The 87,521-nt window shown below is 72.9% G+C and carries 75 protein-coding genes and 4 pseudogenes; 48 read left to right on the top strand and 31 right to left on the bottom strand.

The window, feature by feature from the left end:
* The first annotated feature begins 144 nt into the window (after positions 1 to 144).
* Both ABT084_RS20365 and ABT084_RS20360 read left to right on the top strand, forming a co-directional pair.
* Entirely contained in the window at positions 145 to 1,080 is a 936-nt protein-coding gene (locus ABT084_RS20365) for a flagellin N-terminal helical domain-containing protein (RefSeq protein ID WP_351045632.1), read from the top strand.
* A 284-nt stretch (positions 1,081 to 1,364) separates the two neighbouring features.
* Entirely contained in the window at positions 1,365 to 1,853 is a 489-nt protein-coding gene (locus ABT084_RS20360) for a hypothetical protein (protein WP_502968979.1), read from the top strand.
* Positions 1,854 to 1,929: 76 nt separating this feature from the next.
* Here ABT084_RS20360 and ABT084_RS20355 read toward each other — a convergent pair whose 3' ends face one another.
* The gene (locus tag ABT084_RS20355; protein ID WP_502968978.1) at positions 1,930 to 3,213 is read right to left on the bottom strand and encodes an erythromycin esterase family protein; all 1,284 of its coding nucleotides are present in this window, start codon (positions 3,211 to 3,213) and stop codon (positions 1,930 to 1,932) included.
* 58 nt (positions 3,214 to 3,271) lie between these two features.
* On the opposite strand from ABT084_RS20355, the gene ABT084_RS20350 reads away from it, so the two are divergent.
* The 4 genes from ABT084_RS20350 (at position 3,272) to ABT084_RS20335 (ending at position 6,379) form a co-directional block, all read left to right on the top strand.
* Positions 3,272 to 4,024 carry a TioE family transcriptional regulator gene (locus ABT084_RS20350; RefSeq protein WP_351045629.1) on the top strand — a complete coding sequence of 251 codons (753 nt, stop codon included), beginning with the start codon at positions 3,272 to 3,274 and terminating at the stop codon, positions 4,022 to 4,024.
* Positions 4,025 to 4,139: 115 nt separating this feature from the next.
* Complete coding sequence (locus ABT084_RS20345; RefSeq protein ID WP_351045626.1) at positions 4,140 to 4,721, top strand: class I SAM-dependent methyltransferase; 582 nt, start codon at positions 4,140 to 4,142, stop codon at positions 4,719 to 4,721.
* Positions 4,722 to 4,854: 133 nt separating this feature from the next.
* The gene (locus ABT084_RS20340) at positions 4,855 to 5,418 is read left to right on the top strand and encodes a papain-like cysteine protease family protein (RefSeq protein ID WP_351045623.1); all 564 of its coding nucleotides are present in this window, start codon (positions 4,855 to 4,857) and stop codon (positions 5,416 to 5,418) included.
* 10 nt (positions 5,419 to 5,428) lie between these two features.
* Positions 5,429 to 6,379, top strand: a complete 951-nt coding sequence (locus tag ABT084_RS20335) for a hypothetical protein (RefSeq protein ID WP_351045621.1) — start codon at positions 5,429 to 5,431, stop codon at positions 6,377 to 6,379.
* A gap of 127 nt (positions 6,380 to 6,506) precedes the next feature.
* Here the strand turns inward: ABT084_RS20335 and ABT084_RS20330 are convergent, their stop codons facing one another.
* Entirely contained in the window at positions 6,507 to 7,100 is a 594-nt protein-coding gene (locus ABT084_RS20330; protein ID WP_351045618.1) for a TetR/AcrR family transcriptional regulator, read from the bottom strand.
* Between the two features lie 93 nt (positions 7,101 to 7,193).
* Here ABT084_RS20330 and ABT084_RS20325 point away from each other — a divergent pair, with 93 nt between their 5' ends.
* From ABT084_RS20325 to ABT084_RS20315, 3 genes are all read left to right on the top strand, one after another.
* The gene (locus ABT084_RS20325; protein WP_351045615.1) at positions 7,194 to 7,982 is read left to right on the top strand and encodes an SDR family NAD(P)-dependent oxidoreductase; all 789 of its coding nucleotides are present in this window, start codon (positions 7,194 to 7,196) and stop codon (positions 7,980 to 7,982) included.
* A 118-nt stretch (positions 7,983 to 8,100) separates the two neighbouring features.
* Positions 8,101 to 8,361, top strand: a complete 261-nt coding sequence (locus tag ABT084_RS20320) for a hypothetical protein (protein ID WP_351045613.1) — start codon at positions 8,101 to 8,103, stop codon at positions 8,359 to 8,361.
* 53 nt (positions 8,362 to 8,414) lie between these two features.
* Complete coding sequence (locus ABT084_RS20315; protein WP_351045610.1) at positions 8,415 to 8,900, top strand: hypothetical protein; 486 nt, start codon at positions 8,415 to 8,417, stop codon at positions 8,898 to 8,900.
* Between the two features lie 345 nt (positions 8,901 to 9,245).
* Here ABT084_RS20315 and ABT084_RS20310 read toward each other — a convergent pair whose 3' ends face one another.
* On the bottom strand, positions 9,246 to 9,818 hold the full coding sequence (locus ABT084_RS20310) for a TetR/AcrR family transcriptional regulator (protein WP_351045607.1): 573 nt from the start codon (positions 9,816 to 9,818) through the stop codon (positions 9,246 to 9,248).
* Positions 9,819 to 9,953: 135 nt separating this feature from the next.
* Here ABT084_RS20310 and ABT084_RS20305 point away from each other — a divergent pair, with 135 nt between their 5' ends.
* The 3 genes and pseudogenes from ABT084_RS20305 to ABT084_RS20295 all read left to right on the top strand — a co-directional run.
* Entirely contained in the window at positions 9,954 to 10,937 is a 984-nt protein-coding gene (locus tag ABT084_RS20305) for an aldo/keto reductase (protein ID WP_351045605.1), read from the top strand.
* A gap of 97 nt (positions 10,938 to 11,034) precedes the next feature.
* Entirely contained in the window at positions 11,035 to 11,250 is a 216-nt protein-coding gene (locus ABT084_RS20300; RefSeq protein ID WP_351045602.1) for a hypothetical protein, read from the top strand.
* Positions 11,251 to 11,283: 33 nt separating this feature from the next.
* Positions 11,284 to 11,709: pseudogene (locus tag ABT084_RS20295) on the top strand (2-phosphosulfolactate phosphatase); the annotation flags it as partial.
* Between the two features lie 13 nt (positions 11,710 to 11,722).
* Here the strand turns inward: ABT084_RS20295 and ABT084_RS20290 are convergent.
* Both ABT084_RS20290 and ABT084_RS20285 read right to left on the bottom strand, forming a co-directional pair.
* A complete protein-coding gene (locus ABT084_RS20290; protein ID WP_351045599.1) occupies positions 11,723 to 12,397 on the bottom strand; it encodes a class I SAM-dependent methyltransferase in 675 nt (224 codons plus the stop codon).
* A gap of 99 nt (positions 12,398 to 12,496) precedes the next feature.
* The gene (locus ABT084_RS20285) at positions 12,497 to 12,868 is read right to left on the bottom strand and encodes a winged helix-turn-helix transcriptional regulator (protein ID WP_351045597.1); all 372 of its coding nucleotides are present in this window, start codon (positions 12,866 to 12,868) and stop codon (positions 12,497 to 12,499) included.
* A gap of 92 nt (positions 12,869 to 12,960) precedes the next feature.
* Between ABT084_RS20285 and ABT084_RS20280 the strand changes: the two genes are divergently transcribed.
* Positions 12,961 to 13,800 (top strand): SDR family oxidoreductase, encoded by an 840-nt coding sequence (locus ABT084_RS20280; RefSeq protein WP_351045595.1) that lies wholly within the window; start codon positions 12,961 to 12,963, stop codon positions 13,798 to 13,800.
* Positions 13,801 to 13,851: 51 nt separating this feature from the next.
* On the opposite strand, the gene ABT084_RS20275 is transcribed toward ABT084_RS20280, so the two are convergent.
* Positions 13,852 to 16,194: a M9 family metallopeptidase gene (locus ABT084_RS20275; RefSeq protein ID WP_351045593.1), complete on the bottom strand. Its 2,343-nt coding sequence runs from the start codon at positions 16,192 to 16,194 to the stop codon at positions 13,852 to 13,854.
* A gap of 700 nt (positions 16,195 to 16,894) precedes the next feature.
* Between ABT084_RS20275 and ABT084_RS20270 the strand changes: the two genes are divergently transcribed.
* Positions 16,895 to 18,964, top strand: coding sequence for a phosphocholine-specific phospholipase C (locus ABT084_RS20270; protein WP_351045590.1), 2,070 nt, complete (start codon positions 16,895 to 16,897; stop codon positions 18,962 to 18,964).
* Positions 18,965 to 18,978: 14 nt separating this feature from the next.
* Here ABT084_RS20270 and ABT084_RS20265 read toward each other — a convergent pair whose 3' ends face one another.
* The 5 genes from ABT084_RS20265 to ABT084_RS20245 all read right to left on the bottom strand — a co-directional run bounded on the left by ABT084_RS20265 (position 18,979) and on the right by ABT084_RS20245 (position 22,276).
* The gene (locus tag ABT084_RS20265) at positions 18,979 to 19,548 is read right to left on the bottom strand and encodes a dihydrofolate reductase family protein (protein ID WP_351045587.1); all 570 of its coding nucleotides are present in this window, start codon (positions 19,546 to 19,548) and stop codon (positions 18,979 to 18,981) included.
* Between the two features lie 117 nt (positions 19,549 to 19,665).
* Entirely contained in the window at positions 19,666 to 20,217 is a 552-nt protein-coding gene (locus tag ABT084_RS20260) for a DUF4232 domain-containing protein (protein ID WP_351045584.1), read from the bottom strand.
* Positions 20,218 to 20,319: 102 nt separating this feature from the next.
* The gene (locus tag ABT084_RS20255; RefSeq protein WP_351045581.1) at positions 20,320 to 20,982 is read right to left on the bottom strand and encodes a DUF4232 domain-containing protein; all 663 of its coding nucleotides are present in this window, start codon (positions 20,980 to 20,982) and stop codon (positions 20,320 to 20,322) included.
* Positions 20,983 to 21,180: 198 nt separating this feature from the next.
* Complete coding sequence (locus ABT084_RS20250) at positions 21,181 to 21,381, bottom strand: TetR-like C-terminal domain-containing protein (RefSeq protein ID WP_351045578.1); 201 nt, start codon at positions 21,379 to 21,381, stop codon at positions 21,181 to 21,183.
* Between the two features lie 265 nt (positions 21,382 to 21,646).
* On the bottom strand, positions 21,647 to 22,276 hold the full coding sequence (locus ABT084_RS20245) for a hypothetical protein (RefSeq protein ID WP_351045575.1): 630 nt from the start codon (positions 22,274 to 22,276) through the stop codon (positions 21,647 to 21,649).
* A gap of 136 nt (positions 22,277 to 22,412) precedes the next feature.
* On the opposite strand from ABT084_RS20245, the gene ABT084_RS20240 reads away from it, so the two are divergent.
* From ABT084_RS20240 to ABT084_RS20215, 6 genes are all read left to right on the top strand, one after another.
* Entirely contained in the window at positions 22,413 to 23,090 is a 678-nt protein-coding gene (locus ABT084_RS20240) for a response regulator transcription factor (protein WP_351045573.1), read from the top strand.
* A gap of 76 nt (positions 23,091 to 23,166) precedes the next feature.
* Positions 23,167 to 24,543 (top strand): sensor histidine kinase, encoded by a 1,377-nt coding sequence (locus ABT084_RS20235; RefSeq protein ID WP_351045667.1) that lies wholly within the window; start codon positions 23,167 to 23,169, stop codon positions 24,541 to 24,543.
* Positions 24,544 to 24,675: 132 nt separating this feature from the next.
* Positions 24,676 to 25,095 carry a YciI family protein gene (locus tag ABT084_RS20230; protein WP_351045570.1) on the top strand — a complete coding sequence of 140 codons (420 nt, stop codon included), beginning with the start codon at positions 24,676 to 24,678 and terminating at the stop codon, positions 25,093 to 25,095.
* Positions 25,092 to 26,237, top strand: a complete 1,146-nt coding sequence (locus tag ABT084_RS20225; protein WP_351045567.1) for an RNA polymerase sigma factor — start codon at positions 25,092 to 25,094, stop codon at positions 26,235 to 26,237. The genes ABT084_RS20230 and ABT084_RS20225 overlap by 4 nt, the downstream gene beginning before the upstream one ends.
* Before the next feature lie 373 nt (positions 26,238 to 26,610).
* Positions 26,611 to 27,741: an FAD-dependent oxidoreductase gene (locus ABT084_RS20220; RefSeq protein ID WP_351045565.1), complete on the top strand. Its 1,131-nt coding sequence runs from the start codon at positions 26,611 to 26,613 to the stop codon at positions 27,739 to 27,741.
* Positions 27,742 to 28,332: 591 nt separating this feature from the next.
* On the top strand, positions 28,333 to 30,291 hold the full coding sequence (locus tag ABT084_RS20215) for an APC family permease (RefSeq protein WP_502968981.1): 1,959 nt from the start codon (positions 28,333 to 28,335) through the stop codon (positions 30,289 to 30,291).
* Between the two features lie 56 nt (positions 30,292 to 30,347).
* On the opposite strand, the gene ABT084_RS20210 is transcribed toward ABT084_RS20215, so the two are convergent.
* The 3 genes from ABT084_RS20210 to ABT084_RS20200 all read right to left on the bottom strand — a co-directional run bounded on the left by ABT084_RS20210 (position 30,348) and on the right by ABT084_RS20200 (position 34,284).
* Complete coding sequence (locus ABT084_RS20210; protein WP_351045560.1) at positions 30,348 to 30,971, bottom strand: pyridoxamine 5'-phosphate oxidase family protein; 624 nt, start codon at positions 30,969 to 30,971, stop codon at positions 30,348 to 30,350.
* Between the two features lie 44 nt (positions 30,972 to 31,015).
* Complete coding sequence (locus ABT084_RS20205; RefSeq protein ID WP_351045557.1) at positions 31,016 to 32,275, bottom strand: globin domain-containing protein; 1,260 nt, start codon at positions 32,273 to 32,275, stop codon at positions 31,016 to 31,018.
* Between the two features lie 431 nt (positions 32,276 to 32,706).
* Complete coding sequence (locus tag ABT084_RS20200; RefSeq protein ID WP_351045554.1) at positions 32,707 to 34,284, bottom strand: alpha/beta hydrolase; 1,578 nt, start codon at positions 34,282 to 34,284, stop codon at positions 32,707 to 32,709.
* A gap of 175 nt (positions 34,285 to 34,459) precedes the next feature.
* On the opposite strand from ABT084_RS20200, the gene ABT084_RS20195 reads away from it, so the two are divergent.
* From ABT084_RS20195 to ABT084_RS20170, 6 genes are all read left to right on the top strand, one after another.
* A complete protein-coding gene (locus tag ABT084_RS20195; RefSeq protein ID WP_351045552.1) occupies positions 34,460 to 35,179 on the top strand; it encodes a ribonuclease H family protein in 720 nt (239 codons plus the stop codon).
* Between the two features lie 411 nt (positions 35,180 to 35,590).
* On the top strand, positions 35,591 to 36,520 hold the full coding sequence (locus ABT084_RS20190; RefSeq protein ID WP_351045549.1) for an ABC transporter ATP-binding protein: 930 nt from the start codon (positions 35,591 to 35,593) through the stop codon (positions 36,518 to 36,520).
* Positions 36,517 to 37,359 carry an ABC transporter permease gene (locus ABT084_RS20185; RefSeq protein ID WP_351045546.1) on the top strand — a complete coding sequence of 281 codons (843 nt, stop codon included), beginning with the start codon at positions 36,517 to 36,519 and terminating at the stop codon, positions 37,357 to 37,359. The genes ABT084_RS20190 and ABT084_RS20185 overlap by 4 nt, the downstream gene beginning before the upstream one ends.
* Positions 37,360 to 37,400: 41 nt before the next feature.
* Complete coding sequence (locus ABT084_RS20180) at positions 37,401 to 38,666, top strand: sensor histidine kinase (protein WP_351045544.1); 1,266 nt, start codon at positions 37,401 to 37,403, stop codon at positions 38,664 to 38,666.
* Positions 38,656 to 39,321: a response regulator gene (locus ABT084_RS20175; RefSeq protein WP_351045541.1), complete on the top strand. Its 666-nt coding sequence runs from the start codon at positions 38,656 to 38,658 to the stop codon at positions 39,319 to 39,321. The genes ABT084_RS20180 and ABT084_RS20175 overlap by 11 nt, the downstream gene beginning before the upstream one ends.
* 162 nt (positions 39,322 to 39,483) lie before the next feature.
* Complete coding sequence (locus ABT084_RS20170; RefSeq protein WP_502968980.1) at positions 39,484 to 40,377, top strand: endonuclease/exonuclease/phosphatase family protein; 894 nt, start codon at positions 39,484 to 39,486, stop codon at positions 40,375 to 40,377.
* Positions 40,378 to 40,498: 121 nt separating this feature from the next.
* Here the strand turns inward: ABT084_RS20170 and ABT084_RS20165 are convergent, their stop codons facing one another.
* The 6 genes from ABT084_RS20165 to ABT084_RS20140 all read right to left on the bottom strand — a co-directional run bounded on the left by ABT084_RS20165 (position 40,499) and on the right by ABT084_RS20140 (position 45,128).
* The gene (locus tag ABT084_RS20165; RefSeq protein WP_351045664.1) at positions 40,499 to 40,789 is read right to left on the bottom strand and encodes a hypothetical protein; all 291 of its coding nucleotides are present in this window, start codon (positions 40,787 to 40,789) and stop codon (positions 40,499 to 40,501) included.
* Positions 40,790 to 40,913: 124 nt separating this feature from the next.
* A complete protein-coding gene (locus ABT084_RS20160) occupies positions 40,914 to 42,014 on the bottom strand; it encodes a M20 family metallopeptidase (RefSeq protein WP_351045535.1) in 1,101 nt (366 codons plus the stop codon).
* Positions 42,015 to 42,077: 63 nt separating this feature from the next.
* On the bottom strand, positions 42,078 to 42,854 hold the full coding sequence (locus ABT084_RS20155) for a S1 family peptidase (RefSeq protein ID WP_351045533.1): 777 nt from the start codon (positions 42,852 to 42,854) through the stop codon (positions 42,078 to 42,080).
* Between the two features lie 128 nt (positions 42,855 to 42,982).
* Positions 42,983 to 44,152, bottom strand: coding sequence for a PP2C family protein-serine/threonine phosphatase (locus ABT084_RS20150; RefSeq protein ID WP_351045530.1), 1,170 nt, complete (start codon positions 44,150 to 44,152; stop codon positions 42,983 to 42,985).
* A 108-nt stretch (positions 44,153 to 44,260) separates the two neighbouring features.
* Entirely contained in the window at positions 44,261 to 44,623 is a 363-nt protein-coding gene (locus tag ABT084_RS20145; protein ID WP_351045527.1) for a DUF4180 domain-containing protein, read from the bottom strand.
* On the bottom strand, positions 44,616 to 45,128 hold the full coding sequence (locus ABT084_RS20140; RefSeq protein WP_351045526.1) for a helix-turn-helix domain-containing protein: 513 nt from the start codon (positions 45,126 to 45,128) through the stop codon (positions 44,616 to 44,618). The genes ABT084_RS20145 and ABT084_RS20140 overlap by 8 nt, the downstream gene beginning before the upstream one ends.
* A 192-nt stretch (positions 45,129 to 45,320) precedes the next feature.
* On the opposite strand from ABT084_RS20140, the gene ABT084_RS20135 reads away from it, so the two are divergent.
* The 4 genes from ABT084_RS20135 (at position 45,321) to ABT084_RS20120 (ending at position 49,000) form a co-directional block, all read left to right on the top strand.
* The gene (locus tag ABT084_RS20135; protein ID WP_351045523.1) at positions 45,321 to 45,908 is read left to right on the top strand and encodes a helix-turn-helix domain-containing protein; all 588 of its coding nucleotides are present in this window, start codon (positions 45,321 to 45,323) and stop codon (positions 45,906 to 45,908) included.
* A 100-nt stretch (positions 45,909 to 46,008) separates the two neighbouring features.
* Positions 46,009 to 46,581, top strand: coding sequence for a toxin-antitoxin system, toxin component (locus ABT084_RS20130; protein ID WP_351045522.1), 573 nt, complete (start codon positions 46,009 to 46,011; stop codon positions 46,579 to 46,581).
* Positions 46,581 to 47,780 carry an MAB_1171c family putative transporter gene (locus tag ABT084_RS20125; RefSeq protein WP_351045519.1) on the top strand — a complete coding sequence of 400 codons (1,200 nt, stop codon included), beginning with the start codon at positions 46,581 to 46,583 and terminating at the stop codon, positions 47,778 to 47,780. Before ABT084_RS20130 ends, ABT084_RS20125 begins: the two co-directional genes overlap by 1 nt.
* Complete coding sequence (locus tag ABT084_RS20120) at positions 47,777 to 49,000, top strand: MAB_1171c family putative transporter (RefSeq protein ID WP_351045517.1); 1,224 nt, start codon at positions 47,777 to 47,779, stop codon at positions 48,998 to 49,000. The genes ABT084_RS20125 and ABT084_RS20120 overlap by 4 nt, the downstream gene beginning before the upstream one ends.
* Positions 49,001 to 49,225: 225 nt before the next feature.
* On the opposite strand, the gene ABT084_RS20115 is transcribed toward ABT084_RS20120, so the two are convergent.
* A complete protein-coding gene (locus ABT084_RS20115) occupies positions 49,226 to 51,559 on the bottom strand; it encodes a family 20 glycosylhydrolase (protein WP_351045514.1) in 2,334 nt (777 codons plus the stop codon).
* A 175-nt stretch (positions 51,560 to 51,734) separates the two neighbouring features.
* Here ABT084_RS20115 and ABT084_RS20110 point away from each other — a divergent pair, with 175 nt between their 5' ends.
* Positions 51,735 to 52,499, top strand: coding sequence for a class I SAM-dependent methyltransferase (locus tag ABT084_RS20110; protein WP_351045511.1), 765 nt, complete (start codon positions 51,735 to 51,737; stop codon positions 52,497 to 52,499).
* Positions 52,500 to 52,664: 165 nt separating this feature from the next.
* Positions 52,665 to 53,474: a DUF6585 family protein gene (locus ABT084_RS20105; protein ID WP_351045508.1), complete on the top strand. Its 810-nt coding sequence runs from the start codon at positions 52,665 to 52,667 to the stop codon at positions 53,472 to 53,474.
* Positions 53,475 to 53,524: 50 nt separating this feature from the next.
* Here ABT084_RS20105 and ABT084_RS20100 read toward each other — a convergent pair whose 3' ends face one another.
* Positions 53,525 to 53,731, bottom strand: coding sequence for a cold-shock protein (locus tag ABT084_RS20100; protein WP_351045505.1), 207 nt, complete (start codon positions 53,729 to 53,731; stop codon positions 53,525 to 53,527).
* 229 nt (positions 53,732 to 53,960) lie between these two features.
* Between ABT084_RS20100 and ABT084_RS20095 the strand changes: the two are divergent.
* Positions 53,961 to 54,461: pseudogene (locus tag ABT084_RS20095) on the top strand (SDR family NAD(P)-dependent oxidoreductase); the annotation flags it as partial.
* A gap of 32 nt (positions 54,462 to 54,493) precedes the next feature.
* On the opposite strand, the gene ABT084_RS20090 reads toward ABT084_RS20095, so the two are convergent.
* Together ABT084_RS20090 and ABT084_RS20085 are read right to left on the bottom strand one after the other, a co-directional pair.
* A complete protein-coding gene (locus ABT084_RS20090; RefSeq protein ID WP_351045500.1) occupies positions 54,494 to 57,262 on the bottom strand; it encodes an AfsR/SARP family transcriptional regulator in 2,769 nt (922 codons plus the stop codon).
* A gap of 291 nt (positions 57,263 to 57,553) precedes the next feature.
* Positions 57,554 to 58,375 carry a helix-turn-helix transcriptional regulator gene (locus ABT084_RS20085; protein WP_351045661.1) on the bottom strand — a complete coding sequence of 274 codons (822 nt, stop codon included), beginning with the start codon at positions 58,373 to 58,375 and terminating at the stop codon, positions 57,554 to 57,556.
* Between the two features lie 213 nt (positions 58,376 to 58,588).
* Here ABT084_RS20085 and ABT084_RS20080 point away from each other — a divergent pair, with 213 nt between their 5' ends.
* Positions 58,589 to 60,001, top strand: coding sequence for an MFS transporter (locus tag ABT084_RS20080; RefSeq protein WP_351045659.1), 1,413 nt, complete (start codon positions 58,589 to 58,591; stop codon positions 59,999 to 60,001).
* Between the two features lie 138 nt (positions 60,002 to 60,139).
* A complete protein-coding gene (locus ABT084_RS20075; protein ID WP_351045498.1) occupies positions 60,140 to 60,556 on the top strand; it encodes a hypothetical protein in 417 nt (138 codons plus the stop codon).
* A 74-nt stretch (positions 60,557 to 60,630) separates the two neighbouring features.
* On the opposite strand, the gene ABT084_RS20070 is transcribed toward ABT084_RS20075, so the two are convergent.
* The 3 genes from ABT084_RS20070 to ABT084_RS20060 are packed head-to-tail and all read right to left on the bottom strand — an operon-like array spanning position 60,631 to position 67,786.
* Entirely contained in the window at positions 60,631 to 61,659 is a 1,029-nt protein-coding gene (locus tag ABT084_RS20070; RefSeq protein ID WP_351045495.1) for an ABC transporter ATP-binding protein, read from the bottom strand.
* Entirely contained in the window at positions 61,656 to 64,409 is a 2,754-nt protein-coding gene (locus tag ABT084_RS20065) for a hypothetical protein (RefSeq protein WP_351045492.1), read from the bottom strand. The genes ABT084_RS20070 and ABT084_RS20065 overlap by 4 nt, the downstream gene beginning before the upstream one ends.
* Positions 64,406 to 67,786, bottom strand: a complete 3,381-nt coding sequence (locus tag ABT084_RS20060) for an FtsX-like permease family protein (protein ID WP_351045490.1) — start codon at positions 67,784 to 67,786, stop codon at positions 64,406 to 64,408. Before ABT084_RS20060 ends, ABT084_RS20065 begins: the two co-directional genes overlap by 4 nt.
* 140 nt (positions 67,787 to 67,926) lie before the next feature.
* Here ABT084_RS20060 and ABT084_RS20055 point away from each other — a divergent pair, with 140 nt between their 5' ends.
* The gene (locus ABT084_RS20055) at positions 67,927 to 68,712 is read left to right on the top strand and encodes an ABC transporter ATP-binding protein (RefSeq protein ID WP_351045488.1); all 786 of its coding nucleotides are present in this window, start codon (positions 67,927 to 67,929) and stop codon (positions 68,710 to 68,712) included.
* 59 nt (positions 68,713 to 68,771) lie between these two features.
* A pseudogene (locus ABT084_RS20050) lies at positions 68,772 to 69,167 on the top strand (alpha/beta hydrolase); the annotation flags it as partial.
* Positions 69,168 to 69,427: 260 nt separating this feature from the next.
* On the opposite strand, the gene ABT084_RS20045 reads toward ABT084_RS20050, so the two are convergent.
* Complete coding sequence (locus ABT084_RS20045; RefSeq protein WP_351045485.1) at positions 69,428 to 70,792, bottom strand: FAD-dependent oxidoreductase; 1,365 nt, start codon at positions 70,790 to 70,792, stop codon at positions 69,428 to 69,430.
* A gap of 309 nt (positions 70,793 to 71,101) precedes the next feature.
* Between ABT084_RS20045 and ABT084_RS20040 the strand changes: the two genes are divergently transcribed.
* The 3 genes and pseudogenes from ABT084_RS20040 to ABT084_RS20030 all read left to right on the top strand — a co-directional run.
* A complete protein-coding gene (locus ABT084_RS20040; protein WP_351045483.1) occupies positions 71,102 to 71,644 on the top strand; it encodes a winged helix-turn-helix transcriptional regulator in 543 nt (180 codons plus the stop codon).
* Positions 71,641 to 72,585, top strand: coding sequence for a 2-dehydropantoate 2-reductase (locus tag ABT084_RS20035; protein WP_351045480.1), 945 nt, complete (start codon positions 71,641 to 71,643; stop codon positions 72,583 to 72,585). The genes ABT084_RS20040 and ABT084_RS20035 overlap by 4 nt, the downstream gene beginning before the upstream one ends.
* A 42-nt stretch (positions 72,586 to 72,627) precedes the next feature.
* Positions 72,628 to 72,990 (top strand): annotated as a pseudogene (locus tag ABT084_RS20030) (IS5 family transposase); the annotation flags it as partial.
* Positions 72,991 to 73,124: 134 nt separating this feature from the next.
* Here the strand turns inward: ABT084_RS20030 and ABT084_RS20025 are convergent.
* A complete protein-coding gene (locus ABT084_RS20025; RefSeq protein WP_351045477.1) occupies positions 73,125 to 74,168 on the bottom strand; it encodes an SGNH/GDSL hydrolase family protein in 1,044 nt (347 codons plus the stop codon).
* Between the two features lie 333 nt (positions 74,169 to 74,501).
* On the opposite strand from ABT084_RS20025, the gene ABT084_RS20020 reads away from it, so the two are divergent.
* The gene (locus ABT084_RS20020; RefSeq protein WP_351045474.1) at positions 74,502 to 75,935 is read left to right on the top strand and encodes an NAD(P)/FAD-dependent oxidoreductase; all 1,434 of its coding nucleotides are present in this window, start codon (positions 74,502 to 74,504) and stop codon (positions 75,933 to 75,935) included.
* A gap of 226 nt (positions 75,936 to 76,161) precedes the next feature.
* Positions 76,162 to 76,542, top strand: coding sequence for a peptidase inhibitor family I36 protein (locus ABT084_RS20015; RefSeq protein ID WP_351045472.1), 381 nt, complete (start codon positions 76,162 to 76,164; stop codon positions 76,540 to 76,542).
* 151 nt (positions 76,543 to 76,693) lie between these two features.
* Here the strand turns inward: ABT084_RS20015 and ABT084_RS20010 are convergent, their stop codons facing one another.
* Positions 76,694 to 79,360, bottom strand: a complete 2,667-nt coding sequence (locus tag ABT084_RS20010) for a SpoIIE family protein phosphatase (RefSeq protein ID WP_351045470.1) — start codon at positions 79,358 to 79,360, stop codon at positions 76,694 to 76,696.
* 468 nt (positions 79,361 to 79,828) lie between these two features.
* Between ABT084_RS20010 and fusA the strand changes: the two genes are divergently transcribed.
* Positions 79,829 to 81,976, top strand: coding sequence for an elongation factor G (gene fusA, locus ABT084_RS20005; RefSeq protein ID WP_351045467.1), 2,148 nt, complete (start codon positions 79,829 to 79,831; stop codon positions 81,974 to 81,976).
* Between the two features lie 53 nt (positions 81,977 to 82,029).
* Here fusA and ABT084_RS20000 read toward each other — a convergent pair whose 3' ends face one another.
* Positions 82,030 to 82,725: a DUF4230 domain-containing protein gene (locus ABT084_RS20000; RefSeq protein ID WP_351045464.1), complete on the bottom strand. Its 696-nt coding sequence runs from the start codon at positions 82,723 to 82,725 to the stop codon at positions 82,030 to 82,032.
* 63 nt (positions 82,726 to 82,788) lie between these two features.
* Between ABT084_RS20000 and ABT084_RS19995 the strand changes: the two genes are divergently transcribed.
* From ABT084_RS19995 to ABT084_RS19975, 5 genes are all read left to right on the top strand, one after another.
* The gene (locus tag ABT084_RS19995; protein WP_351045461.1) at positions 82,789 to 84,066 is read left to right on the top strand and encodes a PA0049 C-terminal domain-containing protein; all 1,278 of its coding nucleotides are present in this window, start codon (positions 82,789 to 82,791) and stop codon (positions 84,064 to 84,066) included.
* A gap of 318 nt (positions 84,067 to 84,384) precedes the next feature.
* Complete coding sequence (locus ABT084_RS19990; protein ID WP_053678014.1) at positions 84,385 to 84,588, top strand: cold-shock protein; 204 nt, start codon at positions 84,385 to 84,387, stop codon at positions 84,586 to 84,588.
* Between the two features lie 341 nt (positions 84,589 to 84,929).
* A complete protein-coding gene (locus ABT084_RS19985) occupies positions 84,930 to 86,507 on the top strand; it encodes a DEAD/DEAH box helicase (protein WP_351045457.1) in 1,578 nt (525 codons plus the stop codon).
* 179 nt (positions 86,508 to 86,686) lie between these two features.
* Positions 86,687 to 87,037, top strand: coding sequence for a CBS domain-containing protein (locus ABT084_RS19980; protein ID WP_351045455.1), 351 nt, complete (start codon positions 86,687 to 86,689; stop codon positions 87,035 to 87,037).
* Between the two features lie 50 nt (positions 87,038 to 87,087).
* Positions 87,088 to 87,402 carry an SCO5918 family protein gene (locus ABT084_RS19975; RefSeq protein WP_351045452.1) on the top strand — a complete coding sequence of 105 codons (315 nt, stop codon included), beginning with the start codon at positions 87,088 to 87,090 and terminating at the stop codon, positions 87,400 to 87,402.
* Positions 87,403 to 87,521 lie beyond the last annotated feature (119 nt).

Genomic DNA, 87,521 nt, shown 5'->3' with positions numbered 1-87,521 from the left:
AGCCGCAGCCGCAGCCGCAGCCGCAGCCGCAGCCGCAGCCGCAGCCGCAGCCGCAGCCGCAGCCGCAGCCGCAGCCGCAGCCGCAGCCGCAGCCGGAGGCGCACTCGCATCCGTACAGACCACCACCCGACTGGGGACGAACACATGCTGACGCTCAACACCAACATCATGTCGCTCACCACGCAGGACTACCTGCACATCACGGCCCTGGCGATGACCACCGCAGCCGAACGGCTCGCCTCCGGCACGCGCGTCAACTCCTCCAAGGACGCGGACGACGCCGCGGGACTGGCCGTCTCGGACCGGATGACCACCCGGGTCAACGGATCCGTCCAGACGTCCCGTTACGGCGACGACGCCGTCTCCCTCGCCCAGACCACCGAGGGCGCGCTCAAGGAGATCACCCACAACCTGCAGCGCATACGTCAGCTGACGGTCCAGGCCGCCGACGGCCTCTACGCCGTCACCGACCGGCGCGCCATCCAACAGGAGGTCGCGCAGCGTCTGGAGGCCATCGACACGATTTCGCTGCGGACCCAGTTCAACGGCGTCAAAGTGCTGGCGCAAGACACCAGCATGAACTTCCAAGTCGGAGACAACGATGGTGACATCGTCACCGTCGGCATGAGCCAGCTGAACGTCAACGCACTCGGCCTGGAGTCGTACGACGTCTCCAAGACCCTCGCCTTCACCGACGAAGCCGACCCCACGAGGATCAGTTACGTCGCCGCGGACGGCCGGACCGCAACGGTCGCCAAGCCCGACGCGAGCGCACCGGACACCGCCGGAACATTCCTCATCGACCCGCTGTCCGCCGTCGACGCCGCCCTCGTCGAAGTCACCGGCCTGCGCTCGGCCCTCGGCGCCGTACAGAACCGCTTCGAGTCGAACATCCGTCGCCAGGACACCGGCGTGGTGAACCTCAGCACCGCCCGCGAACGCATCGAGGCCACCGACTACGCGCTGGAGACCGCGAACCACACCCAGGCCGGCATCCTCCAGCAGGCCGGAATCTCCGTCCTGGCCCAGGTCAACGCCCAGCCGAAGAACATCCTCCCTCTTCTCCAGCAACTGGGCTGACCGCCGGCGCCCCGCTTCCACACCAGCCCCGCCCCCTCACCCCCCTCACCCGAGAAAGGCCGTGTCCCATGAGCGAGACCCCGGGGCCGAGCGCCCTGGCCAGGACGGTACGCACCACGGGGTCGGTGAGATCGCCGAGGGTGGCGAGGACGAGGTCCTGTTGCCCGCACCACCCGACGCCAACCTCGTCGCACGGGCAGCGGATCGGCTGGGCGCACCGGCCTGAGGGCTCTCGGAGATAATCCAGGTGTGGGCCAGTACGAGCAGATGCCAGAGTCACCGTCGTGACCTTGATGAACCTGCTCGTCGACTTCGCCCGGACCGGCCGTATCGGCCCGCTCCACTGCGGCATGGCCCTGACCCGGGCCGAAGATCTCCTGGGGGCCGGCCGCCCGCACCCTGCCATCCGGATGAGACCGGACATTGACGGCTACCCCTACGCCTGGGACGGCCTGGAGTTGTCCGTCACCCGAGGCCTTGTCAGCGGAATCTCGATCAGTCTCCGGCCGGGCTCGACAGCCATGTTGCCGCCTTTGGTCTTGCCGGACTCGGAGTCCTACCCGTCCACCGTGCTCCGAGAAGACCTGATCGCCGGCCTTGACGCAGTCGGGTGCCGACACGACATCAACGATCGCCTCACGTTCGGAGAGCAATCCAGCATCCTCACCCAACCCGCCCAAGTCTGCGCGGTGTTCTTCACCCCCGGCCGTGGCGACCACGTGCCCCATCGCGAACGCCTCTACCTCGGCGTGATCCACAAGCACACCGCGTGACGTCTGTGAATCCCACGGAACGCCTTGGGGGAGCGTTGACGGGTGCTCCGCCCGCTGGGTGACCGGTTCCCGCGCCTCACCGGGGGTTCGGCCGGGCCCCGGCGGGGTGGGTGCGCGGGACGTCCTTGAGGAAGACGATGGCGTCGCTGTCCGCCAAGTGGGCCGGGTCGAGCGGGGCGTAGCCGAGCCAGGGGGAGACGCGGGGCGCGGGGCGTGTGGCGGCGAGGGCGCTGGCCAGCCGTGGGGCGTCGACGACGTAGCGGCTTTCGGGGAGCGTGTACAGGAGGCCTTCGACGGTGTCCGGTGGCGGCGTGTCCACGCCCTGGTGCCGGATCGTGCCGAGGGCCGTGGCGACGAAGGCGTACTCCTCCCCGAGCCGGGCGCTCACGAGCGCGCCGGCGCTCCACCACTCCACCGGCCCCTCCCACATCTGCATCGTGCTCTTCCGCCGCTGGAGATGGGAGTTGTGGGCGTGGACGAATGCCGGGCCGCGAGCGGCGACGGCGAGGAGGTTGTGGGCCATCATCAGGTCCCGCAGCGCGCACAGCCGCGTCATGCGGGCCGGGGAGTCGTCGGCCATCCCGTGGTGGTAGCGCAGCAGGCCGGTGGCGGTGCGCCCGTACAGGTGCGCCCGTTCCTGGTCCTCCCTCGAGGACGTCGCGACCAGGTGCGGCATCTGCGTGTCGAGCAGCGCCACCAGATCGTCGGCGAGCAGCCGCAGCCGGCCGGCCTCGGCGGACTGCCCCACGGACCGGGCCGGGTCCATCATCGCGGCGGGGTCGGTCCACCGGTCGTCGGTGCCGAGCAGGCGGTCGAGCGTTTCCGCGGTGCAGGGGAGCAGGTTCGCGTCGACCCGGTCCGCGAGATAGCCGTGGAGCGCGGTGAGGGCCTGCCGCGGGCTCGCGGCGTGGGTGATCTCCAGCGGGCCGTCGAAACCGGCGAAGCGGAGCCGCTCGGCGGCGGGCCGGCCGTCGGCGTCGGCGCGGACGTTGTGGGCGCGCATCCAGCGCACCAGCTCGCGGTTGGCCGCGGAAGCGCCCCAGCCGTGGCTGAATCCGTGCTCCATGACCTCGTCGAGGGTGCCCGTGCCGGAGGTGACGTACTCGTCCACGAGCAGGCCCGTCATGCAGTCGCTCTCGATCCCGATCGTCCTGTAGCCCTCCTGCTCGACGAGCTGGCGGAACAGCTCGTTGCGCAGGTCGAGCAGGGCGTCCTCGCCGTGGGTGGGCTCGCCCAGCGCGAGCAGCCGGGGCCGAGCGGGGAGCAGTCCCATCACGGTGAGGGCTTCGACGGCCCCGACGGCCTGGGCGCCATCGGTGTCATGGAGGCCATGGGCGATGTCCTTGATGTCAGTAGCCATGCCTTCAACGCTATCGTTGAACCCTCGGTTGAAACTTTTCCTCGATATCGGCGGGCTGATGGGGCAAAACCTTCAAAACCGTGAGCGCCTCAGGCCGGTGGATCTGGCGCGCGAGCACGGTCTGTCCACGCAGGCGATCAGGAACTACGAGGAGGCCGGCATCCTTCCGGCAGCCGGCCGCACGCCCCACGGCTACCGCACCTACACCCCGGCGCACGCGGGCGCCCTGCGCGCGTTCCTCGCCCTCGTGCCCGGCCATGGCCACCAGACGGCGACGTCGATCATGCGGGCGGTCAACCGGGGCGAGGCCGACGCGGCGTTCCGGCTCATCGACGAGAGCCACGGCCAACTGCTCGAGGACCGGCGGACGCTCCAGGCCGTGGAGAGAGCCCTCCGCGACCTCGAGCCGACCACGGGTCCCGAGCCGCGTGCGGGGGCCGGTCCGAGCGCGGTGTCGGGGCCCGACGGCACGTTCATCGGGCCGCTGGCGGTCCAGCTCGGCATCCGTCCGGCGACGCTGCGCGCATGGGAACGCGCCGGGCTGGTGCGCCCGCGCCGCGACCCGAAGACGGGGTACCGCGTCTACGGCGAGGCCGACCTGAGGGACGCCCGGCTGGCCCACCAACTCAGGCGCGGGGGCTATCTGTTGGAGCAGATCGCCCCGCTGATCGACCAGGTGCGGGCGGCCGGGGGGCTGGAGCCGCTGGAGGCCGCGTTGAGCGACTGGAGGGGTCGGCTGTCCGCCCGCGGGCGGGCCATGCTGGCCGGGGCGGCGCAGCTGGAGGCGTACCTCCGCGAGCGGCGCGCGTGAGGAAATGCCGGGCACCGATGGCGCGGCTCGTGTGACGATACCCGGCATGTCCGGGCGCGCGTTGAGTTTCGGAGCGGTGGCGCAAGCGTACGAACGATTCCGGCCGGGGTACCCCGTGGAGCTCTTCGACACGGTGGTCGCGTATGCGGGGCATCCGGTGCGGACGGCCCTCGAGATCGGGGCCGGGACGGGCAAGGCGACCCGTCTGTTCGCCCGGCGAGGGGTCGCGGTCACCGCGACCGACCCCGACGGGGCGATGCTCGCCGAGCTGCGCAGGCACGTGCCCGCCGAGGTCAGGGTGGTGCGCGCCGCGTTCGAGGACCTCGGGCCGGGGGAGACGTACGAGCTGGTCTACGCGGCAGCGGCGCTGCACTGGACGGAGCCGGAGGGGCGGTGGGCGCGCATGGCCGCGCTGTTGGAGCCGGGCGGGGTGTTCGCCTCGTTCGGCGGGCCGGTCCAGCTGGCCGACCCGGCGGTGGCGGAGGCCGTACGTACCGCGCGGGCGCCGTTCCTGGACGGCGATGACGTCCCGTCGCCGGACGGGACGCCTGCCGGGTACGACATGCAGTGGCCCGGTACGGAACTCCAGCGGTCCGCGTGGTTCACCGATGCCCGACAGCGCGTGATCGAGCGGCGCCTCACGATGAGTGCGCGCGAGCCGCGTCGCGCGCCCGCCGCCCCCCGTCTCCCTGCGTGATGATTACCTGACGAATCATCAGTAAGGGTCAACTTCGCGCTGGACCCCTTTGTGACCTTGGCATGATGCGCTGTCATATTCCTGCCCGATTGCCCCGTTCATCTCGTTCAACCCGTCAGGGGAAGGCAGGAAAATGGGCAGGTTCAGGTACGGCACCACGGCGTCGGCGATCGCGCTGGCCGCCTTGGGATCGCTCGCTTCCGCGGGAGGCACGGCTCACGCGGAAGCCGGTCAGGACAACATCACCATGCTGAAGCAGGAGAAGAGCCAGTGGTGCTGGGTCGCCTCCGGGCTGACCATCGCCAAGTTCCAGGGCTTCGGCTCCACACAGACCGACTTCTGCAGCCGGGCCCAGCCCGCCTACGGCTGCAACAACCAGCCCGCCACGCTCGACGACATGGCCAGGGGCTGGACCAGCCTCGGCATGGCCCACTCCGGCTCGGGCCTGAGCAGCGCGGCCACGTTCAACCAGGTCTACACCGACGTCAAGGCGGCCCGGCCGATCGGTGCCCGCATCGGCTGGACGTCCGGCGGCGGCCACATGAACGTGGTGTACGGCTTCGACACGTCGAAGAGCACGATCGCCGTGGCCGACCCGTGGCCGGACACGACCACGTACACGTGGTGGAACTACGGCGACTACGTGAGCAACAGCTCGTCCAAGTGGACCCACTCCCGCATCGGCATCTCCCGCTAAGGCAGGCGACATGCGCGACACCAGTGGCATCAGCAGCACCGGCAGCACCGGCAGCGCCAGCAGCACCGGCAACGTCCGTGGTCGCAGCCGGGCCGCCTCCCGCCTATCCCGTCCGTCCCGCCCATCCCGTCCGTCCCGGCTGTTCATCGTCGTCGCGGCGTGCGCGTCCGCGCTGCTGTCCGTCGTCGGTCCGGCGCACGCGGCCCCGGCCAAGGACCCCCTCCCGGCCGACATCCCCGACTACCAGGCCGCCCTCAACGCGGTGAAGTCCACCGAGGTCCTCAACACCGTCTGCCGTTTCCTGCGTACTCCGGTGCCCACCGGCAGCGCCAGCGGCCCGGTGGAGACGCTTCCCGAGCCGGCCGAGCCGTGCCAGGGCCTCCCGGCCTTCACGATCAAGGACCCGGTGGCGCGGAACGAGATCACCCCCGGGTTCGTCGCCGGCACCGCCCCGCCGCTGCCCACCGAGGCGGTCAAGCTGACGCAGTTGGTCTCCTCGCTGAGCGCCACCGTCAACGGCCGCAACGCCACCGTCATGCTCGCCCCCACCCAGGGCGGCGGCTGGCACCTGGCGGCCGTACGCGACGGCGACAGCGACGCCGCGTACGCCAGTAAGGCCACCGTGGGCACGCTGGTCTTCACCGAGCCGCAGATCCGCGGCTGGTACCAACTCAAACTCACCACCGTCGAGCCGCTCAACGACCAGGCACGGCAAGGACTGGGCGGCCAGGCGTCGGTGTCGCTCAGCGACTACCAGAAACTGGTCAAGGCACGCTACGCCGACAAGCTCCCCGGCTCGGAGTACGCCACCAAGGGCTACTCCAGCGGCTACGGCCTCCGGCCCGCGGCGGACGACGCCCCGTCCTCCACCCTGCTGATCGCCGGCGGTTCCGGCACGGCACTCGCCCTCGCGGGCGGAGCCGCCGTACTCCGCCGCCGCCGGCTCGCAAGCTCCCGCTGAGCCCGGCCTCGTACGCACCCCTCGCTCCGCCCCGGCAGCCGGCCGGGACGGGGCGAGGGGTGCGTCCGGCGTCGTACGGCGTCATGCGGCGTCATGCGGCGTCATCGGCCAGCGCGGTCGGTCCGCGTCACCGGCCGGGCCCGAGGCCGGTCAGGAGCACGTCGATGGCGAGTTCGGTCGCTTCCGGCAGGGGTGTGTCGTCGAGGAGGGACCCGAGGGCCAGCGTCGCCAGGCCGTGCAGGGTCGAGAAGGCGACCTGGGCGAGGCGGGCCGGGTCGCCCGCGCGTACGGAGCCCTCGCGCTGCCCCTGCGCGATGAGCTCGGCGGTGGTGTCGAGGCTTCGGTGCCCGAGCTCCCGGAGCTCCGGGGTCGAGTCGTCGCAGTGTTTGGCCGTGAACATCAGGTTCAGCAGGGCCGCGTGCGTGACGGCGAAGTCCACATAGGCCCGTCCCAGGCCGGCCAGGCGTGCCGAGACGGAGCCGGGGGCCTGCGCAGCGGTCCGCAGAAGCTCGTTCAGACGGGTGAAGCCGCTGACGGCGAGGGCGTCCAGCAACGCCTGCCGGTCACGGAAATGCCGGGACGGCGCCGCATGGCTCACACCGAGATCCCGGGCCAGGGCCCGGAGGGACAAGCCGTCCACTCCCGACTCGGCGAGGACGGCCTCGGCGCGCTCCAGCAGTGCGGCCCTGAGGTTGCCGTGGTGGTAGGTGCCCTCGGTCAAGGCCCCTCCCCTTCCTGATGTTGTCATTGACTACAATGGTGACACCGCCTACATTCAATCGTCAGCGGACACGTGAGAGTGGAGCAGACGACCATGCCTATGACATACCAGGGGACCGTGGCCCTGATCACCGGGGCGAGCGCCGGGCTCGGTGTCGAGTTCGCCCGCCAGTGGGCCGAGCGCGGGGCGGACGTCGTGCTCGTCGCCCGGCGCCTCGACCGGCTCGAAGAGCTCGCGGCGGGTCTGGAGAAACGTTACGGCGTCAAGGCCCGGGCGATCGCCGCGGACCTCGCCCGGCCGGGAGCCGCGGCCGCGCTGCGCGCGGAACTCGACGCCGAGGGGATCCAGGTCCACACCCTCATCAACAACGCGGGCTTCGGCAGCCACGGCGCCTTCGTCCAGCAGGACGCGTCGCAGATCAACGAGATGATCCAGCTGAACGTCGTGGCCGTCGCCGAACTCACCCGGGCGCTCCTGCCCGACCTGGCGGCCGACGGCCGGGGCGCCCTGGTCACCGTCGCGAGCGCCGCGGCCTACCAGCCGACCCCCGCGATGGCGGTCTACGGCGCCACCAAGGCCTTCGTCCTCAGCTTCACCGAAGCCGTCGGCTACGAGACCCGCGCCTCCACCCTGCGCGTGCTCGCCGTGTCCCCGGGCCCGGTCGGCACCGAGTTCTTCGACGTCGTCGGCAGCCACGACGCGGCCGTCGGCCGGATGGCCACCCCGGAGCAGGTCGTGACCGCCACGCGCCGTGCGCTGGAACGCGGCAAGACCCCGCCCAGCATCGTCGCCGGCCTCGCCAACCGCCTCTCCACGCTCGCCGCCACCCTGTCGCCGCGTCGCGTCACCCTCGCGGTATCGGGGCGGATGCTCAAGGCCTGACCCGCGACCGGGCCGCCGGCCTCCCGCGGCTCCTCGGCCCCGGTGTCTTCGGCCGGGTACTCCTCGACTCGGGCCGGGCCTACGGGGAAGGCCGCCCGCCCGCTGTTAGCGTCGGGACATGAGCGAACCGCAGCGCTTCGAGATCTTCCTGGTGCCCGAGCACGTCGAGAAGGGCGGCGACGGCTCTCCCGCCGCAGGCGCCCTGCGCTCGGCCGTGGTCGAGGCGACGGGCCAGACCGGAGCTTCGGGGTATCCGCGCTACACCGGGGACGGGATGGAAGCGGACATCGACCCCGCCACCGGAGCGGTCGAGGCGCTGCTCGTCGACGGGACCGAGCTGGACTACGGGATGCGCGCGGTCACCAAGCCCCGGACCTGAACGGCGCCGCCCTCACGCGACGGCTCGGCGTTCCGCCTGCGTAGGGTGACGTCATGACGGAAACCGAGGCCACGGGCTACGACTGCCTCTCGTCCCGTGCGGTTTCAGGGAGTGAGCTGCGCGCGTTCCTGCTGGACTGTTTCGGGACCGCCGAGCAGCGACTGTTCGTGGGCCACGAGGACAGGGTCGCCGACGAGTTGCGGGACAGCCCGCAGGACATGGCGTTCTCCGTGTTCTGCACCTACCGGCAGGCGTCCGGCCACTTCGCCATGGGCCTCGACGCCGGCATCGAGGGACGGTTGGCCGACCGGGTCGGTCGCCGGGAGTTCGCCGAGCGGTTCGCCGCCCGCTTCGATGCGTACGTGCTCTACGGGGACACCGAGCCCCCGGGACTGTGGGCGCTGATCCTGGCGGACGGCCAGCGCCTTCGCGTGGCGATGGACGAGGAAGACGACCGGTACGTGCTCCACGCGGCCACCGCGCCGGTGCCCGGCCTGCCCGACCTCCGCGTCGACGAGGGCCTGTGGCAGCTCAGGTAGCGTGCTGCCGCTCGGCGGCCCCCAGCGTTCTCGGGGCGCCCGGGCCCGTCCAGTACACGCTTCTCGGAGGGAGGGCGGCGGTGCACACCGTGCCCTGGTTGCACGTCGTTGCGGAGCAAGGCGCTCTGCCTGTGGAGCTGTTGCTCCCGGTGAGCGGCAGCACGTACGTCGCCGACACCCTGCTGCGCGCGGGACGGCGATGGTCCTTCACGCAGCGGCCCGAAGGCATCGTTCTGGGCCGGCTCGTGATCGTCATGTCCTGCGACGCCGCGTCGGTCCCGTCCCCCCGAGGGACGGCTGCGGTCACGCCTGGAAACGTCCGCCTAGGCCACGCCTAGGCCACGCCTAGGCCTTCTCTGCCGGGCGGACCAGGCGGCGGACGGCTTCGACCACCGTCTCGCGGTGGCGGGCGACCCGGGCCGGGGGCCACGCGGAGCCCGCGGCGTCCGCCGCCGCGCCGCTCCATGCCTGCGCCAGGCCCATCGCGAGCGTGAGCAGGTCCTCGGGATCGAGCCCCGGGTCGATGACTCCCGCCCGCTGTGCCGCCTCCACCGCCGCGATCTTGCCCCGGTAGGACTCCGCCTCGGCGTCGGTGATGCCCGGCCGCTCCAGCTGCTTCCACTGCACCAGCCGCATCAGGTCCGGCCGCGCCACCAGGTGGTCGAAGACCGCCCCCACGTAACCGGGCAGGTCCTGGGCGTCGAAGGGAACCGATTCCGAGCCCGTTTCCAGCGCCCGCTGGAGCACGGTGTCGAACAGCTGTTCCTTGTTGCCGTAGTAGACGTAGATGAGCCGCTTGTTCGCCTGGGCGGCTTCCGCGATGCGGTCGACCCGCGCCCCGGCGATGCCGTGCGCGGCGAACTCGGAGAACGCCGCGTCGAGCAGCCGTGCCTTCGTTGCGCTGGAATCCCGTGCCATGGCAGGCAGCCTAGCAAGTAACTATCTAGTTATTGACATCTGTCGCGACCTTCCCGCACACTCGAACTATCCGGTTAGTTACTTACTGACCCGCCGCACCACCACCCCACCCCGAACCACCTCACGGAGGACACCATGGAGATCCGCGCACTGGGCAGCCAGGGACTGAAGGTCGGCGCCGAGGGCCTCGGCCTCATGGGCATGAGCGCCCACTACGGAGCCACCGACGAGACCGAGTCCCTCGCCACCATCGACCGCGCCCTCGAGCTGGGCGTGACCCTGCTCGACACCGCCGAGGGCTACGGCCCCTTCCGCAACGAGCAGCTGCTCGGCAAGGCCCTCACCGGCCGCCGCGACGCCGCCGTCGTCGCCACGAAGACCGGCGTCGAGTTCACGGACGGCGGCGAGCTCCGGGGCCAGAACGGCAGCCCCGAGTACATCCGACGCTCCGCGGACCGCTCGCTGCGCCACCTCGGCACCGACCACATCGACCTGTACTACCTCCACCGCGTCGACCCGAACGTGCCGATCGAGGAGAGCGTCGGCGCGATGGCCGAGCTGGTCGCCGCCGGCAAGGTCGGTCACATCGGCATCTGCGAGGCCTCGGCGTCCACCATCGCCCGCGCCCACGCCGTCCACCCGCTGGCCGCCGTACAGACCGAGTACAGCCTCTTCGAGCGCGGGATCGAGCACGACGGCGTCCTCGACACCCTGCGCGAGCTGGGCATCGGGCTCGTCGCCTACTCCCCGCTCGGGCGCGGCTTCCTCTCCGGCGCCATCACCAGCCCCGAGGGCTTCGCCGCCGACGACTTCCGGCGTACGGACCCCCGCTTCCAGGGTGAGAACTTCGACCGCAACCTGGCCGTCGTCGACCGGGTCCGCCACCTCGCCGCGGAGAAGGGGGTCACGCCCTCGCAGCTCGCGCTGGCCTGGACCCTGCGGAGGGGCGCCGTGCCGATCCCCGGGACCAAGCGCCGCCGCTACCTGGAGGAGAACGTCGCCGCGACCGCGGTCACGCTCACCGACGCGGACCTGGCCTCCATCGACGCCGTAGCGCCGCACGGCGTGATCTCGGGGGACCGGTACGCGCCCGAACTCATGGCATCGCTGAACGGCTGAGCCGCCGGGTGCTCCGCCCGGTGTTCCGCCCGGCGCTCCGGCGGGGGCGGGCGGGAGGGGGCCTTTCCGGCCTGCGAAGATCAGCGGAGCCGTCCGAATGAACGCAGAGGTGGAGAACATGGTCGCTCTGGTGCTGCTCGGCATCCTGGCGCTCGCCGTCGGCGGGTGCGTGTGCGTGATCTGGGCGGCGCGGGGCGGGCCCCGCTGGGTCCGCGGCGTGGCGACCGTGACGCTCGCCGCCGGTGAACTGGTGCGCCGGGCCCAGAAGAACCGGCGCAAGGGCCTGCACGGGAGCGGTAACAACGGCGACTAGGAGCGGACGAAGCGGCCCGAACCGGGTGGTCGGGCCCTCGCGGTCAAGGAGGCGCCACTCGTGCTGTGCGCGAGCTTCGTGGTGGCGGAGGCAACGGCTCAGCTCCTGCGGGCGCACACGGGTGACAGCGTCACGTTCGTGGTCACCGGCGAGGACGGGCGGGCCGATGAAGATCTGGCGTGCGCCCAGTACATCGCTCGGAGGGTCACCCGGGCCGAGGCCGACGAGGCCGGGTCCGACGCCGGGACGGATGCCGCCGAGTTCCTCCGCCGCGCCGCCGAGTCGCGCGCCGCCGCCGAATTGACGGAGCGTGTCCGCCAGGGAGTGCACCCTGATGACGTCGCGCTCTGCCTTGAGCTCGACCGATTCCCCTTCGCCATGGTGGCGACCTCGGAAGACTCGCTCATGGTCCTGCGCCCACGCGCGATGCCTTCGCTGACCGACGAGGGCCGGTCCTGATCCCTGGGGAGCATCAGATACGGGCGATGAGCGCGTACCGCTCGTCCGAGACAGGGCCGCCCCACAGCTCAGGGTCACCGCTGAGCGGCTCGATGCGGAGGTCGGCGACCAGAGGGCGGACGGCGGCGGCCAGATCCGCGGCGGTGACGCCGCCGTACCAGGGGAGCGATGCGGCTCCGGCGACATAGGGCGCGCCGCTCTGTCCGGCTTCCCGCCACCGCCCCTCGACCAGCACCAACCGGCCACCGGGCCGCAGCCGGGCGACCCATGCGCGCAGCGCGGCGTCGGGGTCCGGCAGGGTCCACAGCAGATGCCGGGACAGCAGGACGTCATACCGCTCCGATCCGGTCGGCGGAACGGCCGCGTCACCGACGAGGAACCGGCCCGAGCGGCCCGCGGCCGCCAGCTTGGCCTCGGCCCGCTCCACCATCCGGGGTGCGAGGTCCACGCCGGTGACGCGGTGCCCGGCCTCGGCCAGCAGCAGGGACAGCGAACCGGTACCGCAGCCGACATCGAGCACATCGAGCACATCGAGCACACCGGACGGCCCGGCGGAGACCCAGGAACTCAACACCCGGGCCCAGGCGGCACGGGTGTCCGCGCGGCGCAGACCGTGGTCCGGCTCGTCGTCGAACGTCGGCGCGGCGGCGTCCCAGTACGCGGTGATGGCAACGGTGGGATCAGACATGGCGGCGATCCTGCCAGCCCCCACTGACAGCCGCCCACGAATCGGGACAGCCCGCCACGACCCGGGACGGCGAGGAACGTAGACCGCGCCGCTACCGCGCTACCCCGCCGCGCGCGGGGCCACGCGCTGGGTGATCCGGTCGAACAGGTCCGTCAGCGGTTCGCCGACTTCCTGGCCGAATTCGGTCAGCCCGTAAGTGACTTGGGGCGGGGTCGTCGGCTCGACCTTTCGCCAGACCAGGCCGTCCTGGACCAGCGCCCGCAGGGTCTGCGCGAGCATCTTCTCGCTGACGCCCCGGATGCTGTCGCGCAGTTCGTAGAACCGAAGGTCGTTGCTCCGCAAGGCGATCAGCACCCACACGCCCCACCTGCTCGTCACGTGGTCGACCACGTCGCGCGCGGGGCAGTCGGTGTGAAACACGTCATAACCCTGGTCTGCCTCGGGCCGTGCCAGCTGCGCGCCTTCATTCATGTGCGGAGCTTACCTCTGGGTATGTCCTTACCAAAAGTAAGTCCGGCTCCTAGCGTCAATCGCCTCAGTGCACACCGAACGAGGAGCCGAACATGATCGTGGTGACCGGGGCTACCGGAAATGTGGGACGGCCTTTGACGCAGGCCCTGGCCGAGGCGGGCGAGCAGGTGACGGCGGTGTCGCGGCACGCGGCGGCGGTGCCGGACGGGGTGCGGCACCTCGCGGCCGACTTGGCCGAACCGGCGGGCCTCGAGCCCGCGTTGGACGGGGCGAAGGCGCTGTTCCTCCTGTTGTCCGGGGTCCTGCACGCCCCCGAGGCCAGGCCGGCCGAACTCATCGATCTGGCCGCGGCCAGCGGGGTCCGCCGGATCGTCCTGCTGTCCTCGCAGGGCGTGGCGACCAGGCCGCTCGGCCCCTCGCGGGTCACGATGCGCGCGGTGGAGGACGCGTTGAGCGATTCCGGCCTGGACTGGGCGGTCCTGCGGCCGGGCGGCTTCGCCTCCAACGCCTTGGCCTGGGCGGAGTCCGTCCGTACGCGAGGGACGGTCGCCGCGCCCTTCGGCGATGTCGGGGTTCCGGTCGTCGACCCGGCCGACATCGCCGACGTCGCGGCGGCCTGCCTGCTGGACGACCGGCACTCCGGCGGGGTCTTCGAGCTCACCGGGCCGGAAGTGATCACGCCGCGTCAGCAGACGGCGGCGATCGCCGCCGCGCTCGGCTCGCCGGTACGGTTCCACGAACTCACCCGCGACGAGGCCAGGGCGGCGATGACCCGGTTCGTGCCGGCGGAGCTCGCCGACGACACCCTGGACATCATCGCCGCCCCGAACCCCGCCGAACTGCGGATCAGCCCGGACGTGGAACGCGTCCTCGGCCGCGCCCCGCGCCCCTTCACCAGCTGGGTCGAGCGCAACCTCGCCGCATTCCGCTGAAACACCACTCCACCGAAGTGAAGGCGGGCAGCGGCCGAGGCGCGGACGGGCTCACTTCGCCTGCGTGGAGACGCTCACCCCGCTGAAGTCCTGCGCGGCGGCGAGGCTGAAGTAGACCCAGCCGGACGGCGGGTTGTCGATCGTCAGGGACTCGCCGTTGCCCGCGTTGGTGGACTTCGCCTGGTAGCTGCCGGTGGTGGCCCAGCCGCTGCCGCTGTAGTACAGGTCGGCGTTACCGGCGCCGCCGCTGCTGGTGATGGTCAGCTGCTTGACGCCGGCCGGCAGGTACACGAAGTGGTAGCTGTAGTTGCCGGTGGCGGCGGCCAGGTTGTCCCGGCGGCAGTTCTTGTCGAACTGGCGGGGGTCGCTGATCGTGCAGAGCGGGGTGGACGAGGCCTCCGGCAGGGGGCCGCAGTCGTTCGTCGCGCAGGTGGTCGTCAGCCAGGTGGCGAAGTCGGCGTCGTAGCCGGTGCCGATGGTCTGCTTCAGGAAGGTGCGGGCACCGTGCCAGTCACCGGTGCGGTACTTGCCGAGTACGGTCTCCACGTCGGCGGGGTGGGCCTGGAGCATGTAGCGCACCGCGAGGAAGCCCCAGCGGTAGATCCGGTTCGAGTTGACGGCCGGGTCCTCGGCCTGGTTGTAGACGGTGTCGAACAGGTCGCTGAGCTTGTAGGTCTTCTTGGCGGCCTCGCTGATCGCGTCGGCGTTGCGCTGGCCCCGGTAGCCGTACGAGATGTTCTCGGCGATGCCCTCGACCCACCAGATGGTCGGCGTGGTCATGCCCGCCTCGAAGTCACCGGCCATGTCGTAGCGGCCGTCGAGGTAGTGGGTGTACTCGTGGTTGAGGTTCCAGATCTGGAAGTCCGGGCGCAGCCAGTCGGCCTCGTGGGCGATGAAGCGGGCCTGGTTGCCGGGGGCCGCCGGGTTGCCCTCCTCGTACATGCCGCCGTTGTCGACGTCGATGTTGTAGATGGCCCAGGCGTACAGCGAGTACTGGGTGTAGTCGTCGAAGACCACGACCTCGAGGTTGGAGTTCACGTCACCGGGGATCGCGCCCTTGTCGCCGATGACCCGGTGGAAGTAGGCGTCCTCGCCGACGAGGCTGGTACAGGTGCCGGCCAGCTGGCCGGGGGACATGTCCTGGGCGCGGATCTTCAGGCCCGGGGTGCACGTGTGCTGGATCGGCAGGATCGCCGGGAGCACGCGGTCGCCCAGGTCACAGATGGCGTAGGCCGCGCAGTTGTTCCTGTCGTACTGGCGCGTGTACCAGCCCAGGTTCATGGTGATCGGCGCGGTGGGGCCGACGTTCGGGTAGCGGTTGATCAGGTCCTTCAGCAGCGGCCGGACCCGGTCCTTGAGCTCGGGGACGTCGAGGGCGTAGCCGAGGAAGCGGCCGACGTTGCTGACGACGTCCAGGCGGTTCAGCTGCGCGCCGTTGCGCGTGATGAAGCCGGCCCAGGTGTCGAGGATGGCGGGGTCCGCCTTGAGGGCGGCCCGCCAGCCGCGCTCGTCGTTCTTCGCCTTGAAGCCGTTCTCGACGACCCACTCGACGTGCTGCATGGCGAGGTTCATCTGGCCGGGCCAGGTGCCGTCGTAGCTGCCGAGCATCCACTTGACGACGCCGGCGTACCGGCCCGCCTCGTGGGTGCTGTCGATCAAGGTGACGACCTCGTTGAAGATCTCGCCGTTGGCGTCGGTGACGTCCTTGCCGTGCGGGGAGGCGAAGAAGGCGTCCAGCGCGCCGCGCGCCGCGCTGCCCAGGGCGGTGCCGTAGTCGCCGACGACGTCCCCGTGGTTGTCCTGCACGTAGTAGCCGGCGCGCAGGAACAGCACCAGCTGGCCGATGGCGGCGCTGTTGTTGCCCGCGTAGGTGGCGGAGGCGTCGCGCAGTGCGTTGGCGACGGTCACCATCTGGGTCTCACGGAAGGCCTTGTGCGCGTCCTCGCCGGTGAGGTTGAACAGCGGGTAGGTACAGGTGATCCGGGGGAGGGCCTTGAGCTGTTCGACGAGTGCGCCGCCCGTGGCGTTGATCACGCCGGAGAGGTCGCCGCACTGGTCCCCGGCGGCGGCCGAGGACCGGTTGCCGTCCTTGGCGGGCTTGCTGTCCGCGGTGGGCTTGACGGCCGGTGCCGGTTGCGGGGCGGACTCCTCGGCGCCGTCCTGCGCGGAGATCCGGAAGCGGGAGCCGCTGCTCACCGCAGGCGGCGACTTGGGGACCGGGATCGACCGGGGCGCCGATGCCGCGGTTCCCCTCGGGTTCGCCCCGGCCGGGGCCGTGGCGCCGACGGCGGCGGCATGGCTCGGGGGCGTGAACAGGCCGAGCGTGATGAACAGTGCTGCGCCGAGCGCAGGAAGCCTGCGCGCGTTGGCCTTCGATATCCGGAAGGGATGCATCTGCGGGGGCCTCCGGGGCCGTTGTGGCCGCGTGCTGGGGACACGGGCAATTGGCATGCGGGTTGGCATGTGACATGTAAAATTTCACATGTCGCATCCTGCTGGAAGTCCTTTGGCCAGATTCGCTGCCTAGAGCAACGGAAACGTTGGCAATTGCCCGAGTGGTGACGGATGGGTCACGGCCCGCCACGGCGTCCGGTGGCGGGTCGTTGGGCTGGTCATGGACCACAGAACCGTTCCAGCGCCGAGATCCGTCGAGCCAAGAGTCTTCGAGTCGGGGGCCGTCGAGCCGGCCGTCGACCCGAGCGCCGTCGACCCGAGCGCCGTCGAACCGGGGGCAGGTGACGGGCGGGCTTCGGATTCGCCGATCTACGACGCCATCGAGCGGCAGTGGCTGCGGGAGGGGCGGGAAGTGCCCGGCGCCGGTAGACCCGCAGCGGGGTCAAGGGGCCGGCACCGCTCCGCGGACACGGACCTGTTCCGCCGCGGCTGACCGGCGGAGCGGCTCTCCGCCGCCCCACGGAGTCGGGCAGCGGCGCCCACATCGCCCCCGCCGGAATGGCCGAACTCCTCTGCAATCCGACTGACGTTCGCCTGGCGTATCCGTCGCCGTCACGTCAGGCTCCCTCTCCGGTACCCCGCGCACGATGTCCTGGGGGCGCTCCACCACTTCTCGATCAAAGCAGAGGTCCTCCCAGCCATGGCAGAACTGAACCGCCGCCGCTTCCTCCAGCTCACCGGTGGCGCCGCCGCCCTGACTCTGCTCAACGAGAGCATCGCGCGCGCCGCGGCCATCCCCGCGCAGGGGACGACCGGAACCATCGCCGATGTCGAGCACATCGTGGTCCTGATGCAGGAGAATCGTTCCTTCGACCACTACTTCGGCGCGCTGCGCGGCATCCGCGGTTTCGGTGACCCCCGCCCGGTGACCCTGCCCAGCGGGAAGTCCGTCTGGCACCAGACCGACAACGCGGGCAAGGAGACGCTGCCCTTCCGGCCGCCGTCCGACGACCTCGGCATGGAGTTCCTCCAGGGCCTCAACCACGACTGGGCGGGCGGCCAGAGCGCGTTCAACAAGGGCAAGTACGACAACTGGGTGCCCGCCAAGACGCCGGCCACCATGGCCCACCTGACGCGCGACGACATCCCGTTCCACTACGCCCTGGCCGACGCCTTCACCCTCTGCGACGCCTACCACTGCTCGTTCATCGGCTCGACCGACCCCAACCGCTACTACCTCTGGTCGGGCCACACCGGCAACGACGGCAAGGGCGGCGGTCCGGTCCTCAACAACGCCGAGGCCGGGTACGGCTGGACCACGTACCCCGAGCGCCTGGAGGCGGCCGGGATCTCCTGGAAGGTCTACCAGGACATCGGCAACGGGCTCGACGCCGCCGGATCCTGGGGCTGGATCAACGACGCCTACCGGGGCAACTACGGCGACAACTCGCTCCTCTACTTCAACAACTACCGGGGTGCCCAGCCCGGCGAGCCGCTCCACGACAAGGCCCGCACCGGCACCGACGCCCGGACCGGGGAGGGCTACTTCGACCGGCTGCGCGCCGACGTCACCGCGGGCACCCTGCCCCAGATCTCCTGGATCGCCGCCCCCGAGGCCTTCAGCGAGCACGCCAACTGGCCCTCCAACTACGGCGCCTGGTACATCGCGCAGGTCCTGGACGCGCTCACCTCCAACCCGGACGTCTGGGCCCGTACCGCGCTGTTCATCACCTACGACGAGAACGACGGCTTCTTCGACCACGTCGTGCCGCCGTACGCCCCCGCGAACGCAAACCAGGGCCTGTCGACGGTGCCGACCGAACTCGACGTCTTCCCCGGCAAGAGCGGTTACGTCGCCGGACCCTACGGGCTCGGTCCGCGCGTCCCGATGCTCGTCCTCTCGCCCTGGAGCACCGGCGGCTACTCCTGCTCGGAGACCTTCGACCACACCTCCGTCATCCGCTTCATGGAGAAGCGCTTCGGCGTGCGCGAGCCCAACATCTCGCCCTGGCGCCGCGCCGTCTGCGGTGACCTGACCTCCGCCTTCGACTTCGCCCGCAAGGACACCGGTACGGCCCGGCTCCCCGACACCGGCCACTGGCAGCCGCAGGACCGCGACCGGCACCCCGACTTCCTGGCCACCCCGCCGGCCGTCGCGGCCATGCCGCGCCAGGAGAAGGGGGCGTGCCCGACGCGCCCGCTGAAGTACGCCCCGTATGTCGACGGCGCGGCGCTCACCGGCGAGGGCAAGTTCCGGCTGACGTTCAGCGGCGGCCAGGACCTGGGCGCGCAGTTCTACGTCACCTCCGGCAACCGGACCGACGCCCCCTGGACCTACACCACCGAGGCGGGCAAGTCCATCGCGGACACCTGGAACACCACCTACTCGGCCGGTGTCACCGACCTGACCGTGCACGGCCCCAACGGCTTCCTGCGCGGCTTCCGCAACCCCGGCACCACCGCCGGCCCCGAGGTCACGGCCCGCCACAACGCCACGACCGGCAACCTGGACCTCACCCTCACCAACGCGGGCGCCTCGACCGCGACCCTCACGGTCACCAACGCCTACGGCGGCGGCCCGAAGCGCCTCACGGTCGCCAAGGGGGCGACCGTGACGCACAGCGTCCCGCTGAAGAACAGCCGCCGCTGGTACGACGTCACGGTCACCGCGTCCGGTACCGCGGACTTCGCCCGCCGCTTCGCGGGCAAGGTCGAGACCGGCGCGGCGGGCCTCTCCGACCCGGCGATCCTGACCGACCAGTCCTCCTGACGGACCGGTCGGCCCTAGGCCCGGCGCGTCACGCGGTAGCGAAGGCAGACGACGCTCGAAGCGAAGGTGCGGGTCTCGACGAGTTCGAGATCCACCCGGCGCTCGCGCCGGGGGAAGAACGGAACGCCACCACCGACGAGTACCGGGTAGACCCTGGCCCGGTACTCGTCGATCAGCCCCAATTCCGCCGCCTCGGCGGCGAGGGTCGCGCCGCCGATCGCGATGTCGCCCGCACCCGGCTCCGCCCGCAACCGCTCGATCTCCTCCGCGAGGCCGCCCGAGGCCAGGCGGGCACGGCCCCGCACCTCCGACAGAGTGGTGGAGAACACCACCTTCGGGAGGGGCTTCCAGAGCGCGGCCCACTCACGCATCGCGTCGTCGAGCGAGGGGTCCTGGTCGGCGGTCTCCCAGTACAGCATCGTCTCGTACAGCCGTCGCCCCAACAGGTGGACGCCGACCCCTCGGAACTCGTCGGTGACGAAGCGCAGGACCTCCTCGTCCGGCGCGGTCCAGTTGAAGCCGCCGTCCGGGCCGACGATGTAACCGTCGAGCGAGACGCCCATCGAATAGGTCACCCTGCGCATCAGAAGTCCTCCTCGGTCACGCGTGTGACGGTACGCCGGCCAGCAGCCGGAGCTCGGGTACGACCGGCCGAGCGCTCACCGCACTGCCTGCACTGGTTCTGACGGCCCGCCGGGCGGTCAGGCGGCGTTCTTCGGGAGCGCGCCGACCGCCTCGTCCACCGTCTTCTTCCACAGCGTGGTGATCGGGTCGTTCACCGCGATCCCGGGCGCCGGGGCCCCGAGCTGCCGAGCGGTGAACGTGGTGCCCGGATGGCCGGGGTTGGCGCTGACGGCCAGGCTCGGCACGTAACGGGCGGAGCCGCTCCGGTCGTCGGTGCGCAGGGCCGCGTACAGCTTGCCCTTCGCGGCGAGCGGCTGCGGCCCGCTCTGCGTGGGCGGCACCGGCCGCGCGGAGCCGTCCAGACCGGCGAAGGTCACGGTGGGGATCCGGTCGATCGTGCAGGCGGCACTCGTCTTGTTGATGACGGTGACGAGGACGACGCTGCTCGCGATCGGCGGCAGCGCGTGCGCCTCGTAGCCGAGCGCCGATCGGGCACAGGCCGCCGTGGCGGCGGTACTGCTTGCGCCTCCGGCGTCGGCGGTCGCGGCGTGGGTGGTCGCGGCGGTCGCGGTGACCAGGAGGGAGGGGAGGAGGGCCAGGGTGGTGGCGGCATGCGTGAGTGCGGTCATACGGGTAGTTTCTGCCAGTTCGCGGCCGCCCGGTAGACCGCCACGGGCCCGCACGCTCGCCGACCGGGGTCGGGAGCGTGAGGTACCCGGGCCACCGCCCGTTCACTTGGAGGGGACGGCGTCCTTCGGCGAGGTGTGCCAGTTGGTGACGATCGGCTTGTCGACAGTGATCGTGCCGACCTTCAGGGAGACCGGGTTCGGGTCGTCGTTACCGACGGCCACGATGATGCTGTCCAGTTCCTTGCCGCCGTTCGCGCTGGTGCTCTTCGGGTTCACACCCGCGTAGGCGGCGGTGCTCCCGCTCAGCGTGATCTGCTTGCCGACGGCCTGCTCCGCGGGACCGGCCTGCGTGCCGTCCGAACCGAACGCCACGGTGGGAAGGGCTGCAGGCAGGACACAGGTGATCCCGGACTTCGCCTTCGCGACGACCAGGATGTATCCGCCGGCCTGGGCCTCGGACTTGGTGCTCCAGGACAGGTCGTTGGCGCCGCAGACCTGCCCGACGGACTTCCCGTCGCCGGCGCCGCTCCCGGTTCCGTCCTTGGTCCCCTTGCCCGTGGTGCCGGAGGCCTTGGCCGTCGCGGGCGGCGAGCCGTACGGAGTGGCCGCGCCGGAGGCCGAAGGGGCGGACGAAGAGCCCTGCGCGCCGCCGGCGCCGGGGGCGGCGTCCGAAGCCGCACCCTTGTCCTGGCATGCCGTCATCAGCATCGCCCCGCCCATGACGGCGGCGGTGACGAGGAGGGCCTTACGGCGGTTGCCAGACATGAGATGAGTCCCCTTTGGTGGTGCGTGGTCCGTGGTCCGTGGTGCGTGGTCCGCGGTCCGCGGTCCGCGGTGCGTCGCGATGCATGATCACTATGAGGGGACCGCGGGCCGGGGGGCGTCGGTGTCGTCGTTCCCGGACAACGCTGTCGCAGATCGGTGACACAGTCGCGACGAACGCTGTCGGCCCCTGCCGTGGCGTCAGCCGCCGTGGGCCCGCGGCGCGTCGGGTTCGGCGGCGGAGAGCAGGGCGGGGTCGAAGCCCATGGAGGCGAAGTGGCCCGCGAGTTCCAGGGACAGCGCGCCGTGCAGCGGGGTCCAGAAGGTCAGGAAGCGGTGCAGGGCCTCGGGCGGGGCGGGGCGGCCGTCACCTCCGGCTCCCGGCCCCCCCACGTCCCTCACCTGCCGCGGGCCGAAAACCACCGCCGCGGCCCGTACGTGACGTGCTGGGCGGTGCGTTATGCTTGATCTTGTTCTCACGGCCGGGATTCCCGGTGGTGGGCTCGCGTTGGTGGTCCAAGGAAAGGCACCCCACTTCCCGTGGGGGGATGCAGGTGCAAGGCCTGCCCAGCGCTCGATGAAGGCCCCGGCCTCCGCAAGGAGACCGGGGCCTTCGCCGTACCCCGGCGGCTCACCCACTGCACCGCCGGGGCTCGGCCCGGTCCGGCTACTGGCCGCCCGCTCCGACGGTGGTGTTGCCGGTCACCGTACCGTCCGCGCCGGACAGGGTGACGGCATGGCGGACGCCGTCCGGACCGAGGACCACGGCCAGCCACGAGCTGCCGCCACCCTCCTGGCCGACCACGCGCAGGCTCTCGACCTTGCCGCCGGTCACCGCCGCGGCCGCCTTGTCCGCAGCCTGGGAGAGGGGCAGGGCCGGGAGCGGCGCGGGCGCCGTCCGGGGACCCCGGCCGTTCCACGGCCCGTACCCGGCCCCGGCCTCCTCGCCGTGCCCGCCGGACGCGCCGCGCCCCCGCATCTCGCCGGGCTTGCCCGCACGGCGCTCGTCCTTGCCGTCGTGGCCGTCGTGGCCGTCGTGGCCCCGCCCGTCGCCGTTCTCGTGGTCCGCGTCGGCGCGGGAGACCGCTTCCTTGCCCCCGTGCTCGTGGTGGTGCTCCACGACGGCCGCGGCGGCCGCTCCACCGCCCACGAGCACCACGGCCGCGCCGACGGCCGCCCAGCGGGCGCCGCGGCGCCGGGGTACCAGGCGGACCAGGCCCCTGCGCTTGCGGGCGCCGTCCTCCGGGGCGCTCGCGGGCTGCTCGGGCTGCTCGGACGGCGGGAAGGCTTCAGACATAGTGGTGCTCCTCATAGGCAACCGGGCACTGCACCCGGCTCGCCGCCGAGCATGCGCCGGGGTTACTGAAGCCCACCTGAAGCCAGCTGAAGACCTCTTCAGCTGGGCGCCCGTGCGGCCTGAGACCCTGGTCGGCATGCGCGTACTGGTGGTGGAGGACGAACGGCGGCTGGCCCTGGCCCTGCAGCGGGGGCTTCAGGCCGAAGGGTTCTCGGTGGACGTGGCCCACGACGGGCCGCAGGGCCTGTGGATGGCGTCCGAGCACGACTACGACCTGATCGTGCTCGACATCATGCTCCCCGGCCTGAACGGCTACCGGGTCTGCGCACGCCTGCGCGCGGCCGGCAACGAGTCGGGCATCCTGATGCTCACGGCGAAGGACGGCGAGTACGACGAGGCGGAGGCCCTGGACACGGGCGCCGACGACTTCCTCTCCAAGCCGTTCTCCTACCTCGTCCTGGTCGCCCGGCTCCGCGCGCTGGGGCGGCGTACGGGCCGGCGGCGACCGGAGGTCATGACCTTCGGCGATCTGGTGCTGGACCCGGCCCGGCACGCCTGCTCCCGTGCCGGTACCGAGATCCGGCTGACGGCGAGGGAGTTCGCGGTGCTGGAGTACCTGGCCCGGCGCGCCGGTGAGGTGGTGTCCAAGCGGGAGATACTCGAGCAGGTGTGGGACAGCGCCTTCGACGGCGACCCGAACGTGGTCGAGGTCCACATCAGCGCGGTGCGCCGCAAGATCGACGCCGCTTTCGGCCGGGTCGCGCTGGAGACCGTACGCGGCGCCGGTTACCGACTGGCGGCCGACGGTGGCTGACCCCGCTGCCCCGCGCGACCCGGCCCGGCCGACCCGTCGCTCCCTCCCGTCCTGCCCGCCCCGCCTGCGCCGCTTCCTGCGCCGGCTGTGGCCCACCACGGTCCGGGCCCGCGCCACCGCGGGTGCCTGCGCCGTCGTGGCGGCGGCCCTGGCGATCGCCTCGTACACCCTGCTCGGGCTCCTCGGCGCCAACCTGCTGCGCAACGCCGAGGGTGATGCCGAGCAGCAGGCCGTCATCGTCGCGCAGCTCGCGGCCGCCGGGCAGCTGGACCGCGTACGGCCGCCCGCCCACGGCGTCGACTTCGTCCAGGTGGTGAGCGCGGACGGCCGCGTTCTGCTCGCCAGCCCGAACCTGGCCGGGACACCGCCGATCCGCACCGTCACACCGCGGCGCGCGGGCACGCTGGCCCACACCTGGAAGGTCCGCCCGCTCGGCGGCGAGCACCGCCAGCGGGTCGTCCAGATCACCACGGACACCCCGCAGGGCCTGGTCACGGTCTACGCGGGCACCTCCCTGCGCGACGTCGACGCCGCCGACGACACCACCACGGCCGCCCTCGCCATCGGGGGCCCGCTGCTCCTCGCCACCGTCGGGCTGGTCACCTGGTGGGTCACCGGCCGGGCGCTCGGGCCGGTCGAGGCGATCCGCGCCGAGGTCGCCGAGATCACCGACCGCGACCTGCACCGCCGCGTCCCGGTGCCGCCCACCCACGACGAGGTGGCGCGGCTGGCGCAGACCATGAACGCCACGCTGGACCGGCTGGAGTCCTCCGGCGCCCGCCAGCGCCAGTTCATCGCCGACGCCTCGCACGAACTGCGCAGCCCGATCACCGTGCTGCGCACCCAGCTGGAGGTGGCCCTGGCCGTACGGGACCCGGAGCTGTGGCCCGAGTTGATCAGCGGAGCCCTCGAGGACACCGAGCGGTTGCAGCAGCTGACCGTCGACCTCCTGCTGCTCGCCCGCATCGACGCGGCGCAGCCGGTGCCGGCGGTCCGGCTGGACCTGAGCGCCCTGGTGCGCGACGCCACCGAGTCCCGGCTGGGGGACCGCGTCCCGGTACGGACGGACCTGGCCCCGGACATCGAGGTGGAGGGCAGCGACCTGTGGCTCACGCGCGTGGTCACCAATCTGCTCGACAACGCCCAGCGGTTCGCCGACCGGCGGGTGGACGTCGTCCTGCGGACGGTCGGCGGGCCCCGCGGGCGGACCGCCGTGCTGGAGGTCACCGATGACGGGCCGGGCATCCCGGCGGGCGACCGGGAGCGGGTCTTCGAGCGCTTCACGCGCCTGGACGACTCCCGCAGCCGCGACCACGGCGGGGCCGGGCTGGGGCTCGCCATCGCGCGCGACCTCACCGCGCACCACGGCGGGACCCTGACCGCGGAGGACTCCGTACAGGGGGCGCGCCTCGTGGTCCGGCTGCCGTCGGTCCGGACGCTCCCGGATGCCTGAAGCCGGGCGGACGGCAGGAACCCCAAAAGAATCCGAGGGACATCGGCCGGGGATGTCGAGAACCCGCGTCCGGGTCCGTCCCCGGGGTGAACGCGACCACAATGGGTCGTACGAGCACCGAGGAGAACCACGATGGCCAAGTACCTGCTGCTGAAGCACTACCGCGGCGCCCCGGCTCCGGTCAACGACGTACCGATGGACCAGTGGACGCCGGAGGAGATCACGGCCCACGTGCGGTACATGAACGACTTCGCCGCCGAGCTGGAGAAGACGGGCGAATTCGTCGGCGGCCAGGCGCTCGCTCCCGAGGGGGCGTGGGTCCGTTACGACGGTGAAGGGCGCCCGCCGGTCACCGACGGACCGTTCGCGGAGACCAAGGACCTGATCGCCGGTTGGATGATCATCGACGTCGACAGCTACGAACGCGCCGTCGCACTGGCCGGGGAACTGTCGGCCGCCCCCGGGGCGGGCGGGAAGCCGATCCACGAGTGGCTCGAGGTGCGCCCGTTCCTGGCCGCGTCGCCCGCCACCACGGACTGCCCCCATCGATGAACGAGGCCCTGCTCAGGAGCCTCACACCGAGCGTGCTCGGGATCCTCGTCCGCCGCGGAGCCGACTTCGCGGCGGCCGAGGACGCCGTCCAGGACGCGCTCGTCGAAGCGCTCCGGGTCTGGGCGGCCGACCCGCCCCGGGACGCCAAGGGCTGGCTGGTCACCGTGGCCTGGCGCAAGTTCCTCGACGCGACGCGCGCCGATGCCACCCGCCGCCGGCGGGAGGACCGCGTCGAGGAGGAGCCCGCGCCCGGGCCGGCGCCCGCGGTGGACGACACGCTGCAGCTCTACTTCCTGTGCGCCCACCCGGCGCTGACCCCGGCATCGGCGGTCGCGCTCACCCTGCGCGCCGTCGGCGGACTGACCACCCGCCAGATCGCCGAGGCCTACCTGGTGCCCGAGGCGACCATGGCCCAGCGCATCAGCCGGGCCAAGCGCACCGTCTCCGGCGTGCGCTTCGACCGGCCCGGCGACGTCGCCACCGTGCTGCGCGTGCTGTACCTCGTCTTCAACGAGGGCTACTCCGGCGACGTCGACCTCGCCGCCGAGGCCATCCGGCTCACCCGGCAGCTCGCGGCCGCGATCGACCACCCCGAGGTGGCCGGGCTGCTCGCCCTCATGCTGCTCCACCACGCCCGGCGCGCCGCCCGGACCGGGCCCGACGGCAGCCTCGTACCGCTCGCCGAGCAGGACCGCGGCCGGTGGGACACCGACTCGATCGCCGAGGGCGTCGCGATCCTCCAGGCGGCGCTCGCCCGCGACCGGCTGGGCGAGTTCCAGGCCCAGGCCGCCATCGCGGCACTGCACGCCGACGCGCCCACCGCCGAGGAGACCGACTGGGTGCAGATCGTCGAGTGGTACGACGAGCTCACGCGCCTGCTGGACAGCCCGGTCGTCCGGCTCAACCGCGCGGTCGCCGTCGGGGAGGCGGACGGCCCGCGCGCCGGCCTGGCGGCCCTCGCGGCGCTGGACGCCTCCCTGCCCCGCCACGCCGCGGTGGCGGCCTACCTCCACGAGCGCGACGGCGACCTGGCGACGGCTGCACGGCTGTACGCCGAGGCCGCCTACAAGGCGCCCAACCTCGCCGAGCGCGACCATCTGACGCGCCAGGCCGCCCGGCTCAACGCGCGCCGACGCCGCTGACGGCTCAGGCGCTGCGTTCCGGCAGCGGGCCGGCGAGGGTCCAGGCGGAATCGTGGCGGACGAACCCGATGCGGGGGTAGTAGTCCACGGCGGCCGGAGCCGCGAGGAGGATCACCGACACCTGGGGAGCGGCGGCCTGGGTCGAGGCGAGCAGGTCCCGGCCACGCCCCGACGCTGGTGGGCGGCGTCGACGGCGAGGTCCGAGACGTAGGTGGCGTAGGCGCCGTCGGAGCATACGGCACGGGTGTCGGTCGTCTGTCGGAGGCCGTCGGGGGGTGTCGGCCGGATGTCGGCGCCCCGCCCGCGGGGCCTGGCACCTTTCGGGAAACGGCCTGCCGGAACCCATCGGGCGGCCCGAACCCAAGGAGCCACCATGTACACGCCCGTCACGATCATCGGCGCGGGGCTCGGCGGACTCACGCTGGCCCGCGTCCTCCACGTCCACGGAATCCCGGTCACGGTGTACGAGGCCGAGGCCTCCCCGACGGCCCGCGCGCAGGGCGGGATGCTCGACATCCACGACTACAACGGGCAGCTCGCCCTCGAGGCGGCCGGCCTCATGGACGAGTTCCACGCCATCGTCCTGGAGGGCCGCCAGGCGATGCGGATCCTCGACCGGGACGGGACCGTCCTGCTCGACAAGGCCGACGACGGCACGGGAGGACGCCCCGAGGCCCAGCGCAGTGAACTGCGCCGGATCCTGCTCGACTCGCTCCCTGACGGCACCGTCCGGTGGGGGCGCAAGGTCAGCGGGACCCGCTCCCTCGGCGAGGGCCGCCACGAGGTGCGGTTCGCCGACGGCGCCGCCGTCGCCACCAGCCTGCTGGTCGGCGCGGACGGCGCGTGGTCACGGGTCCGGCCGCTGCTCTCCGCCGCCGTACCCGAGTACACCGGCACCTCGTTCGTCGAGACGTACCTGTACGACGCCGACACCCGCCACCCGGCCGCCGCGAAGGCGGTCGGCGGCGGAATGCTGATCGCACCCGCCCCGGGCAGGGAGATCTTCGCCCACCGGGAGAGCGGCGACACGCTGCACACCTACGTCGCGCTGGCCAGGCCGCAGGACTGGTTCGCCGCCATCGACTTCACGGACGCGGCCGCGGTCCGGGCCCGGATCGCGCGGGAGTTCGACGGCTGGGCACCGGAACTCACCGCCCTGATCACCGACGGCGACACCGATCCGGTCCTGCGTCCCCACTACACGCTCCCGGTCGGCCACCGCTGGGACCGCGTGCCGGGGGTGACCCTGATCGGCGACGCCGCCCACCTCGCGGGCCCGAACGGCGAAGGCGCCAACCTCGCCATGCTCGACGGCGCCGAACTCGCCGAGGCCCTGGTGGCCCACCCCGACGCCATCGAGACCGCGCTGGCCGAGTACGAGCGGGCCCTGTTCCTCCGCGGCGCCGAGCCCGCCCCCTTCGACGGGGCCGAGCTCGCCGACATCGTCTCGGGCCCCAACGCGGCCCAGGACCTGATCGACCTGATGAACGAGCAGGGCCATTGAGCCGTTGGCCAAGCCGGGGGCCCCGCCACAAGACGTGGTCGGGGCCCTACCGCTCGCTGGACGCGCCCCGCCGCGCCGGGCGTGACGACGCCCGTGCCCCCGTCACGATGCCGACCACGCCGAGACGGATGCCGGCTCCCTTGGCCCACGTGAGCGTGGCCCGACGGCCCGCGGCCGCCCCTCGGGCCACCCGCTCCGCGGATGTGTTCTCCGGCGTCTCCATGAGTGCGTGGTACGGAGGGCCGCTCGGGTGTTAGGGATGCGTCAAGGTTTTTCGGGGCGGGGCTCCGCTGGAAATCCGGGAACGGGTTCCCGGGCGCGGGGGTGTGGGGGCCGGTGCGCGGGGGGTGTCGTCAACTTCTCCCGCCTCGCGTGGGTTTGGTGCGGCCAAGCGGGGGTCTACGGGTGTGGGGCGGTCCACGGGGAACGCGCGGCGGGGAGGGTGGTGGGTGCGGGCCTGTCAAGGATCCGTCAACGCCAGCCCCATACTCGTTGATCGTGCGCGGCCCTGAGCCAGGGGCCGTCGTGCGGACGCGTCAGGCAGGCGGGAAAGGGTTGATGGGGGACATGAACGAAGCGAGCGAGCCGTTGATGCCGGAGGAAGTGGACAGCCCGGCCCTGCGGGCCCAGCCGTCCGGTCGGCTGGAGCGGTGGATGCTGCGCCACCAGGTGCAGCCCGTGGGCCCGGGGGCCGGCGAGGGGCATGCCGAGCCGCACGCCTGGTGGAAGGTGATGTGCCTGACCGGGGTGGACTACTTCTCCAGCCTGGCCTACGTCCCCGCGATCGCGGCCCTCGCCGCGGGGGCGGTCTCGCCCCTGGCGACGCTGCTGATCGTCGCGCTGACCCTGCTGGGAATGCTGCCGATGTACCGGCGCGTCGCGAAGGAAAGCCCGCACGGCGCCGGATCGGTGGCGATGCTGGAGGACCTGCTGCCCTTCTGGTGGGGCAAGCTGTTCGTCCTGGTCCTGCTCGGCTTCGTGGCCACCTCGTGGATCATCACGATCACCCTCTCCACCGCCGACGCCTCCGTCCACGTGGTGGAGAACCCCTTCTTCCCCGAGGTGCTCCACGGCCACGAGGTCGCCCTCACCGTGGTGCTGCTCCTGGTGCTCGGCGGGGTGTTCCTCCTCGGGTTCAGCGAAGCGGTCAGCGTGGCCATCCCGCTGGTCGCCGTCTTCCTCGTACTGAACGCGGTCGTCATCGGCATCGGCCTGGTCGAGGTCTTCACCACGCCCGGCGCGTGGTCGGCCTGGACGGACGCCCTGGTCGAGGGCGGTGGCGGCTTCGGTGACCTGGTCGGGCCCGCGCTCCTGGCCTTCCCCCTCCTCGTACTGGGCCTGTCGGGCTTCGAGACCGGCGTGAGCATGATGCCGCTCATCGCCGCCGACGGCGCGGATCCCGAGGAGCGCCTGCGCGCCCGCATCCGCAACGCCCGCCGCCTGCTGACCACCGCCGCTCTCGTCATGAGCGTCTACCTGCTCTCGGCGAGCTTCGTCACCACCGTCCTCATCCCGCACGCCGCCTTCGAGCCCGGCGGGGCGGCCAACGGCCGCGCGCTGGCCTGGCTGGCGCACGAGCACGTCGGTGAGGCGTTCGGGACCGCCTACGACATCAGCACGATCCTCATCCTGTGGTTCGCCGGTGCCTCCGCCATGGCGGGCCTGGTCAACATCGTTCCCCGCTACCTGCCGGACTACGGCATGGCCCCCGAGTGGGGACGCGCCGTACGCCCCGTCGTGATCGTCTACACCGGCCTGTGCATCCTCATCACCATCGCCTTCGACGCCAATGTCGACAAGCAGGCCGGTGCCTACGCCACCGGCATCCTGGCCATGATGGTCTCCGGAGCCTTCGCCGTCACCGTCTCCGTCGCCCGCCACCGCCGGCGCCCGGCCACCATCGGCTTCGCCCTGCTCACCGCGGTCCTGCTCTACGCGCTCGTCGCCAACATCATCGACAAGCCCGACGGCATCGTGATCTCCGCCTTCTTCATCGCCGGAATCGTCATCGTGTCGCTGATCTCCCGCATCTCACGCACCACCGAACTGCGCGCCGACCGCATCGTCTTCGACCGCGACGCCCGCCGGTTCATCGACGACACCCTCGCCCACGACAACGCCATCAACATCATCGCCAACCGCCGCCAGGCCGGCGACGTCGAGGAGTACAGCGCGAAGGAACGCGAACAGCGCGGCGTCAACCCCGTCCCCGGACAGGCCGACGTACTGTTCCTGGAAATCGACGTGGTCGATCCCTCCGACTTCAGCGAGACCCTCACCGTCCGCGGCGTCGAGGTGGACGGCTACAGGATCCTGCGCGCGGACGCACCGGCGGCGCCGAACGCCATCGCCGCCGTCCTGCTGGCCCTGCGGGACGCCACCAAGGTCCAGCCGCACTGCTACTTCGCCTGGGCCGAGGGCAGCCCGTTCGTCCACATGGTCCGGTACTTCCTCCTCGGCCGCGGTGACACCGCACCCGTCACCCGCGAGATCATCCGCAGCCACGAACCGGACCCCCACCGCCGCCCCGGCATCCACGTGGGCGGCTGAGCGCGGCGCCGGGCCCGGGAACGGGTCCGGCGTCCCGCCGTGCGGGGCGCGCCGCGTCAGCCTCGGTGCATCACCGGGTCGACCGGTGCCGTGCGGGAGCCGGTGAAGTAGTCGGCGTCCTTCGGCCGGTCGGGCCGGTGGCCGGGCCGGGGTCCCGGTACGAGGTGCGGTATGTACTTGGAGCAGTGGATGTAGGCCTCTTCGACGGTGAGGTGGACCCACAGCTCGGGGCGGCGCCCCGGCGCGATGTCGTCGGGCAGGCCGGGCCGTGCGGAGCGGAGGTCGGCATCGGCGTAGAGGTGGGCGGTGCCGTTGACGTGCAGGCCGATGTGGTGGTGCGTGAAGTCGACGAAGAGCATGCCGAGATGGGGGTTCTCCGTGATGTTGCCGGCGCTGGCGAGCACGCCGTTGCCCCGGAACTCGGGGTAGGCGAGGGTGTGCTCGTCCAGGACGTGCACGAATCCGGGGGGCCCCGCCCGGAAGCTGGAGTCGCATGCGCCGTGGGCATCGGAGGTGGCCAGGAAGACCATGTTCTGGTGGCTGATGAACTCCCGCATCTCGGCCGTGAGGCACGGCCGGACCTGCTGGTCGTAGAACCGGGCGGCGCGCTCGGCGCTGCCCAGGTGCTGCTGCAGCCGGTGTTCACCCGCTGATCCGAAGGGCGGTGGGGGGAAGGTCACGGGGGCGTTCTCCTGGCAGGGATCGGCACGGCGGCGCGCGTGGCTCATGGAGTGGACAGGACCGGGGTCTCGAACGGGTCGTGGTGGATGCGGTCCCGCTGGGTACCGTGGTGCGTGAGCGTCTGGCTGGCGGAGACCACCATCGGGGCCGGTCCGCTGAGGTAGACGTCGTGCTGGTACCAGGGGCCGTATTCGGCCAGGACCTGCGGCAGGGAGCCCCGGATGCCGGGGATGTACTCGTGGGAGACGGCGCCCCTGATGGACAGCCAGTGGTGCTGTTGTGCCATCCGGAGCATGTCGTTGACCCCGTACAGTTCGGCGCCGGTACGGGCGCCGAGGAACAGGTCGACCTTGTGCCGTCCGCCGCGCCGGGCCACGTCCTCGACGATCGCGCGGATCGGCGCGAGTCCCGTGCCGCCCGCCACGCAGAGCAGGTCCTTGTGGACGGCGGCGTCGAGCACCATGTCGCCCATCGGCGGGCCGAGCTGGAGTACGTCGCCCACGACGCAGTGGTGGACGAGCGCGTCGCTGACCGAGCCGCCGGCCACCGCGCGCACGTGGAAGGTGAGGGTGCCGTCCTGGCGGGGAGCGTTGGCGGGGGAGTAGTACCGCCACTGCTTGGGCCACCACTGCGTCTCGAGGCTGACGTACTGCCCGGCCGCATACGCGTAGGGCATGTGGGGCCGCACGGTGATCTCGGCGATGCCGTGTCCGCGCGGGACCTTGTGCACGACCGTGGCGGGCCAGACGGCGGGACGCTGCGCCTCGTCCTGCTCGGCGGCGCTGATCATGACGTCGGCGACGACCCCGTAGGCCTTGGTCCAGGCGGCGGCGGTGTCGGCGGTCCAGGCGGGTCCGGCGTAGCGGGCGAGGGCGCTGAGGAGGCACTCGCCGACGGCCGGGAAGTGTGCGCTGAGGGTGCCGAACTTGCGGTGGTCGCGGCCGAGGTGGCCGCAGAAGCGGACCAGGCTTTCCGGATCGTCGACCAGGTCCACGATGTGCAGCAGCGCGCGGAGCAGGCGGCCGCGCTGGGTGTCCATGCCCGGAGGGAACATGGGCCGGACCTCGGGGTAGCGGGCGAAGAGGATCGCGTAGAAGTAGACCGTCATGTCGGCGGCGAGCGGTTCGACGACCGAGACGGAAGCCCGTATGAGCGCTATCTCGTGGGGCGACAGGGGTGGCTCGACGGGGGCCGGCTCGCCGACGCCGACGTCGGCGGCGAGGTCGGGGGCCGCGTGGTGGCCCTGGTCCTCCGGCTCTGGGTGCGTGGGCGGGTTCGTCGGGCGCCCGATGCGGAATCTCAAGAGACCAGCGCTCCTCCCGCCGGTATCCGGCCCGGCGGTCGCCCGGTGCTGGCGCCGGTGGTCGAGGCGGTGACGGGAGCGGGCACGAGTCCTCCTGGTGGGGCGTGTGCAGCGATACGGATCAAACGGTTCCGGAAGCTACACGATCACGGGGGTGACGTGGAAGTAGTAACGGCTCACGGTCAACGGCGCGACCGGCAACGGCAGTTCTGGCCCGAACTCGCCGCCGCACGACCGCATGGCCATGGCCCGTCGCCCCGTTCCCCTGAGGGACGGTGGGGCGGGCCACAGCCATGGCGCGCGTGAACGTGTGGGTCTTCGTGCTGGTCCCACCGGTACCAGCGGCACCGGCATCACCAGCGGTCGTCATCAACCTCCGGGCCCCCGCCTGCCCCACCCCGGCCCGATCATGCGCCGGTCTTACGAATTTTTTATTCGGGGGCCGCAGCAGGCAGGGGTCCGCCCGGGCAGCGGGTGCCTTCGGCGGGCAGGGTGTCGTTCAGGAGGTACGCCTCGACGTGCGCGTCGACGCACGCGTTGTTGTTCTGGTACTGGCCGTGGTCGCCCCCGTCGACCGTCACCAGCCGGGAACCGGCCAGGGCGCGGTGGGCGCGCAGGGCCCCCTCGTAGTACGTCGCCGGGTCGTTCGTCGAATTGAGCATCAGCACGGGCGGCAGCCCGGCGCCGGTGACCTTGACGCGCGGCGCCCCGGTCCGCGGCCAGTTCGCACAGATCGAGGCGAAGGTCAGCTCGCGGGCCCCGACGAGCGGATGGTCGCGCGTCTCCTCGCCGCTCTGCTCCAGCCAGTACCGGCCGTCCCTGGTCCACGGGGTGTCCCCGCAGGTCACGGTGAAGTAGTCGGCGACGAAGGCGGCCCCCATGACGTGCTTCAACCGGGCGGCCACCGCGGTCCGCACCGGCGCCGGTGCCTGTTCAGGCTGTTCGAGGACGCCGAGGAGCTGGGCCAAGGAAGCGAAGCGGCCCGTGTTGTAGATCGCGTCCGACGTCGCCACGTCGAGGTGGTTGGGGGTGATCACCGTCCCCTCGATGTCGAGCGGGTGCGCGCTCAGGGCGGCCCGCAGCCGCTCGTAGGAGGCCTGCGCCGCGGCGGGCGTGGTCCCCTGGTGGTAGGTGGCGTCGTTCGCCGCCAGCCACGGCAGGAAGTCCTGCTCGAACCGGCGCTGGAAGCTCATCGGCTGGCCCATCTGGAACGACTGCCAGCTACCGCTGAAGTCGACGCTGCTGTCGAGTACGACCCGCTCCACGCGGCGGGGGAACTCGGTCGCGTAGTACGCCCCGAGGACGGTCGCGTACGACGGCCCGAAGTAGGAGATCGTGTCCGCGCCCAGCAGCCCCCGGTACAGGTCCATGTCGTGCACGGCCTGATCGGTGGTGATGTACGGCAGCAGGGCGCCCGAGTTCCGCACGCAGTCCCGGACGAAGTCACGGGCCCGCTCCACGGTCCCGGCGAGGGCCTGGGGGGAGCGGTCGCGCAGGTCGCCACTGGCGAACAGCGCGTCGACCTTGTCCTGGTCGGAGCAGACCACCCGGGTGCTGGCGCCCACACCGCGCTGGTCGAAGCTGACGATGTCGTACGCCGCCGCCAGCTTCGGGCTGTACTGCGCCAGGGACGCGGGGCGGCCCAGGCCCGAGGCGCCCGGACCGCCCGCCGCCATCATCAGGACGCCGCGCCGCTGCGCCGGATCCGTCGCGCGGTGCCGGGACACCTCGACGCGCAGGCTCGGCCCGGCGTCCGGGTGGTACCAGTCCCGGGGCACGGCCATCGAGGCGCACTCCAGCGGACCCGTCGCGCAGGGGCCCCAGTCGAGCCGCTGGGCGCGGTAGCGCTCCGGTACGGGCGGAGCGGTCTTCGTCGCAGGCGACGCGGCCGTGGCGTTCGACGCGCTCGCGGAGGCCATCGGCAGCGCCGCCGCGGCGAGCAGCCCGCACACGACAGCCGCGGCGACCCGGCGCGAGGGCTTCCGCTTCTTCCCGTTTTTCCTGGACACGTGCATGTGATGTCTCTCCCCGTCGGGCGTTTTCGGTCGTTCCGATCCTCGTCCGCGGGGCGCCGTCGACGCGATACCACTGCCACCAGGGTCCGGGGTGGCAGTAGTGCCACCCCGCCACCCGCCGCCACCCGCCGATGCCCGGATACCGGCGCCGGTGGGGCATGATCGGGGGATGTCTGATCGCATCATTGCCGCCTGCGACGGGGCGGCGAAGGGGAATCCCGGGCCTGCCGGGTGGGCGTGGGTCATCGCGGATTCCGCGGGTCGCCCGGAGCGCTGGGAGTCCGGCGCGCTCGGCCGCGCCACCAACAACGTGGGCGAACTCACCGCCCTCCAGCGGCTCCTGGAAGCCGTGGTGCCGGGCACGTCCATCGAGGTACGGATGGACTCCCAGTACGCCATGAAGGCCGTGACGCAGTGGCTGCCGGCCTGGAAGCGCAACGGCTGGAAGACCGCGGCCGGAAAGCCGGTCGCCAACCGCGAACTGGTCGAGAGCATCGACGCGCTGCTGACGGACCGGGACGTGGAGTTCCGCTACGTCCCGGCCCACCGCGAGGACGGCGATCACCTCAACGCGATCGCCGACCAGGCCGCCAGTGACGCGGCCGTGACGCAGCAGGCGGCGGGGACGGCCCTCGGCACCGAGACCATCCCGGTCCCGGCTCCGGCCCGCAGCGCCCCCGCGCGGCAGAAGTCCGGCGCCCCGGCGAAGCGGGCGGCGGCGGCCGCCGGGACGGCGCCGAACCGGGCAGGGCGGGCCATCAAGGCGAAGTTCCCCGGCAGCTGCCCGTGCGGGAAGCCCTACGCGGCCGGTGAGATGATCGCCAAGCTCGGCGCCCGCTGGGGCCACGCGGACTGCGCCGCCGCAGCTCCGGCCGACGCCTCGTCATGACCCCGTGGGCCGGTCCCGTCCCGGCCGAAGGGTCTGCTTCAGCGGCTCCTCGCAGGGGCCGCGGGAGGCGGTGACGGCCGTGGACGTCCCCTCCGGCAGGAGGAACGGTGCGCACCGCGTGGGGTTCCGGCCCTTCTGCCGGTGAGTCCCCGCGCCGGACGGCTCGGCCGACCGATCGGCAGCGGCTTCCCGGCGTCCCGCGCCGCCCTCGAAGCCTTCGCGCCGGCGTCGCCCCCTCCCCGCCGAGGGGCCCGCAGCCGGCCAGGAGCAGGGCGTCTCTCCGGCCCGGGCGGCGCCGTCGTGGCGGCCGCCGTCCGGGGCGGGTCGTACGGCCGGTCAACCGATCGGATGATGCGGCGTCGAGCGCGATGGGCGATGTGCCGCCGCCCCGTCCGCCGGGATCCTCGACACATGGCAATCATCGAAGTCAACGCGCTGCGCAAGACCTACGGCCGGGGCGCCGGGCCCGGCGGTCGGCCCGCCGTCGACGGTGTCGGCTTCACGGTCGAAGAGGGAGAGATCTTCGGCATCCTCGGCCCCAACGGCGCCGGGAAGACGACCACCGTCGAATGCGTCGAAGGGCTCCGGATCCCCGACTCCGGGACCATCAGGGTCGCCGGGTACGACCCGGTCGCCGACCACGACGAGGTGACCCGCATCCTCGGCGCGCAGCTCCAGGAGAGCGAACTCCCGGCCAAACTCACCGTGCGCGAGGCGCTCGCCCTGTACGCCGCCTGCTATCCGGCGCCCGCCGACTGGCGCCCGCTCGCGGAACGGCTCGGCCTCACCGACCGGCTCACCACCCGCTTCGGGCAGCTGTCGGGCGGTCAGAAACAGCGGCTGTTCATCGCGCTCGCGCTCATCGGCAACCCGAGGGTCGTCGTCCTCGACGAGCTGACCGCCGGGCTCGACCCGCGCGCCCGCCGCGACACCTGGGAGCTGATCGAGGACATCCGCCGCGGCGGGGTCACGGTGCTCCTCGTCACCCACTTCATGGAGGAGGCCCACCGCCTCTGCGACCGGATCGCCGTCATCGACAAGGGGCGGGTCGCCGCGCTCGACACCCCGTCGGGGCTGATCCGCCGGGCGGCCGGGTCGACCGTCATCTCCTTCACGCCCGCCGCCCCCCTCGACGACCCGGCGCGCGCCGCCCTCGCGGCGCTGCCGCAGGCCGCCGCCGTGGAGGAGCGGCACGGCCGGCTCACCATCCACGGCACCGACGACACCGTCAACGCCGTGATCACCCTCATCGCCCGGCACCACATCACCGCCCACCAGCTCCGCGTGTCCGAGGCCACCCTCGACGACGCGTTCCTCGACCTCACGGAGGACTCCGCATGAGCGGCACCAGCGCGCCGACCCCGCCCCGCACCGCCCGTACTCCCCGCAGCGCCCGTACTCCCCGCCCCGCCCGCACCCCCCGCCCCGCACGGCCCTCCCGCGCGGCCGCGCTCGCCGTGCTCAGGACGGAGACCCTGCTCTTCCGGCGCGAGCCCGCCACGCTCTTCTGGGTCATGGCCTTCCCGACCGTCCTCGTCGCCATCCTCGGCTCGATACCGGGCTTCCGCGAACCGGACCCGGCCCTCGGCGGAATCCGGTTCATCGACGCGTACGTCCCCGTGGCCGTCCTGCTCGCCATGATCATGGCCGGGTTGCAGGCGATGCCACCGGTCATCACCGGCTACCGCGAACGCGGCATCCTGCGCCGGATGTCGACCACGCCCGTCCGCCCGTCCGCCCTGCTCGGCGCCCAGATGGCGCTGCACGGCGCGGCCGCGGTGCTCTCCGCCCTGCTCTCGATCACCGTGGGACGGGTCGTCTTCGGCGTCGCGCTCCCCGCGCAGCTCCCGGGGTACGTCCTCGCGCTGCTGCTCGCCGTCCTGGCCGCCCTCGCGCTGGGCGCGCTGGTCTCGGCCGTCTCGCGGACGTCGAAGATCGCCGGTGCGATCGGGTCCGCCGTCTTCTTCCCGATGATGTTCAGCGCCGGGGTGTGGCTCCCCGTCCAGGCCATGCCCGCCGCCCTCGCCCGCATCGTCGAGCTGACCCCCTTCGGCGCCGCCGCCCAGGCCCTGGGCGAGGCCGCGGGAGGCCACTGGCCCGGCTGGACGCACCTCGGCGTCCTCGCCGTGTGGGCCGTCCTGCTCTCGGCCGGCGCCACCCGCTGGTTCCGCTGGCAGTGAGCGGGGCGGAAGCCGGGGGCGGCATGGACGAGACTGGGGCCATGGACAACGGGGCGGACGGGAACCGGCGCACACTGGAGGCGCGGTGGGAACTCTTCCACCGCTGGGGCCCGTACGTGCTCCTGGGCATCGGCTCGCTCGTCTCGATCGCCACCGCGGACCTGCTGATGAGCGCCGCCGGCCGCCGGGCCGCCGTCGTCCTCGTCGCCGTCGCCGTCCTGCTCCAGCTCGCCTGGGGCCGGATCCGCGGCCGCCACAGCGGGCCGTCCTCCGCGGGAACCGTCTACTACTTCCTGCGCTGGGCCCTCGCCTTCGCGCTCACCTGGCTCAACCCGTTCTTCGCCTTCTACGCCACCATCGGCTACTTCGGCGCCGAACGGACCCTGCCCCGGCGCTGGGTGAAACCGGGCCTCTTCGCCACCGCGGTCGTCATGTCCGGCTCCCAGTCGGGCGGTATGCCCCCCAAGGGGACCGTGGGGTGGGTGGTCCTGGGCGCGGTGCTCGTCGTCAACCTCCTGATGCTCAGCGTGTTCAGCCACTTCGCGGCCCAGGAGGAGGAACGCGCCCGGATCCAGGCCGAGACCATCGGCGAACTGGAGACCGCCAACGCCCTCCTGCGTCAGGCGCTCGACGAGAACGCCGCCCTCCACGCCCAACTCCTGCTCCAGGCACGGGAGGCCGGTGTCGCCGACGAGCGCCGCCGGCTCGCCGCCGAGATCCACGACACCATCGCCCAGGGCCTCGCCGGAATCATCGCCCAGCTCCAGGTCGTGGCCGCGGGCGAGGACCCCGCCCTCGTACGCGAACACCTGCTCAGCGCGCAGCACCTGGCCCGCCACAGCCTCGGCGAGGCCCGCCGCTCCGTACAGAACCTGAGCCCCCTCGACCTCGAACACGACCCACTGCACGAGGCGTTGAAGAAGACGGTGTGCGACTGGGGCGCCCGGCACGGCGTCCGCGCCGACTTCACCGTCACCGGCACCCTCCTGCGGCTGCACACCGAGATAGAGGCCACCCTGCTCCGCGTCGCCCAGGAGGCCCTCGCCAACGCGGGCCGCCACGCGGGCGCTTCACGGGTCGGCGTCACCCTCTCCTTCATGGGGGACGAGGTGTCCCTGGACATCCGCGACGACGGCCGGGGCTTCGACCCCCTCGGTCTGCCGCCCCGCACCGGGACCGGGGGCTTCGGTCTCGACGGGATGCGCGCCCGTACGGAGCGCATCGCGGGCAGCGTCACCGTCGAATCGGAACCCGGTCATGGCACGGCCGTCTCCGCCCGCGTACCGTTGGTGCCCCATGACCACTGATACCACCGCCTCCGCCACCACGACCGCCATCACGCTGCTGATCTGCGACGACCATCCCGTCGTACGGGACGGCCTGCGCGGGATGTTCGCCTCCGCCGACGGCTTTGAGGTCCTCGCCGAGGCGGCCGACGGCGTGGAGGGCGTCGCCCTCGCCGAGCGGCTCGACCCCGACGTCGTCCTGATGGACCTGCGCATGCCGGGCGGCGGGGGAGTGGCCGCCATCGCGGAACTCACCCGTCGCGGACTGCGCTCCAAGGTCCTCGTCCTCACGACGTACGACACCGATACGGACACCCTGCCCGCGATCGAGGCCGGGGCCACGGGCTACCTCCTCAAGGACGCCCCGCGCGAAGAGCTGTTCACCGCGGTACGGGCCGCCGCCGAAGGCCGCACCGTCCTGTCCCCGGCGGTCGCCTCCCGCCTCGTCACGGCGGTGCGCACACCGGCCGCCCCGGCCGACGAACCGCTGTCGGCCCGCGAGCGCGAGGTCCTGGAACTGGTGGCCAAGGGCACCTCCAACCGGGAGATCGCCCGGGCCCTGTTCATCAGCGAGGCCACGGTGAAGACCCATCTGACGCACATCTACGGCAAGTTGCGCGCGAAGGACCGCGCGGAGGCGGTCGCGGTGGCGTACGAGCGCAAGATCCTCGGCTAGCCGGTGCGCGGCGCGCACTTCCGGGGCCTCCGGGGCCTCCGGGGCCTCCGGCACCTCCGGGACCCCCGTGGCCTCGCCCGTGGCCTCCTCCGGGACCTCCGGAGCAGGCCGAGCCGGCCGCGCCCGACGCTCCTCCGGTCCGGCCGGGGGCGCGTCCTCGCCCTGCTCGGGGTGCTCCTCGCCTGCCTGCTGGCCTTCCACACCCTGGTGCCCGATTCCCCCGGCCGCCTCGGCAGCCTGGTGGAGACGTTCCTGCCCTGGCTCGGCCTCGGCGTCCCCGTCCTCGCGGCCCTGGCGCTGCTGCGCCGCTCCGCCCTGGCCCTGTGCGCGCAGGCGCTTCCCGTGGCCGCCTGGCTCGCCCTCTTCGGGGCGCCGCTGCTTCCCGCCGACACCCCGCCCGGCGCCCTGGTCGTCGTCCAGCACAACGTCAGCGACGAGAACCGGGACCCCGCCGGTACCGCGCGGACCCTGGCCGCGGCCCACCCCGGGCTCATCGCCCTGGAGGAGCTGACGCCCGCCGTCGCCCCGGCCTTCGCGGCGGCCCTGGCCGCGGACTACCCCCACCACGCGACCGAAGGCACGGTCGGGCTCTGGTCGGCGTACCCCCTGACGGACGTACGCCCGGTCGACATCCGGCCCACGGGCCTGGGGAGCGACTGGAACCGCGGGCTGCGCGCCACGGCCGTGACCCCGCGCGGGGAGGTCGCCGTCTACGTCGCGCACCTGCCCTCGGTGCGGCTGAGCGCGACGGCGGGACTCGCCTGCGCGCGCCGGGACGAGAGCGCCGTGCTGCTGGGCGCGGCGGTCGCCGCGGAGCGCCTGGAGCGGGTGATCCTGCTCGGGGACCTCAACGGCACGGTCGACGACCGCGGCCTCGCCCCGCTGACCTCGCGGCTGAACGTACCGCGCGCGGGGCTCGCGTTCAGCTGGCCCGCCTCTTTCCCCGTGGCCCGGATCGACCAGGTCATGGCCCGGTCGGCGACCGTCACCGAGGTCCGGCGGCTGCCCGCCACGGGCAGTGACCACCTGCCGATCGCCGCGCGCGTCGACTGGTGAGGCGGTCGGCGGAACACACGCCGGGGGCGGCCCGCGGGTGCTCGCGGCTCCCGTGACAGCACGAAGTCCCGGACCCTGGGGCCCGGGACTTCGTGTGGTGCACTTCGCTTGACCTGCCCTTTCAACGACCGGTCGGCGCCGGGGTTACGGGCTCACCGGGACGTTTTCCGGCCGCGCCTCCCCAGCCCGCGCCCCGGCCTCCCGCGCGGCCCGCTCCACCCGGTCCCGGTGGTCCGCCCACCACGCGGGGCCGCCGGGCGCCATGTTGCCGCTCCCGACCCGCAACCCGGCCGTCCCGTCGACGAGTTCGCGGATGGCATCTCCTCCAGGGGATCCGGCTGACCGCGTCGAGGTCCAGCGACGCGATCGTCCGGTCCGAGTGCGCCCACACCTGCCGGTAGAGGCCGACGATCTGCTCACGCGTCTCGTCGGCGGTCGCCCACAGGTCCGCGTTCGCCTCGGCGCTGCCCGTGATCCACAGCGGCGGCCCCGGGGTCCACCGGGTTCCGACAGGTGGACACCCCCGGGCGACGGCGCTAAGCGTTCTGGATCGCCGTGACCAGTCCGGTGACGAGGTGCGCCCGCTCGGCCATGGCGTCGACCACCAGGTACTCGTGGTCCGCGTGGGCGCCGCCGCCGACGGCGCCGAGGCCGTCCAGGGTCGGCACGCCGAGCGCGGCGGTGAAATTGCCGTCGCTGCCGCCGCCGACCGCCTTGCCCTCGAGCTGGGGCAGCAGTCGCTTCGCCACGGCGAAGAGCGAGGCCGACGCCGACTCGGGCATCGGGGGACGGCCCACCGCTCCCTGTACGGCGATCGACGCCCCGTCGAGGTGCGGGGACAGCGCCGCGAAGGCCGATTCGACGCGCTCCTTCTCGTCGGCCGACTCGACCCGGACGTCGACGATCAGCGTCGCCTCCGCGGGCACGACGTTGTCCAGGGTCCCCGCGGACGCGACGGTCGGCGTGACGGTGGTGCCGATCTCGGGGCGGCCCAGCGCCGCGATGTCCAGCACCTGGTGGGACGCCTCGATCAGGGCGTTCACCCCGGCCTCGGGCTCGAGGCCCGCGTGCGACGCCCGGCCCGCGATGGACACCTGGAAGGTGCCGCAGCCCTTGCGGCCGGTCTTGAGGGCCCCGCCGTCGGCGGCGCCCTCGAAGACGAGGACGGCGCCGCAGGCGAGGGCCCGTTCCTCGATGAGGGCCCGGGAGGAGTGGGAGCCGACCTCCTCGTCGGCGGTCACCAGGATCTCGACGCCCGAGCGGTCCTCGAGGGCGGCCAGTCCGTGGATGGCCTGCACCAGACCGCCGAGCATGTCGAAGACCCCGGGGCCGGTCGCGTGACCGTCCTCGACCCTGAACGGGCGGCGCTCCAGGGTGCCGAGCGGGAACACCGTGTCGTGGTGACCGAGAATCAGGACCTTGGGATCGCCCCCGGCGGACCAGTGGACGTGCGGTCCGGCCTCCGTCTCGATGAGTTCGGCCTGCCCGCCGAGGCGGCTCTCGATGACGGCGGCGACGATTTTGGCCGATGCGCTCAAGGCGTCGAGATCGCGCGAGGGAGACTCGATCTCGACGAGGGTCCGGAGGTCTTCGAGCATCGCGTCGACGCTCACGGGGACGGTCTTGGGCATCGTCATGCGGCAAGGGTAGCGGGCACGCGTGATCCGAGGACCGCCGCCCGCGAGGGGGGCAGCCCCTCGTCAGACCGGGAGGCCGAGACCGGCGGCGATCGCGCTGACCCGGGTGTAGACGGACACCGGGTACTGGTCGTCGCAGTACTTGTTGCCGGTGGAGACGATGCCGATCAGCTTCCCGCCGGCCACCAGCGGCCCGCCGGAGTCGCCGCGGCAGATGCTGTCGTGCGTACCGGCGGCGGGCACCCCGCACACCTTGAGGGCGCTGGACTCGCCCGGCTCGGTGAACGGCGCGCACCCCTTGAGCGGAGCGAGGGTGAGGACGGCCGACTTGAGGCGGGTGGCGGAGGTGTCGGTCGCGGTGCGGCCCCAGCCCGCGGTCTTCGCGGTCCTGCCGAAGGCGTAGAGGGCCGAGTCCTTCGGGCCCGCCACCGGCAGCGCGGCGTACGGCATCGGCGCGGAGAGGGTGAGGACCGCCGCGTCGTAGGTCAGCGTGCCCTGTTCGAACTTCGGGTGCACCGTGACCGAGGCCACGTGCCGGACGGTCCCCTTCGTGCTCGCGATCGTCGTACGCCCGCCGACGACCAGCAGGTCCAGAGGGGCCGGGGCGTCCTTGACGCAGTGCGCGGCCGTCAGCACCTTGGTGGGCGCCACGAGCGTGCCGCCGCAGAACTGCCGCCCGTCCGCGGTCTCGATGAGCATGGCGTACGGGTGGTCCGCCGTGGTGGCGCTCTGTCCGCCGTGGATGGCGGCGGCCGGTGTGGCGGTGGCCGCGAGAGCCCCCAGGGCGAGCGCGGAAGCGGTGAACGCGGCCGCGGCCGTACGCCTGTTGCACCCGAACATGTGATCCCCCCGGATCATGGTGCGCGACCCGGACGCCGCGCGTCGTCGTTGTCGTGGAGGAGGAGGGGAGATCGCGCGGCGCGGTTGCCTCGCGGCCGCGGAAACGTCGGGGGAAGGTCGCGGGAACGTCAGCCGGCTCCGCCCGGGCCGCCCACCAGGCCCTCTCGCGGGGCGCTCGCGGTGCTCCCGCCGGCCCCGCCGATCCGCTCGATGGCCACCATCGCCGCGTCGTCCCCCAAGTGGCCGCCGGGTGAGTGGGCCAGGAGGTCCGCGCACAAGTGGCGCAGCAGGGCTTCCGGGCCGTCCCCGGGGCGGCCCCCGGCCCGGTCCGCCAGCGGGTAGAACTCTCCCGCCGCGTTCCGGGCCTCGATGACGCCGTCGGTGTAGAGGAGGACGACGTCCCCCGGCTCGAAGGAGAACGACTGGGCGACGAAGCCGCCGTCCAGGAACTCGGTGAGGCCCAGGGGCGGCGCCGGGTGGTCCACCTCCAAGGACAGGACCCGCCCGCCGCGCAGCAGCAGGGGCGGCGGGTGCCCGCAGCTGACGAGCCGCAGGGCCGGCTCCCGGTCCGGGACGTCGAGTACGGCCACGGTCGTGAACTGCTCGCGGTCGAACGCCTCGTCGTCGGTGTCCGGATCCGGGGCCACCGCCGCCTCCAGGCGGGCGACCAGCCCCGGCAGGTCGGACTCCTGGTGGGCGGCGGCCCGGAAGGCACCGAGCACCAGGGCCGCGTCCCCCACGGCCTCGAGCCCCTTGCCCCGGACATCACCGATGATCAGGCGGGTGCCGTCCGGGGTGCGCGTGGCGGCGTACAGGTCGCCGCCGATCTGCGCCTCGGCCTCGGCGGCCAGGTACACGGAGGCCAGCCGCAGCGGGCCCATCCGCTCGCGCAAGGGCCGCAGCACGACCTGCTGGGCGGCCTCGGCCACCCAGCGCAGCTGGCTCAGCTGCCGCTCGTGGACCTCGCGCAGATGGGCGAAGAGGGTGACGAACACCGAGATCAGCAGCAGCGCGATGATCTGGATGGTGTGGTTCAGGTCGGTGAGGTTGGTCCGTACGGCGGCCACCACGGCCTGGGCCAGGACCGCCACCGCTCCGACGAAGCCCGTCATCCGCGGCCCGGAGAAGGAGGCGGTGAGCGCGGGCGCGGCCACCAGGAAGGGGCCGAGGTGGACGCCCGGCGGCGCCAGTACGTCGACCACGGTGACGAGCGCGATCAGGGCGAAGGGCACCGGCAGCAGCGCCCGGCGTGGTTCCCGGACCCTGCCCTGCCCCGGATGGCGCGGCCGATGACCCATGGCTCCTGCATACACCGCAGCCACCGTTCCCGCGTCCCGGCCACGCCCGGGGGGCGCGGGTCGGGCCCCATGGGAGCAGACCCGGCCGCATCGGAGCGGGACAGCCCCTTACGCGAGCCGCTCCGCGAGCGCGTCGAGGTCTGCCACGAACCAGGCGTGGTGGCCGCGGTTCGACTCGCGGACGAGGTCCCGCAGGGCCGTGCCGGTGCTCAGGTGCCGCGAGAGGTCCCCGACGACGACCAGGCGGATCCGGTAGTTCACGCACTTCTGCAGGATCGCTCCCGCGAGTCCGCTGCGGAGGTCGAAGAAGCGGTCGTCGAACCGCTCCACCGGTACGGCGACCACATCGGCCCGCGTGAAGGCGCCCCCGATCAGGTGGTCGAGGGCGTCCTGCTCGGTGGCGATCGGCGCGCCGGCGGCGTCGAGGACGAGGACGGGTACGCCGTGGTGTTCGACGACGAGGTCAGGCACGGTGCGTCTCCTGGGAGGCGTGGGAGGTGAACAGGCCGTTCTCCGGTCCGAGGGCCCCGTCGAGCAGGTGGAGCATCTCGGCGGTGTCCACGGCGTTGCCGAGGATCACGATCTTCATACGGGCTCGCTCCTTGTCGTAGACGGTCTGAACGCGCAGCGCCTCCGGTGTGTCCCGCGGCCCCATCGCGGAGGCGGTGACGAGGGTGCTCAACCGGCTCGCCGCCTCCGGACCGATCGGGTCGACCTGCACGATGCTCGACACCTCCAGACGCCCGCGCGCGGCGGCCGGGGCCCCGGCCGGGACCCGGTCCGGCTCCGTCTCCGGGCCGCCGAGCGGCAGCCGGGTCAGCGCCTCGAAGTCCTCGCGGCTGATCCGGTACTGCTTACCGATCCGGACGGCCTTGAGCCGCCCGTCGCGCACGTAGTTCCGGACGGTCCGCACGTGCAGCCCGAGGCGCTCGGCGATCTCGCCCACGGAATACAGCTCACGTTCAGCACTCTCCATGAGGCTGGATCTTACCTCAAACAACTCATTATTTGGAATATAGGTACTGATGCGGAGTGATAGGGAATGGCTGAAGAAGAAGCTCAACGATCGTTTCAGTTGTAGAACCGATCGGAGATCTGATTCAGTGGCGACGCGGGACGGGCGCTGCCCGTCGGCGTTACGCAGGGGACCAGCCAGCCAGGAGTGAACGTGACCGACGAGGGAAGCCCTCATCTGAAGAGCCTGGCGCTTCTCGAGGGGCTGATCGAGGAGGCGGAGCTGGACTGGGCCGTGACCCTCGACCCGGAGCCGCTGTCCCGGAGCACGGGCCTGCCCGAATCGGTGGTGGTGGCGGGTCTGCACCGGCGCCGGCTGCCCGAGAGCGACTTCCTCCAGCAGGTCACCCAGCGGCTGGAGTTCCTGCGCCGGACCCGGCTCGGCCCGGCGGGCAGGCCGTACACACAGGCCGAGATCGCCCACGGCGCGGGGCTGACGCCGCAGTGGTTCGGCCGCTTCCTGCGCGGGGAGAAGGCGCCTTCGCTGGAACACGCGGCCCGGATCGAGGACTTCTTCCAGGTCCCGCGGGGATTCCTGACGGCCACCCCCTCCCAGGCCCTCGACCGGGCACTGCGGGAGAAGCTGGAGGAGGAGCGGGCGCGGCAGCTGGCCGAACTCCAGGCCTTCAAGCGCAAGAACCAGCTCAACGGATTCGCCCTGCGCGGTACGTCGCCCAAGACGCGCGCCGTGATGCAGGCCCTGCTCGACTCGATCGAGGAGGACCAGCAGGACGGTGCGTGACGCGGGGGGCGCGCGCGGGATTGGCTCTGCCGGTCGGCGGAAGCACGGGGAGAGGGCACCGCACACCGCCGGGCGGTGTGCTTCTTGAGGGGTTTTTCCGGTGGGGATCTTCAGTAACAGGCGTCGGCAGCACCGGCTCGAAGAAGAGATGTCGAAGCTGTGCGGTGAGCTGGACGCCGCGCTCCGCGGGCCCGGCCCGGCCGATGTGGACGAATTGTTCCGCAAGGTGGCCGTCCACCTCACCGAGCTGCGCGGCCGCCCCGTGCGCGTGCTGCGGCGGGACTTCCCGCCCGGCCTGTCCGGGCTGTGGCTGGACCGCGAGCACGAGGACGTGATCATCGTGGTGCGGAGCACGAGCCCGTTCCACTCCCTGGTCATCCTGGGCCACGAGATCTGGCACATGGTCCGCGGTCACTGCGGCACCCACGAGCACGGCTCGCAGGCCGCGACCCGGCTCCTCGTCGACGTCCTCGACGCGGGGCCGCTCGACCAGGCCATCCTCAGCGTCGCCGCGCGGACGCACGCCGTGCCCGGTGACGAGGCCGAGGCCGAGGCGTTCGGGCGCCGGTTCGGCAGCAGGATGCGCCGCCACGTCGAACACCACCCCGGCCAGCGCGTCCTGAACGGTCCCGGGCAGCGGATCCAGTCCTCCCTCGGGGGCTCGGAGGACTGATGGGCAGCGCGGACTACTACATACCGGCGGTGGTGCTCGCGCTGGTCTTCCTCACCAAACTGCCCGCCCTGACCCGCAGGTGGCACAACCCGATGGTCCGGGGGGTCGCCGGACTGACCTTCTTGATCGGCGCGGGTTTCTTCTTCGCCGCGCCCCCCACCATCCGGTACGTCAACCGGGCGACCGGCGTCCACAACGTCTCGGCCCCGCTCGTCTACGCGCTCCTCAGCGGGTGCAGCACCCTCGCCATGGTGCTGCTGACCTACTGGCGGAGCGGGTTCGGGGACTCCGTCCGGCGGCAGGTCCGCGGCTGGCTGTGCGGCGGCGCCCTCGTCATCGTGGCGATCGCGGTGCTGTTCGCCTCCGGGGACGCGCCGAGCGAGCGGGTGCGCGACATGGACACGTACTACGCGTCCGCCCCGGGCGTCCGCGAGATGATCGTCCTCTACCTGCTCTGGCACACCGCGGTCCACGCCACGCTCACCCGGATGTGCCTCCGGTGGCTGGGCGAGGCCGAGGGCTGGCTGCGGGCCGGACTGGTCTGCCTCGTCACGGGGTTCGGGCTCGGCACCGGATTCGGAGTGGCCAAGGCCGTCGCCCTCGGTGCCCGGTGGTCCGGGGCCGACCTCGACTACCTCAGCAGCGATGTCGCCCCGCCCGCTGCGGGCATCGGATCCCTGCTCTGCGCGGCCGGGTTCCTCCTCCCCCAGGGAGAGCGCCTCGACGCGCTCCTGGGCACCCTGCGGCGCTACCGGGAGCTGGGTCCGCTCTGGCGCGCCCTGCGGGGGGTCGCCCATGAGCCGGACCTGACGCTGACGCTGCGTCGGCCGTCGCTGGAGGACCGCCTCGCGTACCGCGAGACCGATGTCCACGACCAGCTGATCGCCCTCGCTCCGTACTGCGATCCGGCCGTCATGACGCGGGGTCACGAGGAGGCGCTGCGCGCGGGGATGGAGCCCGAGCGGGCCCGGTGCGCCGGAGCCGCGGCCATGATCGCCGCCGCCGTCACGGAGAAGGGGGCGGGCCGCGAGCGTGACGACGGCGACCGGGAGGCGGGGTTCGAGGCCGTCTCGCGGCTTCTGGGAGGGGGCGGCGACACGATCGCCCGGGTCGCGCGGCACTATGGGGTCCTCTCCCGCCGGACGGTGACCACCGGGTCCGCCCGGCCCGCCGTACCCGCAGAGAAGGTCGCACGATGAACCGCTCCCAAGGCCTCGATTTCTACATACCGGGTGCCTTCCTGGTCGTCATCCTGTGCCTCAGGCTCCCCGCCCTGTGGCGGGACCCGCGCAACGAGCTGCTGCGGTCGGTCTGCGCCGTGCTCGCCCTGGCGGTGTGCGTGGACTTCGCCACCGCCCTGCCCTCGCTCTCCGCGATCAACCGCTTCACCGGCGTCCCGAACGCCGCCGCGCCGCTCGTGTACTCCCTGCTGACCGCCTTCTGCGGGGCCAGCATCGTGCTGATCATCCGGTGGAACAGCGGTCCGGAGAAGGCGGCGTGGGCGGCCCGGTGGACGCGTACCTGCTACCTGGTCACCGCGGCGGTCGTCGTCGTGATCAACGTCCTGTTCGTGCTCGGGGACGCGCCGGTGGAACGGCTCACCGACATGGACACCTACTACGCGACCACCCCGTACATCCGCGAGATGCTCCTGCTCTACCTGCTGGCCCACACGGCGAACGGGATCATCGTCACGGCCCTGTGCTGGGTGTGGGCGCGGCAGGTGCACGGCGCGCTGCGGGCCGGGCTGATCCTCATCTGCATCGGGCACCAGTTCAACCTGGCCTACGACGGGCTGAAGTTCGTCGCGATCGGCTCCCGCTGGCTCGGACACGACCGGGACTACCTCAGCGCCGAGCTCGCCCCGATCGTGGCCTCGTTCTCCGTGATCCTCATCGGCGGCGGGTTCGTCCTGCCGCTGATCTCACAGCGGTTCACGAACCACTGGGAGCTGTGGCTCCGGCTCCGCAGGCTCCGGCCGCTGTGGAAGGAACTGAGCGCGGCGACCCAGCACACGCGGGAACTCGCCGAAGGCCCACGCGCCTCCATCGAACTGCGCGTCACCCAGCTCGAGGCCGACATCCACGACGGGATCCTCACGGTCAGCCCGTACCTGGACGCCGAACTGCGCGAACTGGCCCTGGCCAGAGCGCGGGAGGCCGGTGGGTCTCCCGAGGACGTCGCCGCCCTCGCCGACGCGGCCGCGCTCGCCCACGCGGTCGTGGTGTGGGCGCGCGGCGTGCCGCTGCCCGAGGACTCCGACCCGCTGCGGCAGAACCACCGCTCGGTCCTCGTCTCTCCCGACGACCCCTCCGGACTGGTGCGGATGTCCCGCGCCCTGTCCTCGGACGTCGTCCGGTCCTTCCGTGAAGCGGCTGCGCTGCGGCACACCCCCGATGCACTGGTGCCGCAACGCTAGCCACTTCTTCGGTGCTGCTTGGCTACTAGAACAGATGGATGATCGATTGCGCAAGTGAAACGATCCTTGACCATCAGCTTTCGGAGTCGGGGGCTCCGTTCAGTCTGCCCAAGGGCCCTGAAAGGGCATCAAACCGCCCCTGGGCAGGCACTTCGGGGTCGGAGCGAGGAATCCTTGAGTGCCTGCCGGGAGTGATGATGGATACATCTGGGGAAATGATCGTTGTCAGGCGATCTGCCACCGCTGGAAGCCGGCGGCGCCCGCGGGCTGCTGGCTGACGGCCGAGCCGTCCGTGTCCGCGGCCGTGGTCAGCAGCAGCGCGCTCTTCTTGTTCGTCACCGTGTACGCACCGGCCCCGAGTCCGCCGATCAGCCAGCGCTGGCCGTCGCCGCCGGTGCAGGCGGCCTGGACGACGGCCGCGCCCGCCGCGGTGGAGCCGCCCGCCACGTCCGCGCACAGGTGCGAGGCGTTGTTGGCCAGGGTGTAGGTGCCGTCGGTGTTGAGGCTCAGCTGCCACTGCTGGTTGGGTCCGCCGTGCGGGGTCCAGGTGATCAGCTGGGTGCCGGAGGCGGTGGAGCTCGCCGGGTCGTCGAGTGCCTTGCCGGCGGCGGTGAGGGTCCTGGCCCCGCTGAGCGCGCCCCCGTACACCTCGAACTCGTACAGGGAGTAGCCGTAGCCGGTGCCCCGCTGGGTCCCGTACAGCCGGATGTAGCGGCCGGAGCCGGAGAGGCCGGTGAGGTCCTGGACGCCCCCGGCGCCCGTGGTGGTCGAGTACGCGGTGCGCCAGGTGGAACCGTCGTCGGACAGCTGGATCTGGAAGGCCTTGCCGTACGCCGCCTCCCAGCGCAGCACCACCCGGCTGACCGCCTGGGTGGACCCCAGGTCCACCTGGAGCCACTGCGGGTCGGCGTACGCGCTCGACCAGCGGGTGGCGGGGTCGCCGTCGGTCGCCGTGGCCGCCGGGAAGTCGGCCGTCTCGGTGCTGGAGGCGGTCGTCGGGCGGTTACGGGCCAGGTTGCCCGGCTGGGCGAGCCCCGGCCAGGCGGGGTTGTGCCCGACCGCGGTCACGAGCGGGGTGAAGGCGGCGTAGGTGCTCACCGGCTTGGGCGAGCCCCAGGTCTGCTGGGCCAGCGCCCGCAGCGGGTTCGTGATGCCCGCGGCGATCTGGGCCTCCGTCTCGGCGCCCGGGTTGTCGCACCACACGTGGATCAGCGAGCCGGGGTTCTTCGCCGGGTCCGTGAGGGTGTTGCCGCCCTCGAAGAGATCGGGGGTCCAGGTCTCGTACATCCACTTGGTGTCGGGCTTGGCGCCCCCGAGCACGTAATAGGTGGGCGTCCAGGACTCGTTGGCGACCCGGTGCCCCGCCGCGGTCAGCTGCTGCGGTGTGAGGCCGTAGTTGTACCAGTACTCGACGAGGATGCCCGGGTGCGGGGTGAGGGTGCCGTCCCCGGACTTGATGCCGTCGTTCCACATCCTCGTGCCCTTGCCGCCCGCCCGGACCAGGTCGTCGGCCCAGTTGACGAACCCGTAGTAGGTGTCCTTGGCGGTCGCGTTCGCGCCGTAGTGCGCACGGGCGTAGCTGAGCAGCTGCGGGTATTTGCCGTAGTCGGTGACGTACTCGTCCGCGCCGATGTGCCAGTACGCCGCCGGGAACAACGGCAGGTATTCGTTGACCAGGTCCTTGATCAGGGCGTACGACGCGGGCAGGGACAGGTCGATGAAGTCGGCGCTGACCGCTCCGGAGCTGCTCTTCAGCTTCAGTTCGGGGTGGGCGGCCAGGATCGGGTTCATGTGCCCCGGGGTATCGATCTCCGGGACGATCGTGACGTGGTACTTCTGCCCGAGCGCGACCAGGTCGGCGACGTCCCGCTTGGAGTAGTGGTCGGCGGACACGATCTCCGGGTGCGTGGAACTCTCCAGCCGGAAGCCGAAGGTGTCCGACAGGTGGAAGTGGAAGTAGTTGAGCTTGAGGTAGGCCAGCTCCTTGATGTGCTGCTTGACCCAGTCGACGGTGAAGAACTTGCGGCCCTGGTCGATCATCAGCCCGCGCTCGGCCTTGGCGGGCCAGTCCGCCGCCGTGCCGGCGGGGATCGTGGGGGACTGGTGCAGCAGCTGGAGCACGGTGCGCGTGCCGTAGAACGCGCCGGTGTCGGTCCCGGCCCGGATCGAGAGGGAGGCCGCGACGGTCATCCGGTACCCCTCGGCCGGCAAGGTCGCGTCACCGAGGGCGAGCGCGATGTCCCCCGGGGAGGCGCTGCCGGTCACGACGGTCACGGGGCGCCCGGCGAGCGCCCCGAGGTCCTCCGCCAGCGTCGCCGCCTCGTCGGAGAGCTGCGCCGCCGAGGCGGGGTCGACGACGATCCGGCTGGCGGCGGTGAAGGCGTAGGCGCCGGAACCGGCCGTCCACTGCCGCAGCGCCGGGATCGTCGGGGGCGGTCCCGCGGCGGCCTCGGCGACCGGGGAGACCGGGCCCGCCGGGGCGGCGACGGCGGATGTGGCGGGCCCGGCGAGTGCGGGCACGGCCAGGACGGCGGCGATCAGGAATCTGAGCAGACGCATGTGGGTCCCCGAACGGTGGGAGGGAAGGGGGAGTGCCTGGTTCCGAGCAAAGTGCAGCGCAGTGCCGCGTTCATGTCAATACATGCTCGATGTGCCCAGGTTTCGAGCACGATCGCGCAGGCGGCCCCGTGTCGTAACGCGCGCGCCCGGCCGCCGCGGCCCGATAGTGGGTGCTGTGAGTGACAAGGAACGCGCCGCGTGGTCCGGGCCGGAGGGGGCGCGGGCCTTCGCCTCGGTGGTCGCGGCCACGGACTGGCTCCTGGGGTACCCCTTCGTCTTCCGCGCCCTGGCCGCCGGCCACATCGACGACCGCCACGTCCTGGTGGACTACGGCTGCGGCCCCGGTACGGTGGCCGCCCACGCCGCCCGGCTGCTCGGCGCCCGCGTGATCGGCGTGGACACCTCCCCCGAGATGCTGGCGCTGGCCCGCGCCTCGGGGACGGCCGTCGCGGAATACCACCTGGTCGAGGGCGGACGGGCCACCGGACTCCCGGACGGCTGCGCCGACGCGGTGATGTGCAACCACGTACTGGCATCGCTGCCGACCGAGGAGGCCGTGCTCTCGGTGTTCGCCGAGGTCCGTCGGCTCCTGCGCCCGGACGGCCTGTTCGTGCTGCTGGCGACCGACCCCGCGTGCGCGGGCACGGAGTACGCCTCGCTGCGCGTCGGGGAGCCGGGCGAGGTCTACGGCCCCGGCGACCGGCTGACCGTACGGCTGCTGCTCACGGACGGCACCTGGCAGGAGATGCCCAATCACGCGTGGCCCGCCGCCGTCCACCCGCCACTGCTCGAACGCGCCGGGTTCGGTGACGTCGTACAACACCACCCGGCCGTGGACGAGGCGCTGCTCATCGCCGATCCGGACCTCGCCCGCAGCCGCCCGTGGGCGGCGGAGCGGGCCCGGCCGCCCCTGGTGGTCACCACGGCGCGGGCCCGCTGAGCGCGGGCGTCCCGGAACGGGCACCCGGAGGGCTTGTCCGGGGGCGGGTCCTGGTGTTGGCTGCTGGAGCAACTCAGGGGGTGCCGGCCTGTCGTCACCCGGTGAACTCCCTCCAGCTCAGGCGGCCTTGCGGGGCGCGCCGTGACCTTGAAGCCGAGGCCGCGCATGACCGTGCCGACGTCCCCCTCCCGCGAAGCGGACGCCCTGGCCACCCGCCACCGCCTGGGCGCCCTGGAGCACACCTTCCGGCCCGAGAGCGAGGTGAGCGTCGGGGAGAAGCACCGGATCTGGTTCATCCTCGGTTCCCTGGCGGGCATAGCCGCGCTGGTGGGCGGCGGCGTCCTGTTATGGGTCGAGGTGAGCTGGACGATCGCGATGTACCCCTTGTGGATCGGCCTGCTGGCCGCCGGGGTGGTCGCCCGCAGCCCGTTCTTCCGGCGGGGCCTGGCGGGGAAGCGCCTGTACCTGTACGAGCACGGGCTGGTCGTGAACACGACCGGCCGCGCCCTGTTCGCGGTGCGCTGGGAGCGGGCGGTGCTCTACCAGGAGACCGTTCAGGAAGTGATCGCTTACAAGGGCAGGCAGACACCGGTCGGACGCTCGCACGCCTCCGTGCTGGTGGCTCCGGGCGGGCGGAAGGCGCGGATCACGGACTTCTACGCGGGGGCGCAGACCTGGGCCCCGCTGATCGCGGAGGCCGTCGCCCGTGCCCAGACGGAGAAGGTGTGGAAGCTGGTGCGCGACGGCGGGACGGTCGGCTTCGGCCCGTTCGCCGTGTCGGCCGCCGCCGTCACGCACACGTCCCACGGGGCGCTGCCGTGGAGCGAGGTCGGCGAGGTGGCCGTCCGTGGCGGCGCGGTGTACGTCTGGCGGGCGGGACAGAGCAAGGCCTGGGGCCACTGCCAGGCCCCGAAGGTGCCGAACCTGCTCGTCTTCCTGACGATCGTGGACGCCATCCGGCGCGGGCAGGCGTGAGCGGGCAGGCGTGAGCGGGACGCGTGGGGCTGGCGCGCGGGGCTGGGCGCTCAGGGCTGGACGTGCCGGGCCACGAAACGGCCGTCGGCGAACTCGATCGTGAAGGTGACCTGTTGCTCCTCGGACAGGGTCCGCGGGTCGGCCTCTATGTCGTCGCGTTCGACGTAGACCGTGTCCTCGGCGCCGCAGGGGACGAGGAACCCGTATCCGTGGTCGCGGTTGTAGGACTGGACGAACCCCTTGACCCTCGTGTCCATGCACCCTCCTCGGCGTCCGGAGCCGCCGCCGGTCACCCGAGGCGGTCCGCCCGTCCACTGTGGGTCGCGCGGGCGCGATGTGCGCGCTGGGGCGTGCAGTCGGGCGACCGCCCGGGCCGGATGACGGCCGTCGCACCGTGCGCCGTACGGTGTGCGGTCGGGAGGCGTACGGCGCCACCACGGGAAACACGGGGGAGCGCCATGAACGCGTGCTCCACCGCTCCACCGGGGGGATTCCGCGCGCCTGCGCCAAGAGATCGCGGTCAACGTCGGCGCGGTGGTCGGCATAAGCGCCGCCTTCATCGACCGGCTGCGCGCCGACGGCAGGGGCGTCCTCGTGAACGTCGCGAGCATGGCCGCCTACCAGCCCGTTCCCGGCATGGCGGTCTACGGCGCGACCAAGGCCTTCGTCCTGAGCTTCACCGAAGCCCTCTGGCACGAATCCCGGGGCACCGGACTACGCGTACTGGCCCTGTCGCCCGGGGCGACGCGGACCGAGTTCTTCGACGTCGTCGGCACCGAGGGCGTGAGCGGCGGCACCCGGGTCCACAGCGCCGAAGCGGTCGTCCGTACGGCGCTGCGGACCCTCGACCGCAAGAACCCGCCGCCCAGCGTGATCCCCGGCGCCCTCAACCGGCTGATGGCCATCGGCGGGCGCCTGCTGACCCGCCGCCGGATGGTCACGTCGGTCGGCCGCATCATGCCCCCGACCGAGGCCACCACGGCCTGACCTCCGCCCCCGCCTCGCCCAGACCTGCCCGCCTAGCGCTCCGCCATCCCGGCCAGTGCCGTGCGCGCCGCCCGCTCGCCCTCCTCGTACGCGTGCGCCCGCGCCTCCCTGATCGCGTCGCCGAGCTGGCGCACCGCCTCGGGGGTGCGTCCCGTCGCGGCCAGGGCCTCCCCGTACAGGGTGCGCAGCACCACGCGCCGGGCGGCCGCGAGCGGCGGTGCGGCGAGGGCCAGTCCGCGCGCCGCGTGGGAGGCGGCCTCGTCGGGGGAGCCGACGGCGAGCAGGTGCTGGGTGAGGTGCTGGTGGGCGAGGGTGACCGTCTCGGTACGGCCGGCCTCCTCGGCCAGGGCCAGGGCGCGCACCAGCAGCTCGCCCGCCCGCTCCGGGGCGCCGCGCCGGGTCAGCGCCACCGCCAGGTTGATCCGGGCGACGGCCTCCCCGGCCGGGTCGCCCGCGCGGGCGGAGAGGCCCGGGGCGCGTTCCAGGTGGCCGAGGGCCTCCTCGGAGCGGCCCTCCTCGGCCAGCACCCAGCCCAGCAGGGCCCGGGCCCGCGACTGCGCACCGGGATCGCCGTCCTGCTCGGCGGCGGCCAGGCCCTGTTCGAGGAGCGGTACCCAGCCGTCGCGGACCTGCCACACGATCAGGGGCCACTGCAGGAGCACCAGCCGCCAGGCACGGTCGTGCAGCCCCGCCGCGACCGCGGCGTCCACGGCCCCGCGCAGCGTGTCCCGCTCGGCGGAGTACCAGGCGAGCGCGCTCGTACGGTCCGCGAACGCCCGGACCTCGCCGGCCGGCCGGGCCCCGGCGGGCAGGGCGCAGCAGGGCTCGCTGCCGGGCTCCGCGGCGGCGCTCGCCGCGAGCAGCGTGCGCAGCCAGTGGTCGAGCAGCCGCGGCAGCCCGTCGGGGTCGTGCCCGGGGGCCAGGCTGCGGGCGTAGAGGCGGACCAGGTCGTGCAGTACGTACGCCCGCGGTCCCGCCTCGACGACCAGCTGGGCGGCGGCCAGCTGGTCCAGCGCCAGGGCGGCCTGATCGGGCGGACAGTCGGCGAGCGCGGCGGCCGTGCAGGTGTCGAGGGTGGCGCCGGTGTGCGGCCCGAGCCGGTGGAACATCCGCCGCGCCGTTTCGGGCAGGTGCTGGACGGTGAGCCCGAGGGCCGCGCCCACACCGGTGTCCTCGACCTTCAGCAGGTCCAACCGCCGGTGTTCGTCGGAGAGTTCCCGGGCGAAGGCGGCCAGGCCGTGGTGCGGGCGGGTGGCGAACCGGGCGGCGGCGACCCGCAGGGCGAGCGGCAGACCGTCGCACAGGTCCGCGAGCCGCGCGGCGGCCTCCGGCTCGGCCTCGACGAGCTCCGGCCCCAGGACGGCGGAGAGCAGCGCCGTGCACTGGGCGGCGGGGAGCGGGACGAGCGGGACGGGGCGCGCGGCGTCCGAGACCACCAGGCCGCCGAGCCGGTCCCGGCTGGTGACGAGGGTGACGCAGCGCTCCCCGCCGGGCAGCAGGGGACGGATCCGCCCGGAATCACGGGCGTTGTCCAGGACGATCAACATCCGTCGCGCGGCGGTCAGTTCGCGGTACAGGGCGCCCAGCGCCCCGGGCGATCCGGGCATCCGCTCGGCGGGCAGGCCGAGGGCGAGCAGGAGCTCGCGGAGCACGGCGGTGGTGCCGCGGGCCGGGAGGGTGCTGTAGCCGTGGAGGTCGACGAAGAGCCGGCCGTCGGGGAAGTCCGCGGCGCGCCGGTGTGCCCAGTGCACGGCGAGCGCGGTCTTACCGACCCCCGCGCTGCCGGTGATCAGGGCGAGGGCGCCGGGGGTGTCGGCCGCGGCCCGGTCGAGCGCCGCCAGTTCGCTCTCGCGCCCGGTGAAGGCCCGTGGCCGACGGGGGAGGAGCTGTGGACACGGCGCGGCCTGTTCCGCGACCGGTTCCGCGACCGGTGGCGCGGCGGGGGCGGCGGTCGGTGCCGTGGCCGGGGCCGCCGTCGGGACGGCGCCCGTCGGGCCCGCGCCCGGATGGCCGCCCGGGTCGGCGCCCCGCGGCGTGGGCCCGGCCACGGCGCACGGCGGGTCGGACCTCAACAGGGCGGTGTACGCGTCGGTGAGCGCCGCCCCGGGATCGACACCGAGCTGATCGGCGAGCAGCCGCCGGGTGCGGTGGAACCAGTACAGCGCGTCGGACTGGCGCCCCGCACCCCCCAGGACCCGCATCAGCGCGGCGATCAGGGGCTCCCGCAGCGGATGTGCGACGGCCTCGGCGCGCAGGACCGCCGCCGCCGCGCCGTGCTCGCCGAGGAGCGCGTGGGCCCCCGCGAGCTCCTCCACGGCGGTGAGCCGCAGCTCCTCCAGCGCGTGCGCGGCGTGTTCGAGCAGAGGGCTGCGCACCGTCCCGGCCAGCGCGGGTCCCTGCCACAGCGCGAGCGCCTCCCGGAGCACCGGTACGGCGTCGCGCGGCGCGCGCCGGGCCCGGGCCAGCCGGAGCAGCTCCTCGAAGCGGTGCGCGTCCACCAGGGATTCCGGCAGCCGCAGGACGTACGACGCTCCGTGCGTGCGGAGTTCGATGCCGTGGGCGGGAGCTCCGTGCGCGGCCAGCAGGGCGCGCAGCTGGGACACGTGGCCCTGCACGACGGTGCGCGAGTGCCGGGGCGGCTCCTCGTCCCACAGCGCTTCGATCAGCCGCTCGACGGCGACGGCCGCGTTGGGGCGCTGCACCAGCATGGCCAGCAGGCTGCGGCGTTTGGCGGGACCGAGGGGGAGCGGTTCACCCCGGTCCGTCACCACGGCCACGGGGCCCAGCACGCGGAACTCCATGCGATTCCACCCTGTTCGATGCGTCACGGCCCCCGGGCGAGCGTACATCGGGCCATTTCGTGACATGAGAGCGTTCCCGGCCATTCGTCGGACACCGCACCGGCCATCGCGCGCGCCCGCCGTCCCCGCCGTCCGTTAGCGGTCCGTTAGGCCGACGTTGGCGGCCGGTGGGAGGCTCCTGCGAGCCGGGCGTTCCGCGCCGGCGGGTGTGCCGCGTCGGCCGCCCTGCTCCCACGGCCGGGGATGGGAGTCAGGGCGCCCGGCGCCTCCGCACGGCCCCGGCCCCGAACGTCAGCCCGCGACCGGGTACATGGACCCGCGGCGGCCCTCCGGGGACGTCAGCCACTCCAGCTTCTCGGCCGTGCCGGTGCCCGGCAGAGGAGTGTGCAGGATGATCGCCAGGTCCGGCCGGGCCGGCACCCTGAGCTGGGTCGATTCGACGAACAGCGTCCCCACGGCCGGGTGTTCGAACTCCTTCCGCATCTGGCCACCCGGCTCGATGTCCTGCCGCTCCCACAACGACGTGAAGAACGGGCTGAGTTCCTTCGCCTCCTCGACGACCGCGCGGAACCCGTCGTCGTCGGGAAACTCCGAGCACGCCGCCCGGAACTGGGCGACCACGTTGGCGGCGATCTCCTCCCAGTGCTTGTTGCGCGACCGGTAGAGGGTGTCGGTGAAGTAGGAGACCAGGCAGTTCTGCACGATCTCCGGGCGCATGCCGAGCACCATCGAGGCCGCGTCGTTGTACATCACGGTGTTCCAGTAGACGTCCATGATGTGCGCGGGGAACGGCATCCAGGCATCGATCAGCCGCTTGAGCCCGTCACACATGTTCCGGTCGGACGGCGCGACCTGGAGGGCGGGCGGGTTCAGCCCGGCCAGGACGTACAGGTGCCGCTGCTCGGCGCTCGTCAGCCGCAGCACCCGGCCCACCGCGTCGAGCACCTGCGGGGACACCGTGATGTCGCGGCCCTGCTCCAGCCACTGGTACCAGGAGACCCCGACCCCGGCGAGCACGGCGACCTCTTCCCGGCGCAGGCCCGGGGTGCGGCGGCGGGCCCCGCCGTCCGGCAGTCCGGCCTGCGCCGGGGTGATCCGCGCCCGTCGGCTCATGAGGAACTCGCGCAGCTCGGAGCGGCGGTGCTTGTCGATCGGTGTGGCCACGAATTTCCCCCTACTGGCTGCCTGGTGGCACCTCCCGGCTGCCTGGTGGTGCCACCACCAGCATAAGTTCCCACTCTCCACGGGCGTTCCCGGGCGGTCAGGGTAGGGGTCATGACGACCGACACACAGATGTCCCGCACCCGGCCGCGGCAGGCCCACGACATGACGGACCCGGTCACCGCCGGGACCGCGGAGCCCGGCGGCGACCGGCTCACCGGCCGGGCCAAGCTGATCCTCTTCGTGCTCTGCGCCGCCCAGTTCATGGTGGCCCTGGACTTCTCCGTACTGAACGTGGCCCTGCCGGTGCTCGGCAAGGACCTGGGTCTCGGTCAGTCCGCGCTCCAGTGGGCGGTCACCGCCTTCGCCCTGCCCTCCGGCGGTTTCCTGCTCCTCTTCGGCCGGATCGCCGACCTCTACGGACGCAAGAGGATGTTCCTGGGCGGCCTGGTCCTCTTCGGCGCCGCCTCGATGCTCGCCACCCTCGCCTGGAACCCGGCGTCCTTCCTGACCGGGCGCGCGCTGCAGGGCCTCGGCGCGGCGCTCATCGTTCCCACCGGCATGTCCCTGCTGACCACGACCTTCCCCGAAGGCCCGCTGCGCGCCAAGGCGCTCGGCATCTCCGGCACCCTGCTCTCCCTCGGCTTCACCATCGGCATGGTGCTCGGCGGGGTCATGACCGACACCCTGGGCTGGCGCTCCACGATGGGGCTCCTCACGGCCGCCGCGCTGATCGTGCTCGTCCTCGCTCCCGGGCTGCTGCCCGAGTCGCGCACCCCCGAACGCCCGCGGCTGGACGTGCCGGGCGCGGTCACCGTCACGGGCGGTCTGCTCGCGCTGATCTACTCGCTGTCCTCGGCGGCCGAGCGCGGGTTCGGCGGCGCGGACGTCTGGGGCACGCTGGTCGCCGGAGTCGCCCTGCTCACCGCGTTCGTCGTGGTCGAGACGAAGTCCCCGGCCCCGCTGGTCTCGCTGCCCATGCTGGGGCGGCGCACCGTGGCCTGGGGCAACATCGGCGGCCTGGTGACCTTCTCGATGATGTCGACGGTCATCTTCGTGCTGACCCTCTACCTCCAGGAGACCCTGCACCTGTCGTCCTTCCGGACGGGCCTGGTCTTCGGCGTCCAGGGCGTCATGTCGGCCCTCGCCGGCACCCTCGCCCCCAAGGTGATCGGCCGGATCGGCGCCCGGAGCACCCTGGTCGGCTCGCTCCTCGGCCAGGGCGTGTTCACCGCGGCCCTGCTCGCCGTGGGCGCCGGGTCGGGCGCGCTGCTCGCCACCGTGGCGGTGTCGGTGGCCAGCATGTTCCACCTGGGCGCGATCATCTCGTACGGCGTCACCGTGACGAGCGGCGTACCCGACGAGGAGCAGGGCCTGGCGACCGGCCTGGTCACCACGACCCAGCAGGTCGGGCTCACGATCGGCATCCCGCTGCTCGGTGTGCTGGCGACGACGCGGGGTTCGCTCTTCGACGGGGTGCGCACGGTCCTGGCGGTCGACGCGGCGATCGTGATCGCGGCGGGGGTGCTGATCGGCCTCGGTCTCGGCCTGCGCGGCCGCGCGAAGGACCACGCCTGATGTCCTGATGGGCCGTCAGGTGATGGTCCAAGGGTTAATACGTATCCATCATGACAGGTCAGAGGGTGTTTTCGTAGGACCAAGGGCACAGCCGATTGCCCTTGTTCGGGTACCTGTGCGGCTTTGAGAATCTCCGTCATGACGTACTCGGCGCACATCAGTCACGACGCGGTCCTACGAGCGAGAGTGGCCCTCCTCGGGTCGGGCAAGCCCACGCTCGCCGAGCGGGTCGCCGCCTACCGGGTGCTCGCCGGGGTGAGCCCGCTCGCCTACCTGCCCCTGCTGGCGATCGCGCTACGGAAGTACGCACACCGGGAGTTCACGCACCAGCCCGTCACGCAGCTCGCGCTGCTGGCGGAATCCGTCGCCGCCGCACGGGACATGTACGCGCGGGAACCGGGGCGGATCGGCCTCCTCATCGACTCCCTGCTGGGACACCGGGAACAGCTGGAGCGGATGGGGCGCCAGGCGGAAGCCCGAACGGCCGACGAGGAGATCGCGCGCCTCGTGGCCGAGGAGGGGTCGGCCGGTCACGGCGGACCGACGGCCCGCTGAGACGGCGGCCCCGGGGCGAGCGCCCCGGGGCCCCGCGGCTTCCCCGGCGTACGAACCGCCGGGGCGCGCGGGGGTCACTGTGCCGAGTCCGGCCGGACCGCGATGTGGTCGGAGCCCAGGTCGACCGCCACCCGGTGCTCCATCCCCAGCGCCTCCAGGAAGGTGCGCGGGAGTTGGACGCGGCCGCTGCGGTCCAGCATCACGTACTCGCGCTCGCTGACCGACTCCGCGCCGTGCTCGTCGGTGACGGTGCGCCGCAGCACCTCGCTGCTGGTGCGGCCGTCACGGATCGCCACCGTGCGCCGCACCTCGCCCGCCACCATCGGGTCGTGGGTGACCACGACCACGGTGGCCCCCAGCTCGCGGTTGACCGTGCGGAAGGCCTCGAAGACGGCCGCGCCGGTCTCGGAGTCCAGCTCGCCGGTCGGTTCGTCCGCGAGCAGGACCTTCGGGTCGCCGGCCATCGCCACGGCGACGGCCACCCGCTGCTGCTGCCCGCCGGAGAGTTCGGTCGGGCGGCGGCCCGCGAGGGGACCCAGGTCCAGGGCGTCGATCAGCTCGGCCGTCCGGGCCGCGTGCCGCTTGGCCGCGCCCCGCCCGTTCTGCGTCAACTGCAGCGGCAGCGCAATGTTCTGAGCTGTCGTCAGGAATGGCAGCAGATTGCGCGCGGTCTGCTGCCAGACGAAGCCGACCGCCTCGCGCCGGTAGCGCAGCCGGTCCCGCGAGGTCATCTCCAGCAGGTCGTACCCGGCCACCCTGGCCGTGCCCGCCGTCGGCCGGTCCTGGCCCGCCAGGATGTTCAGCAGCGTCGACTTGCCGCTGCCCGAGGCGCCGACCAGGGCCACCAGGTCACCCTGAGCCACCGTCAGTTCCAGCCCCTGGAGGGCCTGTACCTCGATACCGTCGCCACTGAACACCCGCACGAGGCGGTCGCACACGATGGCCGTGCCCGCTTCCGGCGACGGGGGAGTGGTGGCGGCCACCGCGCGCTGCCGCAGCTCCTCGTAGCTCGGCACGTCGCGCCCGGCCTCCTTCTTCCGGCCGTCCGCCTCGTGGACGGCCGCCCCGTGGGCCGCCGTGCCGCCTGTCCGCTCGCCGCTCATCGCTGGTCTCCCGCTCTCAACTCGGTAGTTATCTGGCGTCGTCCCGAAACCGCCGCCTCGGCCACCACGGCCACGCCCACCAGGGCGGCCAGGCCCAGCGCCTGCATCAGTACGGGCCGGGCACTGAACGGCAGGCCGCCCTCCACGGGCGCGCCGACCAGCGTGGACAGGTCCACGGCCGGTCCCAGCAGGAGGACGGCCGCCGTGGCGGTCAGCGCCCCGCCGAGGGCCGCCACCAGCGCCTGCGGCAGCGATTCGGTCAGCATCAGCAGGACGCCCTGCCGGGGCCGCAGGCCCATGGTGCGCATCCGTGCCAGCAGCGCGGCCCGTTCGGGGGCCGCCCTGACCAGTGACAGCAGGACCGCCAGCAACGCGAAGCCCGCGGCCCCGGCGACCGAGGCCACGAACAGCCGGACCGCCGCGTGCTGGAGCGGATCGGAGGCCAGCTCGTCGGCCATCCCGGCGCTCGTCCGCACCCGGTACACCGAAGCCTCGCCGGCCGGAACGTGGGAGCGCACCAGCACCTTCAGCTGGTCCTCGGGGGGAGTACCGACCGCGTACCAGCGGTTGGGCTGCCGGGTCAGCGGGATCGCCGCGGTGGCCGGGCCGGCGGGCACGATGACGGTGGCCCCGACGGCGCCCGGACGGACGGGCGTTCCCTCGACCACGCCCCGCGAGGCCACCTGGAGGTGGCCGTCGCCGAACCGCAGCCGGACGGTGCCGCCGGGCGCCAGCTTGGCCAGACCGCTGCTGAACAGCACGGGCAGCGGGGACTCGGGCGTTCCGGTGCCCTTTCCGCCGAGCAGGGCCGGGTCGAACGGCCCGATCCCGACGGCCTTGGACAGCTCGGCGTAAGCCTTCGGCTCGACGACGACCACGGTGACCTGGGTGGTGAAGTTCGCCGCGGGCGCGTCCACGAACGCGTCGTCGTCCGTCCACAGGCTGATCGAGGACCGTACGCCCTCCACCTTGCCCGCGGCCTTGACCAGTGCGTCGGGCAGCGTCTTGTCCGGCGGCGCGACGATCTCCGCGTCGGCCGCCACACTCACCCGGGTCGCGGCCAGCCGGGCGGCCTCCGCCGCGTTCAGGACCGTGGTCCAGAAGCCGCCCGTCGTGACGGCGAGCAGCAGGGCGACCAGCGGCAGCACCGCGGTGCGGCCGCGGCCCCCGTTGCCGCGCCCTGCGCGGGCCAGCCCCAGGAAGCCGATGACCCCGGACCCCCGCGCGGCCATCCTGGCCGGCAGCGCCACCAGCAGCGGCTGGATCCGGGCGAGCAGCAGCGCGCCGCTCAGCGCGATCAGCAGCGGCGCGGCCACCAGCAGCGGATCGACGTCCGCGCCGGCCTGGGCGATGCCCCGGTCACGCACCTCGAAGACCGCGGCGGCGGTCACCAGGAGCACCAGCAGCTCCGCCACCGGACGCCGCCACCGGTTGCGCGGCCGCGGCGGCGCCAGCAGGACGAGGGCCCGCACCGGGAAGGCCAGCCAGGCCAGCAGGGTCGTGGCCAGCGCGATCGAGAGCGCGGGCAGGAACCGGGGCGTCGGCAGCAGCACCAGGGCGAGCGCCGCCGCGAGCACCGCGGCCGGAAGCACGGTGACCGCGCCCTCGGCGAGCAGCCTGCGGACGAGACCGACGCGCGAGGCACCCCGGGCGAACAGCAGCCGCAGCTCGCTCTCCCGCCGTTCCCCGGCGAGCGCGGCGGACAGGCACAGGACGACGAAGACGACTCCGGCGACCCCGGCCGGACCGCTCACCCCCACGGGGGCGGCGGCCTGTTGCCGGGCCTGCGCGTCCGCGAGCAGGGCGGGCAGCGCCGAGGTGATCGTCAGGTCCTGCCGTCCCGCGTCACCGATGAGGGCGGCGGCGGTGGGCCCGGACACGAAGGCTGAGATCTGGCGGCCGGTGTCGGCCAGCTGGTCGGCGCGCAGCCGGGAGGTGTCCATCGGCAGCCGCCAGAACTCCGTGCCCCCCTTGCCCCAGGCGGCGACCCGCGGCAGGTCGTCGGCGCCGGCCAGCGCCCCCGCGTGCCAGTAGGTACGCGGCTCCTTCCCGCCGGTGTTGCCGGTGCAGGCGCGGCTGAGGCAGGGCAGACCGGTCCAGACGGGATCCGCCTCGTCGTTCGCGACGTACAGACCGACCACCACGGCCCGGTCCACGACCGGGGCCTGCGGGCCGTCCGGATCGGTCTGCAGCACCGTGCCCAGCGGGGCGGCCATGGCCTCGGACGCCCGCTTCGACAGGGCGACCGGGATGGGCTGCCCCTCCGCGGTGGTCCCGCTCGGCCAGCGCCCCGCCACCATGGTGAGGTGCCCGGCGGCTTCGCGCAGGTGGAGCAGGCTCAGCCGGGGGGACTCGTCGTCGGGCCGGGAGAGCCCCGGATTGCTCAGCACGCGGGGCTTGCCGCCCAGCGTGCCGTGCACGGGTCCGCTCGGAGCCAGCGGGAAGGCACCACCGGTCCGGGCGGTCAGTACGCCCAGGATGCGGTCGAGGTCCCCCACGGCTCCGGGTCCCTCGCGGGAGTCGCCGGTGACCAGGACGCTCGTCGGCCCGGGCCCCTTGCCGCCCACGTAGGAGCGCAGGGCCTGGTCCGCGCCCCGGTCCAGGGCGCGTGGCAGGGCCGCGCTCAGGAACACGGCCGCGAAGGCGAGGACGGCGGCCAGCACGGCGGCCGACGGCATCGCGCCGAGCCGGGTACGGACCCAGGAGGCGGGGCGTGCGGCGCGGGAGGCCGGACGGGCGGTGCGGATCATGATTCCTCCACCTGCCGCAGCCGCGCGGCCGTGTTCCGGTTGCGGCGGCCACCGAAGGTGGACGCGAGCAGCGGTACGGCGGCGATCGCGACGGTCAGCAGCAGTGTCCAGCCGCCCGGCAGGTCGACCAGTAGTTCGGGGGACGGTCGTTGGCCCGATGGCGTACGCACCATCAGCGGCACCACGAGATGGACGAGCACGACGCCGATGCCCACCCCGGCGGCGCTGCCGATGCCGGCCAGGATCACGCCCTCGGCCGCGGCCGTACGGGCCAGCGTCCTGCGGGGCGCACCGAGCGCCAGCAGCACCGCGGACTCGCGGGAGCGTTCCCGCGCGCCCGCCGCTGCCGCCGCGGTGAAACCGATCGCGGCCAGCACCGCACAGGCCAGGGCCAGCACGGCGAGCGCGCGCTGCGGGGCCGTGCTGAGCGGGTCGTCGAGCAGCGCGGCGGCCACCTCCTCGCGCAGCAGCAGGTCCTGGCCCCCGGCTCCGGGTCCGGTGCGCAACGCGGCGGCGGCGCGCGCCGGGGCGGGGTCGTCGTCCGAGGCGCCGGGCAGCCACCACTCGGTGACCGCGGGCAGTGCGCGAGCGCCGTCGGCGGCGGGGATCCGGCCCAGGGACCGCAGGTCGACGGCCAGCGCCGTGTCACCGACGACCGGCAGCGAACCGACGACTCCGGCGATCCTCACCCGGAGGTTGTTCTGCCCGAAGGAGAGGGGCACGACGTCCCCCGCCTTCGCGCCGATGGCGTCGAGGTAGCCGCGCGTGGCCAGCCCGGGCAGCTCCGCGACCTGGTCCACCGGGCCCGCGGTCACGGCCAGGGCGCGCTCCTCCCTCATGGGCTTGCCGGAGTAGCGCAGCCGCAGCAGCGCGGGCCCGGTGGGAGCGCCGGGCGGCGCCTCGGCGAGGAGTTCGCCGCCCGCCTCCTTGGGCGACAGGGTCCAGTCGGCGGGCTTCGCGCCCCCCGCCCCCGGCAGCTGGACGGGAACGGCCGGGCCGCCCGCCGCCTCGGCGACCGCGAGGCGGTGGACCGTCAGTTCGCCGCCGACCTCGGGCGGCGCTTCGTGGTCGAGGTCCGGGCCGCCGTACGAGAGGATCAGCGACATCAGCGTCAGCGGCCCCGGGGCCTTGCCCAGCGGGGCGTCGGCCAGCGCGGCCACGTCCACCGGGACGGTGACCCGTCCGCCCGCGGACGGCAGCGGCGCCATCGGGGTCCGGTGGGTCACCCCGAACCGGTCGCGCAGCAGCAGCTTCAGGTTGGGAGAGCCGCTCGGAATGCCGGTGGTGCGCAGGGTCACGTCGAGTTCGATCCGCTGCGCCTGCGCGGGCAGCGGGACGCCGCTCGCGGGCGCGCCGGGGGTGGCGGGCGCGGCGGGCAGGACGAGCCGGGAGAACAGCTCCGGCAGGGGCTGTCCGTCGCGCAGGTCGGAGCGCAGCGGAACCCGCTCGCCCGCCGCCTTCGCATCCAGCGCGAGCAGCTGCGCCGCCCGCCCGTCCGGCAGCGACTGCTGCTGGCGGATCACGGGCAGCACCCGCTCCCCGCCCGGGAGGGCCACGTACCGGCCGCCCTGGCCGAGGGGCGACAGCTGGCTGGCGGTGATCCGCAGGCCCCCGGCGGTGCGGAAGGCGGCCTGGTCGCGCTGCGAGTCCTGCCATCCGGTGTACTGGCCGAGCGCCATCACCCCGCTGGAAACGGCGAGGACGAGCAGCACCACCGGCCCGGTGGCACGCTGCGGCCGCCGCGCCAGCTGCCAGCCGACCAGCGCCGGGCCGAGCCCGGAGCCGCTCGCCGCCAGCCGCCCGCCGAGGCGCGCGGCGAAGGGCAGGACCCGCAGGACGAGCACCGCCCCCGCGCACAGCGCCAGCGTGGGCGCGGCGACGAGCACCGGGTCGACGCCCGACGACGCACCGCCGTCGGCTCCCGCCGGCGCGGCCCCGTCGTAGCGGGCCAACTGCTGGTAGGCGAGGGCGGCCAGCGCCAGCAGCGCGATGTCCGCACCGGAACGCGCCGCGCCGGCCACCATCTCCTGCCGCTTGCCGCCCTGTCGTTGTACGACGGCCGACGCGCCCCGCAGCACGGCGGGCAGCGCGCTCAGCAGCACGCAGCCGAGCGCACACACGGCCGCGACCGGCCACAGCGACCAACTGGTGGCCAGGAAACCGGAGTCACCCGTCACGGACGTCCCGTGGTCGCGGGCCCCGGTGCCTTCGAGGAACCGCAGCAGCAAGGGCGCGAGCAACGGGGCGAACAGGAGGGCGGGCAGGGCGAGGAACAGTGACTCGACAGCGGTCAGGAGGCCCAGCCTGCGCCGGGACGCACCCCGCGCCAGGAGCAGGAGGCGTTCGCCTTCCTGGTGCTTCATCAGGGTGTGGCCGACGATGAGCAGCGTGGCCGCGGTGAGGACGACGAGCTGGAGCTCACCGATCAGCAGGGTGGACCAGGCGACCGCACGCGCCGCGCGCAACTCGGCCATCACATTGGGGAGTTCGGTCTTGGCGTTCAGGCCCGAGGAGGTCTTGAGGGACGCGCCCAGAGCGGTGCTCCGCTTGCCGACCGCCTCCGCCTCCGCGGTGCTCACACCGGTGAAGTCGGGGGTGAGCAGCGTGGCGCGGCTGTCCTGCGCGATACCTCCGGCGGTGAAGACGGAGTCGTCGACGAGCAGCGGCCCGTAGGTGGTGAAGCTGCTGATCTGGAAGCCACGGCCGCTGACCGGGTCGAGCTGCCAGTACGGCGCGGCCGTGTCGGCCGCCCGGTACACGCCGGTGACCACCACGGTGAGCGGCGGTCCCTGGAACCGGTCGTCCAGGCGCACTTCGGCGGGCAGCCCCGCCGTCGTCAGCCCCAGCCGGCTCAGGGCCGCCTCGGGTATGGCCACCGGAACCCGCGAGGCGGCGCCGCCGGCGGCCACGGCCTGCGGCCACTGACCGGCGATCAGCCGGGTCCGCTTCCGGTCGAAGGCGGCGAGCAGCGTCAGGTCCGCCTCCGGCACCGACCCCTGCGCCGAGGGCGCGGAAGCCCCCGGCGCGGGCGCGGGTCCACCCGGACCGGCGCCGACCGGCCCCGCGGGGAGACCGTACGCATGGCTGCGCGCCACGGTGTCGACGGCGAACGGCAGATCGCCGAACAGCCCCCGGGCGAAGCCCTGCAGCGCCCCGTCGTCCTTGGCCCGGTCGGCCACCGAGTGGTAGCCGGTGACGAGGACGGTGGAGCGGGCGTGGTCGCGCCCTTGGAGCGACTCGCGCAGGCCGGCCTCGCCCACGCCGCGGGTGAACGCGAACAGGGCCGTGAGGACGGTCGTGGTGATCAGGACGGTGAACAGAACGGCGGCAGCAAGGGGCACACGCCCGCGCTGTCGACGCATGACGAAGCCGAGCATGCGCGCTAATCCTCCCCTTACCGGACCATAGGTACCGGATAGCGGGCGATCTTGTCAGATTCGAACGGACAGCGGAAGGGCTTGTTTCCGGGAGAAAGGGATGAGCAAATGCGGATATCGGCTACCACCTTGGGGGACCCATGACCACGACCACGACCGCGCAGGACAGCAGCGAAGCCACGCCGATGGTGGTGGTCGACGACGTGCGGCGCAGCTTCGGAACCGGCGAGCGGGCCGTGCACGCCCTGCGCGGAGTCTCCTTCACTTTGCGCCGCGGTGAACTCACCGCCCTGAAGGGACGTTCCGGTTCCGGTAAGACGACGCTGCTGAACCTGGTCGGCGGTCTCGACACACCGACCGCCGGCGCCATCCGCCTCGACGGCACCGAACTGACCGGGCTCGACGAGAGGGCGCTGCTCGCCCTGCGCCGCGATCGCATCGGCTTCGTGTTCCAGTCCTTCGGCCTGATACCCGTGCTGACCGCCGCCGAGAACGTCGGGGTGCCGATGCGGCTGAGCAAGGTCCCGGCCGCGCAGCGGGAGGAGCGGGTACGCACCCTGCTCGCGCTCGTCGGCCTCGCCGACCACGCGGCGCAGCGGCCGACCGAACTCTCCGGTGGCCAGCAGCAACGCGTGGCCGTGGCAAGGGCGTTGGCCAATGAGCCCGACCTGATCATCGCCGACGAGCCGACCGGCCAGCTCGACTCCGAGACCGGTCACGCGATCATGGAGCTGCTGCGCGCCGTCGTGCGCAGCGAGGGCGTGACGGTACTGGTCGCGACCCACGACCCGGCGCTGATGGACCTCGCGGACCGGGTGGTGGAGATGCGCGACGGCCGCGTGGTGGAAGCCGGTACGGACGCGGGGGGCGAGGCGCGCGCGGGAGCGGACGGGAACGCGGCGGCGGGCGCGGCCGCGCGCGCCTGACCGGCCCGGACCACCCGTCCTGCCCGGCTGGTCCCGCGGATTCCGCTTTGTGCGGTGCGGTGCGGTGCGGTGCGGGGCGGTGCGGTGCGGGACGGGCGCGGCGGCCGGGTGCCGCTCGCCGTGCCGGTCGCCCGGGGGGAGGCCGGCCGCTCTTCGAGCACCTCGACAGCGGGGACGGCCGCCTGTGGAACTCCCGCGAGGGCATCGGGCACTTCTGCGGGGACCTGCCGGAGGAGGAGCAGCGGGTGGTCTGGGCGACCCGGGGCGCCCCGCGCGCGGAGGTGCTCGGCGCCACGACCGACGAGGTCGCCTGGAAGTCCCGGCCGAGCCACTACGTCATCGCCCGGCGGGACCACGCGGTCAACCCGGACCTGCAGCGGTTCCTGGCCGAGCGGACGGGGGCCACCACCGTCGAGGCCGACACCGGCCACGTCCCCATGCTCTCGCGCCCGGACCTCGTCCTGGACACGGTCCGCACGGCCGCGCGGACCGTGTCCAGGGCCTCTCTGGCGGAGCGTAAACCGTTCCATCGGTGCGCCGGGCGCGCACCGATGGCGGAAGCCGGCGGTCCGGCGTGGGGCCCTCGGCGGGGCGCCGCCGCCCGCGGTGGAGCCGGCCGCGGTGGCGCCGGCCGCGCCCGGGCGACGTACTCGCGGCGGGCGGCGGCCGGTCCTGAGAGGGGTGCGGACCGAGGGCGGCCGCCGTGCCCGCGGGGTCAGGCTCCGCTGTGGCGGAGCATGTCCTCGCGCTCGACGACCTTGACGCGCTCGCGGCCCTCCGCGGCGCCCAGCGCCTGCTCGTGGGCGTCCAGCCGATGCCATCCGTCCCAGGTGGTGTAGCGGACGCCGCGCTCCTCCAGGAAGGAGGTCACCGCGTCCGGCTCCGGGGAGAGCGCCCCCGGGAGGCGGCCGCCCGCGTGGTCGTCGAGGAGGCAGGCGACGGTCTCGTTGGCATCGCCCTTGGTGTGGCCGATGAGCCCGACCGGACCGCGCTTGATCCACCCGGTGACGTAGACGGCGCTCTGGTGGGTGCCGTCGGCGGTGAGTACGCGGCCCGCCTCGTGGGGGACGGTGCCCGACAGCGGGTCGAAGGGCAGCTTGGGCAGCTCGTCCGAGTAGTAACCGATCGCACGGTAGACGGACTGGACGTCCCACTCCGTGAACCGGCCGGTGCCGCGGACGTTCCCGGTGCCGTCGAGCTCCATGCGCTCGGTGCGCAGCCCGACCACCCGACCGTCCGCGCCGAGGATCTCCTCGGGGGACTCGAAGAAGTGCAGGAAGAGCTTGTGGGGGCGGGTGCCGGGGTCCCGGATCGCCCAGTTCTCCAGGGTGGAAGCGACCATGTTGGCCTGCTTGTTGGCCCGGCGGGTGGCGATCGAGCCCTCGTCGTAGTCGATGTCCTCGGGGTTGACGATGACCTCGATGTTCGGGGAGTGGTCCAGCTCGCGCAGCTCCATCGGGCTGAACTTGGCCTGCGCGGGCCCGCGGCGGCCGAAGACGTGGACCTCGACGGCCTTGTTCCGCGCCAGCCCGGCGTGCACGTTCGGCGGGATCTCGGTGGGCAGCAGCTCGTCGGCGGTCTTGGCCAGGATCCGGGCGACGTCCAGGGCCACGTTGCCCACCCCGAGGACGGCGACCTTCTCGGCCTCCAGCGGCCAGGTGCGCGGGACGTCCGGGTGGCCGTCGTACCAGGAGACGAAGTCCGCGGCGCCGTAGGAGCCGTCCAGGTCGGACCCCGGCAGGTCGAGGGCCCGGTCGGCGGACGCGCCGGTCGAGAAGACCACGGCGTCGTAGAAGCGGTGCAGCTCGTCCAGGCCGATGTCGCCCGGGTAGTCCACGTTGCCGAACAAACGTATCTGCGGCTTGTCGAGCACCTGGTGCAGCGCGGTCACGATGCCCTTGATCCGCGGGTGGTCCGGGGCCACGCCGTACCGGATCAGCCCGAACGGAGCGGGCATCCGCTCGAACAGGTCGATGGAGACACCCGGAGCCTGGGCGGCGTCGGACTTCAGCAGAGCGTCGGCGGCGTAGATGCCGGCCGGACCGGCGCCGACGATCGCTACACGGATGGGGCGAGACATACGAGACGTTCCTCCAGGCAACGGGGACGGATGGTTCGAGACAAGCTCGCTCGACGGGTCCCCGGTAGCCGGTGGCGATCTATGGGTCCATAAGTCGCGCTTATGACCCGCCCACCCGAAATCCAAACAAGAATGTCACACAGAAGCAAATGGCAGTAAGTGACGCAATCCAGGGAAGTGGCCCCGGGCGGAGGCCGGAGGGGGACCGGTCGGACAGATCGGGTCGGGGAGATCCGGTCGGGGCGATCTCGGGGAGATCCGGCCGGAAAATATGGTTCGGTGACCGAACTGACTGGCTAGGGTGGCGCCATGACGCTCCCTCGCGACTACCAGGGCCAGTCCTGCGCGCTCTCCCGCGCCATGGAGGTGATCGGCGAGCGCTGGACGCTGCTGATCGTGCGCGACGCGTTCTTCGGCGTACGCCGCTTCGGGGACTTCGTCAGGCACCTGGGCGTGCCGCGCGCGGTCCTCACCGACCGGCTCGCCGGTCTGACCGCGGCAGGGGTGCTGGCCAGGGTGCCCGACGGCGGCAAGCGCGAGGTGTACGTCCTGACCGGCAAGGGCGTCGGCCTCTGGCCCGCCGTCCGCGCCCTGACGCAGTGGGGCGACGAGCACCACCCCGTGCCCGGCGGCCCCCGCCGCTCGTTCCGGCACGCCGACGACGACGCGTACGTCGGCCCCGACGGCCGGTGCACCGGATGCGGCGCCCCGGTCGACGCGGCGGACCTGCTGGTCGTACCCGGTCCGGGCCTGCCACCGCCGTCCCCGGACGACGATCCGATCACCGCCGCCCTCCGGCGGCCGCAGCGGCTGCTCCGGCCGCTGCCCCTCACGAAAGGTCCTTCCGCATGAGAATCCTGACAGTCGGCGCGGGCGCCGCGGGCGGTTACTTCGGCGCCCTCCTCGCCCGGAGCGGACAGGACGTCACCTTCCTCGTCCGCCCCGGCCGCGCGGCGGCCCTGCGCGCCCGCGGGCTCCGAGTGGCGGGGCAGGGCGAGGAGTTCGTCCTCGACCCGCGGATCGCCACGGCCGACACGCTCTCGGGGGCCTACGACCTGGTCCTGCTCTCGGTCAAGTCCACGGCGCTCGCGCGGGCGGTGCGGGACCTCGCCCCGGCGGTGGGCCCGGGCACGGCGATCGTCCCGTTGCTCAACGGCATGGCCCATCTCGACCTCGTCGGCAAGGAGTTCGGGGACCGCGCCGTACTCGGCGGCGTGGCGAAGGTGGTCACCACCCTGAACGGCGACGGCGACATCGTCCGCATGGCCCCGCCGCGCGCCCTGCTCGTCGGTGAGGTCGGCCCCCGGGCCGACGGGTCCGGCGCGGCCCCCTCGGCGCGGGTCCGGGAGATCCGCGACGCGCTGAACGGCGCCGGGATCACCAGCCCCGACGTCGACGACATCGTCGCCGCCATGTGGCACAAGTGGGTCTTCATCACCACGCTCGCCGCCGTCACCTGCCTGATGCGCGGGTCCGTCGGCGAGGTCAACGCCGCGCCCGGGGGCGCCGGACTGGGCCGGGCCGTCCTCGCGGAGGCCGCCGCGGTCTCGGCCGCCGCCGGGCACCCCGTCCCCGAGGCGGAGCTCGCCGCCACGGCCGCGACGGTCACCACGGCCGGGTCCCCGCTCACCCCCTCGATCTACCGCGACCTGATCGCCGGATATCCCACCGAGGTCGAGCACGTCTTCGGCGACCTGCTCGCCCGCGCCCACGACCTGGACGTGCCCGTCCCGCTCCTGGAACTGGCCACCCTGCACCTGCGCGTGCACGAGCGGCGCGTGACGGAGGCCTAGTGTGATGCGCCGTGGATCTTGGGCTGTGGATGATCTCGGTCCATGAGGCGGGGAGACCTCACGGACGAGCAGTGGGTGGCGCTGGAGCCGTTGTTGCCGAAGGGCGCCAAGGCGGGGCGGCCGCCTGTCTGGCCTCGGCGGCAGCTCATCGACGGCATACGGTTTCGGGTCCGGACCGGTGTTCCGTGGCGGGACGTACCGGTCGAGTACGGGCCATGGGGCCGGGTCCACGGCCTGTTCCGCCGGTGGCAGCGGGACGGCACCTGGCACCGTGTCCGCACCCGGCTTCAGTCTCCGGCCGACGCGGGGGGTGCGATCACGCGGGACCTCAGCATCGACTCCACGGTGTGCCGCGCACATCAACACGCGGCCGGGGCCCGGGAGCAGGTCACGGCCGGGCAGCGCTCGCGCTGGGTGTACTTGGCGAGTGCCCGGCAGATACCGGCCACCGCGGGCACGTCCCTCGGGCTTGTCGGACGGGACGCCCCGGACCACGCTCGCGCGCGTATATCCGGGGCGCCGGGGTTCGGGCCGGTCGGTCAGCTGTCGAGGAGGGCCAGGCGGATGGCCCGCTCGACGTGGGAGGCGGTGTTGGCGTGCCCTGCGGCGTTGGGGTGGACGAGGGTGACGTGCTTGTTGACGACGGCGCAGTTCAGCGGGGTGCCGGGAATCTTGGTGGGCCAGTAGTCCTCGGCGTCGCCGCAGATGCCCTCGACCCACTTGGTGTCGGCGGGCTGGCAGGCGTCGTGGCCGACGCTGGAGGAGTAGACGTCGGCGTAACGGTCGCCGAAGAAGTCCGTGACCCGCTGGATGGTGCTGTTCAGCTGCTTGAGGACGTCGTCGCGGAGCCAGTCGACGTCGTTGTGGGTGATCGCGCCGAGTTCGGTGACGGCGAGGCGGTTGCAGGCACTGCTGTTGTCGGGGAGGACGGCCGGGTAACCGACGGTGATTACCTTGGCGTGGGGCGCGGCCTGGTGCACATGGGCCAGCATCTCGATGTACTCGTCCTGGACCCGGGCCAGCCTGTCCTGGAGGCTTTCCTCCCCCTCGGGGGGATTGGTGTAGTGGTCGCGGCAGGACTTGCCGGTCGTGCCCAGGGTGAGGCACTTGGTCAGAATGTCGCCGAAGGGCAGGCTGTTGCCGCCGACGCCGATGGTGACGACGTCGGTCTCGTCGCCCAGGCCGGCCCGCTTGATCTGCGTGTCCACCGCCCGCCAGCCGCCCTCGGGCGCCTGGACCGGGCTGATCGGGGTCTGCCTGGTCGTGGCGATGTCGGTGATGGTGGCGGCGCCGCAGCTGACATTGGTCAGGTGGACGGGCTTGCCCGGCAGGAACTCCGCCAGCTCCCGGTCGACGAGGTCGGGGTAGGCGTTGGTGGTGCGGTCGCAGCCGTCCCGCGCCGGGTCGCCCAGCGCGGGCTGCGGGTCGCCGACGAAGACGCCGGCGGTGTACGAGTCGCCGAGCGCGGCCCACTCGTACTGGTCGGCCGCGCCGGCGGAACCGGAAGGCACAAGCGCGGACGCCGCCAGGGCGAGCCCGACGGCCAGGGCACGCGTGCGCAGGCGGGAGACAGGGTGTCGCATGGATCCTCCAGGATCTGCAAAGACGCCCGGAGTTGGAACGTGACCCCGGGCGGAAGGCACCTCGGCCAAGATCATCCACGCCTTCGGCCTGCCCCTGCGACGAATCGGACCCATCGCCCCCGATCGAGCTAAATGATCAGATCTTCGCCCCACTGCACGCCGCCGGCCGAAACCTCGCCCTGGACCGCCAGCAATCCCAGAAGACTCACTCCCTCAGCAGTCCTGATGCCACTTCCGACACACGACCTAGCCGTCTGGCACGCGCCCGAGCTCCCGCCCGTGCGGTTACCCGGTGTAGCGGTCGGGTAACAAGTCGACGGAGAGGGAGGGATCATGGGGAAGCGAACGCGCATGCGAGGCACCCGGTGGGACAGGGCGGTGGTGGTGGGCGGCGGACACGCCGGTCTGGTGACGGCCCGCGTCCTGGCCGACCACTTCCGGGAGGTCGTGATCCTGGAGCGGGACGCCGTGGACGAGACCACCGGCGCCCATCCGCACGCGCCACAGGGCTACCACGCCCACGCCGTACTGGCCAAGGGCTCGCAGGTCCTGGAAGCGCTCTTCCCGGGCCTGCGCGCCGAGATGGAGGAACTCGGAGCGCCCGTCTTCGACTACGGGGAGCGCATCGACTTCCTGCTGCCCGCCGGGCTCGCCCCGCGCTGCCGGACGGGCGTACGGGTCCAGTCGTTCACCCGGGCCGAACTCGAACGCAGGCTGCGGCGACGGGTGATGGCCCTGCCCGGGGTGCGGCTGCTGCCCTCGGCCCGCTGCGAGGGCCTGGTCATGGGCCGTCCCGGCACCGTCAGCCGGGTGAAGTACCGGGTGACCGGCGCGGAGGGGGCCGCCGGTGGGGTTTCCGGGGGCCTCGCCGGGGAGGCGGCGGCGGGGTCGGCGGGGGAGAGCGCCGAGCTGGAAGCGGATCTGGTGGTCGACGCCTCCGGGCGCTCCAGCGGCCTGGACCGCTGGCTCGCCGATCTGGGCGTGCCGGTACCCGGCAAGCGCGTGGTGAAGGCGAAGATCACCTACACCTCGATGACGTTCGACCGGCCGGAGAAGAACCCGCCCGACTTCGACGTCGCCTACCAGATGATGTTCGCGCCGGGCATCTCCCGCGGCGGCGTCATCCTCGCCGTCGAGCGCAACCGCTGGATGTGCTCCCTGTTCGGGTACGGCGACGAGGCGCCGCCCACCGACGACGAGGGCTACCTCGGCTTCGCCCGGACCCTGGACAACGCGCACCTCGCCGGGCAGATCGCACAGCGCGACCGCCCGGAATCCGTCCACCGCTACGTCAACGTCAACAACCAGTGGAACCTGTACCACCGGAGCAAGGCCTGGCCCGAGCGGCTGCTCGCCGTGGGGGACTCGGTCTGCGTGTTCAACCCGGTCTACGGCCAGGGGCTGACCGTGGCCGCGATGGAAGCCGAGCTCCTCCGGGACATGCTGACCGGGCTGCGGGCCAAGGGGCAGGGGCTCGACGGACTGAGCAAGCGGTACCAGGGCCGGGTGGCGCGCCTCCTCGTCGCCCCCTGGACCCTGTCCAGCAACTCCGACCTGATGTGGAACCGGGACGGCCGGCCGCTCCCCGCCCGGATCGCCCACTGGTACAACACGCACCTCTTCGCGGTGTCCGCCCGCGATCCGCAGGTCTGGACCCGGTTCGTCGGGGTGGTCAACATGGTGGCCTCGCCCGCCTCGCTCTTCCACCCCGCCGTGTTCCGCAAGGTCGTCGCCCAGGCCCTGTTGCACCGCCGCTCGACGCGCTGAAAGGGGGCGGCGCCCGCGGGACCCGAATGGCGGAGAGGTTTTTGGACGGAAACGCACATCCCCGGACCCGCCTTCGCGGCAGGTCCGGGGATTTTCCGCAGGATACGGGCGCGGCGTGAATTCATCGCTTTCCCGAACGGGGGCCTGGGCCCGCCGTCACGGGCACCCGCATGATGAAAACGCGACACGGACCATCCCCTGCGAATGGAAGAGGATCACTCTCATCATGCGCATCATCCGTCCCCTCGTCATGGCATCCCTGGCCCTCGTGGCGGCCCTCGGCACCGCCCCCGCCGCCTTCGCGGCCCCCGCCGCGCCACCCGCACCGACCGCGTACAACTGTTCCACCGGCTGGTTCTGCATCTACAGCGGCTGGGACGGCACCGGGACGAAGTGTCAGTGGCAGAGCGCCCAGCGCGCGAACACCGCCGACGACTGCAGCTTCATCCGCAACGGCCAGAACGTCCGGTCCGTCGCCAACAGCACGGGTCAGCGCAAGCAGTACTACACCGGAACCAATTACAACAACCGCGTCGGTTCGACGCCCTCCGGGGGCAGCGGAAACCTCCAGGGGAGTTATCAGATCCGATCCTTCAAGCCCCAGTGATGTCCTGAGCGATGTCCTGAGCGATGTCCTGAGTTATGGCTTGAGTGATGCCCATTCGGTAATCCCGGATTGAATTACCGAATGGCCGGTGAATTCGACGGGCCGCGGCCCGTGGCCGGTCCCGGCGGGAAGGCGCCGCCGGGACCGGCCCTCAGTCGGTTTCCGGAGGCCCCGGCAGCGGCTGCTCCGACCAGATGACCTTGCCCTCGGGGGTGTACCGGGCTCCCCAGCGGCGGCTGATCTGTGCGACGAGGAAGAGGCCGCGGCCGCCCTCGTCCGTCGTGGTGGCGTAGTGCAGCCGGGGCGAGCTGCTGCTGCCGTCGAACACCTCGCAGGTCAGCATCCGGTCGAAGAGGAGCCGGACCCGCACCGGCGCCGCACCGTGCCGGATGGCGTTGGTGATCAGCTCGCTCAGCACCAGCTCCGTACCGAAGGACAGCTCGGACAGGCCCCATTCCTCCAGCTTCGCGACGGCCAGGGCCCGCATGGACGCGACCTCGCTCGCGTGGAACGGCACGTCCCACTCCGCGATGCGGTCCGCGGCCAGCGCCGAGGTCCGGGCCACCAGCAGGGCCACGTCATCGCGGGGCCGGGCGGGCAGCAGCGCCTTGAGGACCGCCCGGCAGATGTCCTCCGGCTGCGGCTGGAGGCCGGTGTGCGCCAGGGCCGTGCGGAGCAGATCGAGCCCCTCGTCGATGTCCCGGCTGCGGTCCTCGATGAGCCCGTCGGTGTACAGCACGATCTGGCTGCCCTCGCTCAGCTGCAGCTCCGTCGACTCGAACGGGAACCCGCCCAGACCCAGCGGCGCGCCCGCGGGCAGCTCCGGGATCTCCACGGCGCCGTCCGGGTGCACCAGCACCGGGGGCATGTGCCCCGCCCGCGCCACGGTGCAGCGCTGGTTCACCGCGTCGTACACGGCGTACAGGCAGGTCGCTCCGAGCAGCCCGGTGTCCGCGCCGCCCTCCCCGCCCTGGCCGATGTACTGCACGAGGTCGTCGAGCCGGGACAGGAGCTCGTCGGGCGGCAGGTCCAGGGAGGAGAAGTTGAGCACGGCCGTGCGCAGCCGGCCCATGGCGGCGGCGGCGTGCAGCCCGTGGCCGACGACGTCCCCGACCACGAGCGCCACCCGGCCGCCGGGCAGCGGGATCACGTCGAACCAGTCACCGCCCACGCCGGACTGCGCGGGCAGGTAGAAGTGGGCCACCTCGACGGCGCTCTGCTCGGGCAGCTCGCGCGGCAGCAGGCTGCGCTGGAGGGTCTCCGCCAGGGCGTGTTCCCGGGTGTAGCGGCGCGCGTTGTCGATCGTGATCCCGGCCCGGGCCACGAGCTCCTCCGCCAGCGACAGGTCCTCCTCGTCGAAGGGCTCGGGCTTCTGCGAGCGCCAGAAGTTGACCAGGCCGAGGACCACGCCCCGGGCCTTGAGCGGCGCCGTGATGAGCGAATGGACCCCGTAGTCGAGGATGGCCTGCGCCCGCGCCGGGTCCTGCGCGTACCAGCCGGAGGCGTCGGCGAGGTGCGGGATGAGCTCGGCCCGTCCGGTGGTCAGGCCCCGGGCCTGCGGTGTGGACGGGGCGAAGTCGATCAGCTTGCCGCGTGGATAGAGCGGGACGTCGGCCCGGATGCCGCTGAACCCGGTGCGGCGCAGGTCGGGCGCGGCGTTGGTGGGCTCGTCCCCGTGCAGCACCGCCTCCGCGAGCTCGACGGTCGCGAAGTCGGCGAACCGGGGCACCGCGACGTCGGCCAGCTCCTGGGCGGTCTGCTCCACGCCCAGGGTGGTGCCGACGCCCACCCCGGCGTCGTACAGCAGCTTCAACCGCCTGCGGGCCGCCTCGGCCCGGGTGCTCAGGACCTGCATCTCGGTCGAGTCCCGGATGGTGACCGCGGAACCCTCGGGCCCGCCCCCGGGACGGGTGGGCCGCTGGTTGATCACCAGGAGCCGCTCCCCGGCCTCGTGCACCTCGTCGGTGGCCACCCGCCCGGACAGCAGGAGCGCGGCCAGCGGCCCGTCGAGGCTCGGCAGCTGCCCGACGAGCCGTCCCTCGGCGTCCGGCGGCAGCCTGAGCAGCCGTTTCGCCTCGTCGTTGGCGAGCAGCAGCCGTCCGGCGCCGTCGGTGATCAGCACCCCCTCCCGGACCGAGTGGAGCACCGCGTCGTGGTGCTCGTACATCCGGGTCATCTCCTGCGGACCGAGCCCGTGGGTCTGCCGTCGCAGGCGCCTGCTGATCAGCGCCGCGCCGGCCGTGGCCAGGCCGAGGCCCGCCGCGCTGGCCCCGAGGAGGACCGGGAGCTGCCGGTCGAACACGCCGGTGACGTTGTTGACCGTGAGGCCGGCCGACACCAGCCCCACGACCGGGCCGCTGTCGCTGTCGCCGTTGGCGAAGACCGGCACCACGGCCTGCATCTCGTTGCCCAGCGGGCCGGAGACGCTCTCGGTGTACACCCGGCCCCGCAGCGAGGGCTCGATGGTGCCGACGAAGCGCTTGCCGATGCGATCGGGCAGCGGATGGGTGTAGCGGATGCCGTGGGTGTCCATCACGACGATGAAGTCCACCCCGGCCTCCCTGCGGGTGACCTCGGTGAGGGGCTGGAGGATCTTGGAGGGATCGGGGGAGCGGAGCGCCTCGCGCAGCCCGAGCGAATGGGCGAAGGTCTGGGCGACCGCCACGGACCGGTTGCGCGCCTCGCGGTCGACATCGTGCCGGGACTGGAGCAGCAGGGCCAGCACCGCCCCGGCGGCGAGCAGCACCACGATCGCCACCTGAAGGACGAATACCTGTCGGGCGACGCTGCGCGGGCGGTTCCGGCTCAGTGACCGCACCGACGTCCCCGGTACGGGTTGCAAGGATGGGCCACCAACCCTTTGTAGCACTGCCGGGCGCCCGGAGTACGGCTGACGGCCGTTCCCGTGTGGTGCGGGTGGCGTACCCGTCGCCCGCGGGGTGCGGAAAAACCCGGTGCCGAGCCCGGAGGGGGCTGCCTACACTCGCTCCTGCGTGCCGCCACATGATCGCGGCGCGCGTTTCGTCGATCCACCGAACGAGGGGAGCCCGGGCATGTGTGAGCGCACCGCTGTCTTCGCTGCCCGGTCGCGGTACGACGTGATCTTGGTGTCCTCCGTTTCCCGGTGACCGCCGCGCGGCCGTCACCGGATGTCCGGGCGACGAGTGAAGGTTTCCTTCTCCCCGGCCGGTGAGCCCTCCCCGCGGCATGCCCGCGGGCCGCCTCCCGCCACCCCGCCCGCCATCGCGCCGTCTCCTTGCCGTACACCCCGGAAAGGCCTCGGGCCATGCGCACCGAACCCGTCACCACGACCACGAACACCACCACGACCGTGCCCGCCACCACGGCACCGGCCACCGCCGAGGTCCGCAACCTCGGCATCCTGGCGCACGTCGACGCCGGGAAGACCACCCTCACGGAGCGGGTCCTCTACGCCACCGGCGCCACCTACAAACGCGGCGAGGTCCACGAGGGGACGACCGTCACCGACTTCGACCCGCAGGAGCGCGACCGCGGGATCACCATCTTCGCGGCGGCGGTCAGCTGCACCTGGGAGGGCCACCGGATCAACCTGATCGACACCCCGGGACACGTCGACTTCTCCGACGAGGTGGAGCGCTCCCTGCGCGTGCTCGACGGGGCGGTCGCGGTCTTCGACGCCGTCGCGGGTGTGGAGCCGCAGAGCGAGTCCGTGTGGCGGCAGGCCGACCGCCACCACGTCCCGCGCATCGCGTTCGTCAACAAAATGGACCGGGTCGGCGCCGACCTCGACGCGGCCGTCGCCTCGCTGCGCGAGCGGCTGCACGTCGTGCCGCTCGTGGTCCAGCTGCCCATCGGGCGGGAGGACGGCTTCACCGGCGTCGTCGACCTCGTACGGATGCGCGCGCTGATCTGGCGCGCCGGCGCCGGGCCGCAGCCCTTCGAGGACGTCGCCGTCCCCGAGGACCTGCGCGAAGAGGCACTGCGGCGCCGACGGCTGCTCGACGAGCAGGTGGCGGAGCTGCATCCGGCCGCGCTGGAGGAGTACTGCGCCACCTCGGCGCTCGGCCCCGCCACGCTGGTCACCGCCCTGCGCGAGCTGACCCACGGCGGCGAGGGCGTGGTCGTGCTGTGCGGATCGGCGTACCGCGACCGCGCCGTCGAGCCGCTGCTCGACGCCGTACTGGCGTACCTGCCCTCACCGGCGGACGTACCGCCCGTACGGGGCACGCTCGACGGGGCGGTGGAGGAACGCGCCGCCGACCCGTCGGCGCCCTTCGCCGCGCTGGCCTTCAAGGTGAACGCGACGGCGACCGGGCGGCTGACCTGTCTGCGCGTCTATTCGGGAACGATGAGGAAGGGGGACACCGTGCTGGACACGACGGCGGGCCGCACCGAGCGCATCGGCCGGATCCTGCGCGTGCAGGCCGACCGGCACGCCGAGGTGGACCGGGCGGTGGCCGGGGACATCGTGGCCGTCGTCGGCCTGAAGACCACCCGCGCCGGCGCCACCCTGTGCGCGCCGGGGGCCCCGCTGGTCCTCGAACCGCCCACGGTCGCCGCTCCGGTGGTGTCCGTGGCGGTCGAGGCGCGCGGCACCGCGGACACCGGCCGGCTGTCGACCGCGCTCGCCCGGCTCGTCGAGGAGGACCCCTCGCTGGCCGTGCGGACGGACCGCGAGACGGGCCAGACGCTGCTGTCGGGCCTGGGCGAACTGCATCTGGAGGTGGCGGTGGAGAAGCTCCGGCGCGGCCACGGGCTGCTCGTCGACGTCGGCCGGCCCCGCGTGGCCTACCGGGAGACGGTGGCCCGGGGCGTGTCCGGGCTCGTCTACCGCCACGTCAAACAGGACGGCGGCGCGGGCCAGTTCGCCCATGTGGTGATCGACGTCGAGCCCTTGGACGTCGAGCCCCCCGACGAGGGGCGCCGCGGCGACGGCGACGGCGGCCTGGAATTCCGGTCGGCCGTCGTCGGCGGCCGGGTGCCGCAGGAGTACGTCCGCGCGGTCGAGGCCGGCTGCCGGGACGCGCTCGCCGAGGGCCCCCTCGGCGGCCATCCGGTGACCGGGCTGCGGGTCACGCTGACGGACGGGGCCACGCACCCCAAGGACTCCTCGGAGATGGCGTTCCGGGCGGCGGGGCGGTTCGCGCTGCGCGCGGCCCTGCGCGCCGCCGTGATGGAGCTGCTGGAACCGGTGGCCGAGGTCGTGGTCACCGTCCCCGAGGAGGCGGTCGGCAGCGTGCTCGGGGATCTGGCGGCGCGGCGCGGCCGGGTCGCCGGTTCGCTGACGCGGACCGGGACCACGACGGTCACGGCCGAGGTGCCGCTGGCCGAACTGTTCGGCTACGCGTCGCGGCTGCGCAGCCGCACGCAGGGCCGGGGGACCTTCACCTCCCGGCCCACCGGATACGCCCCGGTGCCGTCGGCGGTGCGCGAACAGGTGCTGTCCGTCTGACGGTGGCTCGGTAAGGCCCCCGGCCCGCCACGGCGGCCGGGGGCCCTCAGGGGTCAGACGTAGCTGACCGTGACCTGGCGGAAGCCGAGCGAGCGGAGCAGACCCTCCAGCATGGAGGTGGTGTTCTTCTCCGCCCGCTCGGCGAGCCCGCTCCCGCGCGCGGCCTCGCCGATGTGCTGGACGGCCAGACGCTGTACGGCCTCCTCCCCGCCCGGGTTGTCCGAGAACAGGTCGCCCAGCCGGTCCAGGATCCCGCGCTGCTGGCTCACGGCGTAGGAGCGGTCGAGGTCGAGCGTGACCGTGCCGAGCGCGGCGTGGGGCAGGCGCAGCGTCGCCTCGGTGCGGTCCCCGTTCACCGTGACGGCGTGGTCGTCGAGCTTGCCCAGGTCGACGTACCCGCTGACGGTGCCCGCCCCGACGTACAGGGTCCGGGTGCCGCGGATCGAGTCCGGCAGGTAGGGAGCGTCCTTCTCCAGGTCGGCGACGACCTGGAAGTTGCCGACGGCTCCCTCGTAACGGTGCATGTCCTGGATCGACTTGAGCAGTACGGGCCCCGAGCGGTCCCGGGTGTCGACGCCGAAGAGGTCGCCGAAGAGCGCGCCGACGCCGGGTATCAGACCGAACCGGACGACGAGCGCGACCAGTAACGCCGTCACCACGAGCGCGCCGGCCGCCCGTCCCCACCACCGCGGGCGGCGGGGACGCTCGGGCGCCGGTCGCCGCTCCGTGTCGAGCGATGACTTGTCCATGTCCTGCGGATGCCCCGAAATCGCCTGCCGTACCAACTCCCCTTCTATGTAATGTCACATGGCATGATGATCTTCCGCCGCACGGCCCTCATCGCCGCCCTCCTCGGCATCACCGCGGTTCTCCCTCCCGCGGCCGCGCACGCCGCCGCCCCGCCCTCGTGCGCCGCCGGTCCCGCCACCGCCTCCTCCGTGGGCGACCCGGAACAGGCGCGGCTGGCCGACCCGCGGACCGCCGCCTTCGTGGAGCGGGCCGCGCTGGGCGAGTTCGTACGCCGCTTTCCCGCCGCGCTCTGTTCCGCGCGCGACGCCGCCGAGGCGGGCCGGCTCCTCGACGCCTGGGGCGAGGCGCTGTGGCGGGCCGCCGTGGACCGGGCGCAGGGGCGGCGCCCCGGCGGGGACCTGGCGGCCGGGGACGACCGCCCGCTGTACTGGGCCCGGCTGCGGATGACCGTCCAGCTGGTGCAGTGGACACCGGGCTTCCCGGTCGACCGGCCGGCCCTGCGCACCCGCTTCGAGGACGCCTCGCGCGGTCTGACCGCCAACGACTTCCGCGGCACCCCGGGCGTGCGGCGGCTGTTCGTCAGCGGGTTCGACCCCTTCGGCCTGGACGCCGAGCCTCGCCGGGCCAACCCCTCCGGCTCCGCGGTCCTCCAGCTCAACGGCCGCCGCCTGACGCTCGCGGACGGCACCCCGGTGGAGATCCGGGCCGTCGTCCTGCCCGTCCGCTACGCCGACTTCGACGCCGGGATCGTGGAGCGCGCCTACGGCCCCCGCCTCGCGGCCGGACCCCGCGCCGCCGACATGATCACCAGCATCAGCCAGGGCTACCCCGGGATCTTCACGCTGGAGGCCTGGGCGGGCCGCGCCCGGTCGGCGGACCCGTACCCGGACAACGCCGACGCCCTGTCGGGGGGCACGTACGCGCATCCCGTCACGGCGCCGGGCCTCGGCCCGGGAGCCGAATTCCTGCGGACCACCCTTCCGACCGACGCCATGACCGCCGTCCAGAGCCCGTACCCGGTCCGGCTGAACACCGCGGTCAGCGAGATACCCGCGGGTCAGGACAGTCCCGTGGACCGCGAGGACGGGCCCACCCCCGGCTCCCGCGCCGTCGCGGGCGGAGGTGGCGGCTACCTCTCCAACGAGGTCGCCTACCGCTCCAACCGGCTCAGGACGGAACTGAACCCCCGGCTGCCCGGCGGCCACCTGCACACGCCCGTGCTCACGGGACTGCCCGCCGACCCGGCCGTGCTGACCGATGCCACGTTCGAGCGGAACGAGGGCGAGATCGCCGCGCAGGTGCGGGACGTGCTGCGGCATTCCGCCCCGGCCCGTCCGTGAGGCCGCGGAAATCCTGCGTCCCCTACCTTCCCAAACCTGTACTGGCAATGACAGAAATCGCCTAAAGGCCGGGTGAGGATTTCTGGTTCGGTGGCCGGGCCCGGATTATTCCTCGCGCCCGGTCGGCTCCGGCGTGCTACTGTGATTCCAGTTGCAGTTGTGGTTCCCAAAATTTTGGCACTTTCACTGACCTCACTCTTCACGAGCGGTTGTGGGTGTTTCTGTTTTCACCGGAAGTCTTCCGGTCGGGGCGATCATGCGGCGACTCGAGATCCGCACAGTGCGGATCTCTGGGCTGTGCCCCGAAGGAGATTCAACATGGCTAATGGCACCGTGAAGTGGTTCAACGCTGAAAAGGGCTTCGGCTTCATCGAGCAGGAGGGCGGCGGTCCTGACGTGTTCGCCCACTACTCGAACATCGCCTCCCAGGGCTTCCGCGAGCTGCAGGAAGGCCAGAAGGTCAGCTTCGACATCGCGCAGGGCCAGAAGGGCCCGACCGCCGAGAACATCGTCACCGCCTGACGCTGACGCGTACTGAGCAGCTGGGGCCCGCACCTTGGGGTGCGGGCCCCAGCTCGCTGCATTTCCACCGCTCCGCCGGCCGTGACGGCCCGCGTGAGCGACGAGACAGCACGGCTGTCGACACCGGCCGGCCGGGATCTCACCCGCCGCCCCACCACCCGCACGCGATCCCCGTATCCCACGGCACTCATCGCGGTGCGTTCTTCTTGGCAAGCCGACCGCTTTTCAGCGTCGACTCCGCCATATTCGCTTTTGTTCGGCTCGTTCTTGTGAATCCTTGTGCGGCTCGATTTCCGCTGCCGGGAATTCCTCGATGCGTGCCGTATCGAGGAGGTTTTCGCATGAACCGCACAACGCGTGGCAATGACCGTTCCAGCCGCTCTTCCCGCACCCGTTCCGAGGGCTATGCCGGCTCCCGTTCCGGTTCGGGCAGTGGCGGCGGCAGCCGCTTCGGCTCGTCTTCCGGGACCCGCTCCGGCGCCCCCGCCCGCTCCGGCGGCCAGGGCCGTCCGGGTGGTTATGGCGGCGGTCGCCGCTCGTCTTCCGTCCAGGGCGAGTTCGCCCTGCCGGTCACCCTGACCCCGCCGCTCCCCGCCGTCGAGGCCTTCGCGGACCTCGACATGCCGGCCCAGCTGCTGGCCGCCCTGGGCAGCGAGGGCATGAGCGTGCCGTTCCCGATCCAGGCCGCGACCCTGCCCAACACGCTGGCGGGCCGTGACGTCCTCGGCCGCGGCCGCACCGGCTCCGGCAAGACCCTCGCCTTCGGGCTGGCCGTGCTCGCCCGTACGGCGGGGCAGCGCGCCGAGCCCGGGCAGCCGCTCGCCCTGGTCCTCGTCCCGACGCGCGAGCTGGCCCAGCAGGTGAACGCCGCGCTCACCCCCTACGCCCGTGCGCTGAAGCTGCGCCTGGCCACGGTCGTGGGCGGCATGCCGATCCACCGCCAGGCCGGAGCGCTGCGCGCCGGTGCCGAGGTCGTCATCGCGACCCCGGGCCGCCTCAAGGACCTCATCCAGCGCGGCGACTGCAGGCTCAACCAGGTCGGCATCACCGTCCTGGACGAGGCCGACCAGATGGCCGACATGGGCTTCATGCCCCAGGTCACCGCCCTGCTCGACCAGGTGCGCCCCGAGGGCCAGCGGATGCTGTTCTCCGCCACCCTCGACCGCAACGTCGACCTGCTGGTGCGCCGCTACCTGACCGACCCGGTCGTGCACTCCGTCGACCCCTCCGCGGGCGCCGTCACCACGATGGAGCACCACGTGCTCCACGTACACGGCGCGGACAAGCACGCCACCACCACGGAGATCGCCGCCCGCGACGGCCGCGTGATCATGTTCCTGGACACCAAGCACGCCGTCGACCGGCTGACCGAGCACCTGCTGTACAGCGGCGTCCGCGCCGCCGCGCTGCACGGTGGCAAGTCGCAGCCGCAGCGCACCCGCACCCTGGCCCAGTTCAAGACCGGGCACGTGACCGTGCTGGTCGCCACGAACGTCGCCGCCCGCGGCATCCACGTGGACAACCTGGACCTGGTCGTCAACGTCGACCCGCCCACCGACCACAAGGACTACCTGCACCGCGGTGGCCGCACCGCCCGCGCGGGTGAGTCCGGCAGCGTCGTGACCCTGGTCACCCCGAACCAGCGCCGCGAGATGACGCGGCTCATGGCGGCGGCCGGCATCACCCCGCAGACCGCCACGGTCCGCCCCGGTGACGCCGAGCTGATCCGCGTCACGGGTGCCCAGGCCCCCTCCGGCGTGCCCGTGACCATCACCGCCCCGGTCACCGAGCGCCCCAAGCGCAGCGCCGCCTCCTCGCGTGGGCGTCGCAGCCGCCCCGCGCAGGACCGCCGCGGCGGCAGGACCGGCGCGCCGTCCACGGGCTCCCAGCGCCCGCCCCGCGTCGCCAGCGCCGCCTGAGCACCCCGAGCACGCCCCCTGTACGCCCGTACGGCGCCCACGTGGCCCCGTACGGGCGTGCGGAGCCCCGTACGACCCGTACGCGCGCCACGCTCGGCCCCGGCTTGCCGCCGCCACCCACGCCGGAGAGATCTTTGACCCTGACGCACACGCAGCCCCACGCGCCGGACCGTGCCACCATGACCGCCGAGGCCATGCGCCCGTGCGGCCCGCAGGTCTGCGACGACATGACCGTCGAAGTCGCCCTGTCCGTCATGACCAGCACCCTGGCCGGGTACCTGGTCCTGTGCGACGAGGACGGCCTGTGCGCGGGCCTGGTCACCCGGTCCCAGCTGACCGCCCTCCGGGCGGAAGCGGCCTACACCGACCGGGTCCGGCTGCGTGACCTCGTCCGCGACGGCGGACCGTTCGTCACGCCCGGCATGCCGGCGCACGACGCCGAACGGGTGCTGCGGGACCGCGGCCTCGAAGCCCTGCCGGTCGTCGACGCCGACGGCCACGCGCTGGGTGTCCTGATCTCTTCGCGCTGAACCGGCTCCGTACCGCCCCGGAGCGTTCCCTTCCTACCTGTGAGGCACCCATGCGCTGTGTCATCGCCCGCTTCCCGTTCGACCTGACCAAGGACGGGGTGCTCGCCTCGATGAAGGGCATCAAGCCCGAACCCGTCACGGGCGAGTCCGCGATCATCGGCCGCCGCACGTACCCGGTCAAGCAGGTGGGCGCCGTCATCACCCGCCAGGACCGCCGTGACTTCAGCGCCGCCGAGGTGACCCGGGCGCTGACCGCCCTGGGCTTCACCTGCCGCCCCGCGGCGGCCCCGGCCGAGGTGCCCGTCCGCGGGCTGACCCCGGTGCAGCGGGCGTCCGTCATGCTCGGCACGACGGTCGGCGTGTAGCCGGAGCCGCACCAACGGTGTGACGGACAGTGTCGGGGGCCCCGGCGGCAACAGCCGCCGGGGCCCCCTTCGTGCTGTGCGGGTCCGGTTCCGGGTCGGGACCGCGCGGGTCTCAGTGG

The sequence above is a fragment of the Streptomyces sp. NPDC002138 genome, assembly GCF_040296485.1.
Taxonomy (GTDB): domain Bacteria; phylum Actinomycetota; class Actinomycetes; order Streptomycetales; family Streptomycetaceae; genus Streptomyces.
Note: the sequence above shows the minus strand (reverse complement) of the source record. Positions and strands in the feature narration are given on the sequence as shown.

Coding starts and splice junctions, on each gene's coding strand:
- ABT084_RS20365 (WP_351045632.1), top strand. CDS start 145: ATGCTGACGCTCAACACCAACATCATGTCGCTCACCACGCAGGACTAC.
- ABT084_RS20355 (WP_502968978.1), bottom strand. CDS start 3,213: ATGGCTACTGACATCAAGGACATCGCCCATGGCCTCCATGACACCGAT.
- ABT084_RS20350 (WP_351045629.1), top strand. CDS start 3,272: ATGGGGCAAAACCTTCAAAACCGTGAGCGCCTCAGGCCGGTGGATCTG.
- ABT084_RS20340 (WP_351045623.1), top strand. CDS start 4,855: ATGGGCAGGTTCAGGTACGGCACCACGGCGTCGGCGATCGCGCTGGCC.
- ABT084_RS20335 (WP_351045621.1), top strand. CDS start 5,429: ATGCGCGACACCAGTGGCATCAGCAGCACCGGCAGCACCGGCAGCGCC.
- ABT084_RS20325 (WP_351045615.1), top strand. CDS start 7,194: ATGCCTATGACATACCAGGGGACCGTGGCCCTGATCACCGGGGCGAGC.
- ABT084_RS20320 (WP_351045613.1), top strand. CDS start 8,101: ATGAGCGAACCGCAGCGCTTCGAGATCTTCCTGGTGCCCGAGCACGTC.
- ABT084_RS20315 (WP_351045610.1), top strand. CDS start 8,415: ATGACGGAAACCGAGGCCACGGGCTACGACTGCCTCTCGTCCCGTGCG.
- ABT084_RS20310 (WP_351045607.1), bottom strand. CDS start 9,818: ATGGCACGGGATTCCAGCGCAACGAAGGCACGGCTGCTCGACGCGGCG.
- ABT084_RS20305 (WP_351045605.1), top strand. CDS start 9,954: ATGGAGATCCGCGCACTGGGCAGCCAGGGACTGAAGGTCGGCGCCGAG.
- ABT084_RS20300 (WP_351045602.1), top strand. CDS start 11,035: ATGAACGCAGAGGTGGAGAACATGGTCGCTCTGGTGCTGCTCGGCATC.
- ABT084_RS20290 (WP_351045599.1), bottom strand. CDS start 12,397: ATGTCTGATCCCACCGTTGCCATCACCGCGTACTGGGACGCCGCCGCG.
- ABT084_RS20285 (WP_351045597.1), bottom strand. CDS start 12,868: ATGAATGAAGGCGCGCAGCTGGCACGGCCCGAGGCAGACCAGGGTTAT.
- ABT084_RS20280 (WP_351045595.1), top strand. CDS start 12,961: ATGATCGTGGTGACCGGGGCTACCGGAAATGTGGGACGGCCTTTGACG.
- ABT084_RS20275 (WP_351045593.1), bottom strand. CDS start 16,194: ATGCATCCCTTCCGGATATCGAAGGCCAACGCGCGCAGGCTTCCTGCG.
- ABT084_RS20270 (WP_351045590.1), top strand. CDS start 16,895: ATGGCAGAACTGAACCGCCGCCGCTTCCTCCAGCTCACCGGTGGCGCC.
- ABT084_RS20265 (WP_351045587.1), bottom strand. CDS start 19,548: ATGCGCAGGGTGACCTATTCGATGGGCGTCTCGCTCGACGGTTACATC.
- ABT084_RS20260 (WP_351045584.1), bottom strand. CDS start 20,217: ATGACCGCACTCACGCATGCCGCCACCACCCTGGCCCTCCTCCCCTCC.
- ABT084_RS20255 (WP_351045581.1), bottom strand. CDS start 20,982: ATGTCTGGCAACCGCCGTAAGGCCCTCCTCGTCACCGCCGCCGTCATG.
- ABT084_RS20245 (WP_351045575.1), bottom strand. CDS start 22,276: ATGTCTGAAGCCTTCCCGCCGTCCGAGCAGCCCGAGCAGCCCGCGAGC.
- ABT084_RS20240 (WP_351045573.1), top strand. CDS start 22,413: ATGCGCGTACTGGTGGTGGAGGACGAACGGCGGCTGGCCCTGGCCCTG.
- ABT084_RS20230 (WP_351045570.1), top strand. CDS start 24,676: ATGGCCAAGTACCTGCTGCTGAAGCACTACCGCGGCGCCCCGGCTCCG.
- ABT084_RS20225 (WP_351045567.1), top strand. CDS start 25,092: ATGAACGAGGCCCTGCTCAGGAGCCTCACACCGAGCGTGCTCGGGATC.
- ABT084_RS20220 (WP_351045565.1), top strand. CDS start 26,611: ATGTACACGCCCGTCACGATCATCGGCGCGGGGCTCGGCGGACTCACG.
- ABT084_RS20215 (WP_502968981.1), top strand. CDS start 28,333: ATGCCGGAGGAAGTGGACAGCCCGGCCCTGCGGGCCCAGCCGTCCGGT.
- ABT084_RS20195 (WP_351045552.1), top strand. CDS start 34,460: ATGTCTGATCGCATCATTGCCGCCTGCGACGGGGCGGCGAAGGGGAAT.
- ABT084_RS20190 (WP_351045549.1), top strand. CDS start 35,591: ATGGCAATCATCGAAGTCAACGCGCTGCGCAAGACCTACGGCCGGGGC.
- ABT084_RS20185 (WP_351045546.1), top strand. CDS start 36,517: ATGAGCGGCACCAGCGCGCCGACCCCGCCCCGCACCGCCCGTACTCCC.
- ABT084_RS20180 (WP_351045544.1), top strand. CDS start 37,401: ATGGACAACGGGGCGGACGGGAACCGGCGCACACTGGAGGCGCGGTGG.
- ABT084_RS20175 (WP_351045541.1), top strand. CDS start 38,656: ATGACCACTGATACCACCGCCTCCGCCACCACGACCGCCATCACGCTG.
- ABT084_RS20160 (WP_351045535.1), bottom strand. CDS start 42,014: ATGACGATGCCCAAGACCGTCCCCGTGAGCGTCGACGCGATGCTCGAA.
- ABT084_RS20155 (WP_351045533.1), bottom strand. CDS start 42,854: ATGTTCGGGTGCAACAGGCGTACGGCCGCGGCCGCGTTCACCGCTTCC.
- ABT084_RS20150 (WP_351045530.1), bottom strand. CDS start 44,152: ATGGGTCATCGGCCGCGCCATCCGGGGCAGGGCAGGGTCCGGGAACCA.
- ABT084_RS20140 (WP_351045526.1), bottom strand. CDS start 45,128: ATGGAGAGTGCTGAACGTGAGCTGTATTCCGTGGGCGAGATCGCCGAG.
- ABT084_RS20125 (WP_351045519.1), top strand. CDS start 46,581: ATGGGCAGCGCGGACTACTACATACCGGCGGTGGTGCTCGCGCTGGTC.
- ABT084_RS20120 (WP_351045517.1), top strand. CDS start 47,777: ATGAACCGCTCCCAAGGCCTCGATTTCTACATACCGGGTGCCTTCCTG.
- ABT084_RS20115 (WP_351045514.1), bottom strand. CDS start 51,559: ATGCGTCTGCTCAGATTCCTGATCGCCGCCGTCCTGGCCGTGCCCGCA.
- ABT084_RS20105 (WP_351045508.1), top strand. CDS start 52,665: ATGACCGTGCCGACGTCCCCCTCCCGCGAAGCGGACGCCCTGGCCACC.
- ABT084_RS20100 (WP_351045505.1), bottom strand. CDS start 53,731: ATGGACACGAGGGTCAAGGGGTTCGTCCAGTCCTACAACCGCGACCAC.
- ABT084_RS20090 (WP_351045500.1), bottom strand. CDS start 57,262: ATGGAGTTCCGCGTGCTGGGCCCCGTGGCCGTGGTGACGGACCGGGGT.
- ABT084_RS20085 (WP_351045661.1), bottom strand. CDS start 58,375: ATGAGCCGACGGGCGCGGATCACCCCGGCGCAGGCCGGACTGCCGGAC.
- ABT084_RS20080 (WP_351045659.1), top strand. CDS start 58,589: ATGACGGACCCGGTCACCGCCGGGACCGCGGAGCCCGGCGGCGACCGG.
- ABT084_RS20075 (WP_351045498.1), top strand. CDS start 60,140: ATGACGTACTCGGCGCACATCAGTCACGACGCGGTCCTACGAGCGAGA.
- ABT084_RS20070 (WP_351045495.1), bottom strand. CDS start 61,659: ATGAGCGGCGAGCGGACAGGCGGCACGGCGGCCCACGGGGCGGCCGTC.
- ABT084_RS20065 (WP_351045492.1), bottom strand. CDS start 64,409: ATGATCCGCACCGCCCGTCCGGCCTCCCGCGCCGCACGCCCCGCCTCC.
- ABT084_RS20060 (WP_351045490.1), bottom strand. CDS start 67,786: ATGCTCGGCTTCGTCATGCGTCGACAGCGCGGGCGTGTGCCCCTTGCT.
- ABT084_RS20055 (WP_351045488.1), top strand. CDS start 67,927: ATGACCACGACCACGACCGCGCAGGACAGCAGCGAAGCCACGCCGATG.
- ABT084_RS20045 (WP_351045485.1), bottom strand. CDS start 70,792: ATGTCTCGCCCCATCCGTGTAGCGATCGTCGGCGCCGGTCCGGCCGGC.
- ABT084_RS20040 (WP_351045483.1), top strand. CDS start 71,102: ATGACGCTCCCTCGCGACTACCAGGGCCAGTCCTGCGCGCTCTCCCGC.
- ABT084_RS20035 (WP_351045480.1), top strand. CDS start 71,641: ATGAGAATCCTGACAGTCGGCGCGGGCGCCGCGGGCGGTTACTTCGGC.
- ABT084_RS20025 (WP_351045477.1), bottom strand. CDS start 74,168: ATGCGACACCCTGTCTCCCGCCTGCGCACGCGTGCCCTGGCCGTCGGG.
- ABT084_RS20020 (WP_351045474.1), top strand. CDS start 74,502: ATGGGGAAGCGAACGCGCATGCGAGGCACCCGGTGGGACAGGGCGGTG.
- ABT084_RS20015 (WP_351045472.1), top strand. CDS start 76,162: ATGCGCATCATCCGTCCCCTCGTCATGGCATCCCTGGCCCTCGTGGCG.
- fusA (WP_351045467.1), top strand. CDS start 79,829: ATGCGCACCGAACCCGTCACCACGACCACGAACACCACCACGACCGTG.
- ABT084_RS20000 (WP_351045464.1), bottom strand. CDS start 82,725: ATGGACAAGTCATCGCTCGACACGGAGCGGCGACCGGCGCCCGAGCGT.
- ABT084_RS19995 (WP_351045461.1), top strand. CDS start 82,789: ATGATGATCTTCCGCCGCACGGCCCTCATCGCCGCCCTCCTCGGCATC.
- ABT084_RS19990 (WP_053678014.1), top strand. CDS start 84,385: ATGGCTAATGGCACCGTGAAGTGGTTCAACGCTGAAAAGGGCTTCGGC.
- ABT084_RS19985 (WP_351045457.1), top strand. CDS start 84,930: ATGAACCGCACAACGCGTGGCAATGACCGTTCCAGCCGCTCTTCCCGC.
- ABT084_RS19980 (WP_351045455.1), top strand. CDS start 86,687: ATGACCGCCGAGGCCATGCGCCCGTGCGGCCCGCAGGTCTGCGACGAC.
- ABT084_RS19975 (WP_351045452.1), top strand. CDS start 87,088: ATGCGCTGTGTCATCGCCCGCTTCCCGTTCGACCTGACCAAGGACGGG.